Source organism: Citrobacter sedlakii NBRC 105722, from assembly GCF_000759835.1.
Classification (GTDB): domain Bacteria; phylum Pseudomonadota; class Gammaproteobacteria; order Enterobacterales; family Enterobacteriaceae; genus Citrobacter_A; species Citrobacter_A sedlakii.
Genome location: NZ_BBNB01000001.1, coordinates 55,305 through 167,494 on the forward strand (window position 1 = coordinate 55,305; position 112,190 = coordinate 167,494).

The 112,190-nt window shown below is 54.2% G+C and carries 112 protein-coding genes and 1 pseudogene (1 of these 113 only partly in view); 51 read left to right on the forward strand and 62 right to left on the reverse strand.

Translation table 11 applies throughout. The features are described 5' to 3' along the window. From CSE01S_RS00290 to CSE01S_RS00300, 3 genes and pseudogenes are all read right to left on the reverse strand, one after another. A pseudogene (locus CSE01S_RS00290) lies at positions 1-517 on the reverse strand (FUSC family protein); it reaches 1,557 nt to the left of the window's first position. Continuing rightward, positions 518-1,375, reverse strand: a complete 858-nt coding sequence (locus CSE01S_RS00295; RefSeq protein WP_042282784.1) for an efflux RND transporter periplasmic adaptor subunit — start codon at positions 1,373-1,375, stop codon at positions 518-520. A 2-nt stretch (positions 1,376-1,377) separates the two neighbouring features. Continuing rightward, a complete protein-coding gene (locus tag CSE01S_RS00300; RefSeq protein WP_120714876.1) occupies positions 1,378-1,614 on the reverse strand; it encodes a DUF1656 domain-containing protein in 237 nt (78 codons plus the stop codon). 194 nt (positions 1,615-1,808) lie between these two features. Between CSE01S_RS00300 and slyA the strand changes: the two genes are divergently transcribed. Next, positions 1,809-2,249, forward strand: a complete 441-nt coding sequence (gene slyA / locus CSE01S_RS00305) for a transcriptional regulator SlyA (RefSeq protein WP_082636795.1) — start codon at positions 1,809-1,811, stop codon at positions 2,247-2,249. Positions 2,250-2,291: 42 nt separating this feature from the next. Here slyA and slyB read toward each other — a convergent pair whose 3' ends face one another. Further along, complete coding sequence (gene slyB, locus CSE01S_RS00310) at positions 2,292-2,759, reverse strand: outer membrane lipoprotein SlyB (RefSeq protein WP_042282788.1); 468 nt, start codon at positions 2,757-2,759, stop codon at positions 2,292-2,294. 269 nt (positions 2,760-3,028) lie between these two features. Between slyB and anmK the strand changes: the two genes are divergently transcribed. The 5 genes from anmK (at position 3,029) to pdxY (ending at position 7,609) form a co-directional block, all read left to right on the forward strand. Further along, positions 3,029-4,150 (forward strand): anhydro-N-acetylmuramic acid kinase, encoded by a 1,122-nt coding sequence (gene anmK, locus CSE01S_RS00315; RefSeq protein ID WP_042282790.1) that lies wholly within the window; start codon positions 3,029-3,031, stop codon positions 4,148-4,150. Between the two features lie 93 nt (positions 4,151-4,243). Next, positions 4,244-4,567 (forward strand): C-type lysozyme inhibitor, encoded by a 324-nt coding sequence (mliC, locus tag CSE01S_RS00320; protein ID WP_042282791.1) that lies wholly within the window; start codon positions 4,244-4,246, stop codon positions 4,565-4,567. 58 nt (positions 4,568-4,625) lie between these two features. Then, positions 4,626-5,282, forward strand: a complete 657-nt coding sequence (gene pdxH / locus CSE01S_RS00325; protein WP_042282794.1) for a pyridoxamine 5'-phosphate oxidase — start codon at positions 4,626-4,628, stop codon at positions 5,280-5,282. A gap of 125 nt (positions 5,283-5,407) precedes the next feature. Then, on the forward strand, positions 5,408-6,682 hold the full coding sequence (gene tyrS / locus CSE01S_RS00330; RefSeq protein WP_042282796.1) for a tyrosine--tRNA ligase: 1,275 nt from the start codon (positions 5,408-5,410) through the stop codon (positions 6,680-6,682). A 66-nt stretch (positions 6,683-6,748) separates the two neighbouring features. After that, positions 6,749-7,609, forward strand: a complete 861-nt coding sequence (pdxY, locus tag CSE01S_RS00335; RefSeq protein ID WP_042282799.1) for a pyridoxal kinase PdxY — start codon at positions 6,749-6,751, stop codon at positions 7,607-7,609. 61 nt (positions 7,610-7,670) lie between these two features. Here the strand turns inward: pdxY and gstA are convergent, their stop codons facing one another. The 12 genes from gstA to blr form a co-directional block, all read right to left on the reverse strand. Then, positions 7,671-8,276: a glutathione transferase GstA gene (gene gstA / locus CSE01S_RS00340; RefSeq protein ID WP_042282800.1), complete on the reverse strand. Its 606-nt coding sequence runs from the start codon at positions 8,274-8,276 to the stop codon at positions 7,671-7,673. 105 nt (positions 8,277-8,381) lie between these two features. Next, on the reverse strand, positions 8,382-9,887 hold the full coding sequence (dtpA, locus tag CSE01S_RS00345) for a dipeptide/tripeptide permease DtpA (protein WP_042282802.1): 1,506 nt from the start codon (positions 9,885-9,887) through the stop codon (positions 8,382-8,384). Between the two features lie 606 nt (positions 9,888-10,493). Next, positions 10,494-11,129, reverse strand: a complete 636-nt coding sequence (nth, locus tag CSE01S_RS00350) for an endonuclease III (RefSeq protein ID WP_042282804.1) — start codon at positions 11,127-11,129, stop codon at positions 10,494-10,496. After that, on the reverse strand, positions 11,126-11,824 hold the full coding sequence (locus tag CSE01S_RS00355) for an electron transport complex subunit E (protein ID WP_042282805.1): 699 nt from the start codon (positions 11,822-11,824) through the stop codon (positions 11,126-11,128). Before CSE01S_RS00355 ends, nth begins: the two co-directional genes overlap by 4 nt. A 3-nt stretch (positions 11,825-11,827) precedes the next feature. Next, a complete protein-coding gene (rsxG, locus tag CSE01S_RS00360; RefSeq protein ID WP_042282807.1) occupies positions 11,828-12,448 on the reverse strand; it encodes an electron transport complex subunit RsxG in 621 nt (206 codons plus the stop codon). A gap of 3 nt (positions 12,449-12,451) precedes the next feature. Beyond that, positions 12,452-13,510 carry an electron transport complex subunit RsxD gene (rsxD, locus tag CSE01S_RS00365; RefSeq protein ID WP_042282809.1) on the reverse strand — a complete coding sequence of 353 codons (1,059 nt, stop codon included), beginning with the start codon at positions 13,508-13,510 and terminating at the stop codon, positions 12,452-12,454. After that, positions 13,511-15,547: an electron transport complex subunit RsxC gene (rsxC, locus tag CSE01S_RS00370; protein WP_042282811.1), complete on the reverse strand. Its 2,037-nt coding sequence runs from the start codon at positions 15,545-15,547 to the stop codon at positions 13,511-13,513. Then, a complete protein-coding gene (gene rsxB, locus CSE01S_RS00375) occupies positions 15,540-16,118 on the reverse strand; it encodes an electron transport complex subunit RsxB (RefSeq protein WP_042282812.1) in 579 nt (192 codons plus the stop codon). The genes rsxC and rsxB overlap by 8 nt, the downstream gene beginning before the upstream one ends. Further along, positions 16,118-16,699 carry an electron transport complex subunit RsxA gene (gene rsxA / locus CSE01S_RS00380; protein WP_042282814.1) on the reverse strand — a complete coding sequence of 194 codons (582 nt, stop codon included), beginning with the start codon at positions 16,697-16,699 and terminating at the stop codon, positions 16,118-16,120. Before rsxA ends, rsxB begins: the two co-directional genes overlap by 1 nt. A gap of 76 nt (positions 16,700-16,775) precedes the next feature. After that, positions 16,776-17,216: a DUF2569 domain-containing protein gene (locus CSE01S_RS00385; protein WP_042282816.1), complete on the reverse strand. Its 441-nt coding sequence runs from the start codon at positions 17,214-17,216 to the stop codon at positions 16,776-16,778. Positions 17,217-17,294: 78 nt separating this feature from the next. Then, the gene (gene ydgT / locus CSE01S_RS00390) at positions 17,295-17,510 is read right to left on the reverse strand and encodes a transcription modulator YdgT (RefSeq protein ID WP_042282818.1); all 216 of its coding nucleotides are present in this window, start codon (positions 17,508-17,510) and stop codon (positions 17,295-17,297) included. Between the two features lie 296 nt (positions 17,511-17,806). Next, positions 17,807-17,932: a division septum protein Blr gene (gene blr, locus CSE01S_RS00395; RefSeq protein ID WP_042284684.1), complete on the reverse strand. Its 126-nt coding sequence runs from the start codon at positions 17,930-17,932 to the stop codon at positions 17,807-17,809. A 241-nt stretch (positions 17,933-18,173) separates the two neighbouring features. Between blr and CSE01S_RS00400 the strand changes: the two genes are divergently transcribed. Next, complete coding sequence (locus tag CSE01S_RS00400; protein WP_042282820.1) at positions 18,174-19,214, forward strand: oxidoreductase; 1,041 nt, start codon at positions 18,174-18,176, stop codon at positions 19,212-19,214. An 87-nt stretch (positions 19,215-19,301) separates the two neighbouring features. Here the strand turns inward: CSE01S_RS00400 and add are convergent, their stop codons facing one another. The 3 genes from add to malX form a co-directional block, all read right to left on the reverse strand. Continuing rightward, positions 19,302-20,303, reverse strand: a complete 1,002-nt coding sequence (gene add / locus CSE01S_RS00405) for an adenosine deaminase (RefSeq protein WP_042282822.1) — start codon at positions 20,301-20,303, stop codon at positions 19,302-19,304. A 103-nt stretch (positions 20,304-20,406) separates the two neighbouring features. Beyond that, entirely contained in the window at positions 20,407-21,579 is a 1,173-nt protein-coding gene (locus CSE01S_RS00410) for a MalY/PatB family protein (RefSeq protein ID WP_042282824.1), read from the reverse strand. A 10-nt stretch (positions 21,580-21,589) separates the two neighbouring features. After that, positions 21,590-23,182, reverse strand: coding sequence for a PTS maltose transporter subunit IICB (malX, locus tag CSE01S_RS00415; protein WP_042282825.1), 1,593 nt, complete (start codon positions 23,180-23,182; stop codon positions 21,590-21,592). A gap of 177 nt (positions 23,183-23,359) precedes the next feature. Here malX and CSE01S_RS00420 point away from each other — a divergent pair, with 177 nt between their 5' ends. After that, positions 23,360-24,388, forward strand: a complete 1,029-nt coding sequence (locus CSE01S_RS00420) for a Mal regulon transcriptional regulator MalI (protein ID WP_042282827.1) — start codon at positions 23,360-23,362, stop codon at positions 24,386-24,388. Positions 24,389-24,418: 30 nt separating this feature from the next. Here CSE01S_RS00420 and CSE01S_RS00425 read toward each other — a convergent pair whose 3' ends face one another. Together CSE01S_RS00425 and manA are read right to left on the reverse strand one after the other, a co-directional pair. Next, positions 24,419-25,921 (reverse strand): YdgA family protein, encoded by a 1,503-nt coding sequence (locus CSE01S_RS00425; protein WP_042282828.1) that lies wholly within the window; start codon positions 25,919-25,921, stop codon positions 24,419-24,421. A gap of 101 nt (positions 25,922-26,022) precedes the next feature. Beyond that, entirely contained in the window at positions 26,023-27,198 is a 1,176-nt protein-coding gene (manA, locus tag CSE01S_RS00430) for a mannose-6-phosphate isomerase (protein ID WP_042282830.1), read from the reverse strand. 216 nt (positions 27,199-27,414) lie between these two features. On the opposite strand from manA, the gene fumB reads away from it, so the two are divergent. Together fumB and fumC are read left to right on the forward strand one after the other, a co-directional pair. Next, positions 27,415-29,061: a class I fumarate hydratase gene (gene fumB / locus CSE01S_RS00435; protein WP_042282832.1), complete on the forward strand. Its 1,647-nt coding sequence runs from the start codon at positions 27,415-27,417 to the stop codon at positions 29,059-29,061. Between the two features lie 138 nt (positions 29,062-29,199). Beyond that, complete coding sequence (fumC, locus tag CSE01S_RS00440; protein ID WP_042282834.1) at positions 29,200-30,603, forward strand: class II fumarate hydratase; 1,404 nt, start codon at positions 29,200-29,202, stop codon at positions 30,601-30,603. On the opposite strand, the gene tus is transcribed toward fumC, so the two are convergent. From tus to rstA, 3 genes are all read right to left on the reverse strand, one after another. Next, the gene (gene tus, locus CSE01S_RS00445) at positions 30,600-31,529 is read right to left on the reverse strand and encodes a DNA replication terminus site-binding protein (RefSeq protein WP_042282837.1); all 930 of its coding nucleotides are present in this window, start codon (positions 31,527-31,529) and stop codon (positions 30,600-30,602) included. The genes fumC and tus overlap by 4 nt on opposite strands. Before the next feature lie 73 nt (positions 31,530-31,602). Next, positions 31,603-32,904, reverse strand: a complete 1,302-nt coding sequence (gene rstB / locus CSE01S_RS00450; protein ID WP_042282839.1) for a two-component system sensor histidine kinase RstB — start codon at positions 32,902-32,904, stop codon at positions 31,603-31,605. Positions 32,905-32,916: 12 nt separating this feature from the next. After that, on the reverse strand, positions 32,917-33,651 hold the full coding sequence (gene rstA, locus CSE01S_RS00455; RefSeq protein ID WP_042282841.1) for a two-component system response regulator RstA: 735 nt from the start codon (positions 33,649-33,651) through the stop codon (positions 32,917-32,919). Positions 33,652-33,777: 126 nt separating this feature from the next. On the opposite strand from rstA, the gene CSE01S_RS00460 reads away from it, so the two are divergent. After that, positions 33,778-34,113: a GlpM family protein gene (locus tag CSE01S_RS00460; RefSeq protein ID WP_042282844.1), complete on the forward strand. Its 336-nt coding sequence runs from the start codon at positions 33,778-33,780 to the stop codon at positions 34,111-34,113. Here the strand turns inward: CSE01S_RS00460 and folM are convergent. From folM to ydgH, 3 genes are all read right to left on the reverse strand, one after another. Next, complete coding sequence (gene folM / locus CSE01S_RS00465) at positions 34,110-34,832, reverse strand: dihydromonapterin reductase (RefSeq protein WP_042282846.1); 723 nt, start codon at positions 34,830-34,832, stop codon at positions 34,110-34,112. The genes CSE01S_RS00460 and folM overlap by 4 nt on opposite strands. Before the next feature lie 58 nt (positions 34,833-34,890). After that, positions 34,891-36,273: an amino acid permease gene (locus CSE01S_RS00470; protein WP_042282848.1), complete on the reverse strand. Its 1,383-nt coding sequence runs from the start codon at positions 36,271-36,273 to the stop codon at positions 34,891-34,893. Positions 36,274-36,484: 211 nt separating this feature from the next. Continuing rightward, entirely contained in the window at positions 36,485-37,429 is a 945-nt protein-coding gene (gene ydgH / locus CSE01S_RS00475) for a DUF1471 family protein YdgH (protein WP_042282850.1), read from the reverse strand. 527 nt (positions 37,430-37,956) lie between these two features. Between ydgH and pntA the strand changes: the two genes are divergently transcribed. Continuing rightward, entirely contained in the window at positions 37,957-39,486 is a 1,530-nt protein-coding gene (pntA, locus tag CSE01S_RS00480; protein WP_042282853.1) for a Re/Si-specific NAD(P)(+) transhydrogenase subunit alpha, read from the forward strand. Positions 39,487-39,496: 10 nt separating this feature from the next. Next, positions 39,497-40,885 carry a Re/Si-specific NAD(P)(+) transhydrogenase subunit beta gene (gene pntB / locus CSE01S_RS00485; protein WP_042282855.1) on the forward strand — a complete coding sequence of 463 codons (1,389 nt, stop codon included), beginning with the start codon at positions 39,497-39,499 and terminating at the stop codon, positions 40,883-40,885. Between the two features lie 84 nt (positions 40,886-40,969). Here the strand turns inward: pntB and CSE01S_RS00490 are convergent, their stop codons facing one another. Beyond that, a complete protein-coding gene (locus tag CSE01S_RS00490; protein ID WP_042282857.1) occupies positions 40,970-42,004 on the reverse strand; it encodes an AI-2E family transporter in 1,035 nt (344 codons plus the stop codon). A gap of 136 nt (positions 42,005-42,140) precedes the next feature. Between CSE01S_RS00490 and CSE01S_RS23570 the strand changes: the two genes are divergently transcribed. The 3 genes from CSE01S_RS23570 to mdtI all read left to right on the forward strand — a co-directional run bounded on the left by CSE01S_RS23570 (position 42,141) and on the right by mdtI (position 43,101). Continuing rightward, the gene (locus tag CSE01S_RS23570; RefSeq protein WP_080949895.1) at positions 42,141-42,311 is read left to right on the forward strand and encodes a protein YdgV; all 171 of its coding nucleotides are present in this window, start codon (positions 42,141-42,143) and stop codon (positions 42,309-42,311) included. 108 nt (positions 42,312-42,419) lie between these two features. Then, positions 42,420-42,785 carry a multidrug/spermidine efflux SMR transporter subunit MdtJ gene (mdtJ, locus tag CSE01S_RS00495; protein WP_120714877.1) on the forward strand — a complete coding sequence of 122 codons (366 nt, stop codon included), beginning with the start codon at positions 42,420-42,422 and terminating at the stop codon, positions 42,783-42,785. After that, positions 42,772-43,101, forward strand: a complete 330-nt coding sequence (gene mdtI, locus CSE01S_RS00500; RefSeq protein ID WP_042282862.1) for a multidrug/spermidine efflux SMR transporter subunit MdtI — start codon at positions 42,772-42,774, stop codon at positions 43,099-43,101. Before mdtJ ends, mdtI begins: the two co-directional genes overlap by 14 nt. A gap of 34 nt (positions 43,102-43,135) precedes the next feature. On the opposite strand, the gene CSE01S_RS00505 is transcribed toward mdtI, so the two are convergent. The 4 genes from CSE01S_RS00505 to ynfM form a co-directional block, all read right to left on the reverse strand. Next, the gene (locus CSE01S_RS00505) at positions 43,136-43,957 is read right to left on the reverse strand and encodes a trypsin-like serine peptidase (protein ID WP_042282864.1); all 822 of its coding nucleotides are present in this window, start codon (positions 43,955-43,957) and stop codon (positions 43,136-43,138) included. A gap of 100 nt (positions 43,958-44,057) precedes the next feature. Next, complete coding sequence (gene ydgU, locus CSE01S_RS23645; protein WP_455550473.1) at positions 44,058-44,138, reverse strand: small membrane protein YdgU; 81 nt, start codon at positions 44,136-44,138, stop codon at positions 44,058-44,060. A gap of 89 nt (positions 44,139-44,227) precedes the next feature. Next, entirely contained in the window at positions 44,228-44,476 is a 249-nt protein-coding gene (asr, locus tag CSE01S_RS00510; RefSeq protein WP_148365357.1) for an acid resistance repetitive basic protein Asr, read from the reverse strand. Positions 44,477-44,621: 145 nt separating this feature from the next. Continuing rightward, positions 44,622-45,875, reverse strand: coding sequence for a multidrug efflux MFS transporter YnfM/SxtP(Kp) (gene ynfM, locus CSE01S_RS00515; protein WP_042282868.1), 1,254 nt, complete (start codon positions 45,873-45,875; stop codon positions 44,622-44,624). Positions 45,876-45,996: 121 nt separating this feature from the next. On the opposite strand from ynfM, the gene ynfL reads away from it, so the two are divergent. From ynfL to bioD, 3 genes are all read left to right on the forward strand, one after another. Continuing rightward, positions 45,997-46,896, forward strand: coding sequence for a multidrug efflux transcriptional activator YnfL/SxtR(Kp) (gene ynfL / locus CSE01S_RS00520; RefSeq protein ID WP_042282870.1), 900 nt, complete (start codon positions 45,997-45,999; stop codon positions 46,894-46,896). 128 nt (positions 46,897-47,024) lie between these two features. Continuing rightward, complete coding sequence (gene mlc, locus CSE01S_RS00525) at positions 47,025-48,245, forward strand: sugar metabolism global transcriptional regulator Mlc (protein WP_042282872.1); 1,221 nt, start codon at positions 47,025-47,027, stop codon at positions 48,243-48,245. Positions 48,246-48,370: 125 nt separating this feature from the next. Next, positions 48,371-49,066, forward strand: coding sequence for a dethiobiotin synthase (gene bioD, locus CSE01S_RS00530; protein WP_042282874.1), 696 nt, complete (start codon positions 48,371-48,373; stop codon positions 49,064-49,066). Here bioD and clcB read toward each other — a convergent pair. From clcB to CSE01S_RS00565, 7 genes are all read right to left on the reverse strand, one after another. Next, positions 49,022-50,311 carry a voltage-gated ClC-type chloride channel ClcB gene (clcB, locus tag CSE01S_RS00535; protein ID WP_042282875.1) on the reverse strand — a complete coding sequence of 430 codons (1,290 nt, stop codon included), beginning with the start codon at positions 50,309-50,311 and terminating at the stop codon, positions 49,022-49,024. The genes bioD and clcB overlap by 45 nt on opposite strands. Positions 50,312-50,426: 115 nt before the next feature. Further along, on the reverse strand, positions 50,427-51,575 hold the full coding sequence (osmV, locus tag CSE01S_RS00540; RefSeq protein ID WP_042282877.1) for an osmoprotectant ABC transporter ATP-binding protein OsmV: 1,149 nt from the start codon (positions 51,573-51,575) through the stop codon (positions 50,427-50,429). Further along, the gene (osmW, locus tag CSE01S_RS00545) at positions 51,575-52,222 is read right to left on the reverse strand and encodes an osmoprotectant ABC transporter permease OsmW (protein ID WP_042282879.1); all 648 of its coding nucleotides are present in this window, start codon (positions 52,220-52,222) and stop codon (positions 51,575-51,577) included. The genes osmV and osmW overlap by 1 nt, the downstream gene beginning before the upstream one ends. 9 nt (positions 52,223-52,231) lie before the next feature. Continuing rightward, positions 52,232-53,134, reverse strand: coding sequence for an osmoprotectant ABC transporter substrate-binding protein OsmX (osmX, locus tag CSE01S_RS00550; protein ID WP_042282881.1), 903 nt, complete (start codon positions 53,132-53,134; stop codon positions 52,232-52,234). A gap of 28 nt (positions 53,135-53,162) precedes the next feature. Continuing rightward, entirely contained in the window at positions 53,163-53,873 is a 711-nt protein-coding gene (osmY, locus tag CSE01S_RS00555; RefSeq protein WP_042282882.1) for an osmoprotectant ABC transporter permease OsmY, read from the reverse strand. 303 nt (positions 53,874-54,176) lie between these two features. Then, positions 54,177-54,791 (reverse strand): Tat proofreading chaperone DmsD, encoded by a 615-nt coding sequence (gene dmsD / locus CSE01S_RS00560; protein ID WP_042282885.1) that lies wholly within the window; start codon positions 54,789-54,791, stop codon positions 54,177-54,179. A gap of 138 nt (positions 54,792-54,929) precedes the next feature. Further along, positions 54,930-55,235 carry a DUF1161 domain-containing protein gene (locus tag CSE01S_RS00565; protein WP_042282886.1) on the reverse strand — a complete coding sequence of 102 codons (306 nt, stop codon included), beginning with the start codon at positions 55,233-55,235 and terminating at the stop codon, positions 54,930-54,932. Between the two features lie 88 nt (positions 55,236-55,323). Between CSE01S_RS00565 and CSE01S_RS00570 the strand changes: the two genes are divergently transcribed. Next, positions 55,324-56,052, forward strand: coding sequence for a YnfC family lipoprotein (locus CSE01S_RS00570; RefSeq protein WP_042282888.1), 729 nt, complete (start codon positions 55,324-55,326; stop codon positions 56,050-56,052). A gap of 15 nt (positions 56,053-56,067) precedes the next feature. Here the strand turns inward: CSE01S_RS00570 and speG are convergent, their stop codons facing one another. Next, positions 56,068-56,628, reverse strand: a complete 561-nt coding sequence (gene speG, locus CSE01S_RS00575; protein WP_042282890.1) for a spermidine N1-acetyltransferase — start codon at positions 56,626-56,628, stop codon at positions 56,068-56,070. Positions 56,629-56,661: 33 nt separating this feature from the next. Continuing rightward, entirely contained in the window at positions 56,662-57,003 is a 342-nt protein-coding gene (locus tag CSE01S_RS00580; RefSeq protein WP_042282892.1) for a DUF1283 family protein, read from the reverse strand. Positions 57,004-57,156: 153 nt separating this feature from the next. Here CSE01S_RS00580 and CSE01S_RS00585 point away from each other — a divergent pair, with 153 nt between their 5' ends. From CSE01S_RS00585 to CSE01S_RS00610, 6 genes are all read left to right on the forward strand, one after another. Continuing rightward, a complete protein-coding gene (locus tag CSE01S_RS00585; RefSeq protein ID WP_042282894.1) occupies positions 57,157-57,483 on the forward strand; it encodes a YnfA family protein in 327 nt (108 codons plus the stop codon). Between the two features lie 105 nt (positions 57,484-57,588). Beyond that, positions 57,589-58,608, forward strand: coding sequence for a Zn-dependent oxidoreductase (locus CSE01S_RS00590; RefSeq protein WP_042282896.1), 1,020 nt, complete (start codon positions 57,589-57,591; stop codon positions 58,606-58,608). Positions 58,609-58,683: 75 nt separating this feature from the next. Next, positions 58,684-60,057, forward strand: coding sequence for an MFS transporter (locus CSE01S_RS00595; RefSeq protein ID WP_042282898.1), 1,374 nt, complete (start codon positions 58,684-58,686; stop codon positions 60,055-60,057). 179 nt (positions 60,058-60,236) lie between these two features. After that, positions 60,237-61,451, forward strand: a complete 1,215-nt coding sequence (gene rspA / locus CSE01S_RS00600; RefSeq protein WP_042282900.1) for a starvation-sensing protein RspA — start codon at positions 60,237-60,239, stop codon at positions 61,449-61,451. 57 nt (positions 61,452-61,508) lie between these two features. Then, complete coding sequence (locus CSE01S_RS00605) at positions 61,509-62,846, forward strand: MFS transporter (RefSeq protein ID WP_042282902.1); 1,338 nt, start codon at positions 61,509-61,511, stop codon at positions 62,844-62,846. Positions 62,847-63,033: 187 nt separating this feature from the next. Next, positions 63,034-64,500: a mannitol dehydrogenase family protein gene (locus tag CSE01S_RS00610; protein ID WP_042282905.1), complete on the forward strand. Its 1,467-nt coding sequence runs from the start codon at positions 63,034-63,036 to the stop codon at positions 64,498-64,500. Between the two features lie 103 nt (positions 64,501-64,603). Here CSE01S_RS00610 and ydfZ read toward each other — a convergent pair whose 3' ends face one another. The 3 genes from ydfZ to ydfG form a co-directional block, all read right to left on the reverse strand. Next, positions 64,604-64,807, reverse strand: a complete 204-nt coding sequence (gene ydfZ, locus CSE01S_RS00615; protein ID WP_042282907.1) for a putative selenium delivery protein YdfZ — start codon at positions 64,805-64,807, stop codon at positions 64,604-64,606. 184 nt (positions 64,808-64,991) lie between these two features. Then, entirely contained in the window at positions 64,992-65,678 is a 687-nt protein-coding gene (locus CSE01S_RS00620) for a GntR family transcriptional regulator (RefSeq protein WP_042282909.1), read from the reverse strand. Between the two features lie 87 nt (positions 65,679-65,765). Continuing rightward, a complete protein-coding gene (gene ydfG / locus CSE01S_RS00625; RefSeq protein WP_042282911.1) occupies positions 65,766-66,512 on the reverse strand; it encodes a bifunctional NADP-dependent 3-hydroxy acid dehydrogenase/3-hydroxypropionate dehydrogenase YdfG in 747 nt (248 codons plus the stop codon). Between the two features lie 137 nt (positions 66,513-66,649). Between ydfG and dcp the strand changes: the two genes are divergently transcribed. Continuing rightward, positions 66,650-68,692 (forward strand): peptidyl-dipeptidase Dcp, encoded by a 2,043-nt coding sequence (dcp, locus tag CSE01S_RS00630; protein ID WP_042282913.1) that lies wholly within the window; start codon positions 66,650-66,652, stop codon positions 68,690-68,692. 37 nt (positions 68,693-68,729) lie between these two features. On the opposite strand, the gene CSE01S_RS00635 is transcribed toward dcp, so the two are convergent. Genes CSE01S_RS00635 through CSE01S_RS00645 form a run of 3 tightly spaced genes read right to left on the reverse strand, consistent with a single transcriptional unit; the run spans position 68,730 to position 70,222 of the window. Continuing rightward, positions 68,730-69,251: a 2-oxo-tetronate isomerase gene (locus tag CSE01S_RS00635; RefSeq protein WP_042282916.1), complete on the reverse strand. Its 522-nt coding sequence runs from the start codon at positions 69,249-69,251 to the stop codon at positions 68,730-68,732. Further along, on the reverse strand, positions 69,251-69,703 hold the full coding sequence (locus tag CSE01S_RS00640) for a DUF421 domain-containing protein (protein ID WP_042282918.1): 453 nt from the start codon (positions 69,701-69,703) through the stop codon (positions 69,251-69,253). Before CSE01S_RS00640 ends, CSE01S_RS00635 begins: the two co-directional genes overlap by 1 nt. A 9-nt stretch (positions 69,704-69,712) precedes the next feature. Continuing rightward, a complete protein-coding gene (locus CSE01S_RS00645) occupies positions 69,713-70,222 on the reverse strand; it encodes a hypothetical protein (protein WP_042282920.1) in 510 nt (169 codons plus the stop codon). A gap of 139 nt (positions 70,223-70,361) precedes the next feature. On the opposite strand from CSE01S_RS00645, the gene CSE01S_RS00650 reads away from it, so the two are divergent. Together CSE01S_RS00650 and CSE01S_RS00655 are read left to right on the forward strand one after the other, a co-directional pair. After that, complete coding sequence (locus tag CSE01S_RS00650) at positions 70,362-70,754, forward strand: YdeI family stress tolerance OB fold protein (protein WP_042282922.1); 393 nt, start codon at positions 70,362-70,364, stop codon at positions 70,752-70,754. Between the two features lie 272 nt (positions 70,755-71,026). After that, a complete protein-coding gene (locus tag CSE01S_RS00655; RefSeq protein WP_042284686.1) occupies positions 71,027-72,124 on the forward strand; it encodes a serine hydrolase domain-containing protein in 1,098 nt (365 codons plus the stop codon). Between the two features lie 126 nt (positions 72,125-72,250). Here CSE01S_RS00655 and CSE01S_RS23575 read toward each other — a convergent pair whose 3' ends face one another. Next, complete coding sequence (locus CSE01S_RS23575) at positions 72,251-72,349, reverse strand: hypothetical protein (RefSeq protein WP_425279761.1); 99 nt, start codon at positions 72,347-72,349, stop codon at positions 72,251-72,253. Beyond that, on the reverse strand, positions 72,349-72,444 hold the full coding sequence (gene mgtS, locus CSE01S_RS22980; protein WP_000901367.1) for a protein MgtS: 96 nt from the start codon (positions 72,442-72,444) through the stop codon (positions 72,349-72,351). Before mgtS ends, CSE01S_RS23575 begins: the two co-directional genes overlap by 1 nt. Before the next feature lie 441 nt (positions 72,445-72,885). Between mgtS and CSE01S_RS00665 the strand changes: the two genes are divergently transcribed. The 6 genes from CSE01S_RS00665 (at position 72,886) to urtE (ending at position 79,666) form a co-directional block, all read left to right on the forward strand. After that, positions 72,886-73,989 (forward strand): cobalamin-independent methionine synthase II family protein, encoded by a 1,104-nt coding sequence (locus CSE01S_RS00665; protein WP_042282925.1) that lies wholly within the window; start codon positions 72,886-72,888, stop codon positions 73,987-73,989. 207 nt (positions 73,990-74,196) lie between these two features. After that, positions 74,197-75,468 (forward strand): urea ABC transporter substrate-binding protein, encoded by a 1,272-nt coding sequence (gene urtA / locus CSE01S_RS00670; RefSeq protein WP_042282927.1) that lies wholly within the window; start codon positions 74,197-74,199, stop codon positions 75,466-75,468. Between the two features lie 45 nt (positions 75,469-75,513). Continuing rightward, positions 75,514-77,088 (forward strand): urea ABC transporter permease subunit UrtB, encoded by a 1,575-nt coding sequence (urtB, locus tag CSE01S_RS00675; protein ID WP_042282929.1) that lies wholly within the window; start codon positions 75,514-75,516, stop codon positions 77,086-77,088. Then, complete coding sequence (gene urtC, locus CSE01S_RS00680) at positions 77,088-78,161, forward strand: urea ABC transporter permease subunit UrtC (protein ID WP_042282930.1); 1,074 nt, start codon at positions 77,088-77,090, stop codon at positions 78,159-78,161. Before urtB ends, urtC begins: the two co-directional genes overlap by 1 nt. Then, complete coding sequence (gene urtD, locus CSE01S_RS00685) at positions 78,161-78,958, forward strand: urea ABC transporter ATP-binding protein UrtD (protein ID WP_042282931.1); 798 nt, start codon at positions 78,161-78,163, stop codon at positions 78,956-78,958. The genes urtC and urtD overlap by 1 nt, the downstream gene beginning before the upstream one ends. A gap of 9 nt (positions 78,959-78,967) precedes the next feature. Further along, entirely contained in the window at positions 78,968-79,666 is a 699-nt protein-coding gene (urtE, locus tag CSE01S_RS00690) for an urea ABC transporter ATP-binding subunit UrtE (protein ID WP_042282932.1), read from the forward strand. A gap of 16 nt (positions 79,667-79,682) precedes the next feature. On the opposite strand, the gene ydeE is transcribed toward urtE, so the two are convergent. Then, positions 79,683-80,870 (reverse strand): efflux MFS transporter YdeE, encoded by a 1,188-nt coding sequence (gene ydeE / locus CSE01S_RS00695; protein ID WP_042282933.1) that lies wholly within the window; start codon positions 80,868-80,870, stop codon positions 79,683-79,685. A gap of 205 nt (positions 80,871-81,075) precedes the next feature. On the opposite strand from ydeE, the gene eamA reads away from it, so the two are divergent. Then, the gene (gene eamA / locus CSE01S_RS00700; protein WP_042282934.1) at positions 81,076-81,975 is read left to right on the forward strand and encodes an O-acetylserine/cysteine exporter; all 900 of its coding nucleotides are present in this window, start codon (positions 81,076-81,078) and stop codon (positions 81,973-81,975) included. Positions 81,976-82,015: 40 nt separating this feature from the next. Here the strand turns inward: eamA and CSE01S_RS00705 are convergent, their stop codons facing one another. Next, positions 82,016-86,143, reverse strand: coding sequence for an autotransporter outer membrane beta-barrel domain-containing protein (locus CSE01S_RS00705; protein WP_042284687.1), 4,128 nt, complete (start codon positions 86,141-86,143; stop codon positions 82,016-82,018). 328 nt (positions 86,144-86,471) lie between these two features. On the opposite strand from CSE01S_RS00705, the gene CSE01S_RS00710 reads away from it, so the two are divergent. Next, the gene (locus CSE01S_RS00710) at positions 86,472-87,083 is read left to right on the forward strand and encodes a LuxR C-terminal-related transcriptional regulator (protein ID WP_042282935.1); all 612 of its coding nucleotides are present in this window, start codon (positions 86,472-86,474) and stop codon (positions 87,081-87,083) included. 30 nt (positions 87,084-87,113) lie between these two features. Here the strand turns inward: CSE01S_RS00710 and marB are convergent, their stop codons facing one another. From marB to marR, 3 genes are read right to left on the reverse strand one after another with little or no spacing between them, the layout of a single operon-like run. Then, positions 87,114-87,332, reverse strand: coding sequence for a multiple antibiotic resistance protein MarB (gene marB / locus CSE01S_RS00715; protein ID WP_042282936.1), 219 nt, complete (start codon positions 87,330-87,332; stop codon positions 87,114-87,116). Positions 87,333-87,364: 32 nt separating this feature from the next. Beyond that, positions 87,365-87,745: an MDR efflux pump AcrAB transcriptional activator MarA gene (gene marA, locus CSE01S_RS00720; protein ID WP_148365360.1), complete on the reverse strand. Its 381-nt coding sequence runs from the start codon at positions 87,743-87,745 to the stop codon at positions 87,365-87,367. Between the two features lie 20 nt (positions 87,746-87,765). Further along, positions 87,766-88,200 carry a multiple antibiotic resistance transcriptional regulator MarR gene (gene marR / locus CSE01S_RS00725; protein WP_042282939.1) on the reverse strand — a complete coding sequence of 145 codons (435 nt, stop codon included), beginning with the start codon at positions 88,198-88,200 and terminating at the stop codon, positions 87,766-87,768. 257 nt (positions 88,201-88,457) lie between these two features. On the opposite strand from marR, the gene CSE01S_RS00730 reads away from it, so the two are divergent. Continuing rightward, complete coding sequence (locus tag CSE01S_RS00730; protein ID WP_042282942.1) at positions 88,458-89,123, forward strand: MarC family NAAT transporter; 666 nt, start codon at positions 88,458-88,460, stop codon at positions 89,121-89,123. Positions 89,124-89,179: 56 nt separating this feature from the next. On the opposite strand, the gene CSE01S_RS00735 is transcribed toward CSE01S_RS00730, so the two are convergent. Beyond that, entirely contained in the window at positions 89,180-90,376 is a 1,197-nt protein-coding gene (locus tag CSE01S_RS00735) for a sugar transporter (RefSeq protein ID WP_042282944.1), read from the reverse strand. A gap of 194 nt (positions 90,377-90,570) precedes the next feature. Between CSE01S_RS00735 and CSE01S_RS00740 the strand changes: the two genes are divergently transcribed. After that, positions 90,571-91,359 (forward strand): PhzF family phenazine biosynthesis protein, encoded by a 789-nt coding sequence (locus tag CSE01S_RS00740; protein ID WP_042282947.1) that lies wholly within the window; start codon positions 90,571-90,573, stop codon positions 91,357-91,359. Between the two features lie 137 nt (positions 91,360-91,496). On the opposite strand, the gene CSE01S_RS00745 is transcribed toward CSE01S_RS00740, so the two are convergent. Continuing rightward, on the reverse strand, positions 91,497-92,381 hold the full coding sequence (locus tag CSE01S_RS00745) for a LysR family transcriptional regulator (RefSeq protein ID WP_042282949.1): 885 nt from the start codon (positions 92,379-92,381) through the stop codon (positions 91,497-91,499). A gap of 172 nt (positions 92,382-92,553) precedes the next feature. Here CSE01S_RS00745 and CSE01S_RS00750 point away from each other — a divergent pair, with 172 nt between their 5' ends. Together CSE01S_RS00750 and CSE01S_RS00755 are read left to right on the forward strand one after the other, a co-directional pair. Continuing rightward, complete coding sequence (locus CSE01S_RS00750; protein ID WP_042282951.1) at positions 92,554-93,690, forward strand: alpha/beta hydrolase; 1,137 nt, start codon at positions 92,554-92,556, stop codon at positions 93,688-93,690. 170 nt (positions 93,691-93,860) lie between these two features. Then, complete coding sequence (locus CSE01S_RS00755) at positions 93,861-95,078, forward strand: MFS transporter (protein WP_042282953.1); 1,218 nt, start codon at positions 93,861-93,863, stop codon at positions 95,076-95,078. Here the strand turns inward: CSE01S_RS00755 and ptrR are convergent. After that, positions 95,075-95,944, reverse strand: coding sequence for a putrescine utilization regulator PtrR (gene ptrR / locus CSE01S_RS00760; protein WP_042282955.1), 870 nt, complete (start codon positions 95,942-95,944; stop codon positions 95,075-95,077). The two genes, CSE01S_RS00755 and ptrR, sit on opposite strands and share 4 nt — an antisense overlap. A 99-nt stretch (positions 95,945-96,043) precedes the next feature. Here ptrR and sad point away from each other — a divergent pair, with 99 nt between their 5' ends. The 8 genes from sad (at position 96,044) to CSE01S_RS00800 (ending at position 105,421) form a co-directional block, all read left to right on the forward strand. Then, positions 96,044-97,432 (forward strand): succinate-semialdehyde dehydrogenase, encoded by a 1,389-nt coding sequence (gene sad, locus CSE01S_RS00765; RefSeq protein WP_042282957.1) that lies wholly within the window; start codon positions 96,044-96,046, stop codon positions 97,430-97,432. 148 nt (positions 97,433-97,580) lie between these two features. Beyond that, on the forward strand, positions 97,581-99,158 hold the full coding sequence (locus tag CSE01S_RS00770) for a methyl-accepting chemotaxis protein (protein ID WP_042282959.1): 1,578 nt from the start codon (positions 97,581-97,583) through the stop codon (positions 99,156-99,158). A 63-nt stretch (positions 99,159-99,221) separates the two neighbouring features. Beyond that, complete coding sequence (glsB, locus tag CSE01S_RS00775; protein ID WP_042282961.1) at positions 99,222-100,148, forward strand: glutaminase B; 927 nt, start codon at positions 99,222-99,224, stop codon at positions 100,146-100,148. After that, positions 100,148-100,507 carry a DUF4186 domain-containing protein gene (locus CSE01S_RS00780; RefSeq protein WP_042282964.1) on the forward strand — a complete coding sequence of 120 codons (360 nt, stop codon included), beginning with the start codon at positions 100,148-100,150 and terminating at the stop codon, positions 100,505-100,507. The genes glsB and CSE01S_RS00780 overlap by 1 nt, the downstream gene beginning before the upstream one ends. A gap of 180 nt (positions 100,508-100,687) precedes the next feature. Continuing rightward, the gene (locus CSE01S_RS00785; RefSeq protein WP_042282966.1) at positions 100,688-102,124 is read left to right on the forward strand and encodes a GGDEF domain-containing protein; all 1,437 of its coding nucleotides are present in this window, start codon (positions 100,688-100,690) and stop codon (positions 102,122-102,124) included. Positions 102,125-102,209: 85 nt separating this feature from the next. Then, the gene (locus CSE01S_RS00790; RefSeq protein WP_042282968.1) at positions 102,210-102,737 is read left to right on the forward strand and encodes a GNAT family N-acetyltransferase; all 528 of its coding nucleotides are present in this window, start codon (positions 102,210-102,212) and stop codon (positions 102,735-102,737) included. 106 nt (positions 102,738-102,843) lie between these two features. Then, positions 102,844-104,295 (forward strand): tagaturonate reductase, encoded by a 1,452-nt coding sequence (locus CSE01S_RS00795; RefSeq protein WP_042282971.1) that lies wholly within the window; start codon positions 102,844-102,846, stop codon positions 104,293-104,295. Between the two features lie 211 nt (positions 104,296-104,506). After that, positions 104,507-105,421, forward strand: a complete 915-nt coding sequence (locus CSE01S_RS00800; protein ID WP_042282973.1) for a bestrophin family protein — start codon at positions 104,507-104,509, stop codon at positions 105,419-105,421. Between the two features lie 44 nt (positions 105,422-105,465). Here CSE01S_RS00800 and tam read toward each other — a convergent pair whose 3' ends face one another. Together tam and CSE01S_RS00810 are read right to left on the reverse strand one after the other, a co-directional pair. After that, positions 105,466-106,224: a trans-aconitate 2-methyltransferase gene (gene tam, locus CSE01S_RS00805; protein WP_042282976.1), complete on the reverse strand. Its 759-nt coding sequence runs from the start codon at positions 106,222-106,224 to the stop codon at positions 105,466-105,468. A 158-nt stretch (positions 106,225-106,382) separates the two neighbouring features. After that, entirely contained in the window at positions 106,383-107,114 is a 732-nt protein-coding gene (locus CSE01S_RS00810; protein ID WP_042282979.1) for a GNAT family N-acetyltransferase, read from the reverse strand. 108 nt (positions 107,115-107,222) lie between these two features. On the opposite strand from CSE01S_RS00810, the gene pdxR reads away from it, so the two are divergent. Next, positions 107,223-108,686, forward strand: coding sequence for a MocR-like pyridoxine biosynthesis transcription factor PdxR (pdxR, locus tag CSE01S_RS00815; RefSeq protein ID WP_042282981.1), 1,464 nt, complete (start codon positions 107,223-107,225; stop codon positions 108,684-108,686). A gap of 456 nt (positions 108,687-109,142) precedes the next feature. Here the strand turns inward: pdxR and CSE01S_RS00820 are convergent, their stop codons facing one another. Next, positions 109,143-109,457 (reverse strand): hypothetical protein, encoded by a 315-nt coding sequence (locus tag CSE01S_RS00820; protein ID WP_042282983.1) that lies wholly within the window; start codon positions 109,455-109,457, stop codon positions 109,143-109,145. Further along, complete coding sequence (locus CSE01S_RS00825; RefSeq protein WP_042282985.1) at positions 109,444-109,776, reverse strand: type II toxin-antitoxin system RelE/ParE family toxin; 333 nt, start codon at positions 109,774-109,776, stop codon at positions 109,444-109,446. Before CSE01S_RS00825 ends, CSE01S_RS00820 begins: the two co-directional genes overlap by 14 nt. 260 nt (positions 109,777-110,036) lie before the next feature. On the opposite strand from CSE01S_RS00825, the gene CSE01S_RS00830 reads away from it, so the two are divergent. Beyond that, positions 110,037-111,398 (forward strand): glycoside hydrolase family 10-like protein, encoded by a 1,362-nt coding sequence (locus CSE01S_RS00830; RefSeq protein WP_042282987.1) that lies wholly within the window; start codon positions 110,037-110,039, stop codon positions 111,396-111,398. A gap of 4 nt (positions 111,399-111,402) precedes the next feature. Here CSE01S_RS00830 and CSE01S_RS00835 read toward each other — a convergent pair whose 3' ends face one another. Continuing rightward, a complete protein-coding gene (locus CSE01S_RS00835) occupies positions 111,403-112,140 on the reverse strand; it encodes a MerR family transcriptional regulator (RefSeq protein WP_042282988.1) in 738 nt (245 codons plus the stop codon). Positions 112,141-112,190: the final 50 nt, after the last annotated feature.

A 112,190-nucleotide genomic window follows, 5' to 3' on the forward strand; every position in this document is an offset into this window, starting at 1 on the left:
TACTGGGCAGGATCATCATCATCATGCCGCCGCATAAAATCCCGACAATCACTTCGCAGACTCGCGCCTGGGCGATATCCCACAGTTGGGTTATTTCGACAATGTTTACCATTGGAAAGGCGATAATCGCCGCCGTGTAGCCCGCCAGTTGAAAGGCGTAAGCGACATTATTGCTGAAATACGCGCAGGCCCAGGTACAAAAGCCGATCCACGCCGCCATGCTAAGCAGAAAAAGCCATGGTTCATTAAGGGTGTGCCCGGCGAGAATCAGCGCAGCGGTAGCGCCAAGCAGGCTCCCCGCGATACGGCCCAGGCTTTTACTGATCACGCCGCCCACGGTCGGGAAGCTGACAACCGCAGCGGAGGTCATCGCCCAGTAGGGTTCATCGAGATTCAGGTAATAGGCAAAGGTCAGCGCCAGGCACATGGCAAGGGTGTTACGCAGCGCATAGCGCCATTGTCCGGCGGTGGCTTTCAGCCATGGCGTATTGCGCAGGGAGAGACGAGGGAGCGTCATTTACTGCCCAATCGCCACACTGCAGGTGGTGCCAGAGACAAGCGTCAGGTCTTTCGGCAATGCGTTAAATTCAATCCGCACTGGCACCCGCTGCGCCAGCCGAACCCAGGGCACATTGGGTTTAATGTCTGGCACCAGACCTGAATCACTTTCTACGCTCTGGTCGTAAATAGCACGACCGATACTGGAAACGTGACCCTGTAACTTTACGTTGCCGCTATAAAGCGTTATTTGCGCAGGCGCGCCAGGACGAATGTGACGTAATTTGGTCTCTTCAAAATACCCCATCACGTAAAAAGAGTGGCTGTCGACCAGCGCAAACAGCGGCTGTCCGGTGGCGGCGAAATCCCCCGTTCGGGTGGAAAGGTTGGTGATCCAGCCGGAAACCGGGGCGCGTACTTCCGTCTGACTGAGCTGCCACTGGGCCTGCTTCAGCGTTGCCTGGGCGACGCCAACGCTTGCTTGCATGGCTTTGACATTCAGGTTAGCCGTGTCAAGCTCCTCGGCGGAGATTACGTTACGGGTTAAATGGCGACGGCGGTTGGCTTCGTTATTGGCTTTAGCCAGATCGGACTGTGCTTTTGCCAGTTGAGCTTGCGCATTGAGCTCTGCGATATGAAAAGGTGTTTTGTCGATGCTGAACAGCAGGTCGCCGGCGTGAACAAACTGGTTATCTTTCACTTTCAGGTCGACGATCGCCCCGGATACCTGCGGGGTAACGCTGACCTGTTCGGCTCTGACTTTACCGTCACGCGTCCAGGGAGACTGCATGTAATAATTCCACATCCACCAACCGGCGAGCACCGCGGCAGTGGCGATGACGATCGTCGAAAAATATTTTAACGTTTTAAGTGACATAATCAGAACACCACCAACAATAACAGGCCAGCGCAAACGCACAGGGCAAAAAGAGAGAGATCCAGCAACAAAGGATGCCAGTATTCGCCGGAATAGAGGCGGTCGCGCAGAAGGCGATGAATGAACAGCCACAGGATAAAGCCCAGCGCAAAGGCTTTGAAAAGGGGAGGGAAATAAATGGATGCGCCAATCACCATGTCTTGTAAGGGCATTCCCGTTGCATTAAGTGCGATGGTCACAGCAAAAATCCTTTGCGTCAGGTCGCGTTACTACAGGTTTAGCAAAAAAAACCTCAGAACGCGCTTTTTTCGCGTAATGTCTGAAAAATATGTCAACACGTAAGCAAATGCAGCAATACATTTGTTTTAGGAATGCAAATGCTGCACACTATTCTAAAATCAGTATAATATCTTAGCAAGCTAATTATAAGGAGATGAAATTGGAATCGCCATTAGGTTCTGATCTGGCACGGTTGGTGCGCATTTGGCGTGCTTTGATAGACCACCGTCTTAAGCCTCTGGAATTGACGCAGACACACTGGGTAACGCTGCATAATATTCACCAATTGCCGCCCGATCAATCACAGATTCAATTGGCAAAAGCGATCGGCATTGAACAGCCATCACTGGTACGTACGCTGGATCAGCTCGAAGAAAAAGGCCTGATTTCACGACAGACGTGCGCCAGCGATCGTCGGGCAAAACGTATCAAGCTGACTGAAAAGGCTGAACCGCTGATTGCCGACATGGAAGCGGTCATCAACAAAACGCGTGGTGAAATTCTGGAAGGGATTTCAACGCAGGAAATTGATCTGCTGATTAAACTCATCGCCCGACTTGAGCGCAATATTATCGAGTTACAGTCGCGAGACTGAGGTGGGGAGACGTGTGGCCAGCCCTGACCACACGTAATTCGTTTAGCGCGGAGAGACGGTAACCTGACGACCGTTGCTTGCCAGCACCACGCGCTGACCCGCAGAGAAACGGGTGTTACCCTGTTTCTGTACGACCATGATGGTATTTCCATCATCCTTACGGATTTCCAGTTCCACGCCCTGGGTTTTATTCATCGCACCCTGAACGCTCTGGCCTGCGACGCCGCCGGCGACTGCGCCTGCTGCGGTAGCCAGAGAACGGCCCGTACCACCGCCAACGGTGTTACCCAGGAAACCACCGAGAACCGCACCCCCGATCGCACCGATCACGTTTTCATCGTTACCCGCCTGAATCTGAACCGGACGAACGTTTACGATGGTACCGTAAGTGACGTTCTGCACTTGTTTTGCTTCCGAAGCGGTATACACATCACCTGAAAGGCTATCGGTGTTAGCACAGCCCACTAAGGACAGGCCAGCCAGTGAAACGATCAGCACACGTTTAATCATTTAAAATCTCCTGTTCACCATGAAACGCCATCCAGGCATCTCCCATGGTTCAATTATATGGCATTTGTGCGTTTGAGGTCACATATTCTGTCCAGACTAAACAGAAATCATAATAACAGGCTCGTTAACCAACTTTAAACGAACTATTCAGTCAGTTTATTAAACAGGACGCTATACGGAATTTCGGAACAAAACGTTAATGAAGCGTAGCATTGCCCGCGGGTTTATGATGGAGTGTGACGCAAAGTCAGGCTTAATAAGGAACAGGTATGAAATCGGGCCGCTATATTGGCGTGATGTCAGGCACCAGCCTCGATGGTGTTGACGTGGTACTGGCGACGATAGATGACACAATGGTGGCGCAACAGGCGAGCGTGAGCTGGCCGATGCCCGTCGCGCTTAAACATGCGATTCTCGACATTTGCCAGGGACAGCCCCTGACCCTTTCCCGGTTAGGCCAGCTTGATGTGCAACTTGGCCAACTCTTCGCTGACGCGGTTAACGGACTGCTTGCTCAGGAAAAGCTTCGCCCTCAGGACATTGTGGCGATTGGCTGTCACGGGCAAACGGTATGGCATGAGCCGACGGGCGCATTCCCGCATACGATGCAGATAGGCGATAACAACCAGATTGTGGCGCGCACCGGTATCACGGTGGTGGGCGATTTTCGCCGTCGGGATATCGCGCTGGGCGGACAGGGCGCGCCGCTGGTCCCTGCTTTTCATCAGGCGCTGCTGGCGCATCCGACGGAGCGGCGAATGGTGCTCAATATCGGCGGAATCGCCAATCTTTCGCTGTTGATACCGGATCAGCCGGTGCGCGGGCATGACACCGGGCCCGGCAATATGCTGATGGATGCCTGGATCTGGCGGCAGTGTGCGAAGCCATATGATAAAGATGCTGAATGGGCGCGCGGCGGAACGGTAATCATTCCTCTGCTGCAGGCGATGCTCAGCGATCCGTGGTTCGCGCTGCCTGCGCCGAAAAGTACCGGGCGGGAGTATTTCAACTATGGCTGGATAGAACGTCAACTGGCGGCCTTTCCCGGCGTGAAAGCGCAGGACGTACAGGCGACGCTTACCGAGCTGACCGCGGTGACAATTTCTGAACAAGTGTTGCTGAACGGGGGTTGCGACCGTCTGATGGTGTGTGGCGGAGGAAGCCGCAACCCGCTGTTGATGGCGAGGTTGGCTGCGTTACTGCCGGGAACGGAAGTGACCACCACCGATACCGCGGGCGTCAGCGGTGATGATATGGAAGCGTTGGCTTTCGCCTGGCTGGCGTGGCGAACGGTAGCCGGACTGCCGGGTAATTTACCGTCGGTGACCGGCGCGCGTGAAGCGAGTGTGCTGGGCGGGATTTTTCCGGCTAACCCGCGAACTCAGAGTTAACTGAATTTTTCTGGCGGCGTCTGACGTTACAATCGGAACATTAGGGAGGGTATTTTCACCCTCCATGACCAGGAAAGTCTTCAGGATACGGCTATGAAAAAACTCTTACTCCTCTGCCTTCCGCTTATGCTGTCAGGCTGCAGCGTCTATAACCAGTTTGTCGAGCGGATGCAAACGGACACGCTGGAATACCAGTGCGACGAAAAACCGCTAACCGTTAAATCGAATAACACCCGCCAGGACGTTAGCTTTATTTATGATAATAAGCTGCTGACTCTCAAGCAGGGCGTATCAGCCTCCGGCGCGCGGTACACCGACGGCATTTATGTTTTCTGGTCGAAGGGCGACAGCGCCACCGTTTATAAGCGCGACCGCATCGTGTTGAATAACTGTCAGTTACAAAACCCGAAGCGTTGAGATTTTCAACAGGGCGGCGCACAATAGCGCCACCCACTGACAATCCGTAGCGAACACCATGTCTGATAACGACGAATTGCAGCAAATCGCGCACCTGCGCCGTGAATACACAAAAGGTGGCCTGCGTCGCCACGATCTCCCCGCTGAACCATTAACCCTTTTCGAACGCTGGCTGGCTCAGGCATGTGAAGCCAGACTGGCCGATCCCACTGCGATGGTCGTCGCTACGGTCGATGAAAATGGCCAACCGTACCAGCGTATCGTCCTCCTCAAGCACTATGATGAAAAAGGGCTGGTCTTCTACACCAACCTCGGAAGCCGCAAAGCGCATCAAATTGAAAATAATCCGCGCGTCAGCCTGCTGTTCCCGTGGCATATGCTGGAACGTCAGGTGATGGTTATCGGTCAGGCAGAACGGTTGTCGACGCTCGAAGTGATCAAGTATTTCCACAGCCGTCCGCGAGACAGCCAGATAGGCGCCTGGGTCTCTAAGCAGTCCAGCCGAATTTCCGCACGCGGGATCCTCGAAAGCAAATTCCTTGAGCTGAAACAGAAGTTCCAACAGGGCGACGTACCGCTGCCCAGCTTTTGGGGCGGATTCCGCATCAGCATCGAGCAAATGGAGTTTTGGCAGGGTGGTGAGCACCGTCTGCATGATCGCTTTCTCTATCAGCGTGAAAATAACGCGTGGAAAATTGATCGGCTCGCCCCGTAAACCCCGAAAATGTTGTTTTAAGCGCTAGCGCTGCGTGCCCCGGCGCTTTATTCTATAGAGCTTTCGCGTCTGGCGAAAAGTCGTGTACCGGCAAAGGTGCAGTCGTTTTATACATGGAGATTTTGATGGCAAGCAGTAACTTGATTAAACAATTGCAAGAGCGGGGGCTGGTAGCCCAGGTGACGGACGAGGAAGCGTTAGCAGAGCGACTGGCGCAAGGCCCGATCGCGCTCTATTGCGGCTTCGATCCTACCGCTGACAGCTTGCATTTGGGGCATCTGGTTCCCTTGTTATGCCTGAAACGCTTCCAGCAGGCTGGTCATAAGCCCGTCGCGCTGGTTGGCGGCGCAACGGGTCTGATTGGCGATCCGAGCTTCAAAGCCGCCGAGCGTAAACTGAACACGGAAGACACCGTTCAGGAGTGGGTAGACAAAATCCGTAAACAGGTTGCGCCGTTCCTCGATTTCGACTGCGGCGACAATTCCGCCATCGCAGCGAACAACTATGACTGGTTCGGCAACATGAACGTGCTGACCTTCCTGCGCGATATCGGTAAACATTTCTCCGTTAACCAGATGATCAATAAAGAAGCGGTGAAGCAGCGCCTGAATCGTGACGATCAGGGTATCTCGTTTACCGAGTTCTCCTACAATCTTCTGCAAGGTTACGATTTTGCCTGCCTGAATAAACTTCACGGCGTGACGCTGCAAATTGGCGGTTCGGACCAGTGGGGCAACATTACTTCCGGTATCGACCTGACCCGTCGTCTGCATCAGAACCAGGTGTTCGGGCTGACCGTTCCGCTGATCACCAAAGCCGACGGCACCAAGTTTGGTAAAACCGAAGGCGGCGCAGTGTGGCTGGATCCGAAGAAAACCAGTCCTTACAAATTCTACCAGTTCTGGATCAACACCGCCGATGCCGATGTGTATCGCTTCCTGAAATTCTTCACCTTTATGGATATTGAAGAGATCAACGCGCTGGAAGAAGAAGACAAAAACAGCGGCAAAGCGCCTCGCGCCCAGTACGTGCTGGCTGAGCAGGTGACGCGTCTGGTCCACGGCGAAGAAGGTCTGGTGGCGGCGAAACGCATCACCGAGAGCCTGTTCAACGGGACGCTGAGCGATCTGAGCGAAGCGGACTTCGAACAGCTTGCGCAGGACGGCGTTCCGATGGTTGAGATGGAAAAGGGCGCGGATCTGATGCAGGCGCTGGTGGATGCCGAGCTGCAGCCTTCTCGCGGTCAGGCGCGTAAAACTATCGCCTCGAACGCGATCACCATTAACGGCGCAAAGCAGTCCGATCCGGAGTATGTCTTCGCGGAAAGCGATCGTCTGTATGGCCGCTACACGCTGCTGCGTCGCGGCAAGAAGAATTACTGTCTGGTGTGCTGGAAGTAACAATAAGTCAGCAGGGGCGTGGGAAACTACGCCCCTTTCTTTTTTCAGGGTTGTGGTAAGCAAAAAATGAAGAATATCCTCGCCATCCAGTCCCATGTGGTTTTTGGACATGCTGGCAACAGCGCTGCGGAATTCCCAATGCGCCGCCTCGGCGCCAACGTCTGGCCCCTCAATACGGTACAATTCTCTAATCACACGCAGTACGGCAAATGGACGGGGTGTGTTATGCCACCGTCGCATCTGAGCGAAATTGTGCAGGGTATCGCCGATATCGATCAGCTCAAACGCTGTGATGCAGTGCTGAGCGGTTATCTGGGATCTGCGGAGCAAGGTGAGCATATTCTGGGGATCGTCCGCCAGGTGAAAGCGGCGAATCCGGCGGCAAAATATTTTTGCGACCCGGTCATGGGACACCCGGAAAAGGGCTGCATCGTGGCGCCAGGCGTCGCTGAGTTTCACGTTCGTCATGCGCTCCCCGCCAGCGACATCATTGCGCCTAACCTGATTGAGCTGGAAATCCTGTGCGAACATGCGGTGAACAGCGTAGAAGACGCTGTCGCGGCAGCCCGTGAGTTAATCGCGCAGGGTCCACAGATTGTCCTGGTGAAACATCTGGCGCGCGCAGGCTTCAGCATGGAACGTTTTGAAATGCTGCTGGTAACGGCAGAAGAAGCCTGGCACATCAGCCGTCCGTTGGTCGATTTCGGCACGCGCCAGCCGGTGGGGGTTGGCGACGTCACCAGCGGTTTGCTGTTGGTAAAACTGTTGCAGGGAGCAACCCTTCAGCAGGCGCTGGAACATGTCACCGCGGCGGTGTATGAGATTATGATCGCGACCCGGGAAATGCAGGAATATGAACTGCAGGTGGTGGCGGCGCAGGATCGTATCGCCAGACCAGAGCACTATTTCAGCGCGACCCGCTTATAAGCGGTTGTCGTAACGTAGGCCGGGTAAGCGTTAGCGATACCCGGCTACACAGCCAGTCCGGCTATTTCAACCCTTCCGCCTTAAGCGCCGCGGCAATGGCCGGACGTTCTGCCGCTCGCTGCATATACCCTGCAATATGGTTTAAGCTCGCCATATTCAGCTTCACCGCACTTGCCCAGCGCAGTACGGTAAAAAGATAGGCGTCGGCAATGGTAAATCGCTGACCGCAAATCCACTGACCCTCTTTGAGTGATTCATCGACGTATTGCAGTTTTTTCTCCAGCAAAGCGCGGACGGCGGGTTTGTACTCTTCTGGCGTATCCGGGCGAAACAGCGGCGTGAAGCCTTTGTGCAGCTCAGTAGCGATATAGTTAAGCCATTCCAGCGTCTTATAACGTGAAATACTGCCCACCGGCGCCAGCAGTTGGCGATCCGGCACGCTGTCTGCGAGATACTGCATGATCGCCACGCCTTCCGTCAGCAAAGTGCCATCGTCAAGCAATAGCGCCGGAACTTGCCCTTTTGGGTTAACCGCGAAAAAGTCATCGCCGTTTTCCAGCCGCTTTTTCATCAAGTCCACCCCTTCAAGGGTGAAATCTTTGCCGCTCTCGCGAAGGGTAATATGGGAAGCAAGAGAACAGGCGCCTGGCTTATAGAACAGTTTCATCGGTTACTCCTTTCAACTGAGGTTTACCGTATCCTAGTGCGAGAGCGAACAAAAAAAAAGCCGCTAACGCAAAGTTAGCGGCTCTCGTTTGTGTTTCCCAACGTCTTACGCGGTAGCGGTTTTAGACGCTTTCTGGTCGTTGTTGTCGTCCAGGGTCATGCGGTTCAGCTTCGGCGCAGTAAGCAGCATCAGCGCTGCAATAACGGCGGTAGCCACACCAATCTGCAGGAAGACGCGACCGTATACTTCGAGAGACATCAGCGGGTCGGTAACGTTTTCTGGTACAGCCATCATGTTCGCGACGTAACCGCCGATGATATTCGCGCCAGCGGTCGTCAGGAACCAGCTCCCCATGATGAAGCCCATCAGACGCTGCGGAACCAGTTGCGCCACCATCGCCAGACCCAGACCGGAGATCATCAGTTCACCGATACTTTGCAGGCCGTAGCAAATAATCAACCAGTTAACGGAGACGATGCCTGCGTCGGTGGCGAATTTCGCACCCAGCGGCAGCACGAGGAACGCACCGGAGCAGAGCACCATACCCAGCGCGAATTTCATCGGCATCGGCAGGGTGTCGCCCATTTTGTTATAGATAGCGGCGAGGATCGGGCTACCGATGATGATCCAGAACGGGTTCAGCGCCTGATACTGTTCCGGCTCGAACGCGATACCCAGAATGGAGTGCTCAACGTTACGGATCGCGAAGAAGTTCAGCGAGGTTGGCATCTGGCTGTACAGAACGAAGAAGATGATCGCTTCCAGCATCAGAATGAAGGCGACAATCATTTTGCGGCGTGCCGCGCCCTGCATGGAAAAGGCTTCTTTCGCAAAAATAATCACGATACCGAGGGCGATCACGCCCAGCGCCATGCGCGCGATTTCCTGGTTGTGAAGCAGCCAGGTCGCAACGGCGATCAGCGCGACAACGCCAACAATGGTCAGCAGCAGGTTGCGATAGTTGACAGGCTCGAAGTCAGGTTTCGAACCGTAGTTTTTCACCCAGCGCTGGCAGAAGGCGAAGTTAACAACGGTGATCAGCATACCGACAACGCTCAGTGCAAACGCGGTGCTCCAGCCGTAACGCGCAGCCAGCCATGGGGTCGCCAGCATGGAGAAGAATGAACCGATGTTGACGGACATGTAGTACATGGTAAATGCGCCATCAAGACGCGGGTCATCTTTGGCATAGCAGGTAGACAGCAGGGAAGACGGGTTGGCTTTAAACAAGCCGTTACCCACTGCAATGGCTGCCATCCCCATATAAACGATCCCGGCATCGTGACCGGACCAGGCGACCAGCGCATAACCAATAGCCAACACGATCGCACCAAGCATAATCACGCGCTTGGTGCCCAGTACTTTATCCCCTAACCAACCACCAATGGCAACCAGACCGTAAACCAGGGCGCTAAAGGAGGAGAACAGGGTGATAGAATCCGCTTCAGACATACCCAGTTGTTTAACCAGGTAAACGGCCATGATCCCTTGCAGGCCGTAATAACCAAAACGCTCCCAGAGCTCAATCGAGAAGATGAGATAGAACGCTTTCGGTTGTTTGAAAGCGTTCAGACTGACGCTTTCCGTTGGTTTATTGTTTGCAGTAGACACTTATACCTCTTTTTTTACATCCCATATTAACGGGGGTGTTCTGTCACGTGATGCGTCTTACGCAGCCGTGAAATTGTTATAGTGGGAGGGGAAACGGCAAGTAATGTTCACTATCTTGCACTTCCAGACAAGTCCTTTGTAATAATCTGTTACATATATCTGAAGTGGTGAATTCATCGGGCATGAGAAATGTTATCCAGCGTTAAATTTCTTTAATCGTAAAAAGGCAGATTTTTACGCTAATGAGGAGGGCGTGAAAGGGACCTGTGGCAATATGTTCTGCTATTTGACGATTAAGGCAGTGATATAGGCCAATATCTGAAAAATAGCCAGTGTATTGTATTGTCAATAAAAGTTTTGATCGGAGCATTTGCAGCTGAATTTAACCAGATTGAATAAAATAATTTACATAGGGTTATCAGTTTGATCGCGATCACAATTGGATAGAAATTTTTGCTATCAAAAAAATGATTAACCTGGATAAGTGTTTAAACACCCGGATATTCCATTAGGGTCTGGATGTCAGGCGATAGGATTGTCGGCAACGAACCGGACATGGAGAGGATAACAGAGGGTTATGACGGGGCGGGCTGACGCCCCGGTCGGTCAAAAGTCGACTTTGTCTTTGTATTCGCAAAGATCTTCAATAATGCAGGAGCCGCAGCGCGGTTTACGCGCAATGCAGGTGTAGCGGCCATGCAGAATCAGCCAGTGATGGCAGTCAACTTTAAACTCTGCGGGAACCACTTTCAGCAGCTTTTCTTCTACCTGCTCAACGTTTTTACCTGGCGCGAACTGGGTTCGGTTACAGACGCGGAAAATATGCGTATCTACGGCGATGGTGGGCCAGCCAAATGCGGTGTTAAGCACGACGTTAGCGGTCTTGCGACCAACGCCCGGCAGAGCTTCCAGCGCAGCGCGATCTTCGGGAACTTCACCCTGATGTCTTTCCAGCAAGATACGGCAGGTTTTGATGACGTTTTCGGCCTTGCTGTTAAACAAGCCGATTGTCTTGATGTATGACTTAACGCCCTCCACGCCAAGCGCGAGCATGGCGGCAGGGGTATTGGCGACCGGGTAAAGCTTCGCGGTGGCTTTATTAACGCTCACGTCGGTGGCCTGGGCCGACAGCAGGACCGCGATCAACAGTTCAAAAGGCGAATTGAAGTTCAGTTCCGTTGTCGGGTGCGGATTGTTGTCACGCAAGCGGGTTAAAATTTCCAGCCGTTTCGTTTTGTTCATGAGGCATTCCCTGTTTCGCCAGAGGGCAGTTCCGTTGCGACCGCCACGCTGGCGCGGCGTTTTTTCATTTTCTCGTCAATAAGGTATTTCACTGCCAGCATCAGGCCAAGCCCAATGAAGGCGCCCGGCGGCAACATCGCCAGCAGGAAAGGGGAATCGGTGTGGAAAATTTCAATCCGCAGCACTTTCGCCCAGCTTCCCAGCAGGCTGTCCGCGCCGTCAAACAGGGTGCCGTTACCGAGGATCTCACGCAGCGACCCCAACACGAACATCGCGCCAGTGGCGCCCATGCCGATAGCGAAACCGTCAAGCGCCGAAAGCGCCGGTCCTTTCTTCGCCGCAAAAGCTTCCGCACGGCCCACCACGATGCAGTTGGTCACGATAAGCGGAATAAAGATGCCTAACGACTGGTAAAGGCCATAGGCATAGGCGTTGATCAGCATCTGCACGGCGCTCACTACCGACGCGATGATCATGACATAAATCGGGATACGAATTTCCGCTGGCGTCCAGCGGCGCAACGCTGAAACGGTCAGGTTGGTGAGCGTCAGCACCAGCGTAGTGGCAAGTCCCAGGCCCAACGCATTGGTTGCCGTTGAGGTCACCGCCAGCAGAGGGCATAAGCCCAACAGCTGAACCAGCGCGGAGTTGTTTTTCCATAACCCCTGGACAATAACGTCTTTGATTTCGCTCATGGTCTATTCTCCACAGGCGGGAAGGTGTGAAAGTTGCGCGGGCAACGTTTGTGCATAAAGTCCAGCGCGCTTCACGGCGTTAACCACTGCGCGAGGCGTAATGGTCGCGCCAGTAAACTGGTCAAAGTCGCCGCCATCTTTTTTTACTGCCCAGCGACTGTCGTTTGCGCCCTGGATCGATTTACCGCTGAAATGCGTGATCCAGTCTGACAAGCGTCGTTCGATTTTATCGCCCAGCCCTGGCGTTTCGTGATGTTCGGTAACCCGCGTGCCTAAAACCGTGCCGTTGAAGTCTGCGCCAACCAGCAGTTGAATCGCGCCGGAGTAACCATCAGGCGCCGTCGCTTCCATTACCGCCGCGACGGGAGTGCCGTTTTTCTCGGCGATATAAACGCGGTGCTCGCCTTTCCCCAGCGCCGGGGCGCTAACGATGAAACAACGGTTCTGTAGCTGATTGTTATAGCGATCGGCGGGCAGCACCTGATCAAAAAGCGCTTTTTGCTGGAGAGCGGCCTGCTCGTCGATGGTCGTTTTGGTCATCATATTGATGGCGGCGGTCAGTCCGGTTGAGCCTGCTGCAAACAGCGCCAGCGTGATGCCATGTTTACGAATCGTTTTCAGCATGGATTATCCTTTGCGATGGCCATACACCCGCGGACGGGTGTAATAATCGATCAGCGGAACCGTAATATTCGCCAGCAGCACGGCGAAGGCTACGCCATCCGGATAACCGCCAAAGCTGCGGATGAGCCAAACCAGCAGCCCCGCAAGCGCGCCGAACACCAGACGACCCCGATTCGTGGTCGAGGCCGTTACCGGATCGGTCAAAATAAAGAACGCGCCGAGCATGGTCGCACCGGAAAGCAGGTGGATTGACGGTGAGGCCAGGGCGTCGGGGGCGAAAAACCAGCCCAGCGTTGCGCAGACACTTAACGAGAGCAGAAAGCTGACCGGAATATGCCAGCGAATCGCTTTTTTCCACAGCAACCAGACACCGCCAGCCAGCCATGCCAGATTGACCCACTGCCAGCCCACACCCGCAAACGCGCCGCGGTAAATAGGGTATTGCTGGATCTGGTCAACAGAGCGCCCCGCATGCAGCGCAGTTTTAAAGGTATCCAGCGGCGTGGCCTGACTGATCCCGTCAATGCCCATCCGCAAGCTATTCATATCGTTACCGCTGGCGGTATGACCGGTCAGGATCACCTGAAGCGCATCCAGCAGGCCTGGCGATAGCGCGGCAATCTCATGTGGCGGTAGCCAGCTTGTCATCTGAACGGGGAAGGAGATGAGCAGGACAACGTAGCCAATCATTGCCGGGTTAAACGGATTCTGACCCAGGCCGCCATACAGCTGTTTGGCGATAATCACGGCGAAAACGGTACCGAGCACCCCCATCCACCAGGGGGCCAGCGGCGGAATACTGACGGCCAACAGCAATCCGGTCAACACAGCGGAATTGTCTTTTAAAACGGACAGAACCGGCTGTTTACGCAGTCTGAGCACCGCGGCTTCTGCGAGAACGGCGCTGATGCCTGCAAGCACAATCTGAAAAAGCGTGCCCCAGCCAAAAAACCATAGCTGTGCGGCAATACCCGGTACGGCGGCGAGTAAAACCAGCAGCATAATGCGTGATGTCTGACGCTGGTTATGCGTGTAGGGAGAACTTGCGATTCTGAATACCATTTATTCCTCGTTGACAACCTGCTGCTGAGCGGCTTTTTTGGCTTTCGCGCGGGCAATGGCGGCTTCAACCGCCGCTTTACGCGGATCGACCGGTTCGGCGGGCGAGGCCTGTTGGTCCGTTGCCTGCTGCGCCAGCTTACGCGCTTTCGCGCGGGCAATGGCGGCTTCAACCGCCGCTTTACGCGGATCGACCGGTTCGGCGGGCGCGGCCTGTTCGTCCGTTGCCTGCTGTGTCAGCTTACGCGCTTTCGCGCGGGCAATGGCGGCTTCAACGGCCGCTTTACGCGGGTCCACCGGTTCGGCGGGCGCGGCCTGTTGGTCCGTTGCCTGCTGTGTCAGCTTACGCGCTTTCGCGCGGGCAATAGCGGCTTCGACCGCCGCTTTACGCGGGTCGGTATCCGTGGTGACACTATTTTCCGCCTGTTTTGCGCGCGCCTGAGCCTTACGCGCTTCCCGGGCGGCAATGACCGCGCTGTTATCCGGTTTTTCCCCGGCCTGGATGATAACCGGCTGAGTTGCCTGAGCTTGTTTTTGTTTCACTCGCGCAAGGGCTGCAGCGATGGCGTCCTGGTCTTTCGCCGCTGGCTGGACCGCCGCTTTTTTATGGCGCTCAAGGCGTGCCGCTTTTTCGCGTTCCAGACGCGCCTGACGTGCTTCAAATCGCGCTTTGGCTTCCGCCGCCCGTTTTTCTTCCTGGCTTATGGCGTTCAGTTCGGCTTTTTCCTGACGGAAATATTGCACCAGAGGAATATTGCTCGGGCATACCCATGCGCAGGCGCCGCATTCAATGCAGTCAGCAATGTTGTGCGCGGTGGCTTTATCATGCTGCTGCCCTTTACTGAACCAGTAAAGCTGTTGCGGCAGTAGATCGGCCGGGCAGGCGTCCGCACAGGCGCTGCAGCGAATACAGCCTTTTTCTTCCTGGGGTTCGCCCATTTCGGTTGCGGAAGGCGCCAGCAGACAGTTAGTGATTTTGACCACCGGCACATCGAGCCAGGGCAGAGTGAAGCCCATTAGCGGGCCGCCCATGATCACCATTTGATCGGCTGAAGGGCAGAATCCCGCGTCGTTCAGAAGATGACGCACCGGCGTACCCAGTCGCGCCCAGACGTTGCCGGGGCGACTGACGGCTTCGCCTGTCAGCGTCACCACGCGTTCGGTAATGGGTTCACCATCAATTACCGCACGTTTAACGGCATAGGCGGTACCAACGTTTTGCATCAGCACGCCGATATCGGAAGAACGACCGCCGTGGGGCACCTGTTTGCCGGTCAGGATCTGGGTAAGTTGTTTCGCGCCGCCTGAGGGATATTTAGTGGGGATCACGCGCAGGGAGATGTCATGAGCGTCGGCCAACACGGCGCGCAACATCGAAATGGCCTGCGGTTTGTTATCTTCAATACCAATCAGAACCTCGCGTGGCTGGAGGATATGCGCAAGGATGCGGATCCCCTCGACGACCTGCGCGGCACAGTCCTGTATCAGGCGATCGTCAGCGGTAATGTAAGGTTCACATTCCGCCGCGTTGACGATCAGCGTTTCGATTTTATCGCCGCCGCCCTGCAGTTTTACGCCGGTTGGGAAGCCCGCGCCGCCAAGACCCGCAACGCCATACTGGTGGATGCGGGTGATTAATTCTTCGCGACTATGCGAGGTGTAATCCGACCAACCATCACGCTCAATCCAGCGGTCTTCGCCGTCGGCATCGATGATCACGCTCAGTTCAGCGAGGGCGGAGGGATGGGCGGTGGAGTGCGGGGCAATTGCCGCTATCGTACCGGAGGTGGGCGCATGTACCGGCAGCATTTTTCCGCGCCCACGGGTTAACGGCTGTCCCCGCAATACGTGCTCACCGACAGCAACGCACAGTTCGCCCTCGGCGCCAATGTGCTGTTTTAGGGGAATAACGAAGCGCTGCGCCAGGGGGACCTGACGCAGCGGCGTTCCGTTGGACTGCGATTTCATTTCTGGCGGATGAATACCGCCATCGAAATCCCAGATCTTATTTTTTCTGAAAGCAGAGAATAACTTAAGCATGTTGTTCCACGGGGATAATGCGCACGGGGATCGTGTTTAAATCCCACTTCCAACTGTCAGGCGTCTCGGCGACCGGGCGCAGTTCGATACACTGTGTCGGGCAAGGATCGACGCAGAGATTGCAGCCGGTACAGAGATCGCTCATCACCGTGTGCATGGCGCGCGTCGCACCGACAATCGCGTCAACAGGGCAGGCCTGAATGCACTTCGTGCAGCCGATACAGTTGGCTTCATCAATTACGGCCAGCATACGCACAGGCGCAATGGCCTGTTCATCGCCGTCTATCGGCTGCGGATCGACATTCAACAATTCAGCGATTTTAAGCATCACCGCTTCGCCGCCGGGCGCACAGCGGTTGATTTTCTCACCTTGGCTACCAATAGCTTCCGCGTAGGGACGACAGCCGGGGTAACCGCACTGCCCACACTGGCTTTGCGGTAAAATTTCATCAATTTTTTCGACGACCGGATCATCTTCCACCGCATAGCGGCGGGAGGCATAGCCCAGAATGGCGCCGAACACCAGGCCCAGCAGGCTCAAGGCGGCAACGGCAATCCAGAAAGCATTCATTACAACTTCACCAAACCACTAAAGCCCATAAAGGCCAGAGACATTAACCCTGCCGTGATCAGCGCAATCGCGTTACCGCGAAAGGGGGCAGGGACATCCGCCACGGCGAGGCGCTCGCGAATGGCGGCAAACAGCACCATGACCAACGAAAAACCGACGGCGGCGGAAAATCCGTACAGCGCCGACTGCAAAAAAGTGTGACCAAGGTTGATATTCAGCAGCGCGACGCCCAGTACGGCACAGTTGGTGGTGATCAACGGTAAGAAAATCCCCAACAGGCGATAAAGCGCCGGGCTGGTCTTACGCACCACCATTTCGGTGAACTGGACAACAACCGCGATAACCAGAATAAAGGCCAGCGTGCGCAGATAAATCAGATTGAGCGGAATCAGGATCCAGGTATCAATCAGCCATGCGCAGATCGAGGCCAGGGTCATCACGAATGTCGTTGCGAGGCCCATCCCCATGGCGGTTTCCAGTTTTTTGGACACCCCCATAAACGGACAAAGCCCCAGAAACTTCACCAGTACAAAGTTATTGACCAGCACAGTTCCGATAAACAGCAGCAGGTAATCAGTCATATTTCGGCCTGAAATAAAAAAGCCGCCTATTATCTGACAATCTACAGCAGGCGACAACAGGTTAACTGTATGGTTATTACGGGTTCACGAAAGTCGATTTCACGCGCGCAGAGCGTTTGAAATAGGGCACCAGCAGTGCTGCCGCCAACAGCGGAAACAGCAGTTGACGTACGGCAAGAGCATCGGGCACGGGCGAAAAGGCAAAGGATTTGATCGCCAGCAAAACCGACACCAGCAACCAGACAATATAGTGCTTTGGCACACAACGTCTGCGCTTAAAGAAAGCAATCGTCAACCACAGGGTGTAATACCACATGGCGATCGCGGTAAGAAAAGAAACGCCCCATAAAACCAGATTGCCCCCGCTTTGTTCTGACAACATTCTGAACGTTTGCGGCGTTGCGAGCGCCGTAGCGTAAAGAAAAAGGGCCAGCGAAGCACTTAACAACGCGACTAAAAGCCAGGCCAGTGGGCCAAGTAACCAGCCTCCAATGCGTTGTGCCGGGGTTGTGGTCATAAAATCTCCGGAATTGCCAGACGTACCGTTCTTTTTGGGGCGGTTATTATAAAGCTTTTGCTGGCAAGCGCTACTTTCTTATTGGACGTAACGCCAGACGGACTTTGGCACCTGACCCACATCAAACAGTCGACCGCCGGATACCAATTCCGCGCGACGGTGATCGGCAGCGCGATACATATTGATGATGTCCCGATCGTCGGTAAGCGTGTAATGGAGATGGTCGAACAACTTTTCCAGACTTTCAAGTGAACTAATTTTGCGGAATTTTAATAAATAATCCTGAACGGTCATAAACAGGGATCCCTAATATAAAAATAATGCCTATTGAGTTGCGAACGTAAAAAAAATAAACAAACGATCCCTGACCAGCTCGCCCGGGATACCAATGCAAAATAAGTGATTTCTTAACAGCTAAAGCTGTGCCAGACGGCACTGGCCAGAAGGTTATCCTGCTTCATTGAAACTGGCAATATGCGCAGGCGCGGTAAGCGGCAGATTTACCTTTTTCAGATACTTTTTCAGCCTTTTCTGTATTTAGAAGCCCGTTGCTGAACGCCAGACGACGCAAGCCGCCTGGCGGGAGAGCATCATTTTTTCTGAACGACTGCGGTTTGCTCTGGCGGCTGGTAATTATCAATATGATTAGCCACGCCCAGCAGCACCACGGAAAATGCAAGAACCACCCAACCCGTTAATTCGATAATACGATTGATCACTGACGACATTTGCTTTGATTTATCCTTAAACACAGACGGCGAATTTTACTTAGCGAAAGTTAAGCCAGCAAGGGTTTCGGGAACGGTTTCAGTCACTTTATTACCCCGGACGGCGCTTAAATGACGGTTGTTTGACTTAAGTTAACTCTTCGCCTTTCTGCTGCGGGGCGAAGTAAACTATTGTTAGACGATTATGGATAGTGTGAAATGGTCACAGACTGAAACGAGAGGCAACATGATGAGTGACAATATCCGCGTAGGATTGATTGGCTATGGATACGCCAGCAAGACGTTCCACGCGCCGTTAATTGATGGTACACCCGGTCTGGAACTGGCCGTCATTTCCAGCAGCGATGCAGCCAAGGTGAAGGCGGACTGGCCTGCCGTGGCCGTTGTCTCTGAGCCAAAGCATTTGTTTAACGACCCCAATATTGACCTGATTGTCATTCCCACCCCTAACGACACCCATTTCCCGCTGGCGAAAGCCGCACTGGAAGCCGGTAAGCACGTGGTGGTTGATAAGCCTTTTACCGTGACACTGTCACAAGCTCGCGAACTGGATGCGCTGGCGCGCAGCTTTGGACGGGTGCTTTCCGTCTTTCATAACCGCCGTTGGGACAGCGATTTTCTGACCCTGAAAGCGATGCTGTCAGAGGGCGTGCTGGGGGAAGTGGCCTATTTTGAGTCTCACTTTGACCGCTTCCGCCCGCAGGTCCGCGATCGCTGGCGCGAACAGGGCGGGCCAGGTAGCGGTATCTGGTACGATCTGGCGCCGCATCTGCTGGATCAGGCAATCAACCTGTTTGGTTTGCCGGTCAGTATGACCGTCGATCTGGCGCAACTGCGTCCGGGGGCGCAGTCAACCGACTATTTTCACGCCACGCTCTCTTATCCCCAGCGGCGGGTGATTTTGCATGGAACGATGCTGGCAGCGGCGGAATCGGCGCGCTATATCGTACACGGTTCGCGGGGGAGCTATGTGAAATATGGCCTTGACCCGCAGGAAGAGCGGCTGAAAAACGGCGAGCGTCTGCCACAGGAAGACTGGGGCTACGACATGCGCGACGGCGTGCTTACCCGCGTGGAAGGCGAAACGCGCGTCGAAGAGACCTGGCTGACCGTTCCGGGGAATTATCCGGCGTATTACGCCGGGATCCGCGACGCGCTGAACGGTAATGGAGAAAACCCGGTACCTGCAAGCCAGGCGATTCAGATTATGGAATTGATTGAGCTTGGTATTGAGTCGGCTAAACACCGTTCGACGCTGAGTCTGACGTAAGATCTATCTGCCCGGCGGCGCTATCGCCCGCCGGGCAGGCTTATGCAGTAGGCCGGATAAGGCATCACCGCCATCCGGCACCGTCCTTTACGCTGCCGCCACTTTTTCGCGCAGCGCCTGTTTTTCCTGCGCACTCAGAAAAGCGATTTCCAGACCGTTGATCTGCGCCTGGCGAATCTGTTCGCGCGTCAGACCCGCAGCCGGCGCCGCGACGGTATACTCATGAATAATATCTACGCCCTGTACTGCCGGATCGTCCGTGTTCAGACTGGCCAGTACGCCGTGCTCAAGGAAAGTTTTCAGCGGATGCGCCGCCAGCGATGCCACGGTGCTGGTCTGTATATTTGATGTCAGGCAGGACTCAATTCCGATGCGCTGCTCCGCAAGAAAGTCCATCAACGCAGGATCCTCAACGGCTTTCACGCCGTGTCCGATGCGCTCTGCGCCCAGCTCACGAATTGCCTGCCAGATGCTTTCCGGGCCCGCGGCTTCTCCCGCATGAACGGTAATGCGCCACCCGGCGTCACGGGCCCGGTTAAAATGCGACAGGAACAAACTGCCCGGAAAGCCCAGTTCATCTCCAGCGAGATCCAGCGCGGTGATCTGATCGCGGTGCGCCAGAAGCGCCTCGAGCTCTTGCAAACAGGCGGCTTCGCCAAAAGTGCGGCTCATGATGCCAATCAAACGCGCCGACACGCCGAAGGCTTCGCAACCTTCGCGTACACCCGCGATGACCCCTTCCACCACGCCCGCGATCGGGAGGTTATGCGTCATGGCCATATAACCCGGAGAAAATCGCAGTTCAACGTAGTGCAGGCCATTTCGGGCGGCATCTTCAATGTTCTCGAACGCCACGCGGCGGCAGGCCTCCAGGGAGCCTAATACTTTGACTCCCCAGTCCAGCTTAGAGAGGAAACTGACCAGATCGGGTTCCGTCGCGGTCACCTGAACATGGGGGATCAGCGTGTCGAGCGTCTGGGCTGGAAGCGTCAAATTGAACTGGCGACCAAGGTCGAGGATGGTCTGGGCGCGGATGTTGCCATCCAGGTGGCGATGAATGTCAGTTAACGGCAGGGAAGTATCAATCATGGTCGCACTCATTATTTGAATAGAAAAGTGCGCGCTATTATAAAAACAAATCCCGGTGAAAAGCTATGTTGCGCAATGATTAATTTCATTGCGCAACGGTGCGTTAGCGGACGGAACGAATCGCCTTTATCAGACCGGAGACGCCTTGTTCAAGTTTCGAACGCGGGCAACCGGCATTTAAACGCACAAAGCCGCGACCCTCATCGCCATAGGTGAAGCCGGGCATAATGGCGATTTTTTGCTGATGAATAAGCGCAGACTGCAACGCATGATCATCAATCTTCAGCGAACGCAGATCGATCCACGCCAGATACGTTGACTGCGGCGGTTGCCAGGCCAGTTCCGGAAAGGCGCCGTTAAGCGTATCGGCAACATAACGCAAATTATCCTTCAGGTAACCGCGAAGCGCATCCAGCCAGGGCGCGCCTTGCTCGTAGGCTGCGATGTGCGCGGTCAGCGCCAGGACGGCAGGCGACGACAGACCATCGCGACCTTTTAGCGCATTGAGATAACGAGTGCGGCTCTGTTCATCTTGTATCAGGCCATACGCGCCAGTAAGCGCCGGAATATTGAAGCTCTTCGAGCCGGAGGTAAACAGCGCCCAGTTGCCGCTCGCCACGTTGCACCAGGGAATGTGCGGCTGTTCTCCCCACACCATGTCCATATGAATTTCATCGGAAATAACCCGAACGCCGTGGCGCTCGCACAGCGCCGCCATGATCTCCAGTTCACCGCGCGTCCAGACTTTACCGGTCGGGTTGTGCGGGCTGCACAGCAACAGAATTTTACTCTCCGGTCGCGCCAGCGCCGCTTCCAGTTTATCCCGGTCGCAGATCCATCCCGCACGGGGGGTTTCCAGGGCGACGGGAATCACGGTGCGCTGATTGCCCTCTATAGCTTTGTAAAAAGCGTCATAGGCAGGCGTATGGACAACCACGCCGTCACCCGGCGCGGACCACTGGCGAATTAATTCCGACACCATATAGATCACCGAGGGGCCATACACCAGCGAACCGGTGTCGATCTCGGTGTTGTGTCGTTGATCGAACCAGGAGGCGATGGCGCCGAGAAACGCATCATTTTGCCAGCGGCTGTAGCCCAGTACGCCGTGAGTGAGGCGCTGGTGCAGCGCCTCCAGGATACAGGGCGCCGTCGCGAAATCCATATCGGAAATGGTAAACGGCAGCAGATCGGCAGAACCAAAACGGTCGGCAACGTAATCCCATTGGGTGCACCAGGTTCCATGCCTGTCAACAACGGTTGAAAAATCGAACATAGCGTAGCCCTTATGCCTGAACGGTATTCATCAGACCCGCCATTTCGTCTTTCACCGACTGAACCTGCGGACCAATGACCACCTGCAAATTATGCTGATTCAACTGAACCACCCCAATGGCGCGGTTGTCCTTGAGCGCCTGGACGTTCACAAGCGACATATCCTTCACCGACAGACGCAGGCGGGTAATGCAGTTATCGAGGCTGACGATATTATCGGCACCGCCCAGCGCCGCCAGAATGGCTGGCACATTATAGCCCGATTTACCCGGCGCGCCGGCAACGGCTTTTTCTATCGTGCTGGCGATGTCACTGTCGCGACCCGGCGTTTTCAGATTAAAACGGGTGATGGCGAAGCGGAAAATGACGTAGTACACCGCGAACCAGATAGCGGCTACCACTGGCACCAGATACCACTTGGTCGACAGGCCGTGCAGAATACCAAACACGACAAAATCGATAATATTGCCGTCAGTGTTACCGATGGTCACGCCCAGCACCGACATAATGGTGAAACCCAGACCCGTCAGTAACGCGTGAATCACATACAGTACCGGCGCAACGAACAGGAATAAAAATTCCAGCGGTTCCGTGGTGCCGCCCACGACGCACGCGATCAGGCCAGAAATCAACAGTCCTTTGATTTTATGGCGATTTTCAGGCCGGGCGCAGTGATACATCGCTAATGCGGCTCCCGGTAAGCCACCAAGAAACGCGGGCATTTTACCCTGTGAGAGGAAGCGGGTTGCGCTTTCAGAGAACCCCTGTGTGGTAGGGCAGCTCAACTGCGCCTGGAAGATAGTCAGGGCGCCGCTCACCGTATGACCGCACACTTCCTGGGTACCGCCTGCGTCGGTAAAGCGAATCAGCGCAACCAGAATGTGATGTAAACCAAACGGTAACAGCAGACGTTCGCCAGTACCAAACAACATGGGGCCAAAGTCGCCCGCGCTGTTAATCATATGACCGAGTCCGCTGATGCCCATCGCAAATACCGGCCAAACCAGTGGAATGACCAGACCCACCAGGCCCATAACCACGGAAGAGATAATCGGCACAAAGCGGGTCCCGCCGAAGAATGCCAGCGCATCCGGCAGACGAATATTGTGAAAACGTTCGTGCAGCATCCAGACGATAATACCGGCGATGACCGCGCCGAGGATCCCGGTGTCGATGGACGGGATCCCGAGGATATTCTGGATGTTATTGGCTTTCAGCACCGCCGGGTCGGTGGCGGGCAGAATGCCTTTTGCGGTTAGCCAGAAGTTAACTGCAAGGTTCATCACCGCATAGCCGACAAAACCGGCGAACGCGGCGACGCCTTTGTTTTCGCGCGCCAGACCTAAAGGAATCGCGATGCAGAACATGACCGGCAGGAAGCTAAAGGCGAATGAACCGACTTTGCTCATCCAGGTGAAGATCGCCTGCAGGACCGGATTGCCCAACGCCGGAAGCAAAGTGAGCACATCGTGGCTGCTTAGCGAACTGCCGATGCCCAGCATAATGCCGCAAAACGACAGTAAAGCGACGGGCAGCATGAAGGTTTTGCCCAACTGCTGGAAAAATTCCCATAACGTGATTTTGGGTGCTGTTTTTGCCGTCATCTAACGACTCCTTGTGAAAATCCATCGGTAACGCGTAAATTTGAGCGGAAAGATAAAACGTTTTACCTTATTTTAGTGCGGCGAAAGTCACATTATCGAAGGATAATAGGGCGTATAAATATAAGTGATTGATAAAACGTTTTATCTGTCACGTTAGCAGGGGAGTTTGTTGTTTCCATGGCTATAGCCAAAAAAATCACTATCCACGATGTGGCGCTGGCGGCGGGGGTGTCGGTCAGTACGGTTTCGCTGGTGCTCAGCGGTAAAGGACGTATTTCAACCGCCACCGGCGAGCGCGTCAATGCGGCGATCGAAGAACTGGGCTTTGTGCGCAACCGTCAGGCTTCCGCGCTGCGGGGAGGACAGAGCGGCGTTGTTGGGCTGATCGTTCGTGATTTATCCGCCCGGTTTTACGCGGAGCTCACCGCGGGCTTGACCGAAGCGCTGGAGTCGCAGGGACGGATGGTCTTTCTGCTGCATGGCGGACATGACGGCGAACAGCTGGAACAGCGTTTTACGATGTTACTGAATCAGGGTGTCGATGGGGTGATCATCGCCGGCGCTGCGGGGAGCAGTGAGACGCTACGCGTGTTGGCGGAAGAAAAGGGCATTCCCGTGGTGTTTGCCTCCCGCGCCAGCTATCCCGACGACGTGGATACCGTGCGCCCCGACAACATGCAGGCGGCACAGTTGCTGACGGAGCATCTCATCCGCCACGGCCATCAGCGTATTGCCTGGTTAGGCGGGCAAAGCTCCTCTTTGACCCGTGCCGAACGCGTGGGCGGCTACTGCGCCACGCTGTTGAAATATGGTCTGCCGTTTCACAGTGACTGGGTGCTGGAGTGCGCCACCAGCCAAAAACAGGCGGCTGAGGCCATCACCACGTTGCTACGACGAAATCCGACCATCAGCGCCGTGGTCTGCTATAACGAAGTGATCGCCATGGGCGCGTGGTTTGGCCTGATGCGCGCCGGTCGCCAGAGCGGCGAGGTCGGCGTCGATCGTTACTTTGAACAGCAGATTTCACTGGGGGCGTTTGCCGACGTTCCGGAAAACGCGCTGGATGATTTGCCTATTGTCTGGGCCACAACGCCGGCGCGCGAAATGGGGTATTCCCTGGCGGAACGCATACTGCAACGCATCGGCCATGATGACGGACACACCCGTAACCAGACGTTATCGGCGCGGCTGGTGATACAAAAATAAACCCCTCAGACGAGGGGTTCAGAGTGGGCCTTACGGCTGCGTCGGTGCGTCTGGCACCGGCAATGACGCCATGCCGAACAAGCCGACAAATTCTTCCAACGGCATTTTATTCCCGTTCAGCGTCACCTGGCCGTTAGCGTACTGCAGGCTGCTGCCAATGGTGTTGTCTTCCAGGGTGGTCACGCGGAACATCTGCCCCATGGCTGACAGACCTTTGACCTGCTGTGTAGCCAGTTTTTCCGCCTGCTCCTGCTGGTAACCTTCCAGTTTGGCAATCTGCGTCATGAACTCAACGGCCATATCCATGGGGATGGCTAATTTGCCGTCAAGTGATTTCACCGAACGGTCGACTTCATCGGCCAGCGTCTTCGGCTCGCCCTGCGCGGTTGCCGGGTCTTTCAGGAACAGGGACAGGTTGAAGGTGGTTTCACCTTTTGCATTTTTCCAGCTCAGCGGCGCGACCGTCACCACCGGTTCACCTTTCATCAGCAGCGGCAGGGCGCTGAAGAACGCCTCGGTCACTTTTTGCTGATAGAGTTCCGGGTTATCTGCGATTTCCGGCTGTGTCAACAGCGCCTGGGTTTGCGCATTATACTGCTGGCTAAACTGATGCCATGCTTCGCCGTCTATCTGGCCCACTTTCAGCGTCAGCTTACCGCTACCCAGATCCTGATTCTGCACTTTCAGGCTGTTAAGCGAATAATCCAGCTGGCTGTTAATGGTTTTGCCGTCGTTGACCAGATCGGTTTTGCCGTTAATTTCCATACCTTCGAGCAGCGCCATCTCTTTGCCTTCTACAGAGATCGCCATTTTATCGAGGGTCAGTTTCTGATCGCCAACGCGCTCGCCGAAGCTCGCGAGGGTGCTGGAACCTTCGGTCTTAAGATTGTTGAAGGTGAACTGAACCTTCTGACCATATTCGTTTACTGCGTTCACCAGACCACTCTGCGCTTCACCGGAAAGCGACACCTCTTTGCCTTCTTTGTCGGCGTTGAAGATGAACTCGCCGCCGCTAAAGGCAACTTTATCGGTCTCATTCTCGTAATTCAGCGGCTTCACCGCCATCACCGAACGCGTATCGCCGCTGTAGCTTATACGGGAGTTGATCTCAAAGGGGGCTTCACCTTTGGCGAGATCAAACAGCGGCTTGCTGACGTCGTTATTTTGCAGGGTGGTTTTCACCGAGGCCATTGACGGGATGAGATTCAGGGTTTTTAACTGCGCGAAGGGGAAAGGACCATGATCGACAGACTCATTGAAAACCACGCTCTGGCCCGCTTTCAGCCACGGATTTTCTTTGCCGGCAACCGGCTTAAGCACCAGTTGCAGCTGGCTGCTGAACACGCCGCGCTGATAGTTTTGATAGCCAAGTTCCACATTCGCCTGCGGCGCGCTGCGCTTAATTTGCTCATTGGCCTGACTGACCATCTCAGAAAGATGGGTTTCCAGCTTCTTACCTGTGTACCATGCACCGCCCGTCCAGACGATACCGAGTGCGACGATGACACTCGCAGCTACCAGCGATTTTTTCATATTGTTTATCCATAAAATGAAACCAGGCAGCCCGGGCCGCCTGGAGAACGCAAAGACCTCTTACTAGCTTAGCAAGAGTTGTTAAAAAATTCAGTAAGTTGCTAGAACTTGTTGTAGACCCGCGCTAAACGGCCCACGCCACTGGCCATGATCGGCGACTCCGCAGCGCTGATGAACGCAGACTCGCCGGGCTTCAACACCAGACGCTGCTCGCCTTTGCTGAGCACAGCTTCGCCTTCCACGCAGAACAGAATCGCCGCGCTTTGCTGCGCGACGGGCGTTTCCTGCGCGGACAGGTCGTGCAACGAGAAGGCGAAATCATCTACCGGAATCGGGAAGTCCAGTTCCGCACCGTTTTTCTCCGGCGTTGTTAACAACTGGTTGGCTGGCTTAGCGTCGAATCTGACGTTGGCGACCAGTTCCGGAATATCGATATATTTTGGCGTCAGTCCGGCGCGCAAAACGTTATCGGAATTGGCCATCACTTCCAGCGCCACACCCTGCAGATAGGCATGCGGCGTTTCAGCGAACAGGAACATGGCTTCTCCCGGATTCAGTTTCACCACGTTTAACAGCAGCGGCGAAAACAGGCCGCTGTCATCAGGGTAAAACTCGGCGATAAGACGAATCGTCTGCCACGGTTCGCCTTGCTGATTTTCCAGAGCGGCTTTCAGAATCGCCAGCGCGCGGGATTTTTCTTCCCCCTGCATATTCAGCAGACCGGCGAACAGTTCACTCAGCCGTTTAGCATTGGGGTTTTCCAGAAAATGCGCGATAGCGGTGTGAGCGCCAGCGACCGGTTGCAGCAGGGAGACGATCTCAGAGAACTCGCGAAATGCGTTCATCGCCAGGAACGGCGTCAGGGCAAAAACCAGCTCTGGCTTATGGTTCGGATCCTTGTAGTTGCGCTCGGCGGCATCCAGCGGGATCCCGGCGGCATTTTCCCGGGCAAAGCCTGTTTCAGAATTACGTTTGTTCGGATGCACCTGAATGGACAGCGGTTGTGCGGCGCAAAGGACTTTAAACAGGAAGGGCAGCTCTCCAAAACGCTCAGCAACCGCATCGCCCAGCAGGGTGGATTTATGCTTTTCGATGACGTCACGTAGCGACACGGTTTGGCCGTTAGCATCAACCACCTGAGAGCTGCTTTTTGGGTGCGCGCCCATCCACAGCTCCGCCATCGGCTGCTGCTGCGGGTTAGCTATGCCGTAAAGCTCCGTCAGCGCCGTTTTACTGCCCCACGCATAGTTCTGCACCGAGTTGATAAGTTTTTGCATTTCAATGCCCTGTTTCAATTTTAAAATGAGGTGGAAATGAATGCGGTTATTAAACCAAGAAACCCGCGGGATGTAACCTGTGCACGCAAAAAGTCGTACTTGTCTCAGTTTTTGTTAAAAAATTGTGTAGGATAGTGTAACTCGCTTTTAACGAGGGCAAAGGAACATCTGCCCTGAAGCCTAAGATAATCAGACCGAGCAGTAAGTGAGAGATCAATGTCAAACAAACCCTTCTTTTATCAGGATCCTTTTCCCCTTAAAAAGGATGATACCGAATACTATCTGCTGACCAGTGAACACGTTTCCGTGGCCGAATTTGAAGGACGAGAGATCCTGAAAGTCGCGCCACAGGCGCTCACGCTGTTGGCGCGCCAGGCCTTCCACGACGCCTCGTTCATGCTGCGCCCGGCGCATCAGCAGCAGGTCGCCGATATTCTGCTTGACCCACAAGCCAGCGAAAACGACAAGTACGTTGCGCTGCAGTTTCTGCGCAACTCCGACATTGCCGCGAAAGGCATTTTGCCGACCTGCCAGGACACCGGTACAGCGATTATTGTCGGCAAAAAAGGGCAACGCGTGTGGACTGGCGGCGGCGATGAGGCTGCGCTGGCGCGCGGGGTGTATAACACCTATATTGAAGATAACCTGCGCTACTCGCAGAATGCCGCGCTGGACATGTATAAAGAAGTGAATACCGGCACAAACCTGCCAGCGCAGATTGATCTTTATAGCGTGGATGGCGATGAGTATAAATTCCTCTGTATCGCCAAGGGCGGGGGATCGGCGAATAAAACGTATCTGTATCAGGAAACCAAAGCGCTGCTGACGCCGGGTAAACTGAAAAATTATCTGGTCGATAAAATGCGCACGCTGGGCACCGCGGCCTGCCCGCCATACCACATCGCGTTTGTTATTGGCGGCACGTCTGCCGAAGCAAACCTGAAAACCGTCAAACTGGCCTCTGCGAAATATTATGACGCGCTGCCAACGGAAGGAAATGAACACGGTCAGGCTTTCCGTGACGTTGAGCTGGAAAAAGAGCTGCTGGTGGAAGCGCAAAATCTGGGGCTGGGCGCGCAGTTCGGGGGCAAATATTTCGCTCATGATATCCGGGTGATTCGTCTGCCGCGTCACGGGGCGTCCTGTCCGGTGGGGATGGGGGTTTCCTGTTCCGCGGACCGTAACATCAAGGCGAAGATTAACCGCGATGGGATCTGGATCGAAAAACTGGAGCATAATCCGGGTAAATATATTCCCGAGGCGCTGCGCAAAGCAGGCGAAGGGGAAGCGGTGCGCGTTGACCTGAACCGCCCGATGAAAGATATACTGGCGCAACTGTCGCAGTACCCGGTTTCCACGCGTCTGTCTCTGAACGGAACCATTATTGTGGGGCGTGATATCGCCCATGCCAAACTGAAAGAGCGTCTGGATCGGGGCGAAGGCCTGCCGCAGTATGTGAAAGATCATCCCATCTATTACGCCGGTCCGGCGAAAACACCGGAAGGGTACGCATCGGGCTCGCTCGGCCCAACTACCGCAGGTCGGATGGATTCTTACGTCGATCAGCTTCAGGCCGCCGGCGGCAGCATGATAATGCTGGCGAAGGGGAACCGCAGCCAGCAGGTCACCGACGCCTGTCACAAGCACGGCGGTTTCTACCTCGGCAGTATTGGCGGCCCGGCGGCGGTGCTGGCACAGGGCAGCATCAAGAGCCTCGAATGTGTGGAATACCCGGAACTGGGCATGGAAGCGATCTGGAAGATCGAAGTGGAAGATTTCCCGGCCTTTATCCTGGTGGATGATAAAGGAAATGACTTTTTCCAGCAGATTCAGACGTCGCAGTGCGCACGCTGCGTGAAATAACGTCAGCCGCCCTACGGGGCGGTTTTTTTCGCACGAACCACCAAACGACGGTTACGTCATCGTTAATACTCATAAGACCGCAAGCAAGTGGGCAATGTCGAACATAACCTCATCAACGCATTAAGTAAGGAGAAGGTAATGGTAACGGTACGCCGCGAGAAAGATTCGATGGGTGCAATTGATGTCCCGGCAGATAAACTGTGGGGCGCGCAAACCCAACGTTCACTGGAGCATTTTCGTATTTCGACCGAAAAAATGCCCGTCGCGCTGATCCACGCGCTGGCGCTCACTAAGCGTGCAGCGGCAAAAGTTAACGAGGATTTAGGGCTGCTCTCGCCGGAGAAGGCCTCTGCCATTATGCAGGCCGCCGACGAAGTGCTGGCAGACAAACATGCCGATGAGTTTCCGCTGGCTATCTGGCAGACCGGTTCCGGTACGCAAAGTAATATGAATATGAATGAAGTACTGGCGAACCGGGCAAGCGAGCTGTTGGGCGGGGTGCGCGGAATGGATCGCAAAGTGCATCCCAATGATGACGTCAACAAGAGCCAAAGCTCAAATGACGTTTTCCCGACGGCCATGCATGTGGCTGCGCTGCTGGCGTTACGTAAGCAACTTATTCCGCAACTGACGATATTAACTCAGACCCTGCGCGAGAAATCCCACGCCTTCGCCGACATAGTCAAAATTGGTCGTACCCACCTACAGGACGCCACGCCGCTGACGCTCGGTCAGGAAATCTCCGGCTGGGTGGCAATGCTTGAGCATAACCATAAGCACCTGGAGGCCAGCCTGTCGCACGTGGCGGAACTGGCGCTTGGCGGCACCGCCGTTGGTACAGGTCTGAATACCCATCCTGAATATGCGCGTCGCGTGGCCGATGAACTGGCGGTGATAACCCAGGCGCCGTTTGTTACCGCACCCAATAAGTTTGAAGCGCTTGCCACCTGTGATGCGCTGGTACACGCTCACGGCGCGCTGAAAGGGCTGGCGGCCTCACTGATGAAAATCGCCAATGATGTGCGCTGGCTGGCTTCCGGTCCGCGCTGCGGCATTGGTGAAATCGCTATCCCGGAAAACGAACCGGGCAGTTCGATCATGCCGGGCAAGGTTAACCCGACACAATGTGAAGCGTTGACGATGCTGTGCTGCCAGGTGATGGGCAACGATGTGGCAATCAACATAGGAGGGGCGTCGGGAAACTTCGAACTCAACGTTTATCGCCCGATGGTGATTCATAATTTCCTGCAATCTGTGCGTCTGCTGGCCGACGGCATGGAAAGCTTTAACGCCCATTGCGCGACAGGGATTGAACCGAACCGCGAGCGCATCAACCAGTTGCTTAACGAGTCGCTGATGCTGGTCACCGCGCTGAATACCCACATCGGTTATGATAAAGCGGCAGAGATCGCCAAAAAAGCGCACAAAGAGGGGCTGACGCTGAAAGCCGCCGCTCTGGCGCTGGGCCACCTCAGTGAAGAGGAGTTTGATCGCTGGGTGCGGCCAGAGCAGATGGTCGGCAGCATGAAGCCGGGCCGTTAATCCGCCACGTACAGGTGCAGCCGGGGAATCATCAACCGTAGCGGCTGCGCCTGGGGTTTAAAACGGTGCTGAACGTTATCGGCATCGTAATTCAGCAGTTCGCCGATGTCGGGCACACCCGCGCCGTTATCCGTGCTGATTAACGCAATCAGTGGGGTCGGGCAGGCGTGTTGCACCTGCTTCTGTTCCCCTTTATACCAGACCCTGGCGATGGGCTGGACCTTGACCGGACGCTTAATTTTCAATTTCGCCCGCTGCGGTAGCGCGGCGATATCCTGGTATTCACGCTCCAGCTTTGCCTGCCACTCCTCGCGGGTCCAGGGATGTACGCTACGTGGGGTGTTGAGGCTTTTTTCAAGCTGGGCCAGTACCTCGTCGCGGGTGAGATTCTTGATGATATGTTTATTCGCCCAGCCGAAGCGCAGCGTCGCCGGATCGTTAATCATCGTCAACGCGCGGTAGGCATTGAGCGTGATCAACCCGGGTAAATGACGATGCACCCATTCAAATCGCGCTGCAGAGGGTAAGCCTGACTCCACGGTAACGATATATTCGAAGGTGGTTTTCAACTGGTTTATCTGTTCAACCTGACGCTGTAACGCCTGCTGACTGGCGTTATCCACCCGAAAGCAGATCACGCCGGGCAGACGAACCGCCGCTTTGCTGCTGCGCTTCTCCGACTGCTGCTGAATGAACAGGTGGCGATAATGCGCTAACGCCAGCGACAGCGCTTCTTTACCCAGATGCTGTTTGACCGCAATGGTCTCCAGCGGGTTATGCTCATCTTCTTTACTGATCTCCGGCAGGGAAAAAACGCGGGCAATCGTCAGGGGTTGCTGGCTGAGCGCTTCCGTCAGCGCCGCGAGCGCCTGCTCCATCTGACGAAACGTGCTGTTCAGTCGGTCGACAAGATCGTAGCGTGCCATGATTGATTCTCATTAGTTACAACATACTTTTTTATAGCACAACTTTTCGTCGGCGGCTACCGTGCGGTCGTCGTCAGGCAAGGGATTCTTGCGCGATGGGGGACCGGAGAGGCCAGCTAAAACGAAATTGCGCGCCGCCAAGGTGGCTCACGCCGCAGCTCACCGTCCCCCCCATCGCCATCGCGATGGAGTGGACAATGGCGAGCCCAAGACCGCATCCACCGGTGGCGCGATCGCGGCTGGGGTCCAGGCGCACAAAAGGTTCGAACACCTTTTGCCGGGCATCGGGCGCGATGCCTGGGCCGTCATCCTCGACAATCAACGTCGCGAGGTGTCCGTCCCGCAGCAGGCTAATTTCAACGGTCGTTTTGCAGTAACGCAGTGCGTTGTTGAGTAAGTTATCCAGAACGCGCTCCAGCAGACGCATATCCAGTGCGCCGTAGTGCCCGCGAACGACCTGAGAGAGGGTTAGCGTGCGTTCCGGAGTGACGCTCTGTACGTCTTCAATGTGGGACGTGATCCACGCCGGGAGGTCCGGTTCGCTAAGGTGCAGTTCATTTTGCGGCCTGTCGAGACGGGCATAAGTTAATAGCTCCTCGATCAGCGACTCAAGCTGCCCGATGTCACGATTAAGCGCCAGCGACTCCTGGTGGCTGAGGTTTTCGCTCATCTCCAGCCGATAGCGAAGACGCACCAACGGCGTGCGCAGTTCATGGGCAATACCGTCAATCAGCTGTTTTTTACTGGCGATCAGCGCAGTGATGTTGTCAGCCATCTGGTTAAAAGCAATGCCCAGCCGCTCAAAGCTGGAACCGCTGTTGAAATTCAGTCGCTCGCCCAGATGACCTTTACCGAAACGCTGAGCCGCAGCTTCAAGTCGCAGCATGTCCTGCCAGTGAGGACGCATCCAGATAAACACCGGCAGGGCGAGTGAAATGGCGATGATCGCCATCAGCGCGATGTCCAGCAGGCGCATCTGATGCAGGTAGTAGAGATAGGGCACCGGACCGACGGCCAGCACGTAGTGGCTGCGCGGAATACGCTGAATAAAGGTGTACTGATCGTCCAGCGCAATAATGTCGCCGCTGCGAAGGCGCTCCATTGAGGACGCGTCCAGCCGGAAGTGGGTCAGCGGTTCAACGCGTAAGTCGAAGGAGAGATTGAGATCCATCTGTTTGATGGTCTTACCCCAGTCACGGGGCGGGATCTCCCGCAGTTCACTGCGCATCAGGTACAGTGAGCTTTTCATCAAATCATCCAGCGACTGCCTTCCGGCGCGCTCGGCAGTGAATTTGTAGACCAGGCCAACCAGCAGGGTCATTACCAGAAAGCAGACAAACAGCAGGAGATAAAACTGCACAAAGAGTTTTTTCATTCCATTCTCCACTCAGTATGCGGTTTCATCATCCCAGGCATGGGGCGCAAACAAGTAACCTTTGTTTCGCACGGTTTTTATGCGATAGGGTTCCGTGGCGTTATCACGCAACTTTTTGCGCAGACGTGAAATTGCGACGTCCACGCTACGATCCAGTCCGTCGTAGCTGACGCCGCGCAAATTTTTCAGCAGCGCATCGCGATCCATAATCTGTCCGGCATGGGTCGCCAGTTCCCATAACAGTTCGAAATCGGCGGTGGAAAGGGAGACTTGTTCGCCGCCCAGCGACACTGAACGGTTAATCGGATCGACCCTCAGCGAGCCAAAGCGTAAAGGGTTGTACGGCGTCGCGCCGCCGCTCTGAATGCCTTTCGCCAGAGTGGCGTGTTCGCTTTGACGTAAATGCAGGCGCAGGCGGGCGAGTAGCACGGCAGGGGGCGTCGTTTTCAGTATGTAGTCGCAGGCGCCCATTTCCAGCGCAAGGATGTGATTCATATCGCTGTCGAGAGAGGTAAGCAGCACAATCGGTCCCTGCCAGCGCCCCTGAATATCACGACACAATGTCATACCGTCTTTGCCGGGAAGCATGATGTCCAGCAGGACCAGATCGGGCTGCACTTCCAGAATACGCGCTTCCGCCTTATCACCGCGCGGCTCAACCACTACGTCAAAATCGTGTTTTGCCAGATAAGCTGCGATGAGCGCGCCAACCTCAGGATCGTCTTCGACAAATACAATTGTGTTCATGCCATTATTGCCAGACTAAAAACGCCAACATACACCGCGGCGCCGCCGCCTTCCATTAATCTTTCCTAAACGGAAGCGCTTCCGTTATGCTAACAGCCGATGTTATTGATGTGTTAAGGCAAGGCAATGGGACTCCTAATAAAAGCCGCTCTCGGCGCGCTGGTAGTGGTAGTGATCGGCTTACTGGCAAAAACGAAAAATTATTATATTGCAGGGTTAATTCCGCTATTTCCCACTTTCGCATTGATCGCGCATTACATCGTCGCCAGCGAGCGCGGTATCGAAGCGTTAAGAACCACCATCATATTCAGTATGTGGTCGATCATTCCCTATTTCGTGTATCTTCTGTCGCTCTGGTATTTCACCGGGGTGATGAAGCTACCGATGGCGCTCGGCGGGGCGGTTATTTGCTGGTGCCTGAGCGCCTGGCTGCTGATTTTTTGCTGGGTCAGGCTGCACTAACGCAAATGGCGGCCGCCGTCGACGGCAAAACTGCGGCCAGTCACGAAGCAACTGGTCAGCAGATAATCGATTAAATCGATCACCTCTTTTTCACCCGGCGCCGTTTTCATTAACGATTTATTCAGCGCCTGCTGACGGTATTCCGCGTCGTCGCCCTCATTAAATAAAATGAGCGACGGGGCGATAGCGTTCACTTTTACTTCCGGAGCCAGTTTGCGGGCAAAGGAGCGGGTCATGTTGTCCAGCGCGGCTTTACTGGCGGCATAGGCGATATGTTTATCGCTGCCGCGCTCCACCACGTAATCGGTGAAATGAATAATGTCGCTGGCGGCATGACCGTGACCGCGCAGCATGCCTTCAAGAGCGTGGTTGAGCAGATAGGGCGCATTGACGTGGATCTGTAGCATGCATGCCAGCACGTCGGTCAGGGGCGTACCGGGTTTTTCCGCCATCCATGCGCTGGCGTTATGCACGATTGCCCGTAACCCTGGGGCGCTTTCTTTCACGTTGTCAGCAAAAGCTAACACGCCTTCATTGGTGGAAAAATCGGCCTGAATACAGAGTGCGCCCGCTTTCGCCAGTCCGTCAATCGCCGGATACGGGGTACGATAGCTGACGATTACCGGCTGTTGCTGATGAATAAAATGCCAGGCGATGGCCAGTCCAATGCGGCGTCCGCCCCCGGTGATCAGAATCGGCAAAGGGTGTTTGTTTCCCATCGAAAGCTCCTTATGCGCCTGCAAGCCAGGCAATTCGCGTTAAACGATGGGATGACAATTACCCCACCAACAGCCAGGTCGCCGGAACCGCGGCAACCAGCAGCAGTCCAATCAAAATCAGTTCCTGACGATTCAGAACAGTATCATGTGTATGCGTTTTACGCGCGTACAGGAACACCAACAGACCCGGCGCGTACAGAACCACGGAAAGCAGCAGGTGCATCGGGCCCGACGCATACAATAACCATAAGCCATAAATGCAGGCTCCGACACCCACGGCCTGGTGCAGGGGACGCGTTGCGATTTTCAGCAGGAACGCGCCAACCAGAAAATAGGGCACCAGAATCATTTCTGATGCAATGGTCAGCAGGGTGTTGTAGTCGGAACCTGTGAGCCAGATCAGCACCAGACACACCTGAACGCAGATGTTTGTCAGCCACAGCGACGCCGACGGCGCGCCCTGGGCATTCTGGCGCGCGAAAATACGTGGAAACGCTTTATGGGTCGAGGCCAGGAACGGCACTTCGGCGGCCATAATCGTCCAACTGAGGTACGCGCCGCAGACAGAAACAATCAACCCGGCGGCAATAATAATTTCGCCCCACGGTCCCATCATCTGCACCATCAGACCCGCCATCGACGGGTTACGCATTTCAGCCAGATCTGGTCGCGCAACCACGCCCAGCGAGAGCAGGGTGACCAGCAGATAAACGCTAAGCGCAGCAAGTACCGCCAGTAGCGTGGCGCGACCGACGTCCTGTTTGTTGCGGGCGCGGGCTGACACCACCACCGCGCCTTCTACGCCGATAAAGACCCAGAGGGTAATCAACATGGTGTTCTTCACCTGTTCCCAGACAGGAACGCCCAGCGCTATGCCGGTGAAGTCGAGGTTAAACGTATCCAGACGGAACGCCATTATCGCTAACACGACGAATAACCCCAGCGGCAACAGCTTGGCAAGCGTCGCTACCAGGTTGATGCTCGCGGCGGTCTGTACTCCGCGCAGCACCAGAAAATGGACCACCCACAGCAGAACCGAGGCGCCGACGATCGACTGCCAGGTATTGCCATCGCCAAACAGGCGAAGTGCGGGGGTGTCAGTAAAGAAACTGAGCGCTGAAAACACGATGACAAGATAAGAAACGTTTGCGATAACGGCGCAAAGCCAGTAACCCCAGGCGGAGCAAAAACCGATCAGCTCACCGAAGCCTTCGCGGGCATAGGTGAAGATGCCGCCATCCAGGTCGGGACGGATACGGGTCAGAATCAGCATGGCGAACGCCAGCAGTAAAATACCCGCGCCGGTTATAGCCCAGCCAATCAGCAGAGCTGACGGGCTGGCAACAGCGGCCATGTTTTGCGGCAGACTGAACACACCAGCGCCAAGCATCGAGCTTAAAACCAGCGCAGTGAGCGCGCTCAGTCCCAGTTTTTTTTCCATGATTATCCAGTTTCAAAGGAACGGTGGAGAATAATTATTATGGCAAAACGCATAAAAATGGTGAAAGCCACTAAGGCGCGGGATTTTACGGAGAGAAGGGACTGTATGCAATGTTCGCGGAAAGATTTGTGACTGATTGTGCGAAAAGTCGGCCTGATGGTGTTAATCACTCTTGCCCGGCAGCGCTTTCGCGTACCGGGCCTGTGGGAACTTACTTATACAGATCGGCGCTGATGGTCATATTATTACCACGTTCCTGCCACTGGCGGGTGATGTGATAATACTTGGCGCCTTTCTTCGCCGCACGCTTCGCGACCTGATAAGAGACTTCGGTCATGTTGCTGTAGTTACCGGTGAACTTGATGCTGTCAAACGGCACCATCATTGCCGCAGTGGCCTTGTTCAGTTCTTCGACTTTGGTACCATCCGAAAGTGTGACGGTGTAACGTCCACCTTTGGTTGACTGGGTTTCAAAGAAGCGGCCTACTTCCGCGCTCGGCGATGCGGTGGTGGCTACGCCCGGGATCTCAACGTTCTTCGCGGCGGCGCCGCCCGCGGCCAGCGCTGCGCGTCCAGCGTCAGAATCGGCAGGGATGGCATCCGGGCTCTGAACGATACGTTTTTTCGCATCTTCTTTATAAATAAACGCGGTAATACGCTGGTTGCCGCCCTGGTTCGCATCAACCTGACGCACGATATAGAAGGAGTAGGCGCCTTTTTCTTTCGCCGCTTTGGTTATGGCGTCATTCACTTCCGGCTGGCTGCGGTAGAAGCCCTGGACCGTTACGGTATCGTACGGTTCCAGCAGAACAGCCTGAGCTTTCGGTAACTCCACTACACCGTTAATTACGCGATTTTTGCTGTCTTCCGCTTTTTCCGCGTCGGCTTTGTAAAGGTCGGCCACAACGCGCCAGTTGCCGCTGTTACCAAAATCGGAGGTGTCTACCACATAAAAAGAGGCGGCGCCTTCTTTATCCGCGCGGCGATTGACGGCTTTGACCGCATCGCCAATCGCGTTAAAACGGCCCGTGACGACAACGCGGTCATAAGGTTTCAGTGCAGCCGCTTGCTCTGGCGTCAGTTCCGTTGCTGCGTTCGCAGAAAAAGCCGTCGCAGAGAGCAGTGCGGACGCCAGGAGAGTGTTCTTAAGCTTCATAAAAATAATCCTTCGCCTTGCGCAAACCAGGTACTGGTATTGTTATTGACTAGAAACGTGGCTGATTATTGCATTTAAACCTGGTGAATGTCTGCGTCATTTTTCAATCAACATAACGAATGCGGTCACAAGGCCGATAACAAAATGTGATATGTCGAAAAAATGGGCGCTTCGCGACCTAAACTAATGAACAGACAGAATTTCATAAGTTAATTTAATGTTAATTAATTGATCTGCGATGGCGCTAAATCATGTTTTGCCGCTTCGCTTGAGCGAATTATGGGCCTTTGGCAAGGATTTGAAGGTCATTATCCCGGCCAGAGGGCTGAATCGTTCATATTTTGCAGATTACCTAACAAATACTGATTTTTGGCGCTAGATCACAGGCGCTATTTTCAGTACGTTATATGGAGTTTGTTACTGTTTTATTGAGCCGGGGTAAGACTTTACCTCCCGCGTGAAATTGCGTGCGCAACTTCACGATCACTGACAAACCATCATCAAAAATAACGATGGAAGGGAACATTATGCGAATTGGCATACCAAGAGAACGGTTTACCAATGAAACCCGAGTCGCAGCCACGCCGAAGACGGTGGAACAACTGCTGAAGCTGGGTTTCACCGTCGCGGTAGAGAGCGGCGCGGGTGGACTGGCAAGTTTTGACGATAAGGCTTTTGCTGACGCGGGCGCTGACATTGTGGATAGCAGCGCAGTCTGGCAATCCGAGGTGATTCTGAAGGTCAACGCGCCGCAGGACGATGAAATTGCGTTACTCAACCCGGGCACCACGCTGGTGAGCTTTATCTGGCCGGCGCAAAATCCGGAGTTAATGCAGAAGCTTGCCGAGCGTAATGTGACGGTCATGGCGATGGATTCGGTGCCGCGCATTTCACGCGCCCAGTCGCTTGACGCGTTAAGCTCGATGGCAAACATTGCGGGTTATCGCGCGATCGTTGAGGCGGCCCACGAGTTTGGTCGTTTCTTTACTGGTCAGATTACGGCCGCAGGGAAAGTCCCGCCGGCCAAAGTGATGGTGATCGGCGCCGGGGTGGCGGGGCTGGCCGCGATTGGCGCGGCGAACAGCCTGGGGGCGATTGTCCGCGCTTTCGATACCCGTCCGGAAGTGAAAGAACAGGTCCAGAGTATGGGCGCGGAATTCCTCGAGCTGGATTTTAAAGAGGAAGCGGGCAGCGGCGACGGCTATGCCAAAGTGATGTCCGAAGCGTTTATTAAAGCCGAAATGGCGCTGTTCGCCGCGCAGGCGAAAGAGGTGGACATCATTGTTACCACCGCGCTGATCCCCGGCAAACCTGCGCCGAAGCTGATCACCCGTGAAATGGTTGATTCAATGAAGGCGGGCAGCGTGATAGTGGATCTCGCGGCGCAAAATGGCGGCAATTGCGATTACACCGTTGCAAATGAGGTGGTCACTACCCCGAATGGCGTGAAGATTATTGGCTACACCGACCTGCCAGGGCGTCTGCCGACGCAGTCCTCTCAGCTGTACGGCACCAACCTGGTTAACCTGCTGAAACTGCTTTGTAAGGAAAAAGACGGCACGATCAATGTCGATTTCGACGACGTTGTGGTGCGCGGCGTGACGGTCGTGCGTGACGGGGAAATTACCTGGCCTGCGCCGCCGATTCAGGTTTCCGCGCAACCTAAAGCCGCTGTGAAAGCCGCGCCGGAAGTGAAAGAGCCGGAGAAACCGGCGTCGCCGTGGCGTAAATATGCGCTGATGGCGCTGGCGATTATCCTGTTCGGTTGGCTGGCTGATGTCGCGCCAAAAGAGTTCCTCGGTCACTTTACCGTATTCGCGCTCTCCTGTGTGGTGGGTTACTACGTCGTGTGGAATGTCTCCCACGCGCTGCATACTCCGCTCATGTCCGTGACCAACGCTATTTCCGGGATCATCGTGGTGGGCGCGCTGTTGCAAATTGGCCAGGGCGGCTGGGTGAGCTTCCTCAGCTTTATCGCGGTGCTGATTGCCAGCATTAATATCTTCGGTGGCTTCACCGTGACTCAGCGCATGCTGAAAATGTTCCGGAAAAACTAAGGGGTAACACATGTCTGGAGGATTAGTTACAGCTGCATACATTGTTGCCGCGATCCTGTTTATTTTCAGCCTGGCGGGGCTTTCAAAACATGAAACGTCCCAACAGGGAAATAACTTCGGTATCGCCGGGATGGCGATTGCGCTGATTGCCACGATCTTCGGCCCCGATACCGGCAACGTCGCCTGGATCCTGGTGGCGATGATCATCGGTGGCGCGATTGGTATTCGTCTGGCGAAGAAAGTCGAAATGACCGAAATGCCCGAGCTGGTGGCGATTTTGCATAGCTTTGTTGGCCTGGCAGCGGTGCTGGTCGGCTTTAACAGTTATCTGTATCACGAAGCGGGCCTGGATCCGGTTCTGGTGAACATCCATTTGACGGAGGTGTTCCTGGGTATCTTTATCGGCGCGGTGACCTTTACCGGTTCCGTTGTCGCGTTTGGTAAGCTGCGCGGGAAGATCTCTTCTAAACCGCTGATGCTGCCGAACCGGCATAAAATGAACCTCGCGGCGCTGGTCGTGTCTTTCCTGTTACTGCTCGTTTTTGTCCGTACCGAGAGCGTCGGTCTGCAGGTGCTGGCGCTGCTGGTGATGACCATCATCGCCCTGGCGTTTGGCTGGCATCTGGTGGCCTCCATCGGCGGCGCGGATATGCCGGTCGTCGTTTCAATGCTGAACTCCTATTCGGGCTGGGCGGCGGCGGCGGCGGGCTTCATGCTGAGCAACGATCTGCTGATTGTGACCGGGGCGCTGGTTGGTTCTTCCGGTGCGATACTGTCATATATTATGTGTAAGGCGATGAACCGTTCGTTCATTAGCGTCATTGCAGGCGGTTTCGGCACCGATGGTTCGTCATCTGGTGGTGACGAAGAAGTCGGCGAGCACCGTGAGATTAGCGCGGAAGACACCGCAGAAATGCTGAAAAACTCGCATACCGTGATCATCACCCCCGGCTACGGTATGGCGGTGGCGCAGGCGCAATATCCAGTGGCGGAAATCACTGAGAAGCTGCGGGCACGCGGCATCAAGGTCCGTTTCGGTATCCATCCGGTCGCCGGACGTTTGCCTGGCCATATGAACGTTCTGCTGGCCGAAGCCAAAGTGCCTTATGACATCGTGCTGGAAATGGATGAAATCAACGATGATTTCTCTGACACCGACACCGTGTTGGTGATTGGCGCTAACGACACCGTCAACCCGGCGGCGCAGGACGATCCGGGCAGCCCAATTGCCGGCATGCCGGTACTGGAAGTCTGGAAAGCGCAGAACGTTATCGTCTTTAAACGCTCAATGAACACCGGTTATGCAGGCGTACAGAATCCGCTGTTCTTCAAAGAGAACACCCATATGTTGTTTGGCGATGCCAAAGCCAGCGTGGATGCGATTCTGAAAGCGCTTTAAGATATGGGGCGCCTGATGCCACTGTGTTTATCAGGCCCACCGATCTCCTGACGGCCTCTGCGGAGGCCGTTTTCTTTTACTGGTTTACGCTTTATTCACATCGCTAAGCAGAATGGCGATGCTCTGTCCGGCAACGGTTTGTTCAAGGGCAATCTTCACGATAATCGTCAGCGGCACTGAAAGCAGCATGCCTACCGGGCCCAACAGCCAGCCCCAGAAAATCAACGACAGAAATACCACCAGCGTCGATAGACCAAGTCCCCGACCCATAATGCGGGGTTCCAGAATGTTACCAAACACGAGGTTAATCATCAGATACCCCACCAGTACGACCAGCGCGTCGTACAGACCGCCAAACACCAGTACCTGCGCGATTGGCGGGATCGCTGCCAGCACGGAACCGATATTGGGAATATAGTTTAGCGCAAACGCCAGCAGTCCCCAGACGAACGCGAAACGCACCTCAAGCGCTGCCAGCATTGCCCACACCACTAAGCCAGTGACAATGCTGATGGCGGTTTTAAGCACCAGATAATGCGACACGCTGTCAATCGCGCGCTGTATTGCCGCCATGCCTTCCACCGGGCGGGTCATTATCTGCTGGAATTTCGTGGGCAGTTGCGGAACCTCCAGCAGCATAAATACCACCGTCAGCAGAAGCAGAAAAATCGACGACATGGCATTGGACAACTGCGCCAGCAGATTGGTCACCAGCGTCATCGCCGCATTCGGATCGATATACTTCACCAGTTCATCAACGGAAACGCCAATGCCTAAACGAACCAGCCAGGGTTCGAGATTTTTTAGCGGAACGACCAGCGAGGAACGATACTGCGGCAATGTGCGCGCCAGTTCGTTTAAAGAGGTTCCAAGATAAGCCAGTAGCAGCACCATCGCCATCACGATGATTAACACCAGTATTGAAATGGCCATCACGCGCGGAACGCGCAGTTTTACCATCCGCTGCACCAGCGGATTGAGTACCACAGCAAGAAATATCGCCAGAATAAACGGGACGATAATATCCGCCGCGAAGCGAATGCCGGTAAGAATGATCACCAGCATGCCGAGCATAATAACGATCTTTAAACCGTTCAGCGTAATGATTGGCTTAGCCATGCGTTTTCCTGAAATTTTTGTCTTGCCGGATATAATAATGTGATTTCTGTCGCGTCGTCCTGGCAGAAATCAAACGGGGAGGGTAAAGAAGTGAAAAGGTTTTGAGTTAATTCTTAGGCTGTGGTACAAAGCAGGCGTGTTCAACTACCGAGGACAATTATCATCCGCGATGACGAGAAGCAACACTGCGGATAATTGTAATATTATGGACAATATGTTCAGGACGTTTTTTTCCACCCAGACTCTTTTACGCACGTCTTCCTCTTTCCTGCTTGCCGGTGAGCAGCACTGGCGCAACGCGCTTTAGTCCCTTTCTTCTGCTTACGCTCGCGTCATGCGCTGAGCTGACTGTTTTTATTTTCAGGTTTGCTGCCTTCAGCAAGCCCAATGGATTATATTCTCAAGCAGGAGAAGCATCATGTTTTACTGGATTTTATTAGGCCTGGCCATTGTGGCAGAAATTACCGGGACGCTGTCGATGAAATGGGCAAGTGTTAGCGATGGCAACGGCGGATTTATTTTGATGCTGGTGATGATTACGTTGTCATATATTTTCCTCTCATTTGCCGTAAAAAAAATCGCCCTCGGCGTCGCCTATGCGCTGTGGGAAGGTATTGGCATTTTGTTTATTACGCTGTTCAGCGTGCTGCTATTTGACGAAGCGCTCCCGGCGATGAAAATTGCGGGGTTGACGATGCTGGTGCTGGGGATTGTGCTGATTAAATCCGGCACCCGTAAGCCACGCCGCACAACGAAGGAGGTGAACCATGCAGCAGTTTGAATGGGTTCATGCCGCGTGGCTGGCCGTGGCGATCGTACTGGAAATTATGGCTAACGTCTTTTTAAAATTCTCTGACGGTTTCCGGCGTAAATTCTACGGTATTCTGTCGCTGGCCGCCGTATTAGCGGCGTTTAGCGCGCTCTCCCAGGCGGTAAAGGGCATTGACCTGTCGGTAGCCTACGCGCTGTGGGGCGGTTTTGGTATCGCCGCGACGCTGGCTGCCGGTTGGATTCTGTTTGGTCAACGTTTGAACCCTAAAGGATGGATTGGCGTTGCGCTACTGCTGGTCGGTATGGTGATGATTAAACTTGCCTGATGTTTGCCGCCCGCCTCGCGCGGGCGGCGTTGTCTTATGGCTGTTCAGCCAGCGCATCCAGCTTATCGCGAAAGCCGGTCACCGAAATGGCGCGATTATCGGCCCGCCAGCGGTCTTTAGCCGCAGGGGCTGAACTCTGTACGCCAATGAGCTGCCAGCCCGTCGCCGTTTTAAGCATCAGAGGAGAACCGCTGTCACCGGGAAGGGTATCACACTGATGCGACAACACCGCCTTTTGCGCCCAGCCGGTGACGATACAGTCCTGATGGGAATAAAGCGTGTTGAGATGATCTTCCGGATAGCCTGACTGGGTGACTTTACGTCCGGCTTCTTTCAGCGCTGCGGTCAGGGCGTCTTTATCCCCGTCGAATAAAGGTAATGGCGTGATGCCAGAGGGGGGATAACGCAGTACGATCAGACCAAAATCCCATGATGCCGCGGCAGGGGGGACAATCCAGCCATCGCCATCGGCTTTCAGACGCTTACCCAGCCCCGGATCAACCCGACCTTCAATCCCGTGAATTTCGTAACGCCAAATCCCTTTTTTGGACACAAAACGCAGCACGACGGCTTTATCCGGTGTGCCTCTGGGCGGGGTTAATAAACAATGTCCGGCAGTGAGCGCCAGGTGTGGCGAGATAAGCGTGGCGGTGCAAAGATTGCCGCTGGCGGTTTCGAGTTGGCCAATCGCATCCCACGGCGCATCGGTTGGATCCTCAACCGGAACACGATCGTCCTGACCGAAAAATAGCGTTTTGACTTCACTGGTATCGGCTTGCGCGTCAGGTTTGTCCGCATACGCCATACCCGATGTAAAACAAAACGAGCCCAGTAATACAGCAACGGTTTTACGCATATCACACTCTGGTGGGTAATTATGATTATTAAAAGAAAACCCTCAGTAAATACTATAGACGTAACGACGGAGAAGTGAGAGGAAAATCAGCGAACTACGATCAGGCGAACCAGAAGCGGATAGCGATAAGCGCGCAGAAAATTAATGAAATAAGAATGACCTCAAAACGATAACGACCCACGCTGAAGCCCTCCGAAGAAAGGCGCTGAACAGGGCGTCCAGCGCCAGCATACGTTAGCGCAAAGGGGCGCGCCGACGTTTTAACGGAAATTATGCTGCAGGCTGGGCAGCCGGTTTAGCGGCTTGATGCGTGGCGGTTTTTTTGCTGTGCTTTTTAGCCGCTTGCGCTTTTTGCTCTGGCGCTTTCTGTGGGGCCGCTTTGTGATGCTTTTTAGTATGAGTGGTTTTCGCCGGAGCGCTTTGCGTTGCCGGAGCGGGAGAGGTTGCCGTCTCTGCCGCAAACGCGGCGGAAGACAGACCCATAGCAGCGGCAACAACCAGAGCTAATACGTTTTTCATTTTCATACCCTCGATTTGGTTTTTCATTCAACCCCACTGCGGGGCCGTTGAAAATACTTTATCGCTGATAATCGAGGACGTCCGTGAGTCATTGGTATCGGCGTGTAACCCTATGTACAGCGCCAACCGAAATAATTCTACCAGGTCAAACGTGCAGACGGCGATGCAGGCGCAGACCGACAACAATCGCCAGCACCAGCATAATAGCGATAAACCCACCGACGCCGTTCCAGCCGTAATTGTGCCAGAATACGCCGCCCAGCGTCCCGGCGATGCTTGATCCTACATAGTAGCTGAACAGATACAGAGACGACGCCTGACCTTTTGCGCGGCGGGCGCGCGGACCGATCCAACTGCTTGCCACTGAGTGGGCGGCGAAAAATCCAGCGGAAAAGAGCAGCATACCGGTGAAAATCAACCAGAGTGAACTGAAGAGGGTCATCAACAGGCCAACCAGCATTACGCCCGTAGAAACCACCATGACCGGACCTCGCCCGTAGCGGACGGTCATGGCGCCCGCCTTCGGCGAACTCCAGGTGCCGGTCAGGTAGGCGACCGACAGCAGGCCGACCACCGCCTGACTCAGTTCCCAGGGGGGCAGCATCAGCCGATAGCCAATGTAGTTAAACAGGGTGACAAAGGATCCCATCAACAAAAAGCCTTCCGCGAACAGCAGCGGCAGCCCGCGGTCACGCCAGTGCAGGCGAAAGTTGATAAACAGCGACTTAGGCCGTAAAGAGGTCGGGCGGAAATGGCGCGATTCCGGCAGGATTTTCCAGAACATCAGGGCTGACGCGAGAGCGAAACAGCCAATCGCGGCCAGCGCAATACGCCAGCTGAAAAAGTCTGTTACCACACCGCTGATCAAGCGCCCACTCATTCCGCCGATGGAGTTTCCGCTGATATAGAGCCCCATGGAAAAAGCGACAAAACTGGGGTGAATCTCTTCGCTCAGATAGGTCATCCCAACCGCCGCCACGCCGCTGAGCGAAAGACCAATCAGCGCACGCATGATCAGAATGCCGTGCCAGCTTGTCATCAGGGTTGACAGCAACGTACAGCAGGAGGCCAGCAGCAGGGCGGTAACCATTACCGGCTTACGGCCAATCGCGTCTGACAATGGACCGGTAAACAGGAGGCCAACGGCCAGCATTCCGGTAGAGATCGACAGTGAAATACTGCTACTTGCAGGCGACACGCCAAATTCGTGAGAGAGCACGGGAAGAATAGGCTGTACGCAATAAAGCAGGGCAAAGGTCGCCAGACCTGCCGAGAACAGCGCCAGCGTGACGCGCATGAAGGAGGATGTCCCCCGTTTGATAAACTGAACCGGCTGAGAAATGCGCTGTGGTTCAATGTCGCCTGCCGACGCGTCACTGACCGTAGTTGTACGACTCACTTGAAATCCTTGCTCAATAGCCCCGTGACGAAAAGGGACGGGCGCAACCCTGACGATCAGGGTAGGAAAATCTCAATATTCTGTCTAATATATTAATTATCTCAAATAATATGTTAAAGATATGAATATTGAGTTACGTCATCTGCGCTATTTCGTTGCTGTTGCAGAAGAACTTCATTTTGGACGCGCCGCCGCCCGTCTGAATATTTCGCAGCCGCCGCTAAGTCAGCAAATTCAGATGCTGGAACAGCATGTTGGCGCCCGACTGCTGGCGCGTACCAATCGCAGCGTGGCGCTGACCGCGGCGGGCAAGCAATTCCTCGCTGACAGCCGTCAGATCCTCGCGCAAGTGGACGATGCCGCCGCTCGCGCGGCGCGGCTCCATCAAGGAGAAGCGGGGGAGTTACGCATCGGCTTTACCTCCTCTGCGCCGTTTATCCGCGCCGTCTCCGATACGCTGTCCCTGTTCCGCCAGCATTATCCTGACGTGCACCTTCAGACCCGGGAGATGAATACTCGCGAGCAGCTCACGCCGCTTGGCGAAGGGGCGCTGGAGTTGGGGCTCATGCGCAACACGCCGCTACCGGAAACGTTACAATACGAAGTGATCTTGCATGAACCTTTAATGGCCATGATTCCGCGCGCGCACCGACTGGCGCAAAAGCCCGTGGTGACATTAGCGGAACTGGCAAAAGAGCCGTTTGTCTTTTTCGACCCGCATGTCGGCACCGGCCTTTATGACGACATTCTCGGGTTAATGCGCCGTTATAATCTGTCTCCGGTCATTACGCAGGAGGTGGGGGAAGCGATGACCATCATCGGCCTGGTTGCCGCAGGTTTAGGCGTCTCCATTCTTCCGGCGTCGTTCAAAAAGGTGCAGCTTAATGAAATGTGCTGGGTGCCGCTGGCGGAAGAAGATGCCGTTTCCGAAATGTGGCTGGTCTGGTCCCGCCACCGTGAACACAGTCAGGCAGCGATCCGTTTTCGCCAGCAGTTACTTCAGGCAGTGAGAAGCGCTTAAATTAATTTAATAACGGCTAAAAATGTGCGGTAAATCACACGGCTAAGTAAAAAGTTGACGTTGCGTATTGAAGTACTTCACCATAGCCTACAGATTATTTCGGAGCGCGAAAATAAAGGGAGTCAGAGGTGGTTGCTGATAGTCAGCCTGGGCACATCGATCAAATAAAGCAGACCAATGCGGGCGCGGTTTATCGCCTGATTGATCAGCTGGGGCCGGTATCGCGTATCGACCTTTCTCGTCTCGCGCAGCTTGCGCCAGCCAGTATCACCAAAATTGTCCGTGAAATGCTGGAAGCGCATTTGGTTCAGGAACTGGAAATCAAAGAGGCCGGAAGCCGGGGCCGACCCGCGGTAGGGCTGGTGGTGGAGACCGAGGCCTGGCACTATTTATCTCTGCGTATCAGCCGGGGCGAAATCTTTCTCGCATTACGCGATCTCAGCAGTAAGCTGGTCGTCGAAGAGTGTCTGGAACTGCCGCTTGACGACGAACAGCCGTTACTCGAACGTATCATCACGTTGATCGACCAGTTTTTCATCCGTCATCAGCAGTTGCTCGAACGCCTGACCTCTATCGCCATTACTCTGCCCGGCATTATCGATACCGAAAATGGTATCGTGCACCGGATGCCCTTTTATGAAGATGTGAAAGAGATGCCGCTGGGGGAAGCGCTTGAACAGCACACCGGAGTGCCGGTGTACATTCAGCATGACATCAGCGCATGGACGATGGCGGAAGCCCTGTTTGGCGCGTCTCGCGGCGCGCGCGATGTGATTCAGGTGGTCATTGACCATAACGTTGGCGCAGGGGTCATCACCGACGGGCATTTGCTACACGCAGGGAGCAGTAGCCTGGTGGAGATCGGGCACACGCAGGTCGACCCTTACGGTAAACGTTGCTACTGCGGCAACCACGGTTGTCTGGAAACCATCGCCAGTATCGAGAGCGTACTTGAGCTGGCCCAGCTTCGTCTGGGGCAGTCGATGAGTTCCACGCTGCACGGGCAGCCGCTCACCGTGGATTCACTGTGTCAGGCCGCGCTACAGGGCGATCTACTGGCAAAAGATATTATCGCGGGCGTCGGGGCCCATGTGGGGCGCATTCTGGCGATCATGGTGAATTTATTTAACCCGCAAAAAATACTGATTGGCTCGCCGCTGAGCAAAGCCGCTGATGTGCTGTTTCCGGCCATCGCAGACAGCATTCGGCAGCAGGCGCTACCCGCCTACAGCAAAAATATGGTTGTCGAGAGTACGCAGTTTTCTAATCAGGGCACCATGGCCGGCGCCGCACTGGTAAAAGACGCGATGTATAACGGTTCTTTACTGATTCGTCTATTACAGGGTTAACATTTTTGATTTGATCTACCAAAATTTGCGCTAACGCAAGCTGAGCTATTCTGGCATACCTTAGACTTTCTCTACTGTATTATTTTCCTGGCTTATATTTTCGAAGCATAACGGTGGAGTTAGTGATGCTGAAGCGTTTCTTTATTACAGGTACAGACACTTCTGTTGGGAAGACGGTGGTTTCCCGCGCATTACTACAAGCGTTAGCGTCGGGTGGTAAAAGCGTGGCTGGCTATAAGCCTGTCGCCAAGGGCAGTAAAGAGACCCCGGACGGTCTGCGCAATAAAGACGCGTTGGTGCTGCAGAGCGTCTCTACGCTGGACTTGCCCTATGAAGCGGTGAATCCCATCGCGCTCAGCGAAGATGAAAGCAGCGTCGCCCACAGTTGTCCCATCAATTACACCCTGATTTCTGACGGGCTGGCCAGCCTGACTGAAAAGGTCGATCACGTTGTGGTAGAAGGCACCGGCGGCTGGCGCAGCCTGATGAACGATCTGCGCCCGCTCTCCGAATGGGTGGTTCAGGAACAGCTTCCGGTACTGATGGTGGTGGGCATTCAGGAAGGGTGTATCAACCATGCGCTGCTGACAGCCCAGGCGATCGCCAATGACGGCTTACCGCTGATCGGCTGGGTCGCAAACCGCATCAACCCGGGCCTCGCGCACTACGCCGAAATTATCGACGTGCTGAGCAAAAAACTGCCCGCGCCGCTGATTGGCGAGCTGCCTTATCTGCCGCGCGCTGAGCAGCGTGAACTGGGTCAGTACATTCGCCTGTCAATGCTCGGCAGCGTGCTGGCGGTAGATCGAGTCGTGGCGTAAGGTTCGCGACAGCACCGAGGCCAGTACACAGGCCATCAACAAGCCGGGGAGCAGTCGATACTCTCCGGTCATTTCACAAATCATCAGCGCCGACATAACGGGCGCATGCGTTGTCGCTGCCAGCAGCGTCGCCATTCCCGTTAAGCCTAACAAGACCGCCAGTTCGTCGGAACCGGGAAGCCACATTCCCCAAAGGCGTCCAACAAACATCCCTACGGCCAGGCCGATAAACAGCGTCGGGGTGAATACGCCGCCAGGCGCGCCGGAACCGCTGCTGGCCAGCACCGCGAGCAGCTTGCAAAGAAAAATCCCCGTGACAACCGCCATCAGCGGCGGCGAAAGCAGAAATGACTGCACCACGCTGTAGCCGTTGCCCCATACCGTTGGCGTGAGCAGGGAAAGTAAGCCGACGATGAGCCCGCCCAGCGCCAGCTGCCACGGCGGTGACAGTCTGAGCAGAAGAAATGCGCGGTGGCTGGCAGACATCAACCCCATCAACAGGGGACCGCAAAGACCGGCAAGCAGGCCTGTGCTGACGATCAGTCCGTACTCGGTAAGATGCAGCGACCGCGACAGATGAACCGTGTAGAGCACATCGTTACCCCCGTTCAGCGCATGGGTGATCAGCAGCGCTACCACGGCGGAAACAACGACCGGACCGAGCGACGCCAGCATCAACGTACCAAACAGGACTTCCGCAATAAACAGGCTGCCCGCCAGCGGGGCGTGATACGCGCTGGCCATACCTGCCGCCGCGCCGCAGGCGATCCACAATTTCCACTCGTGCTGAGGCGCGAACCGGCGGGCAAAGCAGGAGGCCGCCAGCGCGGCCAACAAAATCATCGCCCCTTCACGACCAATCGCGCTACCGCTGGCGACCACCAGTAGCGAAGCCAGGGATTTGATTAAGCTCGCGCCATAATCAAACCGACCGTCGGTTTGCAGGGCTTCCATATAGTCAGTGGGCGCGTGCGGTCGCAACTGGCTGCGCTTTTGCCATCCCCACAGCAGCAAACCGGCCGCCAGTCCTCCCAGCGCTGGCGTCAGGACGCGTCGCCAGGGCGACAGACCCGTCGCGGCGTTGACCAGACTGCCGCTGTCATTGCTGAGAAATACCCATTCCAGCAATAGCATCGCATGACGGAAGCAGGCGACCGCCAGCGCGGCGAAGATGCCCACGAGGGCGGCAAAGCACAGACGGCGAAACATGGCGCGTAGATCGGGCCAGGCATGGAGACGATGCATAAACGGTCACAGGAAGTCTGAAACCGTCTATTTTGCGGGGAAAAGTGCACAGAAGCAAAAGCCGTGAGTGCGAAAAGGGGGAGCCTGATCAGCAACCCTCTGTCAGGCTACGCGGTTAATGACTGTCGTGGATGTTCAACGCCCGGCGGGTGCGTCCCGAACTCAGGTAATCGGCAATATAGTCCTGGGAAATTTCACCGTTGTAGCGGCCGTCTTCATCGACAATGGGCATCCAACTGGTGTTACTCTCGTACAGACGCGACAGCACGATACGCAGGTTATCTTCCGCCTTTCCGGTGATGCGGAAGGGATGAATGATATCCGAACAGACCCCGGTGGCGTTCCGCGCTTCCCGGCGCTTAACGAAGCCCACGGGTTTTCCGTCGGCATCCACCACGGTGATCGCGCGAATATCGTTATCGTCCATGATGGCAAAGGCCTCCTGCAGCGGGGTAGTGGGACGTGCCGTCAGCGTCGGCTGCTGATCGGTGACATCCCCCGCTGAAACCAACAGCAGACGTTTAAGCGTTCGGTCCTGGCCGACAAACGAGCCGACAAACTCGTTAGCCGGCTTCGCCAGCAATTCATCCGGGCTGGCGCACTGGACGATTCGTCCCTGCCGGAAAACCGCGATCCGATCGCCGAGCTTCAGGGCTTCATCAATATCATGACTCACCAGCATAACGGTCTTTTTCAACGCGCGCTGCATTTCCAGAAACTGGTTTTGGATCACTTCCCGGTTAATGGGGTCAACGGCGCCAAACGGTTCATCCATCAGCAGTACTGGCGGATCGGCTGCCAGCGCGCGGATCACGCCGATACGCTGCTGCTGCCCCCCGGACATCTCTTTTGGATAGCGGTGGAGGAATTTCTTCGCATCCATTGCCACCATATCCATTAACTCCTCCGCGCGTCGTTGACAGCGGGCCTTGTCCCAGCCCAGCATCCTCGGTACCACGGTGATGTTCTCTTCAATCGTCATGTTCGGGAACAGGCCGATTTGCTGGATCACGTAGCCAATATTGCGGCGCAAGGTGACAGTATCCATTCCGCTGGTGTCTTCGCCGTTGATCAAGATATTACCGCTGCTGGGCGTGATCAGGCGGTTAATCATTTTCAGCGTGGTGGTTTTGCCACAGCCTGACGGCCCCAGCAGAACGCACATTTCGCCTTCCGGAACGTTCAGATTAACGTTATCTACCGCCTTCAGCGGTTGGCCCTTTTTCTGGGAAAATTGTTTGGTGAGGTTTTCCAGTTTTATCATTATCGAATCCCCTTTGGTGTCAGAACGACCTGCAGGCGATGCAGTAGCCAGTCCAGCACAATCGCTAAAATACAAATCAACAACGCACCGGCGATCAACATGCGAATATCGCTGCCGCCGATACCGTTTAATAACAGTAAACCCAGACCGCCCGCGCCAATCACGGCGGCGATCGCCATTACGCCGATGTTCATGACCACAGCGGTGCGAATACCGCCAAATATCACCGGCAGCGCCATCGGAATTTCAACCCAGCGCAGGCGCTGCCAGAAGGTCATGCCGATACCGCGACCGGCCTCGCGCAGCCCCGGCGGCAGACTGTCCAGCGCCGTATGGGTATTGCGCACGATTGGCAGCAATGAATAGAGGAATACCGCGGTAACGGCGGGTAACGCGCCGATTCCCTGACCGATCAGCGAAAAGAGCGGGATCATTAAGCCAAACAGCGCAATAGACGGGATGGTGAGCATCAGGGTCGCGAAGCTGAGTACCGGCGTGGCCAGCCATTTGTGGCGAACAATCAGCACGCCCAGCGGTACGCCAATCACTATTGCCAGGCCGACGGCCAACAGCACCAGCCATAAATGCTGGAAGGTAAGGCTGGCGAGATAGCCCGCGTTATCAATCATGAAATGAATCGTGTCCATATTGGCTCCTTACAGCAGCTTTTTCTGTTGCAGGAATTCACGCGCGACCTGCTGAGGCGACTGATGATCGATATCCACTTTCGCATTGAGCGTACTTATTACGTCGTTGTTCAGTAGAGCGGAAAGGGTATTCAGCGCCTCTTCCAGTCCCGGGTTGGCATCAAGAATCGGTTTGCGCACCACCGGGGTGACCGCGTAGCTGGGGAAAAAGCCTTTGTCGTCTTCCAGAACTTTCAGATCGAACCCTTTTACTCGCCCATCGGTGGTATACACCAGCCCTGCGTCAACAAAACCATCGCGAACGGCGTTATAGACAAGACCAGGATCCATCTGCCGGATCTGTGGGCGGTCCAGATTCATCTGGTAAGCCTGCTGTAAAGGTTTCATACCGTCGCTACGACCGGCAAATTCAAGGTCGAGGCCCAGTAGCCAGTTTTTATCCGGATCGGTCTGGCGAATGTGGTCAATTTTCGCCACCATTTGGGACATCGTGGTGATGTTTTCCGCCTCGGCGCGTTTGCGCTGCATGGCAAAGGCGTAGGTATTATTCATATCGGCGGGTTTCAGCCAGACCAGACCTTTCTCTGCATCCAACCGCTTCACCGTGTCGTAGGACTCCTGCGGCGTCATCCGTTTATCGATACGGTTGAAAATGATCAGCGAAGTGCCGGTATATTCCCAGGTCACATCAATCTGGTTGTTGACCATGGCGTTACGCGAAATCACGGCCGCAATATTGGTGCGAGGCTCAACCTGAAAGCCTTTCTTTTGCAGATACAGCACCGTCATCGCCGACAGAATGTGCTGCTCGGTAAAGCCTTTCGTGGCGAGGACGATCGGGGCGGCTTGCGCCTGCGCGCTGAAAATCAGCACATAGGCAAGCCAGCCCAACAGGTGTCTTTTAATCTTCATTTAGCGCTCCATGTTCTTATCATTGTCTTCATGCCGTGTGCGGACTCAGGGCCCGGCCAAGCCATGCGAGCAGGCTGTCAAGGATCAGGGCGAAAAGCGCCGTGGCGGTCGCGCCCAGAATAAGCGTCGGGAAGTCGTTCAGGTAAATACCGGGGAAGATCAGCTCGCCGTAGCTGCTGGCGCCAATCAGAAAGGCCAGCGGGGCGGTACCGACGTTAATGGCCGTGGCGATCCGGATCCCTGAAAGCATGACCGGCCATGCGTTCGGCAATTCCACCTGCCACAACCGCTGCCATTTGGTCATGCCAATGCCGTTCGCTGCTTCAATCAGCGAGGCGGGGACGGAGCAGAGGCCTGCGTAGGTGTTACGAACGATGGGCAACAGCGAAGCCAGGAACAGCGCGACGATCGCAGGAATATCGCCGATGCCGATAATCACCATGGCGAGCGCCAGCACAGCCAGCGGAGGCAGGGTGTTGCCGACATTAAAGATCTGCATGACGTATTCGGCAATGCCTTTGGCGGCTGGACGACTCAGTAAAATGCCGCTGGGGATCCCCACCAGCAGAGCCAAAAACATTGAACTGAACACTAAAAAGAGGTGCTGTTTACCGAGATACAGCAGATCGACCTGTCGGGCCTGAAGCGTGTCGAGGCCGACTCCCCAGACCACCAGCGCCAGCACAATGATAATGGCGAAAGTGAAGGCGGCGACGCGTTTTAACGCGGAAGTGTGCATTGCGGTGTGTCTCCCTGTTTGCATGCGTTATGGCAGCGGGTTGCCGCTGCGTGTTGTTATGCCATGTATCGGCAGGGTGTTTTGAGCTATAGCAACAGGGGGAGAAGGCCGCCAGTCAGACGGCGTAAAAAGTGAACCAGGCTGCTGATCTGTAAGGGGGATCAGGCCTTATGGCGCAACGGGTGGTTCGCTCTGTAAAGAATTGTCTTAAAAGCGGCAATGAAAAGTGACGTTGTCACAATCGTGTCGGGCCGGAAGCGCCATCCTTCTGCTTTCCGGCCAGCGTAAAGTGAGGATTTATGCTCACCGATACAGTTTTTTCACGGCCACCGGGACGATCAGCGTCGACTGCCAGTCGGCAAGGGTCAGACGCGCCAGCTCGCCGACGGCCTGGTAAAACGGATGTCCGGCATTGTCGATAAAAACATCGAGAAAGCGCGACGACCATGGCAACAGATGCCACGCCAGCAGTTCGGCGCACTGCATATGGCGCCCGTTTTCTGCCAGCCAGGCGGCGAGAAGCAACAAGGCGCCAAAATGATCTTCCGGCTCATTTTGCTGCATCGCAAAGTGAATCCCGTTGTCGCGCATCCACTGGCGCAGGGCCAGCGTGGAATCACCAAACAGCACATTTTCACGATCCAGCCAGACGGAACCCCACGGTGGCGAAGGCAGCGCGTAAGGTCCGACAAACAGACGCTGCCATGCCTGCGCCAGCGTTTCTTCCGCGTCGCGCTGAAGCAACTGACCGAGAGGCGCAAGCTTATGTGTGGGCAGCGGCCACTGGGCCTGCCACTCTTCTGTTTTTAATAATGCGACCAGCGGCGCGGCCTCATTGCTGTCCGGCGCATAGTAAAACAGCGCGCCCAGTACCCGCGCCGTCATGGCGAAATCGTCACGTTGCGTAAATTCAGTCATTAACAGTATCCAACAATGCAGGTGTATTGCACGATGCGTGCATCAGTGGGCGAGAGTGTACCTGTTCAGGCGCGGCGGGTATTAATCCAAATCAAAAGGACGTTACCCACCAGGAAAGGCGGGTAACATCGGGTCGCATTATTGCGGTTCGGCGCTGGCGCCATCCTGCGAAGGCGCAGTATTTGCCGGTGCATTGCCGCTGCTGGTGCGGGTATACAGAATTTTGTGGGTGTCGTTGGCGCAATGTCCGACGACCTGGGAATCCGGCTGGTCAGCCTGATCGTTTGGCACAATGCTGAGCGTAAAATTCGCTTCCGGCACGCCATTATTAATGATGCGCTGTTCAATATCGCTTTTAACGCGTTCGCACGAGTTCGGAACCGCAAAAACCAGCGGGGACGCGCTCAACAATAAACACGTCAGTATTCCTCGGGTGACTTTCATCATCTGCTCCTTTTATGAGATGCGCTAAAATAAGCATAGCACCCTTAGTGTAAATAACTGTATTTGCTAATATGATTGGGAATCATCCATGGTTGACGGGGAATGTGTGAAAAAACAGTGCCTTTTTTTGCTTTGCGGCCTTGTGCTGGCAGGATGCGACAATAACACGCTGCCGCTTTCTTTTACGCCTGAAATGGCCAGCTTCTCAAATGAGTTCGATTTTGACCCGCTGCGGGGCCCGGTGAAAGACTTCAGCCAGACATTACTCAATGAAAAGGGCGAAGTGGCGAAACGGGTAAATGGCTCGCTTTCTGAGGAAGGCTGCTTTGATACGCTGGAGTTGCACGACCTGGAAAATAATACCGCCGTTGCCCTTGTTCTGGATGCTAACTATTACCGCGACGCGGAAACGCTGGAAAAGCGGGTGCGCCTGCAAGGGAAATGCCAGCTAGCGGAGCTGCCCTCTGCGGGTGTGGTCTGGGACACCGATGACAATGGGTTTATTGTCACCGCCGTTGGTAAAGAGATGAAAGTACATTATCGCTATGATTCCGAAGGGTATCCACTGGGTAAAACCACCGTGACGAAAGATCAGACATTATCGGTGGAAGCGAAACCTTCATCAGACCCGCGTAAGAAGCTCGACTATACGGCAGTAAGTCTGCTGAACGATCGCCCGTTAGGCAATGTGAAGCAGACCTGCGACTACGACAGTCACGCCAATCCTACGGATTGCACGCTGGTGATTATCGATCAAAGCGTCAAGCCTGCCGTTGAGCATAACTACACCATTAAAAATACCATCGATTATTACTGACCTTGCCGCGCAGCGTTACTGCGCGGTCGGTTTCAACATGGCGGGTGCGGACGTTTTCAGTTCCGTCAGATACTGATGCTGGAAAATACACATTCGTATGGTGTTGCGGTATTCGCCGTTGATGAAAAACTCATGGATTAGCTCGCCTTCCACCATAAAGCCCAGCTTACGGTAGATATGAATCGCTTTTTCATTTTCTTTATCAACGATTAAATACAGTTTATACAGGTTAAGTACGGTAAATCCGTAGTCCATCGCCAGCCTGGCCGCGCGTGAGGCAAGTCCTTTACCCTGAAATTCCGGGGAAATAATGATCTGAAACTCGGCTCTGCGGTGGACGTGGTTAATCTCCACCAGTTCAACCAGTCCGGCTTTCTGGCCATCGCACTCCACGACAAACCGGCGTTCACTTTGATCGTGAATGTGCTTGTCGTAGAGATCCGACAACTCAACGAATGCCTCGTAAGGTTCTTCGAACCAGTAACGCATTACGCTGGCGTTATTGTCGAGTTGATGGACGAAACGTAAATCTTCACGCTCCAGCGGGCGCAACTTTACACTGAGGGCGCTTGTCATACCGATTCCTTAGCGTCTTTTCGCATCACGACATTAAGGCGCGATAACCCGGCCTGTACGGCGGTCCAGACAGCGCAGGGTATTCGGTTCCCAGTACGCATTGAGATTAGCGCTTTGCTCACAGCTGTCGCGGTTATCAAAAGCGGCATCTGCTTTGTCCCACTCTTTTTCAGCGCGTTTATTCACTTTCTGGCGCAGATTGCGCGTGTCATTCCATTGTTCTTTTTGCATTGCCGCTTGCTGACGGCTCAGCGCGCTGTCGCCGGACTCGATCACCAGCCTGCTGGTCTCAGCCTGAGCAGACGCGGTATACACGACAGCACCAAGCAGCAGCATTGCCGTCAGGCCCAGACGCTTGCTAAGTGTAATGTTCATGGCAAATTCCTTTCATGAGTGGGGTATAAAATCATCACTTACAGGCAAATTCTACACTAATCACGGCGCAGGGCATACCCGCCTGAAGGTCATGGATAAGCGACGACGATTATCGCGTATCATGATTTAACCTCAGCTCAATAAACGACAACCATGATCAAAACGACACTTCTTTTTATTGCCACGGCGTTGTGTGAAATCGTCGGCTGCTTTTTACCCTGGCTCTGGCTAAAACGCGGGGCAACGATCTGGCTGTTGGTTCCCGCTGGCATTGCTCTGGCCCTGTTTGTCTGGCTGTTGACGCTCCATCCGGCTGCCAGCGGACGCGTATATGCCGCCTACGGCGGCGTCTACGTATGTACTGCGCTCGTATGGTTACGCATAGTGGACGACGTGAAACTTAGTCTTTATGACTGGACAGGGGCCGTCGTTGCGCTGTGTGGCATGCTGATCATTGTTGCGGGATGGGGACGGACATAGATCGCTTTTTTGTGATCGCCCGTCGGTTTTTTGATCACCATGCTTGTATGGTAGTTCGGGAATGAATAAATTTCTTGCATCACTAATTTGATGTAAGGAAAGCGCATGGAAAGTGTCGTTATTCAGCAACCCAATAATCTGGTGATTGAACAACGGGAATTACCCGAACCGCGAAAAGGAGACGTTCGCGTTCGGGTTAAACTCGCCGGAATATGCGGATCGGACAGTCATATTTATCGCGGTCATAATCCGTTTGCGAAATATCCACGCGTTATCGGTCACGAAGTTTTTGGTGTGATAGATAAAGTGGGCGAGGGCGTAGATACGCGCCGTATTGGTGAACGTGTGGCGCTGGATCCGGTTATTAGCTGCGGGGAATGCTATCCCTGCTCAATTGGCAAACCCAATGTTTGCACGTCATTAGTGGTATTAGGCGTGCACCGGGACGGCGGTTTTAGTGAATATGTGACTGCGCCAGCCAGGAATGCCTACGTTATTCCGGAGACGATCCCCGATCGTCACGCCGTGATGGTTGAACCTTTTACGATTGCCGCAAATGTTACCGGACAGGTTGAGCCGACAGAAAATGATATTGCGCTCATTTACGGCGCCGGTCCGATGGGGTTAACCACTTTACAGGCGTTAAAAGGTGTTTATAACGTTGGCACCGTGATTGTGGCCGATCGTATTGAAGAACGTCTGGCGATGGCAAAAACATGCGGCGCTGATGTGATCCTGAATAATAGCGAGCTTACACTGCAATCCTGGCTCGAAGAAAAAGGAATCAAGCCGACCCTGATTGTTGACGCGGCCTGTCATCCAGCCATTCTCCCGGAAGCCATTGGCCTTGCGTCACCTGCGGCGCGTATCGTGTTAATGGGTTTTTCCAGCGACCCGTGCGTGATTACGCAGCAGGGCATTACCGGTAAAGAGCTTTCTATTTTTTCATCGCGACTGAATGCGCACAAATTTCCCACCGTCATCGAATGGATTGAAAAGGGATTTATCGATCCCGAAAAGTTAATTACTCATCAGTTTGACTATCACCATATTACCGACGCCCTTGAAATATTCGAAAAAGATCAGCGTCAGTGCTGCAAAGTATTACTGACCTTTTCTGCATAACAGACGAACAATGCGGTAAATGCCCGATTCGTCGGGTATTTTGTGGTACGCATCTCCTTTTCAGAGATAGCTAATATGAATACATTAAAACATGAAAGAAGTACGCAGGATCTGGTGCGCGCCGCCGTTTCAGGTTGGTTAGGCACTGCCCTGGAATTTATGGATTTCCAGTTATATTCTCTTGGCGCCGCGCTGGTGTTTCATGAGATATTTTTCCCGGAACAATCCGCGGCTATGGCGCTTATTCTGGCGATGGGCACCTACGGCGCAGGGTATATCGCTCGTATCGTCGGCGCTTTTATATTCGGCAAAATGGGCGACAGAATAGGGCGCAAAAAAGTGCTCTTTATCACCATCACCATGATGGGCATCTGCACCACCTTAATTGGCGTTTTGCCGACTTACGCGCAAATCGGAATTTTTGCGCCAGTGCTGTTAGTCACTTTACGTATTATTCAGGGACTAGGCGCGGGGGCGGAAATTTCTGGCGCCGGAACCATGTTGGCGGAATACGCGCCGAAAGGGAAACGCGGAATCATTTCATCTCTGGTGGCGATGGGCACCAACTGCGGTACGTTAAGCGCCACGGCGATCTGGGCGGTGATGTTTTTCGCTCTTGACCGTGAAGCGTTGCTGGCCTGGGGATGGCGTATTCCGTTCCTCGCAAGCGTAGTGGTCATGATCTTCGCCATATGGCTGCGTCTGAACCTGAAAGAAAGTCCGGTGTTTGAGCAGGTCAACGAAGGTGAAACCACCGCAGCCCCGACGGCAGCAGATGTTTCTCTGGGCGCGATGTTTTCCAGTAAATCGTTCTGGCTGGCAACGGGGTTACGTTTTGGGCAAGCCGGTAACTCGGGATTGATCCAGACGTTTCTTGCCGGTTATCTCGTCCAGACGCTGTTATTCAACAAATCGATACCCACGGATGCGCTGATGATAAGCTCGATTATCGGTTTTATCACTATTCCGCTTCTGGGCTGGCTGTCAGACAAATACGGTCGCCGTTTACCCTACATTTTGTTAAACATCTCGGCCATCATTCTTGCTTACCCGATGCTGTCGATTGTCGTGGATAAAACGTACAGCCCCGGGATCATCATGACGGCGCTGATTGTCATTCATAACTTTGCGGTGCTTGGCCTGTTTGCACTTGAAAATATCACCATGGCGGAGATCTTCGGCTCCCGTAACCGCTTCACCCGCATGGCGATATCGAAGGAGGCCGGGGGGCTGGTCGCGGTGGGGTTCGGTCCGGTACTGGCGGGCATTTTCTGCAACATGACCGGCAACTGGCTGCCGATCCTGGTGATGATCGTTATTTATTCCCTGATAGGCCTCATTTCCGCACTACTGATGCCGGAAGTCTGCGATCGCGATCTGCGTATTCCTGAGGATGCGGCAGAGGTTACAGGCAGTAAACAGAGGCTGCCCAGCGCCAGCCGCATTTAACCCCTGCGTTCAAAGCGGTTACGTATTCACGGACCGCTTTTTTTGCGCATCGGCACAAACCCCACGTCAGTGGACGCTGATTTTTGTGATCTCAGTGGAGAAACAGGTTTGTTATACTTGTATGGTAGTATGCGTAAGGCATAAATTCTTAATATCACCACATAGAGGTAGGAAGAAAAATGAAGATTGTAGGGGCTGAGGTTTTTGTCACCTGTCCGGGACGTAACTTTGTCACGCTGAAAATAACCACCGAAGACGGTATCACCGGACTGGGCGATGCCACGCTGAATGGACGCGAGCTTTCTGTCGCGTCGTACCTGAAAGATCATCTCTGCCCACAGTTAATCGGTCGCGATGCGCACCGTATCGAAGATATTTGGCAGTTTTTTTACAAGGGGGCTTACTGGCGTCGCGGCCCGGTAACGATGTCTGCCATCTCTGCTGTCGACATGGCGCTCTGGGACATCAAAGCCAAAGCGGCAAACATGCCGCTGTATCAATTGCTCGGCGGCGCGTCCCGCGAAGGGGTGATGGTATATTGCCACACCACCGGACATACCGTTGACGATGTGCTGGAAGATTACGCTCGCCATAAAGAGATGGGCTTTAAAGCGATTCGCGTGCAGTGCGGCGTACCGGGGATGAAAACCACTTACGGTATGTCCAAAGGGAAAGGGCTGGCCTACGAACCCGCAACCAAGGGACAGTGGCCGGAAGAACAGCTCTGGTCTACCGAGAAATACCTCGACTTCACACCGAAGCTGTTTGCAGCCGTTCGCGACAAGTTCGGATTCAATGAACACTTACTGCATGACATGCATCATCGCTTAACGCCGATTGAAGCGGCGCGTTTTGGAAAGAGCATCGAAGATTATCGTCTGTTCTGGATGGAAGACCCGACGCCTGCGGAAAACCAGGAATGCTTCCGCCTGATTCGACAACATACCGTTACGCCGATTGCTGTCGGTGAAGTCTTTAACAGTATCTGGGACTGCAAGCAACTGATAGAAGAACAGCTGATCGACTATATCCGCACCACCATCACCCATGCAGGCGGCATTACCGGAATGCGCCGCATCGCCGATTTCGCGTCGCTTTATCAGGTTCGCACGGGCTCCCACGGGCCGTCCGATCTCTCTCCGGTGTGCATGGCTGCGGCGCTGCACTTTGATCTCTGGGTGCCCAACTTCGGCGTTCAGGAGTACATGGGATATTCAGAGCAAATGCTGGACGTTTTCCCGCATAACTGGCGTTTTGACAACGGTTATATGCACCCGGGCGACAAACCGGGACTGGGCATTGAGTTCGACGAAAAGCTGGCGGCGAAATATCCCTATGACCCCGCTTATCTGCCGGTCGCCCGACTGGAAGATGGCACATTGTGGAACTGGTAAAGTAAACCTAAACGACAAGGAAGTTGCTCACCTCTGATCCAACGAAGGTAAACATGTATGGTTAGTTCGGTTGATATTAAAAATAATGTTGATAGCAAACCTGTGGTCCGTCGTGTTGCTTCCGCTTCAGCAATTGGTACCGCTGCGGAATATTATGATTTTTTTGCTTATGGCACCGCTGCTGTCCTGTTTTTTGGGCATCTTTTCTTCCCCAGCGACGATCCGTTAATCAGTACGCTGGCCGCATTCGCCACCTATGCCGTCGGTTTTTTAGCAAGGCCGCTGGGCGGTATCGTTTTTGGTCACATTGGCGATAAAGTAGGGCGTAAAAAAGCGCTCGTCATTACGATTTTGATTGTGGGACTGGGGACGTTTTGTATTGGATTATTGCCAACCTATGAAAAAATTGGCGTATGGGCTCCTGTATTGCTGATTTTCATCCGCGTTCTACAGGGATTCGGCGTGGGAGGCGAGCAGGCCGGTGCGGTATTGATGACCGCGGAATACGCGGAGCCCAAACGCCGCGGCTTCTTCGCCAGTTGGGTCCAGATTGGCGCGCCGGTTGGATTTCTGTTACCGATGGCGCTTTTTGCCTTACTGAACGCGACATTATCCCCAGAAGCTATGATGGATTACGGCTGGCGTATCCCATTCTTGTTGAGTCTCCTGTTGGTTATCGTCGGCCTGTTCATCCGTTTGAAGATTGATGAGTCCCCCGTCTTTGCGCAGATTCGTGAAACTAAGGCGGAGGAATCACGTCCGTTGGTTGAGGTTATCCGGGATTTTCCTGGTATTGTGGTCAAAGGGGTGTGCGCAAAGTTAATTGAAGCCTGTACCTTTGCGATGTTTACGGTGATCGTTCTGGCCTACGGTAAAGCCAATAATCTGGATGCCAACATCCTGATGGAAACAATGATTGTGGCAGTGGTGTTGGAAGTGTTAGCGATTCCGCTGATGGGGGCGCTGTGTGACAAAATTGGCCGCAAACCGGTTTATATCATCGGCGCACTGATTCAGGTCGTAATGATTATTCCGTTCTTCCTGGCGATTAATCAGGATAACTTTTGGTTAACGCAGTTAGTGATGATTGTTGTCATTAGCTTTGGTCACAGCATGTGTTATGCCCCTCAGGCGTCATTTTTCCCCGAATTATTCCCGACGCATATTCGCTGTAGCGGTATCGCACTCATCTGGCAGTTAGGGTCACTGATCGGCAGCGGCGTACTGGGGCTGGTGGCGGTTAAGATCCTGCAGATGACAGGTGGACATTATTACGGACTGGCCAGTTACGTCATTGTACTCGGCATTGTATCGGTGATAGGTCTGCTCATGATGCCGGAAACGGCTCCCCAACGTCTGAAACATGAATATCAGGACTGGCATAAACACGGTTAAGCCGCATGGAACGTGAAAGGCCGCGTAACGGCGGCCTTAAGACGGTTTGTCAGCGCATCTCGCATGCTGTCACATAACTTAAAAATGATGTTATACCAATTAGCGAAAGCTTAATTCAAATCAAAACATACAACCATACAGGCGTTACTCTGAAACGGTCCTGATTTCATTCCAAATAGGTCATACAATGCAAAACAAGCTCTTAACGGCAAAAGCGACGTTACCTGGCTACGATCGCAACACGTTGATTCCGCGTATCGTTCATCTCGGCTTTGGCGCGTTCCATCGTGCGCACCAGGGCGTTTATACCGACATCCTGGCGGCTGAACACAACAGCGACTGGGGATACTGTGAAGTGAACCTGATCGGCGGCGAGCAGCAAATTGCCGATTTGAAACAGCAGGATAACCTGTACACCGTGGCGGAAATGTCTGCCGATGCCTGGACGGCAAGAGTGGTTGGCGTGGTGAAGAACGCGCTGCATGCCCAGGTGGATGGACTGGAAGCGGTGTTCGCGGCAATGTGCGAACCGCAGGTGGCGATTGTTTCACTGACCATCACCGAAAAAGGGTATTGCCATTCTCCCGCCACCGGGCAGTTAATGCTGGATCACCCAATGATCGCAGCCGATCTCCGGAATCCTCATCAGCCTAAAACTGCACCGGGCGTGGTGGTTGAAGCGCTGTCGCGACGCAAAGCGGCAGGGCTGCCCGCCTTCACCGTTATGTCCTGCGACAATATGCCGGAGAACGGACACGTCATGCGAAACGTGGTCACGGCCTATGCCCGTGCGGTTGATGCGGCGCTGGCAGAATGGATCGCGCAACACGTGACGTTCCCGTCGACAATGGTTGACCGCATTGTTCCGGCAGTGACCACCGAAACGCTGGATAAAATCGAACAACTGACCGGCGTGCGCGATCCGGCGGGTGTCGCGTGTGAGCCGTTCCGTCAGTGGGTGATTGAAGACAATTTCGTCGCCGGGCGTCCACAATGGGAAAAAGCAGGCGCTGAACTGGTTGCTGACGTTATCCCGTTTGAAGAAATGAAGCTGCGTATGTTGAACGGTAGCCACTCTTTCCTCGCTTACCTGGGGTATCTGGCGGGCTATCAGCACATTAACGACTGCATGGAGGATGAACATTACCGCATTGCGGCCCGCGGGCTGATGCTCAATGAGCAGGCGCCAACGCTAAAAGTGCAGGGGGTTGATCTGACGCGCTACGCCGATCTGCTCATTGAGCGTTACAGCAACCCGGCGCTGCGCCACCGTACCTGGCAGATCGCGATGGATGGTAGTCAGAAGCTGCCGCAGCGTATGCTGGACTCGGTGCGTTGGCACCTGGCCCATAATAGCCGTTTCGACCTGCTGGCGCTGGGCGTGGCGGGCTGGATGCGCTATGTCGGCGGTGTGGACGAACAGGGGAAGGCGATTGAAGTCAACGATCCGTTACTGCCGGTGATTCAACAGGCGGTGCAAAGCAGTGCGGAAGGGGAAAGCCGCGTTGAGGCCCTGTTAGGGATTGAGGCGATCTTCGGAAACGAACTGCCACACGTGGCGTTGTTCACCAACGCGGTGAAAGAAGCCTACCAGGCTCTGCTGGCGGAAGGGGCGAAAAAAACCGTGGCTCGCTATGCTGCAAATCTGAAGTAACAGCAACGCGGTTGCCGGATGGCGCTTTGTTTATCCGACCTGGGATTTTCAGCCAAACTCAGACCAGGCCGGAAAAGTGAAACGCCATCTGGCATTCACACCATCAGTTCATGCCAAGACGAATCAGTTCGACGGGCGCAAACTTACCTTCACAACCTTCCACTTCCACGGTTTTTTCGCGACGGATTTGCGCGGCGTCCAGACCCTCTGTCGCGATAGCTTTAATGCGACCGGTGACGCCGGTACCGCTGATCATGACGCGGCTGCCGGTGGTGATTGCGTTACGGTTACGATCGTATGTCATCATGGTGTTTTCTCCTTTCTAACTTACCGTCAAAGCCCGTGGGCTCTGGTCCCACGTAACGGGCGCTATATAAATACGCTCATCAGTCCGGAGTTTTTTTGTTTTTGATCAAGCTCACATCTTTTTTGATGCAGACGTGCAGAGGTGTAAATGTGAAACCTCACCCCTGGAGGGTGAGGGAGAGGAATTATTCTTCAGTAAACCAGTCGCTGTTTTCCTGACGAATCAACTGCACCGACTCGCCAATTTCCTGCAAATGCTGCGTCATCGCGTTTTCAACCGCATCGGCGTCATGCTTCTCCAGCGCCGCAAAAATATCCAGATGTTGACGAAGCAACATCTCCGGCGGCGAAACGTGATCGAGGCTCATGTAGCGCACGCGGTCAATAGTCGCCTTGATGTTTTCGATGGTGTCCCAGGCCAGCTGGCAGTCGGCAATCAGCGCCAGTTTCTGATGAAAGTCATCGTCCAGTTCAAAGAAATCATTGAGCTGCTTACGCTCAATGGCGATGCGCTGCTGGTTGAGATTCTGCTCAAGCTGATAGCACTGGCTGTCGGTCATCATCGCTGCCGCGCGACGCGCGACCGCACACTCAATGGCCTGACGGACAAAGCAGCCGTTTCGTACCTGTGATAAAGAGATTTTATTGACGTAGCTGCCGCGCTGGGGACGGATCTGGATCAATCCGTTTTCCGCGAGTTTAATGAAGGCTTCGCGTACCGGCTGGCGTGACACATCAAAGCGAACCGAGACCTCTTTTTCTGATAACGGCGTGCCTGGCGCGATCAGGCAGTGCACGATATCACGACGAAGAATGCGATAAATCTGCTGATTTACGGGCTGTGTAGGGTTGAGTTGCGTTTCGACGGTCATTCGCTCTTACTTTTTAGAAAGTTAACCCACAAATACTACCACTTTTTTGTGATGCGCTATACCCGGCCCGCAGGCCGGGAGAAGAAATTAGCCGCGATGTACGCTCAGTCCGGCGAAGGACTGGGTGACGGGCATCATTTCTACCGTATTGATGTTGACGTGAGCAGGTAACGTCGCCACCCACCAGACCGCTTCCGTTACATCTTCCGGTGTCAGGGCGGTGGTATTTTCATACGTTTTCCCCGCTTTCTGATCGTCGCCCTTAAAGCGCACGTTAGAAAACTCTGTGCCGCCGACCAGACCCGGTTCGATGTCGGTCACGCGGACGGCGGTGCCGTGCAGATCGGTGCGCAGATTCAGGCTGAACTGACGAACGAAGGCTTTAGTCGCCCCGTAAACGTTGCCTCCGGCATACGGCCAGCTCCCGGCGGTGGAGCCGATATTAATGATATGGCCGCGATTGCGTTCAACCATGCCAGGCAGGACCGCGCGGGTCATGTAAACCAGGCCTTTATTGTTGGTGTCGATCATGGTTTCCCAGTCTTCAACGCTGGCGTTGTGCGCCGGTTCCATCCCCAGCGCCAGCCCGGCATTGTTGACCAGCAGATCGATCTCGCGCCATTGCGCAGGCAGCGACGCCAGCATTTCCTCGATGGCCGCGCGGTTGCGCACGTCCAGTTGCGCAGTCAGGACGTTTTCGCCCAGCGACTCTTTTAGCTCCAGCAGGCGTTCCTGGCGACGGCCAGTGGCAATCACTTTATGCCCATTCTCAACAAAACGACGTGTAATACATTCACCAAAACCTGCGGTTGCTCCGGTTACTAAAACGATCATCTCACTGTTCCTCAACGCTTTTTACGTCGTACTACCATAGCACGCGATCAACGCTGGCGGGTAATGCTCGTTAACAGGATTGCGGTCTTTTCCACGGAAGCCTACTCTAGTGAACAAATCGTTTTCAGGAGTGAAAGATGTCGTTAACGAATCCGTTCTTTAAACCGAGCCTGCTACCGTATCAGGCACCCCAATTTGATCAGATAGAAATCGCGCATTATCGCCCGGCCTTTGACGAAGGACTGCGCCAGAAGCGCGCTGAAATTGCCGCCATTATTGAAAACGATGCCGCGCCAGACTTTGACAATACGGTCGTGGCGCTGGAGAAAAGCGGCGAGTTGCTAAGCCGGGTAACCAGCGTCTTCTTCGCCATGACCTCCGCGCACACCAACGAAGAATTACAGCGGCTGGACGAAGCGTTTTCAGCTGAACTGGCAGAGCTGGCGAATGATATCTGGCTGAACGCAGCGCTGTTTTCTCGCGTCGACAGCCTCTGGCAGCAGCGCGCCTCGCTGCAACTGGATAGCGAGTCGCGACGGCTGCTTGAGGTGCTCCATCAGCGTTTTGTCCTCGCGGGCGCAAGGCTCAGCGATTCAGACAAGGCGCAGCTCAAAGCCCTCAATACCGAGGCGGCGACCCTGACCAGTCAGTTTAACCAACGACTGCTGGCGGCCAATAAGTCCGGCGGTCTGGTGGTGGATTATGCTCTCCAGCTCGATGGGTTGAGCGACGTTGAAATCGCTGCTGCCCGCGACGCGGCTCAGGAGAAAGGGCTGAATGAAGGCTGGCTGATCCCTCTGTTGAACACGACGCAGCAACCGGCGCTCAGCGCGTTACGTGACCGCCAGACACGGCAGAATTTATTTACCGCCGGATGGCAGCGGGCTGAGAAGGGAGATGAAAACGATACGCGGACGATCATTCAGCGGCTGGTCTGCCTTCGCGCCGCCCAGGCGAAACTGTTAGGGTTTGCGGATTACGCGTCGTGGAAAATCGCCGATCAAATGGCAAAAACGCCGGAATCGGCGCTGGCTTTCATGCGCGCCATTGTCCCGGCGGCGCGTCAACGCGCGCAGAATGAACTGGCTGATATTCAGAAGGTCATCGACGAGGAACAGGGCGGGTTTACCGCCGAGGCCTGGGATTGGGCGTATTATGCCGAGCAGGTCCGGCGTGCGAAATACGACCTCGATGAGTCTCAGCTTAAGCCGTACTTCGAACTCAACACGGTACTTCACGAAGGGGTGTTCTGGACGGCGAACCAACTCTTTGGCATTACGTTTGTTGAACGCTTTGATATTCCGGTGTATCACCCGGATGTCCGCGTCTGGGAGATCTTCGACCATGACGGCGTCGGGCTGGCGCTGTTTTACGGTGATTTCTTCGCGCGCGATTCGAAAAGCGGCGGGGCATGGATGGGCAATTTTGTCGAGCAATCAACGCTCACTGATAGCCGCCCGGTCATCTACAATGTCTGTAATTATCAGAAGCCAGCCGCCGGACAACCCGCGCTGCTCTTTTGGGATGATGTCATCACCTTATTCCATGAGTTTGGCCATACGCTTCACGGTCTGTTCGCCACACAACGCTACGCCACGCTGTCTGGTACGAATACGCCGCGTGATTTTGTGGAGTTTCCGTCGCAAATTAACGAGCACTGGGCAAGCCATCCCGGAGTGTTTGCGCGTTTCGCCCGCCATTACGCCAGCGGGGAAAAAATGCCCGAAGCGTTACAGGAGAAAATGCGCAGGGCAAGCCTGTTCAACAAAGGTTATGACATGACCGAACTGCTCAGCGCCGCACTGCTGGATATGGGGTGGCACAGTTTACCCGGCGCATGCGACGCGCAGGACGTCGGCGATTTTGAAGCGCAGTTGCTGGCTGCAGAGGATCTCGCCCTGCCTGCCGTTCCCCCGCGCTATCGCAGCAGTTATTTTGCCCATATTTTCGGCGGCGGCTATGCCGCAGGGTATTACGCCTATTTATGGACGCAAATGCTGGCAGATGACGGCTATCAATGGTTTGAGGAGCAGGGCGGGTTGACGCGCGAGAACGGGCAACGTTTTCGTGACGCGATTCTCTCACGCGGCAACAGTGAAGACCTCGACCGCCTTTATCCGGCCTGGCGGGGAAGTGAACCCACCATCACGCCGATGCTGAAACATCGCGGGTTGGCGTAACAAGCAGGAGGTGCCCGTCAGAGGGCACCGCTCATTTTTAATCCTCAAGCAGACGCAGCAACTGGGCAAGAGCAAAACGAACGGCCTGATCCAGCACCTCTTCGCACTCCCCGCTAAATTGTTGCACAACGGTGTAAACCGCGCCGTCTATATCCCAGGCAAACCAGACGGTGCCCGCAGGCGTTCCGTCGTCACCGCCTTCCGGGCCGCCGTAGCCGCTTATCGCGATACTGATATCAACATCGGCGTGTTCGCGCGCGCCCGTCGCCATTTCCGCCACGACCGCCTCACTGACCGCAGTATGTATTTCCAGCGTGCGTTCCGCCACGCCGAGGATCCTTGTTTTCGCTTCATCGGTAAAGGTGATAAAGCCGACGCCGTAAAATGTCGGCGTATCCTCGGCTGCGCAGAGCGCCGATCCCAGCTTTCCGCCGGTACAGGATTCCGCTGTTGTCAGGCGTAATTGTCGTTGACTGAGCAACGTGCCGAGGCGGTTTGTCAGGGCGGCGACAGTCTGGGTATTTTGCAGCGTAATAATTTTATTTGTCGGTATTGGCATCATGATTTTTCAGTCTCTGGAATAATAGAAATTTGTCCGTTTCTTTCCAGTATGGCATATTTAATTTCCTTCATTTCCAGAATGCCATGATTCTGACGTGCGGCGAGCATAATATCGTCACACGACACGCTGACTTTCTGCAGTTTTGTCTGATTAGCGGCACCGTGAGCCACCAGAATAACGGGCGCACCATCAATAAGATTTTCTGCGCCGGGTATTTTCTTTTTCAGATAGCCAAACAAAATATCAACCACCACAAGGGTGATAATGGTTAGCATGGCGCCGGTAACGGAAAAATCTTCTCCCAGTAAAGCCTGTTGTGTCGCTTCGCTGATTATCAGCAACAGGATCAGATCAAAACTCGTCATTTGCATGAGCGTCCGTCTACCGGCAATTTTAATCACGATCAGCAAAATCAGGTAGATGGCGATCGCTCTGAGAACCATGTCCATACGCGTCTCCTACGGATAAACGAATTGAGAAATCACTTTTTCCGCCCCGGAATTGGCCGAAAGAGTGGTCTGAAAAAAGCCGGGTCGGAGCGGTTTAACCGTTAGCCAGACGGTGGTCTCCGCGTTTGGCGTTGATGCGTACTCCATGACCAGTTGATGGTTGACGTTGCGCATGCTGTCTGGCTCAGGGGTGATGGTTTCTATCTGGAAGGAAGCGGTAAAATCCTTGCCTAATTGCAGCGTAAGTGGGCCGGAAGGTGGGGAAGGCAAGCTAATTTTGAGCGTGTCATCTTTCATCAGACGTCCGAATTTTTCATATTCCACCTGCAACTTCGGGTTATCGGCAACGAGTTTGCTGCTGCTAAAGTAACCGCTGGAAAATAAACCGCTCAAGGCCGCGATAATAATTAACAGCAAACATGTAAAGCCGATTCGTCTGAATTTATCTTCAAAGTTAAGCGCCTTACGACTTTCTTCAACAAACGGAATAGGGTGTTTGGTATCGTCAGAACCGGGCATAGTCTACCTGCCTGTAAATTGAGGTTGCCGTACCTGCTTGATTTCACACCAATCTACTCCTCAGCAGGACGCTAATTTGTAAAATTTAAAAATAGCAACCAGACTTAATAAGTCAAACCGAACGCCGAAAGGGGAAAAAATGAAATTTAACATTATCGTATTAACGAGTGTTCTTATAATGCCTTACGCGTTAGCGGCTGATGAAGGTGGGTTAAAAAAAGATGCTGCGCCGCCACCGCCTCACGCGATTGAAGATGGCTACCGGGGAGCGGAGGATGCTAAAAAAATGACGATTGAATTTGCTAAAACGATGCATGATGGGGCTACGGTCTCTCTGCGAGGCAATCTGATCGACAAAAAAGGCAATGATACCTACGTGTTCCGCGACAAATCGGGGCAAATCGATACGGTGATCCCTGCGTCCGTATTTGATGGACGTGAAGTGCAGCCGGACCAGATGATCAATATCAATGGCAGCCTGGACAAAAAGTCGACGCCGCCGGTCGTGCGGGTAACCCGTCTACAAAAATAGGACACGCTTAGTCATGTCGGCGGAGGTCAAGGATTAAGACAACGCTGACATTCAATACGTCAGGTGACTGATGTACAATGCGGGCTTCTTTTTCTGGAGCCCGTCCTCACTATGTCCGCTTTTTCTTCCCTCATGCTCTCTGTTTCGTCATCGCCGTGGCATACGATGACTGTACGGGCGGCGGGTTGACGATGAATCCGGGCAAGCCGCTGATCCTCGCCTCGATCTTTTTAATGTCCGCCTGCGGAAACAGTACGCTTTCTCAGATGGATATGCCTGCGCAAAAAAGCGCGCAGGCTGTGGTGGGCTATTACGCGCGCGGCATCGACCCAATGGTTACCCGATACATGCAGGAAAAGCAGGTATCCGGCATGGTTGTCGCGGTGATCCAGCATAACGGGCCGGTAGAATTTCACTGTTATGGTGTTACCGACGCGCGTCATCGATATCCCATTACACCAGACACCTTGTTTGCGCTGGGTTCGCTTAGTAAAGGGGTAACGGCAGAAGTGTTAACCATGCTGGTTCAACAGGGCGTGTTTAGCTGGGACGACACGCTGGAACAGCTTTTACCCGTTAACACGCCGCTCAGTGACGATGCGAAAAAGATCACGTTGTTACAGCTGGCGACCCACACGTCGGGCTTACCCAGACAACCTATCGATCTATTGACGCTGGAAAACGTGTTGCGCTATTTCAGCACTGGCGAAAACTTTTATACGCAGCTGGACAGTGACGATGTGCTACGTTATCTCGCCGATTTCAGCGCGCCGGACGCGCGAATACCGCAGTATTCGAATATTGGCTATGCCTTACTGGGCTACAGTGTGCAACGTAAAACCGGGGAGACCATCCAGTCGCTGGCAAACCGGCTACTGTTTCAGCCGCTGGCGATGAATAACAGCAGTTTCATTCCGGCGCAGCTTCAGGCATACCCTTATCGCGCCCTCGGTCACGCAGGCGATCAGCCAAAGTTTATATCGCGTGGTCATCTGACGCCGGATTGGGTGTTTAAAAACAATATGGTGGGGGCGGCAAGTTTGTACAGCAGCGCCCGCGATCTGGCGACCTATGCTCGCGCCCACTTTGCCCAAGGTCAACCCGTCGCGCTCAGCGCGGCGTTCGCCGAGGTTTCGCGCGTTTATTTCGCTCAGGAAAAAGAGGCGGCAAACATTGCATGGGTGAGTGATACGTTACCTGACCGTACCATTACCTATCAGGTTGGTTATATTGGCGGCTATTCGAGCTATATTGGCTACGACAAGAAAAATCAAAATGCAGTGGTGGTTTTGCAAAACAGCTTCAACTGGAGTAATTACTTTGGACACGCCATTTTGACAAAATTAGAAACGCGACCGGCGGACGGGTAAATCTTCGCCGTTTAACTTCCATTGAGAAAAGGCGTGGTAAGTTGGCTGTGATTCGTTGTTGAGCAAGGAATCGCATGACAACGAAAAGAGTAAAAACAATCTATCCATGCAAGCATTCACCGTCGGTTATCCGGCGGTTTTTTTTATTGGCGACAGATAAAAAAGTGGCCCCTTGTGCTGTAATGCGACAAGGGGCCTTCGCGGTGCAGGATTATCTCCGTTCATTAGTCATCCCATTTGTGGCTGAAGTACGCGGCGAGAAATCCGGAAAACAAGATAATTCCCAGAACTGCCATAAATACGTTCATATTTCCCAGCATGTTTGCCTCCGTTTATTTGATTGTGTGTGTCCTCGCTTACCTTAATTTCGGTTGATGACAGAGATATTAGCAGCTCTAATCTAAACAAGAGCTGAATTAAGTGATTATTTCCCGATAAAAGTAAATTTTTAACGATATTGCGAGAGAGGGGCGACATAAGTATGTCGAAAAGGGTGGCGCAATCACGCGGCGTTGCTGCAGGCAACATAGGACTGGCAGTGAAAAGCATGACAGGCGGCACTTCCGGATGGGCGAACGTAACCTGCGCCTTAGCTTTCCCGCCGACGGCAACCTGAATTAATTTCAACAGGCATGAATTTTTCTCGTTTGCCCGACGGCCTGTGGTATGTCAGTTTGGACGTATAGCCATCCAGAAGTCTTAATGTTTAAATAAGAAACTATCACCTCCGGTAATCATTGCCGGATGACAAAGGAGATCGCATGCAAAGACAACAGGCCCCGTTTCGTGCAGAAGTCGTTGGGAGCTTTTTACGCCCGGATGAAATCAAACAGGCTCGCCAACAGTATTCCCGCGGGGCGTTAAGCGCCAGTCAGCTGCGCGCGGTTGAAGATGAAGCGATACGTCACGTGGTAGAGCAACAGTGCGCCTGCGGCCTGCACGTTGTGACGGACGGGGAATTTCGTCGTGCCTGGTGGCATTTTGATTTCTTTGACGGACTGCAGGGCGTAGAGCGTTACGACGCAGCGCAAGGTATTCAGTTCAACGGCGTTCAGACTAAAGCCCACGGCGTTCGCGTCACCGGGAAGCTGGCGTTCGGCGATCATCCGATGCTGGAGGATTTTCGCTATCTGAAAAGCATCAGCGGCAATGCGCAGCCGAAAATGACCCTCCCCAGCCCCAGCGTATTGCACTTCCGTGGCGGGCGTAAGGACATTGACGCGACGGTGTATCCACACCTCGATGCTTATTTCGACGATCTCGCGTCCACCTGGCGTGATGCTATTCACGCATTTTATGCTGCCGGGTGCCGCTACCTGCAACTGGACGATACCGTATGGGCTTACTTATGTTCCGATGCGCAGCGCCAACAGATCCGTGAGCGGGGAGACGATCCGGACGCCCTGGCGCGCATCTATGCCGACGTAATTAATCGCGCGTTGCGTGATAAGCCCGCTGATATGACGATTGGCTTGCATGTCTGTCGCGGTAATTTCCGGTCTACCTGGATTTCGGAAGGAGGCTACGAGCCGGTCGCTGAGATCCTGTTTGGCAGCGTGAATGTGGATGCGTTTTTCCTTGAATACGATAACGATCGCTCCGGTGACTTCGCGCCGCTGCGCTTTATTCGCCCTGGCCATCAGCAGGTCGTGCTGGGACTGATCACGACCAAACACGGCGAACTGGAAAATCCGCAAGGGGTGAAAGCGCGCCTTGAGGAAGCCGCACATTATGTCGACAAGGCGCAAATCTGCCTGAGTCCGCAGTGTGGTTTCGCCTCGACTGAAGAAGGAAATACGCTGACGGAAGCCCAACAATGGAGCAAAATTAAACTAATCACCGAAATTGCCCGGCAGGTCTGGTAAATTGCTTCATGACTGAGCACGACGCTGCACGCTCGTAATGCAGCGCTGTGCCATTGTGGTTCATTACCCCTTTATATCGCGCCACTCAGCGCGTTTTTTTCTCCTTCGCCGTTCTGGCATCTTTTTTGCCTTATTCCTCCTGAACGTCATTTTTGCGCCGTTTTGTTTGTCGGATCGCACAGCATCTTTCTTTTCAGGAGTGAAACTATGCAGCGTCGTACATTACTTAAAGCTTTTGCCCTCTCTGCCTCGGTGGTTGCCATGGGGCTTAGCTTCAGCGTCCAGGCCGCCGACACCATTAAAATCGGCATTATGCATTCGCTTTCCGGCACTATGGCGATATCGGAAACCCCGTTGAAAGACGTTGCGCTGATGACGATTGAGGAAATCAACGCAAAAGGCGGGGTATTAGGGAAAAAACTGGAACCGGTGGTGGTCGACCCGGCGTCCAACTGGCCGCTGTTTGCCGAAAAAGCGCGGCAGTTGCTGAGCCAGGATAAGGTGGCGGTCGTGTTTGGCTGCTGGACCTCCGTTTCCCGAAAGTCAGTGTTACCGGTGTTTGAAGAACTCAACGGCCTGCTATTTTATCCGGTACAGTACGAAGGCGAAGAGATGTCGCCGAATGTTTTTTACACCGGCGCCGCGCCTAACCAACAGGCTATTCCCGCCGTCGAGTATCTGCTGAGTGAAGATGGCGGTAGCGCTAAACGCTTCTTTCTGCTCGGTACCGACTACGTATATCCGCGTACCACCAACAAGATCCTGCGCGCTTTCCTGCATTCAAAAGGGGTGGCAGATAAAGATATCGAAGAGATTTACACCCCGTTTGGTCACAGCGATTACCAGACTATCGTTGCCAACATCAAAAAATTCTCCGCTGGCGGCAAAACGGCGGTGGTCTCCACCATTAACGGCGACTCAAACGTACCATTCTATAAAGAACTGGCTAATCAGGGGCTGAAAGCGACCGATGTACCGGTTGTGGCGTTCTCGGTTGGTGAAGAAGAACTGCGCGGTATCGATGCCAGGCCGCTGGTCGGCAACCTTGCCGCCTGGAACTATTTCGAGTCCGTCGATAACCCTGTAAACCAGAAGTTTGTCGCCGACTACCGCGCCTACGCGAAAGCGCACAATTTACCGAACGCCGGGACGGTCGTTACAAACGATCCGATGGAGGCCACGTACGTCGGCCTGCACATGTGGGCGCAGGCGGTTGAGAAGGCCGGAACGACCGATGTTGATAAGGTCCGTGCGGCGATGGCAGGACAATCCTTCCAGGCGCCATCAGGCTTTACCCTGACGATGGATGCCGCCAACCATCATCTGCATAAGCCCGTGATGATCGGCGAAATCGAAGGCAACGGTCAGTTTAATGTGGTGTGGCAGACTGAAGAACCAGTCCGCGCCCAGCCATGGAGTCCCTTCATTGCCGGTAACGATAAAAAATCAGAGCAGCCGGTGAAAACGGCGAGTAACTGAGACGACGCCCTCCGGCGGGAGGGCAGGATAACGGGAGAACAGGACATGAAAGCCATGAGCTTTATTCACGGTGTCGTGCTGGCGCTGGGGTTGATGCCGTGGTTGGTTCAGGCCAGCGATGCCGACACGTTTGTCGCCGCCAGCCGCAACCAACAGGCGCAGTTGCTGGAGCAGTGGACGGCGTCGCCTGAACCGCAGCGGCTGCCGTTGCTGGCGGCATTAAGCAAGGAAAGTGTGCTGCTTGACAGCAAAAAAAGGGCTTTCACGCAAAACGGGACACAGTTGACGACGCTGGGCGCAGCCAGTACGCCAACCGGCACACTTAAAAAGCTGCGCTTGACTAACCGGTTGCGTAATTTGGTGGCTGGCGCGCTGGCCACGCATCAACTTATAAGTGACAGTGTCACAGAAAGGCGCGCCGCCGCCACGGCGCTACAGCGCGGCGCGCAGCCTGCCATGCTGCCGCTTATCCAGCAGCGTCTGGCCGCAGAAAGCGATCCCGTTGTGACATCGCGTCTGACCGGCGCGCTGGCGAGTCTACAACTGACCAGTCCTTCCGCGGACGTTCGTCGTCAGGCCATTACGCTGCTCGGCGATTCCAGCGATCCGGAAATGCAGGCGCGTCTGCAACCCTTTACCGACCATGCGCACGAGCCTGACGCCAGCGTACGTGAAGCGGCAACTGAGAGCGTGACGCGGATTCAACATCGTATGGCGACAGGCGAACTGCTCGGGCAGGCGTTTATGGGATTGTCATTAGGTTCGGTGTTACTGCTGGCGGCCCTCGGCCTGGCGATAACCTATGGCCTGCTCGGGGTAATCAATATGGCCCACGGTGAAATGCTGATGCTTGGGGCTTACTGTACGTGGATGGTGCAACACCTGATGGCGCAGTTCATGCCGCAGTGGCTGGCGCTGTATCCGCTCATCGCGTTACCGGTAGCCTTTCTGTTCACCGCCAGCGTGGGAATGATTCTCGAACGTGGGGTGATCCGCCATCTTTATGGTCGTCCGCTGGAGACATTGCTGGCGACCTGGGGTATTAGCCTGATGCTGATCCAACTGGTGCGCATGACCTTTGGCGCACAGAACCTGGAAGTGGCGAATCCGGCCTGGCTGTCCGGCGGCGTGCAGGTGTATGCGAACCTCGTACTGCCGTGGAACCGGATAGTGGTGTTTGGCTTTGCGCTGCTGGTGGTGGTCTTTACCTGGCTGCTGCTCGCTAAAACGCGGCTGGGGTTACGGGTACGGGCGGTGACGCAAAACCGCAGCATGGCGGCCTGCTGCGGCGTCCCGACGGGCAGGGTGGATATGCTGGCGTTTGGTCTGGGATCGGGCATTGCCGGCCTGGGCGGCGTGGCGTTGTCGCAGCTTGGTAATGTCGGACCTGAGCTGGGGCAAGGCTACATCATCGACTCCTTTCTCGTGGTGGTGCTGGGCGGCGTTGGTCAGCTTGCTGGCAGCGTGGCGGCGGCGTTTGGCCTCGGGGTATTTAATAAGATCCTTGAGCCGCAGATGGGGGCGGTGCTCGGGAAGATCGTCATTCTGGTGTTGATCATTCTGTTTATCCAGAAGCGACCCCAGGGATTGTTTGCCTTAAAAGGGAGGGTGGCTGACTAATGACTATGCCAATGACCTTAACGCTGGCGCGCAAAGCGCCGCGCGCCAGCCTCGTGACAGGTTCGCTTGTCCTGCTAATGCTGGTGACGCTGCCGTTTCTGGCGCTGCTGCCTGCCGACCACCCGCTGGCGATATCCGTCTGGACGCTTACGCTTGCCGGCAAAATCCTCTGCTATGCGATTGTGGCGGTGGCGTTGGATCTTGTCTGGGGCTATGCCGGTATGTTGTCGCTCGGACACGGAATTTTCTTTGCCTTGGGCGGGTACGCGATGGGGATGTACCTGATGCGCCAGGCCGCCGGGGAGGGATTACCGGCGTTTATGTCTTTTCTTTCCTGGACCGAGCTGCCGTGGTTCTGGTGGGGAACGCAACATTTCGCCTGGGCGCTGGCGCTGGTGGTGCTGGCGCCGGGCGTGCTGGCGCTCATCTTTGGTTACTTTGCGTTTCGATCGAAGATCAAAGGCGTCTATTTTTCGATCATGACGCAGGCGTTGACCTTCGCCGGGATGCTGCTGTTCTTTCGTAACGAAACCGGCTTTGGCGGCAACAACGGTTTTACTGGCTTCACGACCCTGTTGGGACTGCCGATCACCGCCACCAGCACGCGAATTGGGCTGTTTCTGGCGACGGTGCTTCTGCTGGTGCTGGCGCTGTGGCTGGGATTCGCGCTGGCGCGGAGTAAATTTGGGCGCATCCTGACCGCCGTTCGCGACGCAGAAAATCGGCTGATGTATTGCGGTTATGATCCGAAGGGCTTCAAGCTGCTGGTCTGGACGCTTTCCGCTGTGCTTTGCGGGTTGGCCGGTGCGCTTTACGTGCCACAGGTCGGCATCATTAACCCCAGCGAAATGTCGCCAACCAACTCCATTGAGGCCGCCATTTGGGTTGCGCTGGGTGGACGCGGTTCGCTGATTGGGCCGGTGACTGGCGCGGTACTGGTTAACGGGGCGAAAAGCCTGTTCACCGTCATCATGCCGGAATACTGGCAGCTGTTTCTCGGGTTAATTTTCATTGTTGTCACCTTGTTTTTACCGCGCGGCGTGATTGGCCTGTTTCGTAAAGGAGAAAAATAATGCAGCCAGACGAAGGGCTTTTCACCCGCCAGGTGCCGGGCGATCGCTATCGCCAGCAAACCGACCCGGTATTACAGCTGGAAAACATCAACGTCAGCTTTGATGGCTTTAAGGCGCTTACCGATCTCACCCTGAACATTGGCGTAGGAGAACTGCGCTGCATTATCGGCCCCAACGGCGCAGGAAAAACCACGCTTATGGACGTAATTACCGGTAAAACGCGGCCCCAAAGCGGAAAAGCGTTGTATGACCAGTCGACGGATCTGACGACGCTGGATCCCATCGCCATTGCCCGCCAGGGTATTGGCCGCAAGTTTCAGAAACCCACGGTGTTTGAAGCTCTGACGGTGGCGGACAATCTGGCGCTGGCGATGAAAAGCGATAAATCGGTGTGGGCGTCGTTGCGCGCCACGCTAAACAGCGAACAACATGATCGGATCGATGAAATGCTCGGGCTATTGCGGTTACGGACTGAACGCGGGCGTCACGCCGGGCGGCTCTCTCATGGACAAAAGCAATTTCTGGAGATTGGCATGTTGCTGGTACAGGAGCCGCACCTGCTATTACTCGACGAACCCGCGGCAGGGATGACCGATGCGGAAACGGAGTACACCGCGGAACTGTTCCGGACGCTGGCGGGAAAACATTCATTGATGGTGGTGGAACACGATATGGGCTTTGTCGAAACCATTGCCGATCGCGTCACGGTGCTGCATCAGGGACGCGTTCTGGCGGAAGGCAGTCTGCGCGACGTGCAGGCCAATGAACAGGTCATTGATGTGTATCTCGGACGCTAAGGAACGCAAATGCTACAGGTAAATGAACTGAATCAATACTACGGTGGAAGCCATATCCTGCGCGGCGTGTCCTTCGAGGCGAAAATCGGCGAAGTGACCTGTCTGCTGGGGCGCAACGGCGTGGGTAAAACGACGCTGCTGAAATGCCTGATGGGGCTGATCCCGGCGCGCACCGGTACAGTCACCTGGCAGGAAAAAAACATCACCCATCGCAAGCCGCATCAGCGGGTGCAGGCGGGCGTGGCCTATGTGCCGCAGGGGCGAGAGATCTTCCCGCGCCTGACGGTGGAAGAGAATCTGTTACTGGGACTTTCCCGCTTTTCAGGGCGCGAGGCGAGAACGGTACCGGAGGATATCTATGCGCTTTTTCCGGTTCTGCATGAGATGAAGCATCGCCGGGGGGGCGATCTCTCCGGCGGACAGCAGCAGCAGCTGGCACTCGGACGCGCGCTGGCGAGTCGTCCACAACTGTTGATCCTTGATGAGCCCACGGAAGGTATCCAGCCTTCGGTGATAAAAGAGATCGGTCAGGTCATCAGCCAGCTCGCGCGCCGTGGTGATATGGCGATACTGCTGGTCGAACAGTTTTATGACTTTGCCGCCGAACTGGCGGACCAGTATTTGCTGATGTCGCGGGGCAGCATTATTCAGCGCGGGCGCGGAGAAAACATGGAAACGGAGGGGGTGCGCGGGCTGGTCGCAATCTGATACCGCCCGCAGGTGATTAACACAGCGCAGGCTGGCTCCAGGGTCCGGCGCGCATGCCTTTCAGCATCAGCGCCCAGGCGACGACGATCGCCACCATCAGCACAGCAAACAGCGTCCAGGCGGGGAAGGCTGTTAGGATCACGCCGCTGGCGAGGGGGTTGACCGCCGCCCCGAGCCAGCCCAACGATTGCGCAGAAAAATAGCTGGCCTTCATGCCCGACGGCGCGATGTTATCGATCAACATATATTCGCCCGGCGCATAAATGACTTCGCCAAGCGTGAAGATTGCGGCGGCGATCCCCCAAAGCAAGAGACTTTCTCCGGCGATCATGAAACCGGCGAGACCGATGACAAAGCAGACGGTCCCGAAAGCCATCAGGGGGCGAATATTGCCGGGCGTCAGTCGGCGGCCAACGGCATATTGCAAACCGACAACCACCGTCGCGTTAACGGGCAGGACGACAGCCACCACGTTCTCCGCAAAATCGCCGTCTGCGACCACCATGACGTACTGAGAGATACAGGACGCGAATGCGCCGCTGACGAATGACGCGAGAAACGCTGACAGCGTAAACCAGAACAAGGCTTTATCCTGGAGCAGTACAGACGGCGACCAGGCCACGCGGGTATCTGCCTCAGCGCGCGCGGTCGAACGGTTAACCAAAAGCTGTATAAACACCAGCGGGAAGGCGGAACAGATTGCGGCAAGCCAAAAGGGCAGATTAATGCTTTGCATCACCAGTAATGTGCCGAGCGGCGGCCCGACGGTCCAGCCGATGTTCAGTACCGTGTAGTTAAGCGAGAAAATCTTCGCCTTCGCGGCGGGTGACAGGTTATCGGCAAACCAGGCCTTCAGAACGGTAGCAAACACTGAGTAAGCGCAGTTAATTAGCGCGAACAGCAGCACGACCAGCACCACGTTATGTACCAGCGGTATAGCGATAAAACCGAAGGCAAAGGCGGAGATTGCCAGCAGCATGTAGCGCTTTTTGTCGAACTTATCCGCAAGAATGCCAAAACCGAGGCTAAAGATAACGCCGATGGTTAACGCAATGGTCATGGCATAGCCGATCACGTCCACGCTCAGATGATACTGGCGATTCAAATAGATGGTCATGAAGGGCAGCGTTGCGCCGCGACCAATCGTCAGTAACAGGGAAGAAGCAAGTAAAGCCAGGGTGGATCGTCTTAGCGTTTTGTTCATGTCTATGCCCGACAGTGGGTTCTCGTTTCGTTATATTTTTGTGCTCAATGACTTTTAAGGAATAGCACGGCAAAAATGTGATGTATAGCGGATAAATTGTTCGATCGTGCACTGTTATCCCTACCAGAATTAATGATCTGTTGCGTGCTAATGTTTTACGCTACTTTAACTTGTTTACAAAAATTTAATATTTCAGGGCGGTGGTATGTCGCGAAAAGACGGACTGTTAGCATTACTGGTCGTGGTGGTCTGGGGGCTTAACTTTGTGGTGATCAAAGTGGGTCTGCACAATATGCCGCCGTTGATGCTGGCGGGGTTACGCTTCTTGCTGGTGGCTTTCCCTGCGATCTTCTTTGTTGCGCGGCCTAACATTCCGCTCACGCTGCTGCTGGGATACGGTCTGACGATTAGCTTCGGCCAGTTCGCGTTTCTGTTTTGCGCCATCTATTTTGGTATGCCTGCCGGGCTGGCGTCTCTGGTGCTGCAGGCACAGGCCTTTTTCACCATCGTGCTCGGCGCGTTTGCCTTTGGCGAGCGTTTACAGGGCAGGCAAATCGCCGGGATCGCGCTTGCTGTATTCGGCGTGCTGGTGCTGATTGAAGCCAGCCTCAACGGTCAGCACGTGGCGCTGTTCGGCTTTATGCTGACGCTGGCGGCAGCCTTTTGCTGGGCCTGCGGCAATATCTTTAATAAAAAGATTATGCAGCATGCGTCGCGACCGCCAGTGATGTCACTGGTGGTATGGAGCGCGCTCATTCCGATTATGCCATTCTTTGTCTCGTCATTACTGCTTGATGGCGCGCCCCACATGATCCAGAGCCTCGTCGACATTGACCTGACGACGATCCTGTCGCTGGTCTACCTGGCGTTTGTCGCCACAATTGTGGGTTACGGTATCTGGGGCACGCTGCTTGGGCGTTATGAAACCTGGCGCGTGGCGCCGCTGTCGCTGTTGGTGCCGGTGGTTGGCCTGGCGAGCGCCGCGGTATTGCTTGACGAGACGTTGAGCGGACTGCAATGCCTTGGCGCGGTGCTGATTATGGCGGGACTCTACATTAACGTGTTTGGTTTTCGCTGGCGCAATATCGCGCAGGTCAGGGGATAGCAGACGCAGAAAAGCCGCATGTTTCCATGCGGCTTACCGGTCAGAACGTCAGTTGCCAACTGACCATCACTTTCTGATCGCTGCTATGGTCAGACACATTGGCGCCGTAACCCACGCCCCAGGCCATATCGCCTTTATGCAGCGTCATGCCTAACTGTCCGGCAAAGGCGGTTTTATCAGTGATGTTCGCCGTAATGGCGTCTGTCGCGCTGATGCCCTGGGCTCGGATCCGTGTGTCAGAATGGGTATCGCCTGCACGGGTGATGACCGCGACATCCGCCTGGGTGGACAGATCCCATCCTGAATCCAGGGCGAAGGTTTTACTCAATTTTACCCCCGCCGGGAACTGCCAGATGTTCTGGGTTTCTTCGTCCGTTTTAAAGACCGTTTCATGATTCGCGTTCCGTGTAGTAAAGCCTTTGGTTTTAAGCTGGTTGTAACGTACGCCTGCATAAGGAATGACATTTACAACCTGATTTTCAACGCGGTACTCGGCGGTTAAGCCTGCGGTCAGCAACTGTGAGTCTACATCGCCATTCAGTTTGCGCCCCTGATTCGTCCAGCCGGGCAGATCCTGTTCGATATCGTTACTGTTCGCGCTAAAGCCGATATCCGCGGTGACGTTAACCGCATCACGACGCCAGTTCTGGTACAGCGAAACGCCCCAGAAATCGAAGTCGTTATGCGTGGTGTTGAAGTCGCCGGAAGAATCAGTGTTACCACGACCGGCATGGGCGGCGATCCCGGTGCGCATTGGTCCAATCGCGGAGTCCCAGGCCCCTTCACCGCCAAGCATCACGCCGTAGTAGTCGGTATCAAAGCCATAGTCCGCCTGTCCGGCAGAAAAGTCGCGCGCCCGCTGGTTGCCGTAGAGGGCCTGGACCCAGACGGTACCGTCTCCGGCGGCGAATTCAGGATGAGCCAGCGACATGCGTTGCTGTATCGTCCGGGATGCGGCAAGTCCGGTTGCCAGCGTCGTGGCCTGAACCCCTGCGGCGACGGCCAGTTGCGCGGCGCTGTTAACGGTGTTTACCACCTCCTGGACGCCAATATGCGGGCTTTCTACCGCCTGTGAAAGGAAGCGCAATCCCGCAGCGCCACTTTGCGTGTCGTTGATGCCCTGAGCGATCATGGTATCCAGCGCATGTGTTGTCACCACGCCGGGCAGTACGTCCTGGGCCGCTTTTGCGACTGTGGTGACAATCACATCGCCTTCCTGCCAGGTGGTCTTCGCGCTCAGCAGTTTATTGAGGATCAGGTTATTGTCCTGCCAGCCGGAACCGGCGATCTCTATGTTGTTGAAACCGTGCGCAATCGTGTAGTTCTGATTCGCTTTGGCGTCTTTAACATACAATTGCGCTGAGGAGGCCACATCCAGGTTGCCGTCGGTGGCGTTCAACGCGGCGTTACCGCGCGTTGTGCTTTCGCTGTTCACTATCAGCAGTGACTGTTCGCCAAACTGCGCCCGGTTCAGCGTTGCGGCATAGTCAGAGGACGGCTGGCTGAGCGAACCGTCCACCCGTATCCCCCCCTGAGAGGCGATGAGGGTTTGCGGCGTTGCGATAGCCAGCGCTGCGGTGACGCCGGTTGGCGACCATGCCAGCCCGGTGCTGGCGAAGTCATCGATCGCCGGTTGCAGGCGGGTGTCGCCCAGCACCAGCAACGCGTTTTGCCCGACCGTCAGACGGCCGTTAACGTTCTCCCCGCCAAACGCGGCCTGAGACGCCGTGTCGATGGTGGCGTTCTGTTGCCATTGAGGGTCGATGAAAACGCTGGCGCCGTGGAGATCCACCTCGCTGGCAATCAATTTGCCCGCAGCAGCATCGTGACCGACAAAGATTTTCGCCTGGCTGAGTCCGTCAGCGTCGGCGGTGGCGAGAAGTTTCCCGGCGTCGAGAGTACCGTCAACGGCCATTGCGCCGCTGCCGACCAGCTCGACGTTCGCGTGCAGTACAGCCTGATTCCCGATACTGATTTCCCCCTGGCTGACGATCCCCGACGCGGCGGCGCTGGTGACCGTATGATCGCCGGACACCACGTTCAGCGCGCCATCCTGACCAATATTCAGCTGTCCGCGAAGGTAATCAGTGGTATTCGCGGTGGCCAGCGTACCAAGATTCAGGCTTCCGCTTTCCACGTCAACGTTAACCTCCGCGTCGGGATTACCCGCCACGCTGATCAGCGAGCCGCCAGATGCGCCGGTCAGGGTTAACGACTTCCCACCAACGATAGCGACGGAAGCATCGCCTGCGCCTTCAAGACGCAGACTGGCGGCGCCAAAGCTGTTGGCGACAGCGATTTCCTGGTTTGACATCGCCTGTGCGCTACCGACAACGACCCGGTTTTTGTCCGCCACGACGTCGACGTTCGCGAGAACTGCGCCAGCGGTGGCGGCGTCAGTCACTGTCGCTTCGCCGGTGACGGTGTCGTTATTCATCAGTTGCCCGGTCATGACAAGCGAGGCGCCGGACTGACTGCCAAGCAACTGGTTAACCGACTTCAGCCACGCAAGTTGGTAGGTGTCGTCAGTCAGGGTCAGGGTACTCTCGCTCAGGGTCAGGCGACTGCCGGTCTCATTAAACTGCGTTGCGCCATCAACGTTGGCGACAGTACTGAACAGTTGGCTGGAGTGGGTTTCCAGATGACTGTTTTGGGTCAACTCCAGCGACGCGCTGTCGCGCAAAGAGAGGGAATCGGCAATCAGCCTGGCCTGGTTAAAAATCAGTTTGCCGGCAGAGAGGGCCACGGGGGCGTTAATCACGCCACCTGTTACCTCCAGCAGGGTTCCAACGTTATTGTCGCTAAAACCGCCGCCGAGGGTGGTGGTGGCGCGCACATTGAGTTTACCGAAGCGGCTGAATTTATCGCCCTGCAGTTGAGTCATCGATTCCATGAGCGTCAGGGTGCTGTTGGCGTTTCCATATAGCTGTCCGCCGACCTGGGCGTTATCGAGAATCACATTGCCACGCACAATATCCCCGTCTTTTAACGTCACGTCGCCTGAGATCTGGCTGTCTTTAAGCAGCAGATCCACTTCGCCGCTAAGCGCGCTGGCGTTAACAGAGCCGGTCAATCCGGAGCCCACCAGACCGACGGAGGTGGTTGTAGCCGTGTTCAACAGCAGATCGCCGGTCATCTGACTGGCCGTCAGCGCTGCGTTGAGACGGTCGCTGGCGGCCAGTGCGGTTATGCCTGTCACCTGGCTGTTTGCCAGCGTCAGGTCGAGGGTCTTACCTTTGGCGATATCAATAGCATTTGCGGCAGTGGTGGCCTTTAGGGTGCTGTCATCAACCGTCACCGTATTCAGACCGCCAGTCGCGGCAATTTTCAGCGAGCCGGTTAGCTGGCTTTTGTTTTTCAGCGTGACGCTGTTGGTTTTATCGGTATTGCCGCCGGAAATAAGAATCGCATTTTCATTAGCTATTGCTGCATCGCGGGTATCGATCGCACTGTTATCTACGGCAATGGTGATATCGTCTTTCGCGTAGGCGACGTTGATATTGCCTTTGTTAATCGCACTGTCGCTGACCGAAATACTATTTTTTCCTGCGCTGCCGGTCAGGATCCGGCCATTCAGCACACTGCCGTTGCGGATGTCGATGGTGTTATCGCCGGTATCGTAATACGAGAGGTAGATCGCCGAACCGCGGGCGTAATATTTACTGCGCTGGGGCGCTTTCTGCGTCTCGTCATAATCCGTATTCGCATTAGCGCCATTCAATGTGGATTTATCCACCGTGATGATCGTGTTGGTTTTATTTGTGAGATTCCCACCCGCTTCCAGCCAGTCAACGGTAGCGTTATTTACCAGGTGAATTCCCGCTGTACCATTTTTACTGGCGTTAATGTAATAACCGCTTAAATTTGCGCCATCGACGACCAGATGCTGAATGTCGTTTGCGCTACGCGATGATGTACCGCTGGCGAAATAGACGTTTTGTGTTTGTGCCTGGGCATTGATGGCCGCCTCCTGGGTAGGCAGCGTAAGATACCAGGCAGTCGGTGTCGGCTTAACAGGGGAGGTCATCTGAAATTCTTTCAAATTACAGATCCCGTCCGTGTACGTTGTGCAATCAGCAGCTGCGGGCGCGGCAAAAAGCACCATGCTACTGCCGACAATCAGGCTAATACTTTTAGCCAGAGGGGTAAGGCTTAATTTATTTTCCATAATATTTGCCATCCAGTTGCTGAGGAACCTTGAAAAGTAGTGAACCAGGAAACTATTTACCCTTAGTTACATTTCGAAATTTAGCAAACGACGAGAATGAGTGATATAGGACGTCAGATTACGACTTAAGAAAAATCCTAATGTTGGCATAACACTTTGTTTTATATGGTGCTTAAAATTAAATTCATCACCAAAACTGTGCGTGGTAGCACATTTTGTTACTCCGGGATTAAGAATTATCTTATACTGCCGGGAGCCTTCTGATTTGCGGGCCATTTAAAATATGCTGTAAATAGTTTTATAAAAACCATGTCAAAGGAATGGAAACGTGATTGTTGTTATCACATCGTGTGGATACTTTAAGAAAGGATTTGGCTATATTATTGAAGAAATCAGAAGAGAGCATCATTCATTTTCAGAAGTCCGCTATGTTAATCATATTCGCGAGATTCACAAAAAAAGTATTGCTAAGATCAAAGCCATTATTGTGGACTATGGCGAAAGCAATACCCAACTGTTGAGTGAATTGTTCGATTTTAAATCTCACTATCCTGAGAGTTATATCGTATTGATTACCCGAGAGCGGTGCTACGAAAGCACCATTGATAATATTATTATCAATTCAATCTCGGAATTCAGTATCGACTGTAAGGCTGTGATCAAAAAAATCAGCAGCTTTCTGGAGAATTTTAAAGAAGGAAATCAAAAAATCGTCATTACCAAAAACATGAAATTGTATCATCTGGAAAAGGAAGCCCAGCTGTCACAAAAAGAGGTGAGTCTGCTGCCTTACATCATGTTTGGTAAGAAGAATAAAGAAATTTCGCGACAGTTTAATCTGAGCGAAAAGACCGTTTGCCATCATCGCAGGAATATCTACAAAAAATTCGCGGTGGAGAATCTGGCTGGACTGTATCACAAGATTGAGGAGAAGGACTAAAAAAGCCCCGCGCAGGCGGGGCAAGACGAATCAGAGTCGGTGCCGGTTGTAATAAGGCACGCCCAGTTCGTCGGACTTGTCGCTTCCCGTGCCCATATGGTTCAGATCGAACGGTGACTGTTCCTGAGCGGTTGGAATCAGCATCGTGTCGCGATTATCTGATGTCGAAAGCTGGGCGGGTTGCTCTGCAACGCTCTGGCCGGAAATAACCAGCAGCAGGGCCAGCATTACAGAAGACAACAGTTTCATGATTTCCTCGATTACGTCGTTTACAGGCGATTTTAGCTACAATGGTTTAGCGGGTGCAGATACCGTGATTCCCCGTGCATATTGGTAATACGGTATTTATGCGGCGGAACGTCGAAATAGTTTTTGAAGGTCCGGGTCAGCGTTTGCTGCGACTCGAAACCGTAACGTTCGGCCAGGTATAAAATAGGCTCGTTACTTTCCTTTAATTTCTGCGCTATTTCCGTCATCTTACGGCTGCGGATGTACTGACCTAACGAATGGCCGGTCTCTTTTTTAAACATCCGCTGCAGGTGCCATTTGGAGTAACCTGAACGCTCAGACACTTTTTCCAGTGAGAGCGGCGATTCCAGGTTATCTTCGATCCAGTCCAAAATGCTATGAATGGTGATAGCGTCAGTATTGCGTCTGGACATCGTCATACCTCTTTTTGTTTTTACGGCAGAACTTTCTTGAGCAAATACTCAAGCGTTGCCACTTCGTCAGCCGTTAGGTTTTTTGTTAATTCCTGGTGCAGGTCTTGCCCTACTAATTGATGACATTGCTCACATATTGCCGCGCCGTGTTCGGTCAGTGTGACCAACACGCCGCGCTTGTCATTCGGGTTAGGGTGTCGGTCGACCCAGCCTTTACAGACCAGACGGTCGAGCATTCGCGTTAGCGCGCCAAGATCGACGGACAGCACTTTTTTCAACTCAACCGGGGTGATACAACCTGCGCAGCGAATCGAGCAAAGCACCTTAAACTGCGATGCCGTGATATCCAGCGGCGAGAGGTACTCGTTCAGCAGGCGATCTTTTTTCTGATTAACCATGTAGATCAAGCGACCCAGCGGAATGATGTCGTTGAATAAGTCACTGGTGCTTTTCACAATGGTTGCCCTGGCAAGTATTTAGTTACGGCAGATAATATTGCCCAGGCAACTATAAGTCAAACGAATGAATTGGCCGATCACACGATTTGCTAAAAGCCGTTTTGCGTGATCTGCATCACGTTCAAATATGTTAATGATAATTAGACATTATGAGTTTTTGACGCTCATGAATGCTTACAGCCGCGGAATGGCGAAGGAGACGGGTTTCCACTTATACTTGCCGCCAGACGATCGAAACAGGAACTGAAGCCATTATGATGGAGTTGTTTAAAGCGATAGGACTGGGGCTGGTGGTGATTCTGCCGCTGGCGAATCCGTTAACGACCGTAGCGTTATTTCTTGGCCTCGCCGGAAACATGAACAGCGCAGAGCGCAACCGCCAGTCGCTGATGGCCTCGGTTTATGTGTTTGCCATCATGATGGTGGCCTACTATGCCGGTCAACTGGTAATGAATACGTTTGGCATCTCCATTCCCGGTCTGCGTATTGCCGGTGGGTTAATTGTGGCGTTTATTGGTTTTCGGATGCTATTTCCGCAGCAGAAGGCGCATGAATCGCCGGAAGCGAAAAGTAAGTCGGAAGAGCTTGTTGATGAGCCCACCGCTAACATCGCCTTTGTGCCGCTGGCAATGCCGAGCACTGCAGGTCCGGGTACGATTGCGATGATCATCAGTTCGGCATCCACGGTACGCCATGGCGCCGATTTCCCGGACTGGGTGATTACCGTTGCGCCGCCCATTATCTTTGCCGCCGTCGCCGTGATCCTCTGGGGCTGTCTGCGCAGTTCCGGCGCCATTATGCGTCTGGTGGGTAAGGGCGGTATTGAAGCAATTTCCCGCCTGATGGGCTTTTTGCTGGTTTGTATGGGCGTGCAGTTTATTATTAACGGCGTTCTGGAAATTATTAAAACCTACCCCTAATGCGCACGTCATACCGTCCTGGTCGGTCCTTCCGGTCAGGACGGATTCACGCTTTATCAGCTATGCTGAGGTTGTTCTTCCAGCGAGACAGGCCATTTCCGAAAAATGATGATCGACCAAATCAGCGCGGCCAGCGCCGGGACGGCGCCGACGTACCCCACGGACGACATTGAGCCGTGCAGGCTTACCTGATTGCCCAGCAGCGCGCCAGCGCCAATGCCGATATTGAAGATGCCAGAGAATAACGCCATCGCCACGTCGGTGGCATCGGGCGCCAGCGCCAGCACTTTTACCTGCATCCCGAGACCAATCACCATAATGGCAATCCCCCAGAAAATACTCAGGACGGCGAGATGCATTTCGCTGCCCGCCGCAGGCAACAGCAGCAAGAGACATACCGTCAGCAACATGATTGCGACGCTAATCAGCGCCGACGCGTGCTGGTTGCCTAGCTTACCAAACACGACGCTGCCAATAATGCCTGCTCCGCCCAGCACCAACAGCAGCACGGTAGCGAAATTGGCGCTCAACCCGGCGACGGTCTGAACAAACGGTTCAATGTAACTGTAAGCGGTATAATGAGCGGTTACCACGACAACGGTCAGTAGATAAAGGCTCACCAGCGCCGGCCGGCGAAATAACAGCGGCAGGCTTTTTAACGAGCCGGAATGTTCACTGGGTAATGTCGGCAACAATTTTATCAAACAAACGAGGGTGACCAACGCGCCCATACCGATCGCGAAAAATGTGGTACGCCAGCCAAAATACTGACCGACAATGCGTCCGATCGGCAGGCCAAGCACCATCGCCAGCGCGGTGCCGGTGGCGATTAAGCTCAGCGCTTGCGCGCGCTTCCCGGCGGGGGCCAGACGGATCGCCAGTGAGGCGGTAATCGACCAGAAGATCGCATGCGCAAAGGCGATACCGATACGGCTAAGCACCAGCACGGTGAAATTCCACGCCAGAAACGACAGGACATGGCTGGCAATAAACAACACGAACAAACCAATCAACAGCTTACGTCGTTCGACCTGGCTGGTCAGCAGCATGAACGGCAGCGACATCAGCGCCACGACCCATGCGTAGATGGTCAACATAATCCCGACCTGGGCGGTTTGCATATGAAAGCTCTGCGCGATATCAGACAGCAGACCGACAGGGACGAATTCCGTGGTATTAAAAATAAACGCTGCAATGGCAAGCGTAACTACCCGTAGCCACGCGACCTTGCGGGAAACAGTGTGAGTTGTCATAGAAATGAGTCGGGTTAGTTGCGAAAGGATGAGAAGGCGATCTTAAAACGTTTATTGGCGAAAAGACAATCATTTTGTGATTCAGATCTCCTTTTACTGGATAAGTGACGTTGTCACATAAAAGAGATTGACGCTTGTGAATATTCTGTATTTATGCCACTTTGCAAGAAAGCAATGACAGACGGGGCAACGGCATGAAAGAGATTGATTTTTATCTGGTTGATGCGTTCAGCGATAGCGCATTCGGGGGCAATGCCGCGGCAGTTTGTCTGCTTGATGACTGGCTGCCTGACGCCATCCTGCAGAAGATGGCGCAGCAGCATAATCAATCGGAAACCGCCTTTATCGTCCGCCAGCAAAGCGGTTTTTCCCTGCGCTGGTTTACCACCCGTAATGAGGTTAATCTTTGCGGCCATGCCACGCTTGCCAGCGCGCATGTCATTTTCAGTCACCTTAATTATCCTGATAGTAGACTTCATTTTGATACGCTTTCCGGTCGTCTGACCGTTGAGCGTTGCGACGAATGGTTAACACTGGACTTTCCCGCTGGCGCGACCGAAGAACAGACGCCGCCGCCGGAAATGCTTCGCGCGCTGGGAATAGAACAGTATCTCCACGCCCGCAAAGGACGCGCCTGGATGATTGAGCTGGCAAGCCGTCAACAGGTGGAGTCGCTCACCCCGGCGATTGGCGCAATGCGACCCGGCGAACATAAAGTCTCGGTAACCGCGGCAGGTGACGGCGAATATGATTTTGTGAGTCGCTTTTTCTCCCCTGGCGAGGCGGTATGGGAAGATCCGGTCACGGGCTCTGCGCATACGATGCTCATTCCGTACTGGGGCGCAAAGCTCAATAAAACGCAAATGCTTGCCCGTCAGGTCTCCGCTCGCGGCGGCGACGTGCGCTGCGAGTGGCGAAACGATCGGGTACTGATGGGCGGAAAGGCGAGAACGTATTTAACGGGTAAGATTATAACGGGTTAACCGGGGTCAGTTTGGATATCGAAAATGATCGTACGTTAAGGTTGTTTTTTGACCTTTCTACTTTCCACTGTGCGCCAAATACGGACGCTATTCACCCGTTCATGTCCCGGCCTTGTGTTAAATATCCTCTTTACCCCTTAAATTCTCAAGGCATCAATCACCGCTCGTAAAGCAGGCGACACATTACGATGTGGATAATAGAGGAATGATCCTTCCAGACGCTGACTATAACGTTGTAGGACTCTGATGAGCGTCCCCGATTCTAAATCATCGGAAACCAGTTCTTCGGGGACATAAGCCAGCCCTAATCCTAGTCTGGCGGCTTTGGCTTCCATATAACTGTCAGCGAAAGCCCATTGTCCCTGTGGCCGATGGGTGATTTTTTTACCCTCCTGATGGAGTTCCCAGTCATACAAACTGCCGTCGCCGAACTGGTAGGCGATGCAGGGATGAACCACTAAATCCTCCGGGGTGTGCGGAAACCCGTAGCGACGAAAGTGTTCTGGCGCACCGACAACGGCCATCTCCATATCGGGAGAGATGCGCACTGCAATCATGCCGCTGCCAACTTCTGGCCCCAGACGTACGCCCGCATCGAACCTCTCTGTAATGATATCTACAAACCGACTTTCACTGATGAGTTCCAGCCTGATATCAGGGTAGCGCTGCTTAAACACCGCAAGCTTCGGCAAGAGCACTTTATCGATAGCGTGCTGGCTGGCATTGATGCGCACTAAACCCGATGGAGTCTGGCGGTAGTGGGCCAGCGTGGCAAGCCCCATATCAAGTGCATCGAATCCTGACTCGACGGTGCGGTAGAGCTGCTCACCGGCATGGGTAAGCGATAATTTCCGTGTCGTGCGAACAAGAAGTCGGATACCCAGCCGATCTTCAAGTTCACGTACAGAGCGGCTTATTCCTGATTGCGCCAGGCCAAGACGCTTTGCTGCGGCGGTAAAACTCCCTTCCCGAACAACCAGCATAAAAAGGTAGAGATCGTTGTAGTTTTCTCGTTTTGCCACCTTTATACCCTCGTATCATCATCACTATTCATAACAACATGGTATTAATTTTAGCAATTTTTAGCCTCTAATCAGCACTAATTATGCTGATTATAATATTCGCATTGCAACAAAGCACAGCAGAGTTGTCCGTATGAAACCTGTTTTCTAAAACGTTTTCAGGAGTATTTTGATGACCATTTTCACCAAAAAACTAACGGCCACGATCCCCGCCATGCTGCTATGTGCGTCATTAAGTGGAGTAACGACGATGAGTTATGCTGACACATCCAACCCTAACAGCCCCGTTTCGCTTATCAATACGTGGGATAAAACCTTTGCCGAAAGTACCAAGGTCGATCACCGTAAGGTGACCTTTCAGAACCGCTACGGGATCACTTTAGTTGGGGACCTTTACGTGCCGAAAGAGCGCGGCGAGCGTAAGCTGGCAGCTATTGCCATAAGCGGACCTTTCGGTGCGGTCAAAGAGCAATCCAGTGGCCTGTACGCTCAGACGTTGGCTGAAAAGGGATTTATTACTCTGGCTTTCGACCCTTCATATACGGGCGAAAGCGGCGGCCAACCGCGTAACGTCGCGTCGCCGGATATCAACACCGAGGATTTTAGCGCGGCGGTTGATTTCCTGGGGCTGCAAAAAGAGGTGGATCGCAACCGTATCGGCCTGCTAGGGATTTGCGGCTGGGGCGGCATGGCCTTAAATGATGCCGCGATGGATACCCGCGTTAAGGCCGTGGCGACCAGCGTTATGTATGACATGAGCCGCGCGATGGGGCATGGCGTGGGGGAGGGTAAAGACCGCTACACGACCGCCGATCGTCGTACCGTATTGCAGTATCTGAATGCCCAGCGCTGGAAAGACGCCGAAAACGGCACTGTCGCTCCCGGCGGACATGATATTTATGTCGACGAGAAGGGCCAGGCAACCACTTCTGAGCGTATTTTGCCGGAAACCTTGCCTGCTAATCCGAACCCGGTTTTAAAAGAATTCTTTGATTATTACCGCATGCCGCGTGGTTTCCATGAGCGTTCGGTCAACTCAACCGGCGCATGGAATGCGACAATGCCTCTGTCGTTTATGAATATGCCACTGCTGAGTTACGCCAATGAAGTGACTATCCCGACACTCATCGTGACCGGCGAAAAAGCCCATTCACGCTATTTTGCGGAAGATGCCTTTAAGGCTATCGGCAGCAAAGAGAAAGAACTGGTGATTATTCCGAATGCAAACCATGTAGATTTATACGACAACGCTGCGGGTAAGATCCCATTTGCTAAATTTGAACAGTTCTTTGAGACCAACTTAAGATAATCCACTGAGCACACGTTGCCGGGCCATCCGCTATAGGCGGATGGTTTTTAACTGACTGATACTCAAAATAATATGTCATCTTGCACTCTCGTTTGATGCCGTTATTCCTTGAATAACGGCATACCTACTGCGCCTGAATTTACCCGGAACGTGATAAAGAGAAGTTAATAATGTCTGTATTAAATCCTGCATCGTCATATTCAAAACCACATGCTTACTGGGGCGGTATCTTTGCTATGACGCTCTGCGTTTTTGTGCTCATTGCATCTGAATTTATGCCAGTCAGCCTGCTTACGCCCATAGCCCGCGATCTGAATGTTACGGAGGGGGTGGTGGGGCAAGGTATTGCCATCTCTGGCGCACTGGCGGTGCTTACCAGCCTGACGATTTCTCGCATCGCCAGAGATCTGAATCGTAAATATCTTCTGCTGGGGCTGACAGTGTTGATGGCTATATCAGGAATTACTATTGCACTGGCGCCCGGTTATCCGATTTATATGCTGGGGAGGGGGATGATTGGTATCGTCATTGGCGGATTCTGGTCAATGTCGGCGGCAACTGCGATTCGGTTAGTGCCGTACCACCAGGTTCCCCGCGCCCTGGCGATATTTAACGGCGGAAACGCGCTGGCTACCGTTGTGGCGGCACCGCTTGGTAGCTACCTGGGGGCAAACATCGGCTGGCGAGGCGCCTTTTTGTGCCTTGTCCCCCTTGCAATAGCCGCGTTCATCTGGCAATGCGTCAGTCTGCCATCAATGGAAAGCGCGAAAGAACAAAAACCGCAGAGGTCTGTGCTGCGCCTGTTCCGCGTTTCTGTTGTACCCGTGGGTCTGCTAGCCTGTGGGCTGTTCTTTACTGGGCAGTTTGCCCTGTTTACCTACGTGCGGCCTTTTCTGGAAACCGTGACCGGAGTTAATACTTCCGGTCTCTCCCTGATTTTGCTGTCCATTGGCGTGGCTGGTTTTATCGGCACCATGCTCGTGTCAACCTTCCTCAATGCCAGGTTTTACCCGATATTAATCACCATTCCGTTACTTATGGCTATCATTGTCGGCTTATTGCTTCTGACCGGACAACGCCCGTGGACAGTTGCCTTATTGCTAAGCCTGTGGGGGATGTTTGCAACGGCAGCGCCAACGGGATGGTGGACATGGATAGCGCGAACGCTGCCCGAAGATGCTGAAGCGGGTGGTGGTCTCATGGTTGTTGTCATCCAGCTCTCAATTGCGCTTGGCTCAACGGTCGGAGGGCTTGTGTTCGACAGTATGGGATGGAAAAGTACTTTTTTCCTGAGCGCAGTGTTACTTCTTGGGGCGGGAGTGATGACAGTTCTCACATCCCGCCAAAACACAGATACAAAGAATCACCTTAACCAAACTGACCCCTAACCCGGCGTTGAAGTCCCTTTCAGGAGCGTGATGAACGCCTCCAGCTGGCGCGTCATGGCGCCGCGCCGCCATATCAGCCAGGTGGTAAGCCACCGCCACTCTTCTGGTAACGGCCATGCCTCCACCTGGTGATGACCGGGCATACTTTCCAGCATACTGCGGGGGATCAGCGCAATCCCTGCACCGGCGATCACGCAGGCCAGCATGCCGTGATATGACTCCATTTCATGGATTGTGCCCGGCATGGCCTGGTCGTCGTGAAACCAGCTTTCGAAATGCCGACGGTACGAGCAGTTGGCGCGGAAGGCGAACAGGTTGCTTCCATTGACATCGCTGGCGCGCGATACCGGCGGATGACCGTGTGGCGCGACCACCATCATTTCTTCCTTATACACAGGAATGCCTTCCAGTCCCGGGTGGGGAACGGGACCGTCAATAAACGCGGCGTTAAGGTGACCTTCCAGTACGCCATCAAGCATTTTTCCGGAAGGGCCGGTCGCCAGCGAGAACTGAATTTTAGGGTAACGCTGGTTAAATTCCGCCAGCGTCGCCGGAATGCGTACCGCGGCGGTGCTTTCCAGCGAACCGAGGGTAAAAAGGCCCTGCGGTTCATCGCCTGCCACTACCATTCGCGCCTCGTCGACCAGCGCCAGGATCTGCTGACTGTAGCGCAAAAAGTTATGCCCGGCGGGAGAAAGACGCAGGCGCTGGTTTTCGCGAATAAACAGATCGACGCCAAGATCGGCTTCAAGCTGGCGTATCCGGGTGGTCAGGTTCGACGGCACGCGATGCACCCTGGCCGCAGCCTGCGTGATACTGCCCGTTTCGGCCACTGCGTTAAACATTTCCAGTTGCGTCAGGTCCATAGTTTTCTCATTTTGTGAATACCCTGCTCAATATTATTCATTTTAAGGAAAGAGTAAACGCGTCCATGATGATGATAAAACCAACAATGGAGAAACCCTGTGACGATTTCATCTGCAACACATGCCATTTCTGTTAATCCCGATACTGGCGAACAGCTGTCCGCGTTACCGTGGGCCAGCCAGCACGATATCGAGCGGGCTTTATCGCTTGCTGAGCAGGGCTTCGCGACATGGAAGCGCACCAGTGTGGCGTTTCGCGCGCAAAAGCTGCGTGATCTCGGTCAGGCGCTGCGTGTTCATGGTGAAGAAATGGCACAGTGCATTACCCGTGAAATGGGCAAACCTGTTAAACAGGCGCGCGCCGAAGTCGCTAAGTCAGCGGCGCTTTGCGACTGGTATGCAGAGCACGGTCCGGCGATGTTGGCGACCGAGCCGACGCTGGTGGAAAATCAGCAGGCGGTGATTGAGTACCGACCGCTCGGCACCATTCTGGCGGTGATGCCCTGGAACTTTCCGCTCTGGCAGGTGCTGCGCGGGGCGGTGCCGATTTTGCTGGCGGGGAATGGCTACCTGTTAAAACCCGCGCCATGCGTGACGGGCTGCGCGCAAATCATCGCGCAAGTGTTTGCGGAAGCGGAGATCCCGATGGGCGTTTATGGCTGGTTGAACGCCGATAACGCTGGCGTCAGCGCTGTCATCCAGGACCGACGAATTGCCGCTGTGACCGTCACGGGAAGCGTTCGCGCCGGCGCGGCAATCGGCGCTCAGGCCGGGGCGGCGCTGAAAAAATGTGTGCTTGAACTGGGTGGTTCCGATCCGTTTATTGTCCTTAACGACGCCGATCTGGATTTGGCGGTGAAAGCGGCGGTGGCCGGACGTTACCAGAATACCGGGCAGGTTTGCGCGGCAGCGAAACGTTTTATTATCGAAGAAGGGATTGCCGATACGTTTACCGAACGTTTTGTGGCCGCTGCCGCGGCGCTGAAAATGGGGAATCCGCTTGACGAGCACAACGATCTTGGCCCGATGGCGCGTTTCGATCTGCGTGACGAGTTGCATGAGCAAGTACAGGCCACGCTTGCGCAGGGGGCGCAACTGCTGCTGGGTGGTGAGAAAATGGCCGGAAAGGGGAATTATTACCCGGTGACGGTGCTGGCTAACGTCACGCCTGAAATGACCGCGTTCCGTGAGGAATTGTTCGGGCCGGTTGCCGCCATTACTGTAGCGAAAAATGCTGAACACGCGCTGGAACTGGCCAATGATAGCGATTTTGGCCTGTCTGCGACCCTTTTTACGGCGGATGAGGTTCGCGCCAGGGAAATGGCCGCTCGCCTTGAATGCGGCGGCGTCTTTATTAATGGCTTCAGCGCCAGCGATGCCCGCGTGGCGTTTGGAGGCGTGAAAAAGAGCGGTTTTGGTCGCGAGCTTTCTCACTTTGGCCTGCATGAGTTTTGCAACGTCCAGACGGTGTGGAAGAACCGCGTTTAATCCCGCTGCGTTAGCTAACCTGTCTCAGCCGGGTAGCACTGCCTACCCGGCGTCTGCGTAATCCAATTCGACCTGTCATATTTCTGCCATAGTTTTGTCATTTACGCTTCGTAGACTCGCGTATAACGTGTTGATACTGAAGAATATTATGAACTTAACTCAAATTTTACGCCGTGTTGTCCGCCGTCAGTTTGGCCTGCTTACCGGCATTTTTTGCATAATTGCGCTATTCAGCGTGCTGCAGGTGACCTCCACGCTGATGCTGTCATTTTCCGTCAGTCAGGCGCGGGAGAACGAACAGCACAATCAACTGGCGCTACGCCAGCAGGCAACGCTGGAGGCGTCGCGTATCGCGTTGCTGACGGCAAGCGACCTGCTTAACCGCGCGGGATTGTACTTTATGCAGGATGCCGCGACAGGCTCAGAAGGAAGCTGGCAAGCGCTTATTGATGAGGCAAGGCTGGCGCTTCAGCAGTCCGGCGCGGCGTGGGACGCCTGGCGAAAGATGGATCCGCGTGCGGATACCGATCTGGTGGAAAGCTATCAGCGCTTCAGCGGCGGGATAGCGGAGCAGGTGGAGGGATTAAGCGAAACACAATCGATCGATGCCTTCTTTGCGGTGCCGGTACAGGCATTCCAGGCCGATTTCAATGAGAACTATAGTCGGGTGCAAAAGGTTAACGCACAAGCGAGAGAGCAAGGACGCCAGCAGTTGCTTGATCGCTTGCTTAACCTTCAGCGCCTGTTCTGGGCGCTGCCTGTCATGCTGCTGGTAATTGCGGTCGCCGTGTGGTGGGGAATGTCACGCTGGGTTATTACGCCGCTGCGTCAGCTTATCGGGCATATTAATATTCTGGCGGCAGGCGATCTTTCTCTGATAGTACCCGCGGTGCCGCAGTTTAATCGTGAAGTGTCACAGCTTTCGAAACGTATTGGCGCAATGCAGCAGGGACTGCGCGAGCTTATTCAACAGGTGAGCGATGCGACGGCGGCAATGGCGGATAACATCGATCGACTGGCGCAGAACAATCAGCGGCTGTACCAGCAGTCCGCCCGGCAAAGCGAAGAACTGAATAACGTCACGGCGCAGGTGTCTGTACTGGAAAATTACGTTGAAGATAACAGCGGGATCGCGCAGCGGGCAAATCAGCGCGCGGAAGACGCGCGGACGATTGCTGCCGGCGGAGACAGAATGATGGATACGGTCAACCGTTCGATGCAGGCGATTGTCGATCGCTCTTCAGAAATGCGCGGGATTATCGCGCTTATCGATAACGTTGCGTTCCAGACCAATATTCTGGCGCTGAATGCGGCAATTGAGGCGGCACATGCCGGGGAGCAGGGGCGAGGCTTTGCGGTCGTCGCCAGGGAAGTGGGGTTGCTGGCGCGTAAGAGCAGTCAGTCAACGCAGGATATCCAGGCGCTGATCCATCATTCGCTGGAGGTGATTGAAGAGGGTTCCGATGCGGTAAACCATCTGGAAAAAAACCTTCAGCAGGTGATGGCTCTGGTGGATAACCTGGGCGCGTCGTTAAAGGATATTTCTACCGCCACGCTGCATCAGGGTAGCCGCATTCATGAGATGACGCGTCAGTTGCAGGCGCTTAACCGGGCGGCGAGCGATACGCGGGAGCTGGTGGATACCGCGTCGGCATCCTCACAGCAATTGCATGCGGAGTCACATCAGTTGATCAACGCCGTGGCGCGATTTCGCCTTCCGGCCTGACGTGACACATTTCGCTCTGCTATACTCCCAGGCCTTTTCTGACTGGCAGGCAAGGAGCAGACGGTGGCAATCGCCCTGGACAATTCAATTTTAGAGACCATTCTGGCTGAGGTTCGTCCACTGATCGGCCAGGGAAAAGTGGCTGACTACATCCCTGCGCTCGCCTCCGTTGACGGCGCCCGGCTGGGCATTGCGATTTGTACCGTTGACGGTCAGCGCTGGCAGGCGGGGGACGCGACTGAACGCTTTTCGATTCAATCTATCTCTAAGGTGCTCAGTCTGGTGGTCGCGATGCGCCACTATGCGGAAGATGAGATCTGGCAGCGCGTCGGAAAAGATCCTTCCGGTTCGCCGTTTAACTCGCTGGTGCAACTGGAGATGGAGCAGGGGATCCCGCGCAATCCGTTTATCAACGCGGGCGCGCTGGTGGTCTGCGATATGTTACAGGGGCGGCTGAGCGCGCCGCGTCAGCGCATGCTGGAAATTGTCCGTGCGCTGAGCGGCGTTTCGGACGTCGGTTACGATACGGTGGTCGCTCGTTCTGAATTCGAGCATTCCGCCCGTAACGCCGCTATCGCCTGGCTGATGAAGTCCTTCGGTAACTTCCATCATGACGTCACGACGGTGCTGCAAAATTACTTCCATTACTGCGCGCTAAAGATGAATTGCGTTGAGCTCGCGCGGACCTTTGTCTTTCTTGCTAATCAGGGAAAGGCGTTTCACCTTGATGAACCGGTGGTGACGCCTTTACAGGCCCGGCAGATCAATGCGCTGATGGCGACCAGTGGAATGTATCAGAACGCCGGCGAATTTGCCTGGCGCGTCGGCCTACCGGCTAAGTCAGGCGTCGGCGGCGGGATCGTGGCGATCGTTCCCCACGAAATGGCAATAGCCGTCTGGAGTCCTGAGCTGGACCCGACCGGTAATTCGCTGGCGGGCATCGCCGCGCTGGAGCAACTGACAAAGCGGTTAGGTCGTTCGGTGTACTGATGAATACATTTGATTCCCTGTTTGCACGACTTTCCCGTTCAACGTTTCGCTCCCGTTTTCGTCTCGGGCCGAAAGAACGGCAGTACTGCTGGGATAAAGGCGCAGAGGTTATTGACCAGCACGCCGCAGACTTTGTGGCAAAACGTCTTGCGCCCGCCATTCCGCTGAACGACGGCAAACAAACCCCGATGCGCGGGCATCCCGTTTTTATTGCCCAGCATGCCACGGCGACCTGCTGTCGCGGCTGTCTTGCTAAATGGCATGCGATCCCGCAAGGCGACGCGCTGACTGAAGAGCAACAACGTTATATTGTTGCGGTTATTCATCACTGGCTGGTTATTCAAATGAATAAAACCTGATAATTAACGGCGTAGTGTAAAACCGTGAAATTGCCAGGGTTTATTTTATTCCAGCCGGGAAAATAACAGGTTAACGCTGCCGGTAATGACTATCTTTGAGAATAATTCATGCTATTCTCAAAATATTACCATTACGCCGCAGAGATAATTGCCCCCGGCAGTGATATGGACAGAGAGTTAATGCAATCACTTCCCATTCCTTCTTTCCGCCTGTTTCAGGAAGATCGTCCACTGCGTAATGCGGTCGCGGTATTTGCGTTCACCACACTGTTCTATTTTATCGGCGCAGAGCTGCGCCTGATTCATGAACTGTCGCTCTTCTGGCCGCTAAATGGCGTACTGGCCGGGATTTTTGCTCGCTTCGTCTGGTTAAACCGACTGCATTATTACGCGGTAAGTTATGTTGCGATGCTTGGCTATGATGCGCTCACCACGCAATGGGGTTGGGTGTCGTTGGTGATTAATCTCTCCAATATGGTGTTTATTGTTATTGTCGCCCAACTGGTCATTCGTGATAAACGACTGGGGAAAAATAAATATCAGCCGATTAGCGCTTTACGCTTATTTAATTACTGTCTGATCGCCGCATTGATCTGTGCCCTGGTCGGCGCGACAGGATCGGTAGGCATTGATCGTCTTTCTTTCTGGCCGTTGTTTGCTGACTGGTTTAGCGAGCAATTTTCAACGGGCGTGTTAATTATCCCCTGTATGTTGACTCTCGGCATGCCGGGCGTCGTTACACGCTTCAAGCCGGAACAGATGATGCCGGTTATCGCGCTGATCGTCTCGGTGTTGGCCTCGGTGATCATTGGCGGAGCAGGGAGCCTTGCCTTTCCCCTTCCTGCGCTTATCTGGTGCGCCGTACGCTATACGCCTCAGGTGACCTGTCTGTTAACTTTTATTACCGGTGCGGTGGAAATCGTGCTGGTGGCAAATTCAATTATCGATATCGCCGTTGCGTCGCCATTCTCGATCCCGCAAATGTTTTCCGCGAGGCTGGGGATTGCCACCATGGCCATTTGCCCCATTATGGTTTCAGTTAGCGTAGCGGCAATTAATTCCCTGATGAAGCAGGTTTCTTTACGCGCCGATTTTGATTTTCTGACTCAGGTTTACTCGCGCTCGGGCCTTTACGAGGCGCTGAAGCGGCAGGATGCGCCAGCAACGCAGCATTTTACCGTTATGCTTCTGGACATCGATTTCTTCAAGAGCATCAATGACAGCCACGGTCATGAATGTGGCGATCGGGTGCTGCGGGTGTTTGCTCAACAACTGCACAAAATTGTTGGCGGCAAAGGACTCATTGCCCGCATGGGCGGCGAAGAATTTGCTGTGGTCATGCCGACACTGCATCCTGAAGAAGGAATGCGTATCGCTGAAACTCTCCGTAAAGCCGTGGCGCTACAACCTTTCAACTGGCAACAGCAAAGCGTCTATCTGACGGTCAGTATTGGTCTGGGGAACGGCAGGGTGGCAGGACGCACGCTGACGGAGCTTTTCAACACGCTGATGGTGGAAGCGGATGAGTGTCTGTACCGCTCGAAGAGAGAGGGGCGTAATCGTACCAGCGCTCGCCAGGCTGACCTGGCGATACTGTCGGAAAGCGACCTGGCGTAAGACGTCATAACAAACTGCTATGACCGGCATGTTGTGTTATCACAATGTTAAGTGCATGGTATCAAGGTCTACTCAAGGAGCCCTTATGATGCCATTACCCCCCTGTATGTTATTGAGCGCTGAGACACTTCTCGCGCGACAGGATGAACTCAGTGATCTTCTGACTGACTGCGTCAATCGCGGCGCGTCGGTCAGTTTTCTTTCCCCTTTCGATCGTCAAAAAGCGAATGTTTTCTGGAACGATGTCGCCCAAAGCGTGGGCAGAGGCGAGCGACAGGTTCTCGTTATTGAAAATCAGCAGGGCGTGATTGTCGGCACCGTGCAGCTCATTACCCGGCAACCCGAAAACCAGCCTCACCGGGCGGATGTCGCTAAACTGCTCGTTCACTCTTCGGCGCGGCGGCAGGGACTGGCCCGCCATCTGATGCAGGCGCTTGAAACGTGCGCACGGGAACAGCGTAAAACACAACTGGTGCTGGACACCGCCACCGGTAGCGACGCCGAGTTGTTCTACCACTCGTGCGGGTGGCAAAAAGCGGGTGTGATACCTGATTATGCGCTGATGCCTGATGGAACGCTGACCGGCACCACAGTTTTCTACAAAGCGCTTTGATTTATCGCTATCACTTGATCAAAACGGGGTTTTACTGGCGTAAAGTTTTGCTAACCTGTTCTACCAATTTAATCATGTTGTATGACTAATCGAAAGGGAACCCATTGTGAAAACTCTAAACCGTAGCGATTTTCCCGGTGCCCACTATCCTGAACGCATCATTCAGTTTGGTGAAGGTAACTTTCTGCGCGCCTTTGTTGACTGGCAGATCGATCTGCTCAATGAACATACCGATCTGAACGCCGGTGTGGTGATTGTACGTCCCATCGACAGCGCTTTCCCGCCATCGCTCAGCACGCAGGATGGGCTTTATACAACAATCATTCGCGGCTTGAATGAGCAGGGCGAGGCCGTCAGCGATGCGCGTTTGATTCGTTCAGTGAACCGTGAGATCAGTGTTTATGGTGAGTACGATGCGTTCCTGAAGCTGGCGCACAACCCGGACATGCGTTTTGTCTTCTCTAACACCACCGAAGCGGGCATCAGCTACCATGCGGGCGATAAGTTCGATGATGCTCCGGCGGTGAGCTATCCGGCGAAGCTGACGCGCCTGTTGTTTGAGCGCTTTAGTCATTTCAACGGCGCGCAGGATAAAGGCTGGATTATTATTCCTTGTGAGTTGATCGACTATAACGGCGACGCGCTGCGTGAACTGGTGCTGCGCTATGCGCAGGAATGGTCACTGCCGGCGGCCTTTGTTACCTGGCTGGATGAGGCTAATGTGTTTTGCTCGACGCTGGTGGACCGTATTGTGACGGGTTACCCACGAGATGAAGTGGCACAACTGGAAGCTGAACTGGGTTATCACGATGGCTTCCTGGATACCGCCGAGCATTTCTACCTGTTTGTTATCCAGGGACCGAAGACCCTGGCTTCCGAGCTACGCCTCGACAAATACCCGCTGAATGTTTTAATCGTCGATGATATCAAGCCTTATAAAGAGCGTAAGGTAGCCATTCTGAACGGCGCGCACACCGCGCTGGTTCCGGTCGCGTTCCAGGCGGGTCTGGATACGGTCGGCGAGGCGATGAATGATAGCGACATCTGCGCTTTTGTGGAAAAGGCTGTCTATCAGGAAATCATTCCTGTGCTTGATTTGCCGCGTGATGAACTGGAATCGTTCGCCAGCGCGGTCACCGGACGTTTCCGTAACCCGTACATTAAGCATCAGTTACTGTCGATCGCTCTGAACGGCATGACGAAATTCCGCACCCGTATTCTTCCGCAACTGCTGGCAGGGCAGAGGGCCAACGGTAAATTACCGGCGCGTTTGACGTTTGCTTTAGCCGCGCTGATTGCCTTCTACCGCGGGGAACGTAGCGGTGAAGCGTATCCGGTGCAGGATGACGCGCACTGGATCACCCGTTTCCAGCAGCTCTGGAGCCAGCATGGCGATCGCCAACTGAGTACGCAGCAACTGGTTAGCGCCGTTCTGGCCGCAGAGGAACACTGGGAGCAGGACCTGACCAATGTCCCAGGACTGGTGGCGCAGGTGACCAGCGATCTCGACAACATCCTGAGCAAAGGCATGCGCGAAGCGGTAAAACCGCTATGCTAAAATGAATGTGCGATAAGATTGACCCGGCGAAGGCCGGGTTTATTGTTTATGATCATTAGTTACAACATACAATCTATTTTTATACCCGTCGATCTGTGACTCCTGAGTCGTTAACAATCTGACAGATATAACATGGCCCGTTTCAAGAAAGTTGTAAGTTTGATCCAGATCACGTTTAATAACGGGATTCGCTTCTTTTCTGAAAACCGTCATGATTGTTCGTCCTCAACAGCATTGGCTACGCCTGATATTCGTCTGGCATGGCTCCGTTTTAGCTAAAATCTCTTCTCGTTTACTGCTGAATTTCCTGCTTTCCATCGCTGTTATCATCATGCTTCCGTGGTACACCATGCTCGGTATCAAGTTCACGCTTGCGCCGTTCAGCATCCTTGGTGTGGCCATCGCGATATTTTTAGGGTTTCGCAACAACGCCTGCTACGCACGTTACGTCGAAGCGAGACAACTGTGGGGACAGTTAATGATTGCCTCACGGTCGCTGTTGCGGGAAGTCAAAACCACACTCCCGGACGACACGCAGTCTGGAGAATTTGTTCGCCTGCAAATTGCCTTTGCCCATTGTTTGCGCATGACGCTGCGGCGAAAACCGCAGGCCGAACCTCTGGCGAAATACCTCAACGCGGAAGATCTGAAACAGGTCTTCGCCGCACACTCTCCGGCAAACCGCATTCTGCTGCTGATGGGGGAGTGGCTGGCTGTTCGTCGGCGCGACGGACGTTTGTCTGATATATTATTTCACAGTTTAAACAATCGGTTAAACGATATGTCAGCGGTGCTGGCAGGATGCGAGAGAATCGCCAATACGCCGGTGCCATTTGCGTATACGTTGATCCTGCATCGCACGGTGTACCTGTTTTGCATCATGCTGCCGTTTGCGCTGGTTGTTGACCTGCATTACATGACGCCGTTTATCTCGGTACTGATCTCCTATACCTTTATCTCCCTGGATGCGCTGGCGGAAGAACTGGAAGATCCGTTCGGTACGGAAAACAACGACTTGCCGCTTGATGCTATCTGTAATGCCATCGAGATCGATCTGCTTCAAATGAACAATGAAACAGCCATTCCCGCGAAGCACGTTCCGGACAAGCACTATCAACTGACATAACCTTCCTGGCTGTATCGTTGTTAAACGCGGCGCGCGCTCGATCGTTATGTCAGGCGACGGGCGACCATGAACAGTCGTGGGAATGCCAGCAGTATCTGCCCATCTTCCTGAAGCGGGTACTGCTCCTGTAACAGCGCGTGATAGCGGGCAAGATAGCGTTTTTGCGCTGGCTCATTAAGATCCTGTAACCAGGGCCGCAGCCCGGTCGCACTGACCCAGTCGATTATCGCCTGATGGGATGGCATTTGGTGGTAGTAGGTTGTGCGCCAGATATCCACCTCGCAACCGGCTTCGCTTAGGATATCGTAATAAGCGTGAACGCCAGGAAGCGGCTCGCGTCCGCGGTTGGGATAATTTTGCTCATAAGCCACTTCGCGCATCAGAACATGCGACGGCTCCAGCGTATTATCGGGCATTTGTACGGCCAGGACGCCATGTGAATTAAGCAAAGAAACGAGGCGGGGGAACAGCGTGTAGTGATCGTCGATCCACTGAAGCGAAGCGTTGGCATACAGCACATCAGGCGCTGTGGCAGCATGAAAGTCGCGAATATCGGCTTCGATAAACTGACAATCCGGCAACGCTTTTCGCGCTTCGTTCAGCATCGATGGTGAGCTATCCACGCCAACGATCGCGGCATCTGGCCAGCGATGGCGGAGTAGAGCGGTGCTATTGCCCGGTCCACATCCCAAATCGACAACTGACTGGACGTGCTCATGCGTTACTCTCGTCAACAGCTCTGCCGCAGGCCGCGAACGTTCGGCGCCATATTGCATATAGAGCGAAGGATTCCAGTCGGACATTGGCAGTCTCCTGTAGATGAGATGAGTGATTGATGTTTGTTCCTATACTTAAACCCTGGACCTTTATCTGAAATTGTCAGCCCTTCATTCTGTAATTTTATACGCTTGTTAAAAATAATCGGCGTTAAGATGACAGAAAGAGATGATCTGAAAAATTTTCAGACGCTATCCCTGGCGCGTGCCTCATTAATAAGCTGGCTGAGCTTTTCCCGCTGGCACCCATTTTCATCGAAACTGGTGGGTGCCAGCCACTTTTCATAGGCAACGCGCAGCGCAGGGTATTCGCTGTCAATGACTGAGTACCAGGCAGTATCACGGTTACGTCCGTGGTAAACCAACGCCTGCCGGAAAATACCTTCAAACCGGAAGCCAAAACGCTCCGCAGCCGCCCGGGACGGGGCATTCAGCGAGTCACATTTCCACTCAAAACGACGGTAGCCGAGGTCCTTAAACACGTGGCGCAAAAAAAGCGCCATCACCTCGGTAGAAATGCGCGTGCGCTGCATGTGTCGTGAATACGTCACGCTGCCTATCTCAATTACACCGTTGCAAGCGTCAATCCGCATAAGGGCAACCGTACCCACCGCCTTGCCACTGGTGTAATCAATCACGGCGTAATGCATCGGATCCGTCTTTTTTTCAATATTCAGCAAATAATCGCGATAAGAATCAAACGTTTCAAAAGGCCCTGAAGGAAGATAGGTCCAGTCACGCCAGTCAGGCGCTTCGCGATAGGCCGCATAAAGCTCTGCCGCATGGCGGGCGGTGTTGATACGCTCAAGTCGGCAGTAGCGTCCTTCAAGGCGTCTTTCGTCAGGGAAAATGGCACCTTTCCAACCCGTAAGCTCCACGCCTACCGGTTGATTAAAAGTATTTAGTCTCTGTGTCATGACTATTGTCTGCTCCTCAACCAATAAATGTTACCGTCGCGGGATCATGACGTTCTTGTGGTACTCTTGAAAGGTCCACAAGATCTATTTTTTACAGGTCCACGATACATGTTTGATATTACCGAGCCCCTGAAGCCAGATGCCATCAGCCCGGACGGCAGGCCGGTATCCCTGCAGAAGCAACTGACCGAACGTATACAGCAGGCGATACTGAGCGGTTACTTGCCTGCAGACACCAGGCTGATGTCCTCCCGCGCGCTGGCGAAAGAGCTCGGCATATCGCGAAACACCGTGGTGAATGTCTATGAGCACCTTGCGGCTGAAGGGTATATTCTGGCTGACAGGCAGGGCACGCGCGTGGCGCCTGTATCCGGCCTGGCCAGTAAGGCCACTGCACCAATGCAATCCAGACCCGGTACCGTTCAGCTTGCTACCCGTCTGACTCCCTTTATCACTAATCCATTGCAACCGGAGTCTGATGCGTTGCTATCTCCCGGTATGCCCGCGATAAAAGAATTTCCGATTACTGTCTGGCGTCGCGCCATCGAGCGGGCAAACCGGCAGTTTATGCCTCGCATGCTGGGTTATGGCGCTCCAACGGGCGAGTACGCCTTGCGTGACGCTATAGCGACGCATCTTCATGTTGCGCGAGGAGTCCGCTGCGATCCGCACCGGATCGTCATTACAGAAGGTGCCAGGCAGGCGCTGGAACTCTGCGTGACCCTGCTCACAGATCCGGGAGACACGGTCTGGATGGAGGAACCTGGCTACCGGGGCGCTAAAGCGGCATTTTCTGCAGGTAATCTGCACATGGAGATGATGAAGGTGGATGGGGAAGGGGTATGTATACCGGAGGATGCCTGGCAGAACCGTGTGCCAAAACTTATCTACCTTACACCTGCTCATCAATATCCCACCGGCGCCGTCTTATCTGTTTCACGAAGGCTGTCGCTGATTACACAAGCTGCCAGGAAGGACGCCTGGCTGATTGAAGATGACTATGACGGCGACTTCAGGCACTCCGGTGGCCCAATTGCCAGCATGCAGGGCCTTACGGAAGACGCACCCGTGTTTTATATCGGCTCGTTCAGTAAGACAATGTTTCCGTCGCTGAAGCTCGGTTATGTGGTATTTCCGGCGAACGTGATGAAGCAGGCCAGCATGGTGCTGAATGAAATTATGCGGAGTGGTCAGCAGCTTCAGCAACTTGCCCTGGCAGACTTTATGAAAAGTGGTGAGTTTGGTCGTCACCTGGGCCGTATGCGCCGACTTTACCGTGAGCGTCAGCGGATCTTGCGGCAGGCCCTGACAGAACATTTTTCACCGGAACAAGTGCTTGGCGGGAAATCAGGTATGCATCTGACGCTTTTGCTTGCACCTGGCTCCGACGATAAGAAAATTGTCTCACTCGCACGTCAGCATGGCATTGGCGTTCAGGCCTTTTCTTCATACAGCGTCAGCAACGATGCCGCCGCAGGGTTGGTTATTGGCTATGGAAATACGCCAGCGGAGGTTATCCCAGAGGCTGTTAGTGTGCTGGCAGCCCTAAGCAGACAGGAACGTCTCTTCTGAACGTCCTGAAGCGAAAAGTATCTACGAGAAATTTCTTTCATGATGAATATCCCGGCGTCATGTATAGCCACAGAAACTCCTCATCAGGAAAAGTGAGTTATCGACCTGGTCGGATAAAATGACCCACATATAGACGCTAGTATTGAGCTAACAAAACCTTGGTGCGCATAATGTATATTATGTTAAATCAATCGGAACCTGTTAAAAGACGTGTTAACGCGCTTGGATTGGTGCATGTTAAAAAAAACTCTACACATGTATTACTACATTGCTTTGTGATGTATAGCACTGCGCAAGAGGTAATGACATTGCAACCCGTTTGATCCCTTCCCTGTCGTGACGCTGCGCGAATTCTGCAGATTTGCCCCCGTTATCCTGCACAGGATTTCACGCAGCACACCGCGCAGGCGTAAAAAAACCGGCCATTGTGACCGGTTCGTTGCGTCGCGTTTCGACTCAGTGGATTTTCCCCTGGGCCGCAGCTTTCTCTGACTGACGTTCGGCTGCTCTGACAACGGCCATAAACGCTTTAACACCCGGATCCACATCAGGCGACAACATGCGCATAATTGATTTGGAATTCCTGCCGACCTCGTCAGAAATCGCAGGATAACCGCACGTGACCTTAATCAGCGTGCGCAGCATACCTTTGGCGACTTCGATTTCACCGGACAGTATTAATTCGTGTATCTCCTGGATAATCTGAACACGCGACCCGATGTCCTCTTTAAGCAGGTTTTCCCACATTTTTTCGATGTCATGCGCGGCCATGTTTTTTACTCCTCAGATAGTCAGCGCGGTATTTTTCGGCGGCGTCCAGATCGTTATTTTGCCGATCCTTGAAACCGGCACACAGTAAAATGACAATTTCGTCGCCGTCCTGCATCAGATACACACGCAAACCGGCGCCCCAGTTTATCCTGTATTCACCGATACCCGGTCGGCCAGATAACCATTTCACTGACGATGTGTTCCCGCTCCGTAATCGCTCAACCGCCGTAAAAACTTTTGGAATTGCGGCGCGGTTTTTAGCCAGCCATTTTTCAAGTGGGCTGACGTCGTGCTCGTCCGTGTAATACTTGATATCCATTGATACCCCTCCGTATTTGATTGATGGTAACGAATTCGTTACCACATGACAAGAGGGTAAAAAAAGCCCATGCGCTAACACGGGCAGAAAAGCAATGGCAATGATAATGGCTATACAACAAATACCGTTAAAGAACTTTTAAGATCCCGTCAAAGCCTCGTTCCCGCCTCACCTACCAAATCATTCGCGCCGTTATCTTGACTTACCCTCGAATCAGACCACAATAATTTCACTTTCGCGCTAACCGGCAACGGACGTATATGGATATCAGTTCTCCTCGTTTTCTTCCTTTATTTCGTATCAGGACTTACACGGCTGCAATCGCGTCGGCGCTTCTGCTGGCTAGCTGCTCTTCTACACCACCCGCCTCGCTGGTAACGCCGCCATCAGCAACGCCTGCTTCGCCCGTGAAACAACAAAAGTTGAACGAACCCGTTCGCGGCGTCTGGCTGGCGACGGTTTCCCGTCTCGACTGGCCTCCCGTCGCGTCAGTCACTGTCAGCGACGCCCGTTCGCGTATCGCCATGCAGCAAAAAGCGCTAACCGATAAGCTCGATAATTTACAGCGGCTCGGCATCAATACCGTATTTTTTCAGGTAAAACCTGACGGTACCGCGCTTTGGCCCTCAGCGATATTGCCCTGGTCAGACATGCTTACCGGAAAAATTGGCCAGGACCCCGGTTACGATCCGCTGCAGTTTATGCTTGACGAAGCGCATAAGCGTGGGATGCGGGTTCACGCATGGTTCAATCCTTATCGCGTCTCGGTTAATACCCGACCTTCTACGGTTGCCGAACTGAACCGCACCGTGTCACTGCAGCCCGCCAGCGTTTTTGTCCTTCACCGTGACTGGATCCGTACAGCGGGCGACCGCTATGTTCTTGACCCGGGGATCCCGGAGGTTCGCGACTGGATAACCAGTATTGTGGCGGAGGTCGTGAAAAAATACCCGGTTGATGGCGTTCAGTTCGACGACTATTTCTATGCTGAATCACCGGGATCTGCGCTTAATGACAGCGTGACCTTCAGGCGCTACGGTGAAGGGTTTCATACCAAAGCCGACTGGCGACGGCACAATACGCAGCAGTTAATTGAACAGGTGTCGCGCACCCTCCGACACATTAACCCGGACGTAGAATTTGGAGTGAGTCCGGCAGGGGTCTGGCGTAACCGCTCACACGATCCCGCCGGTTCAGACACCCGGGGCGCCGCGGCGTATGATGAGTCTTACGCGGACACGCGCCGTTGGGTGCAGCAAGGTTTGCTGGACTACATCGCGCCGCAGCTGTACTGGCCCTTCTCTCGCGACGCCGCGCGCTATGATGTGCTCGCCAAATGGTGGGCGGATGTGGTGAAGCCTACGAAAACCCGACTTTATATTGGCGTGGCGTTGTATAAGGTGGGCGAACCCTCGCGTAACGAGCCGGACTGGACGGTAAACGGCGGCGTGCCGGAACTGAAAAAACAGCTCGACCTGAACGACTCGGTTCCGCAAATCAACGGCACAATACTGTTCAGGGAAAACAACCTTAATCAGCCGCAAACGCAGCAGGCCGTTCATTATTTACGACAGCGTTGGGCAAACCTGAGTGGTCACCCGTCAAATAAAGAAAAGATGTAGCGATTCAGGACGGCGATGAATGCAGGGCAATGCTATACCCCTGCTCTCGCCAGCTCGCCAGTTGTTCTTGCTGGCGCGTGGTGGGCGCTTTCCCAATCCAGACAAAAATATCCTGACCGGGGAACATTTCCGGGCGCGGCGATTCCAGCGGCTCCGGCAGCACGTGAATATTCCAGCCCTGCTGCGACAAACGCCAGCCTTCCAGCCAAAGACGTGTCCGGTCTTCACACTCCCATGACAGCAGATAAGCCTCTTTATCAGCCTGAGCGCGTAACGCATTCAGGCGCGTGATCGCATAGTCGATCAGCACCCCATCCAGCAGACTGCCCATAACGCGTGCGGTAGCCTGCTCAAGATTAAGTCGTTGACGCATCGGAACAAAAATATGATCGATCACATCATCAACCGGATAGCTGGCGCCCAGTTCATCAATGCGTACGCGCAGTTTGTCGGGACTGACACGACGCAGCGTGACCATCATCTCTTCCTGAAGCGATAACCAGCCGTCGTGTTGCGCAGTCTGGCTGCCTTCAATCAGCGCTTTAACCTTACTCACCGGCACGCCGCTTTTGATCCAGCGTTTAATCTCTTCGATACGTCTGATGTCATCTTCGTCGAACTGACGGTGACCGCCTTCGCTGCGCTGAGGTTTTAATAATCCATAGCGTCTTTGCCAGGCACGCAACGTAACCGGGTTGATTCCGCATCGTTCGGCCACATCACCAATACTGTAAAAAGCCATAGCATCCCTCTTACTGCAAAGCTGTACTACCATGTATAAGTTAACCAAAC

What these genes read in the sequence shown, in the direction of transcription:
- CSE01S_RS00295 (WP_042282784.1), bottom strand. Translation starts at nt 1,375, where the DNA reads ATGTCACTTAAAACGTTAAAATATTTTTCGACGATCGTCATCGCCACT.
- slyA (WP_082636795.1), top strand. Translation starts at nt 1,809, where the DNA reads ATGAAATTGGAATCGCCATTAGGTTCTGATCTGGCACGGTTGGTGCGC.
- slyB (WP_042282788.1), bottom strand. Translation starts at nt 2,759, where the DNA reads ATGATTAAACGTGTGCTGATCGTTTCACTGGCTGGCCTGTCCTTAGTG.
- anmK (WP_042282790.1), top strand. Translation starts at nt 3,029, where the DNA reads ATGAAATCGGGCCGCTATATTGGCGTGATGTCAGGCACCAGCCTCGAT.
- mliC (WP_042282791.1), top strand. Translation starts at nt 4,244, where the DNA reads ATGAAAAAACTCTTACTCCTCTGCCTTCCGCTTATGCTGTCAGGCTGC.
- pdxH (WP_042282794.1), top strand. Translation starts at nt 4,626, where the DNA reads ATGTCTGATAACGACGAATTGCAGCAAATCGCGCACCTGCGCCGTGAA.
- tyrS (WP_042282796.1), top strand. Translation starts at nt 5,408, where the DNA reads ATGGCAAGCAGTAACTTGATTAAACAATTGCAAGAGCGGGGGCTGGTA.
- pdxY (WP_042282799.1), top strand. Translation starts at nt 6,749, where the DNA reads ATGAAGAATATCCTCGCCATCCAGTCCCATGTGGTTTTTGGACATGCT.
- gstA (WP_042282800.1), bottom strand. Translation starts at nt 8,276, where the DNA reads ATGAAACTGTTCTATAAGCCAGGCGCCTGTTCTCTTGCTTCCCATATT.
- nth (WP_042282804.1), bottom strand. Translation starts at nt 11,129, where the DNA reads ATGAACAAAACGAAACGGCTGGAAATTTTAACCCGCTTGCGTGACAAC.
- CSE01S_RS00355 (WP_042282805.1), bottom strand. Translation starts at nt 11,824, where the DNA reads ATGAGCGAAATCAAAGACGTTATTGTCCAGGGGTTATGGAAAAACAAC.
- rsxG (WP_042282807.1), bottom strand. Translation starts at nt 12,448, where the DNA reads ATGCTGAAAACGATTCGTAAACATGGCATCACGCTGGCGCTGTTTGCA.
- rsxD (WP_042282809.1), bottom strand. Translation starts at nt 13,510, where the DNA reads ATGGTATTCAGAATCGCAAGTTCTCCCTACACGCATAACCAGCGTCAG.
- rsxC (WP_042282811.1), bottom strand. Translation starts at nt 15,547, where the DNA reads ATGCTTAAGTTATTCTCTGCTTTCAGAAAAAATAAGATCTGGGATTTC.
- rsxB (WP_042282812.1), bottom strand. Translation starts at nt 16,118, where the DNA reads ATGAATGCTTTCTGGATTGCCGTTGCCGCCTTGAGCCTGCTGGGCCTG.
- rsxA (WP_042282814.1), bottom strand. Translation starts at nt 16,699, where the DNA reads ATGACTGATTACCTGCTGCTGTTTATCGGAACTGTGCTGGTCAATAAC.
- CSE01S_RS00385 (WP_042282816.1), bottom strand. Translation starts at nt 17,216, where the DNA reads ATGACCACAACCCCGGCACAACGCATTGGAGGCTGGTTACTTGGCCCA.
- ydgT (WP_042282818.1), bottom strand. Translation starts at nt 17,510, where the DNA reads ATGACCGTTCAGGATTATTTATTAAAATTCCGCAAAATTAGTTCACTT.
- CSE01S_RS00400 (WP_042282820.1), top strand. Translation starts at nt 18,174, where the DNA reads ATGAGTGACAATATCCGCGTAGGATTGATTGGCTATGGATACGCCAGC.
- add (WP_042282822.1), bottom strand. Translation starts at nt 20,303, where the DNA reads ATGATTGATACTTCCCTGCCGTTAACTGACATTCATCGCCACCTGGAT.
- CSE01S_RS00410 (WP_042282824.1), bottom strand. Translation starts at nt 21,579, where the DNA reads ATGTTCGATTTTTCAACCGTTGTTGACAGGCATGGAACCTGGTGCACC.
- malX (WP_042282825.1), bottom strand. Translation starts at nt 23,182, where the DNA reads ATGACGGCAAAAACAGCACCCAAAATCACGTTATGGGAATTTTTCCAG.
- CSE01S_RS00420 (WP_042282827.1), top strand. Translation starts at nt 23,360, where the DNA reads ATGGCTATAGCCAAAAAAATCACTATCCACGATGTGGCGCTGGCGGCG.
- CSE01S_RS00425 (WP_042282828.1), bottom strand. Translation starts at nt 25,921, where the DNA reads ATGAAAAAATCGCTGGTAGCTGCGAGTGTCATCGTCGCACTCGGTATC.
- manA (WP_042282830.1), bottom strand. Translation starts at nt 27,198, where the DNA reads ATGCAAAAACTTATCAACTCGGTGCAGAACTATGCGTGGGGCAGTAAA.
- fumB (WP_042282832.1), top strand. Translation starts at nt 27,415, where the DNA reads ATGTCAAACAAACCCTTCTTTTATCAGGATCCTTTTCCCCTTAAAAAG.
- fumC (WP_042282834.1), top strand. Translation starts at nt 29,200, where the DNA reads ATGGTAACGGTACGCCGCGAGAAAGATTCGATGGGTGCAATTGATGTC.
- tus (WP_042282837.1), bottom strand. Translation starts at nt 31,529, where the DNA reads ATGGCACGCTACGATCTTGTCGACCGACTGAACAGCACGTTTCGTCAG.
- rstB (WP_042282839.1), bottom strand. Translation starts at nt 32,904, where the DNA reads ATGAAAAAACTCTTTGTGCAGTTTTATCTCCTGCTGTTTGTCTGCTTT.
- rstA (WP_042282841.1), bottom strand. Translation starts at nt 33,651, where the DNA reads ATGAACACAATTGTATTTGTCGAAGACGATCCTGAGGTTGGCGCGCTC.
- CSE01S_RS00460 (WP_042282844.1), top strand. Translation starts at nt 33,778, where the DNA reads ATGGGACTCCTAATAAAAGCCGCTCTCGGCGCGCTGGTAGTGGTAGTG.
- folM (WP_042282846.1), bottom strand. Translation starts at nt 34,832, where the DNA reads ATGGGAAACAAACACCCTTTGCCGATTCTGATCACCGGGGGCGGACGC.
- CSE01S_RS00470 (WP_042282848.1), bottom strand. Translation starts at nt 36,273, where the DNA reads ATGGAAAAAAAACTGGGACTGAGCGCGCTCACTGCGCTGGTTTTAAGC.
- ydgH (WP_042282850.1), bottom strand. Translation starts at nt 37,429, where the DNA reads ATGAAGCTTAAGAACACTCTCCTGGCGTCCGCACTGCTCTCTGCGACG.
- pntA (WP_042282853.1), top strand. Translation starts at nt 37,957, where the DNA reads ATGCGAATTGGCATACCAAGAGAACGGTTTACCAATGAAACCCGAGTC.
- pntB (WP_042282855.1), top strand. Translation starts at nt 39,497, where the DNA reads ATGTCTGGAGGATTAGTTACAGCTGCATACATTGTTGCCGCGATCCTG.
- CSE01S_RS00490 (WP_042282857.1), bottom strand. Translation starts at nt 42,004, where the DNA reads ATGGCTAAGCCAATCATTACGCTGAACGGTTTAAAGATCGTTATTATG.
- mdtI (WP_042282862.1), top strand. Translation starts at nt 42,772, where the DNA reads ATGCAGCAGTTTGAATGGGTTCATGCCGCGTGGCTGGCCGTGGCGATC.
- CSE01S_RS00505 (WP_042282864.1), bottom strand. Translation starts at nt 43,957, where the DNA reads ATGCGTAAAACCGTTGCTGTATTACTGGGCTCGTTTTGTTTTACATCG.
- asr (WP_148365357.1), bottom strand. Translation starts at nt 44,476, where the DNA reads ATGAAAAACGTATTAGCTCTGGTTGTTGCCGCTGCTATGGGTCTGTCT.
- ynfL (WP_042282870.1), top strand. Translation starts at nt 45,997, where the DNA reads ATGAATATTGAGTTACGTCATCTGCGCTATTTCGTTGCTGTTGCAGAA.
- bioD (WP_042282874.1), top strand. Translation starts at nt 48,371, where the DNA reads ATGCTGAAGCGTTTCTTTATTACAGGTACAGACACTTCTGTTGGGAAG.
- clcB (WP_042282875.1), bottom strand. Translation starts at nt 50,311, where the DNA reads ATGCATCGTCTCCATGCCTGGCCCGATCTACGCGCCATGTTTCGCCGT.
- osmV (WP_042282877.1), bottom strand. Translation starts at nt 51,575, where the DNA reads ATGATAAAACTGGAAAACCTCACCAAACAATTTTCCCAGAAAAAGGGC.
- osmW (WP_042282879.1), bottom strand. Translation starts at nt 52,222, where the DNA reads ATGGACACGATTCATTTCATGATTGATAACGCGGGCTATCTCGCCAGC.
- osmX (WP_042282881.1), bottom strand. Translation starts at nt 53,134, where the DNA reads ATGAAGATTAAAAGACACCTGTTGGGCTGGCTTGCCTATGTGCTGATT.
- osmY (WP_042282882.1), bottom strand. Translation starts at nt 53,873, where the DNA reads ATGCACACTTCCGCGTTAAAACGCGTCGCCGCCTTCACTTTCGCCATT.
- dmsD (WP_042282885.1), bottom strand. Translation starts at nt 54,791, where the DNA reads ATGACTGAATTTACGCAACGTGACGATTTCGCCATGACGGCGCGGGTA.
- CSE01S_RS00565 (WP_042282886.1), bottom strand. Translation starts at nt 55,235, where the DNA reads ATGAAAGTCACCCGAGGAATACTGACGTGTTTATTGTTGAGCGCGTCC.
- CSE01S_RS00570 (WP_042282888.1), top strand. Translation starts at nt 55,324, where the DNA reads ATGGTTGACGGGGAATGTGTGAAAAAACAGTGCCTTTTTTTGCTTTGC.
- speG (WP_042282890.1), bottom strand. Translation starts at nt 56,628, where the DNA reads ATGACAAGCGCCCTCAGTGTAAAGTTGCGCCCGCTGGAGCGTGAAGAT.
- CSE01S_RS00580 (WP_042282892.1), bottom strand. Translation starts at nt 57,003, where the DNA reads ATGAACATTACACTTAGCAAGCGTCTGGGCCTGACGGCAATGCTGCTG.
- CSE01S_RS00585 (WP_042282894.1), top strand. Translation starts at nt 57,157, where the DNA reads ATGATCAAAACGACACTTCTTTTTATTGCCACGGCGTTGTGTGAAATC.
- CSE01S_RS00590 (WP_042282896.1), top strand. Translation starts at nt 57,589, where the DNA reads ATGGAAAGTGTCGTTATTCAGCAACCCAATAATCTGGTGATTGAACAA.
- CSE01S_RS00595 (WP_042282898.1), top strand. Translation starts at nt 58,684, where the DNA reads ATGAATACATTAAAACATGAAAGAAGTACGCAGGATCTGGTGCGCGCC.
- rspA (WP_042282900.1), top strand. Translation starts at nt 60,237, where the DNA reads ATGAAGATTGTAGGGGCTGAGGTTTTTGTCACCTGTCCGGGACGTAAC.
- CSE01S_RS00605 (WP_042282902.1), top strand. Translation starts at nt 61,509, where the DNA reads ATGGTTAGTTCGGTTGATATTAAAAATAATGTTGATAGCAAACCTGTG.
- CSE01S_RS00610 (WP_042282905.1), top strand. Translation starts at nt 63,034, where the DNA reads ATGCAAAACAAGCTCTTAACGGCAAAAGCGACGTTACCTGGCTACGAT.
- ydfZ (WP_042282907.1), bottom strand. Translation starts at nt 64,807, where the DNA reads ATGATGACATACGATCGTAACCGTAACGCAATCACCACCGGCAGCCGC.
- CSE01S_RS00620 (WP_042282909.1), bottom strand. Translation starts at nt 65,678, where the DNA reads ATGACCGTCGAAACGCAACTCAACCCTACACAGCCCGTAAATCAGCAG.
- ydfG (WP_042282911.1), bottom strand. Translation starts at nt 66,512, where the DNA reads ATGATCGTTTTAGTAACCGGAGCAACCGCAGGTTTTGGTGAATGTATT.
- dcp (WP_042282913.1), top strand. Translation starts at nt 66,650, where the DNA reads ATGTCGTTAACGAATCCGTTCTTTAAACCGAGCCTGCTACCGTATCAG.
- CSE01S_RS00635 (WP_042282916.1), bottom strand. Translation starts at nt 69,251, where the DNA reads ATGCCAATACCGACAAATAAAATTATTACGCTGCAAAATACCCAGACT.
- CSE01S_RS00640 (WP_042282918.1), bottom strand. Translation starts at nt 69,703, where the DNA reads ATGGACATGGTTCTCAGAGCGATCGCCATCTACCTGATTTTGCTGATC.
- CSE01S_RS00645 (WP_042282920.1), bottom strand. Translation starts at nt 70,222, where the DNA reads ATGCCCGGTTCTGACGATACCAAACACCCTATTCCGTTTGTTGAAGAA.
- CSE01S_RS00650 (WP_042282922.1), top strand. Translation starts at nt 70,362, where the DNA reads ATGAAATTTAACATTATCGTATTAACGAGTGTTCTTATAATGCCTTAC.
- CSE01S_RS00655 (WP_042284686.1), top strand. Translation starts at nt 71,027, where the DNA reads ATGCCTGCGCAAAAAAGCGCGCAGGCTGTGGTGGGCTATTACGCGCGC.
- CSE01S_RS23575 (WP_425279761.1), bottom strand. Translation starts at nt 72,349, where the DNA reads ATGAACGGAGATAATCCTGCACCGCGAAGGCCCCTTGTCGCATTACAG.
- mgtS (WP_000901367.1), bottom strand. Translation starts at nt 72,444, where the DNA reads ATGCTGGGAAATATGAACGTATTTATGGCAGTTCTGGGAATTATCTTG.
- CSE01S_RS00665 (WP_042282925.1), top strand. Translation starts at nt 72,886, where the DNA reads ATGCAAAGACAACAGGCCCCGTTTCGTGCAGAAGTCGTTGGGAGCTTT.
- urtA (WP_042282927.1), top strand. Translation starts at nt 74,197, where the DNA reads ATGCAGCGTCGTACATTACTTAAAGCTTTTGCCCTCTCTGCCTCGGTG.
- urtB (WP_042282929.1), top strand. Translation starts at nt 75,514, where the DNA reads ATGAAAGCCATGAGCTTTATTCACGGTGTCGTGCTGGCGCTGGGGTTG.
- urtC (WP_042282930.1), top strand. Translation starts at nt 77,088, where the DNA reads ATGACTATGCCAATGACCTTAACGCTGGCGCGCAAAGCGCCGCGCGCC.
- urtD (WP_042282931.1), top strand. Translation starts at nt 78,161, where the DNA reads ATGCAGCCAGACGAAGGGCTTTTCACCCGCCAGGTGCCGGGCGATCGC.
- urtE (WP_042282932.1), top strand. Translation starts at nt 78,968, where the DNA reads ATGCTACAGGTAAATGAACTGAATCAATACTACGGTGGAAGCCATATC.
- ydeE (WP_042282933.1), bottom strand. Translation starts at nt 80,870, where the DNA reads ATGAACAAAACGCTAAGACGATCCACCCTGGCTTTACTTGCTTCTTCC.
- eamA (WP_042282934.1), top strand. Translation starts at nt 81,076, where the DNA reads ATGTCGCGAAAAGACGGACTGTTAGCATTACTGGTCGTGGTGGTCTGG.
- CSE01S_RS00705 (WP_042284687.1), bottom strand. Translation starts at nt 86,143, where the DNA reads ATGGAAAATAAATTAAGCCTTACCCCTCTGGCTAAAAGTATTAGCCTG.
- marB (WP_042282936.1), bottom strand. Translation starts at nt 87,332, where the DNA reads ATGAAACTGTTGTCTTCTGTAATGCTGGCCCTGCTGCTGGTTATTTCC.
- marA (WP_148365360.1), bottom strand. Translation starts at nt 87,745, where the DNA reads ATGTCCAGACGCAATACTGACGCTATCACCATTCATAGCATTTTGGAC.
- CSE01S_RS00730 (WP_042282942.1), top strand. Translation starts at nt 88,458, where the DNA reads ATGATGGAGTTGTTTAAAGCGATAGGACTGGGGCTGGTGGTGATTCTG.
- CSE01S_RS00735 (WP_042282944.1), bottom strand. Translation starts at nt 90,376, where the DNA reads ATGACAACTCACACTGTTTCCCGCAAGGTCGCGTGGCTACGGGTAGTT.
- CSE01S_RS00740 (WP_042282947.1), top strand. Translation starts at nt 90,571, where the DNA reads ATGAAAGAGATTGATTTTTATCTGGTTGATGCGTTCAGCGATAGCGCA.
- CSE01S_RS00750 (WP_042282951.1), top strand. Translation starts at nt 92,554, where the DNA reads ATGACCATTTTCACCAAAAAACTAACGGCCACGATCCCCGCCATGCTG.
- CSE01S_RS00755 (WP_042282953.1), top strand. Translation starts at nt 93,861, where the DNA reads ATGTCTGTATTAAATCCTGCATCGTCATATTCAAAACCACATGCTTAC.
- ptrR (WP_042282955.1), bottom strand. Translation starts at nt 95,944, where the DNA reads ATGGACCTGACGCAACTGGAAATGTTTAACGCAGTGGCCGAAACGGGC.
- CSE01S_RS00770 (WP_042282959.1), top strand. Translation starts at nt 97,581, where the DNA reads ATGAACTTAACTCAAATTTTACGCCGTGTTGTCCGCCGTCAGTTTGGC.
- CSE01S_RS00780 (WP_042282964.1), top strand. Translation starts at nt 100,148, where the DNA reads ATGAATACATTTGATTCCCTGTTTGCACGACTTTCCCGTTCAACGTTT.
- CSE01S_RS00785 (WP_042282966.1), top strand. Translation starts at nt 100,688, where the DNA reads ATGCAATCACTTCCCATTCCTTCTTTCCGCCTGTTTCAGGAAGATCGT.
- CSE01S_RS00790 (WP_042282968.1), top strand. Translation starts at nt 102,210, where the DNA reads ATGATGCCATTACCCCCCTGTATGTTATTGAGCGCTGAGACACTTCTC.
- CSE01S_RS00800 (WP_042282973.1), top strand. Translation starts at nt 104,507, where the DNA reads ATGATTGTTCGTCCTCAACAGCATTGGCTACGCCTGATATTCGTCTGG.
- tam (WP_042282976.1), bottom strand. Translation starts at nt 106,224, where the DNA reads ATGTCCGACTGGAATCCTTCGCTCTATATGCAATATGGCGCCGAACGT.
- CSE01S_RS00810 (WP_042282979.1), bottom strand. Translation starts at nt 107,114, where the DNA reads ATGACACAGAGACTAAATACTTTTAATCAACCGGTAGGCGTGGAGCTT.
- pdxR (WP_042282981.1), top strand. Translation starts at nt 107,223, where the DNA reads ATGTTTGATATTACCGAGCCCCTGAAGCCAGATGCCATCAGCCCGGAC.
- CSE01S_RS00820 (WP_042282983.1), bottom strand. Translation starts at nt 109,457, where the DNA reads ATGGCCGCGCATGACATCGAAAAAATGTGGGAAAACCTGCTTAAAGAG.
- CSE01S_RS00825 (WP_042282985.1), bottom strand. Translation starts at nt 109,776, where the DNA reads ATGGATATCAAGTATTACACGGACGAGCACGACGTCAGCCCACTTGAA.
- CSE01S_RS00830 (WP_042282987.1), top strand. Translation starts at nt 110,037, where the DNA reads ATGGATATCAGTTCTCCTCGTTTTCTTCCTTTATTTCGTATCAGGACT.
- CSE01S_RS00835 (WP_042282988.1), bottom strand. Translation starts at nt 112,140, where the DNA reads ATGGCTTTTTACAGTATTGGTGATGTGGCCGAACGATGCGGAATCAAC.